The organism is Neorhizobium descurainiae (assembly GCF_051400715.1).
Lineage (GTDB): Bacteria > Pseudomonadota > Alphaproteobacteria > Rhizobiales > Rhizobiaceae > Neorhizobium.
This window is the reverse complement of the sequence record NZ_JBLFFK010000005.1, coordinates 191,741-299,837: the sequence shown is the minus strand read 5'-3', so window position 1 is coordinate 299,837 and position 108,097 is coordinate 191,741. Positions and strand designations below refer to the sequence as shown.

The window sequence follows — 108,097 nt, the reverse complement described above, 5'->3', positions numbered from 1 at the left end:
ATCTCGTCCATCAGCGCGTCGATGCCCTCGCCGGTGATCGCGGAGACCGCCATGACGTTCTCCCGGCCGGCGGCGCGTTCGGCGATGGTCTCGTGCGCTTCGGCATCGAGCCGGTCGATCTTGTTCCAGACCTCGATGAGGCGCTCGGCACCTTCCTTCTCGCCGATGCCGAGATCGGCGAGGATGCGCAGCACATCGGCCGATTGCGCGGCATTGTCCGGATCGGACATGTCGCGCACATGCAGGATCAAGTCCGCCTCCAGCACCTCTTCCAGCGTGGCGCGGAAGGCGGCGACGAGATGGGTCGGCAGGTCGGAGATGAAGCCGACCGTATCGGACAGGATGACGGTCCGGCCGTGCGGCAGCTTCATGCGGCGCAGCGTCGGGTCGAGCGTCGCGAACAGCATGTCCTCGGCGAGCACCCCCGCCCCGGTGATGCGGTTGAAGAGCGTCGATTTGCCCGCGTTCGTATAGCCGACCAGCGCGACGATCGGATGCGGCACCTTGCGGCGCTTGGCGCGGTGAAGCTGGCGGGTGCGCACGACCTGTTCGAGCTCGCGCTCCAGGCGGACGATGCGCTCCTGCAGGAGCCGGCGGTCGGCTTCAATCTGGGTTTCGCCCGGGCCGCCCATGAAGCCCGCGCCGCCGCGCTGGCGCTCAAGATGGGTCCAGCTTCGGACCAGACGGCCCTTCTGATAGTTCAAGTGCGCGAGATCGACCTGCAGCGTGCCTTCCTTGGTGGAGGCGCGGCGGCCGAAGATTTCGAGGATAAGGCCCGTCCGGTCGATGACCTTGGCGTTCCATTCCTTTTCGAGATTGCGTTGCTGCACCGGGGTCAAAGGATGATCGACGATGACGAGGCCGGCATCCCTCTCGTCGAGCAGCGCCTTGATCTCCTCGATCTTGCCCGTGCCGATGAGGGTCGCCGGTCGCGGCTGGCCGACGGACACGATGAGGCCCTCGACGATCGTCAGGTCGATCGCCTTGGCAAGGCCGATCGCCTCTTCGAGGCGAGCTTCGTTGGAGCGTTGCGGCGCGGGGGCAGCGGGCGACTCGCCCTGCCCCGCCCTATGCCCCCCTTGGGGCCTGGCCTGCTTCAGGACCGGCACGACGACGGCCGCACGCATATCGTCCCGGCGCTTGTCGGCTTCCGGGACAAGGGATTCGTTCGAGGTGTCGCGGTTTGAAATCTGCTCTCGTCCTTAAGCGGCGTTCTCTTCGCTTTCGAACATCTGCATGGGCTGGCCCGGCATGATGGTCGAGATCGCGTGCTTATACACGAGCTGGGAGTGGCCGTCACGACGAAGAAGGACGCAGAAGTTGTCGAAAGAGGTGACGACGCCCGTCAGCTTGACCCCGTTGATAAGGAATATCGTCAGGGAAATCTTCTGCTTGCGAACAGTGTTGAGAAATAAATCCTGCAGGTTCTGAGAACGTTCCGCCATAGCGCCGCTTCTTTCTTTTTTGCCGGCAAAGGTGCCGGGAGATGATCAAGCTTTCATGAGACGACCGGGAAACGCCCTCGTGCTTCCCTTCCCCTAACGTCTGGTTATCAAATCACCGTCTTTTCCGCAATCTCGAAAAAAGCGTCACGAATGCTGGCCGAAGTGGTGCCCGGATGGCCGTTGGCAACGGGTTTTCCGTCTATTTCGACGATCGGAACGCATATGCCGGTGGCCGACGTGAAGAAGACCTCGCGGGCCGCCATCATCTCGTCCGTCCTGAATTCGCGTTCGACGACCTTCAGGCCGAGCTTTTCCGCCACGTCGATCAGCGTCGTGCGGGTGATTCCCCTGAGGATTCCATGCTCGGCAGGCCGGGTGACCAGCTCGCCCTGCGGCGTCACGATCCAGACGTTGGAGGAGGCGCCTTCCATGACGATGCCGTCGCGATCGACGAAGATCGCGTCCTGGGCGCCCGCCTCCTTCGCCTGCTGCTTGGCGAGCACGTTGGGGAGCAGGCCGACGGTCTTGATATCGACGCGGTCCCAGCGATTCTCCGGCACGGTGATGACCTTGATGCCGTTCGCATATTTCTTCGCGGCGACGGACGGATCGGTGCTCCGGGCGGTGATCGTCAGCGTCGGCGGCGTGTCGTCCGACGGGAAGTAATGGTCGCGGCGGGCCGCACCGCGCGTCACCTGCAGATAGAAGATGCCGTTCCTCACCCGGTTGCGGCGGAGCACTTCGCGGATGACGAAGGTCAAAGCCCCACGGCTCATCGGAGAGGCCATATTCAGCTCGCGCAAGGAACGGTCGAGACGGTCGAGATGCCGCGTCAGGTCGACGATCATGCCGTGGCGCACCTCGCAGACCTCGTAGACGCCGTCGGCGAACTGGAAACCGCGGTCCTCCACATGCACGGCGGCTTCCGAATGGCGGACATATTGTCCGTTCACATACGCAATTCTCGACATCGAATGTCCCCTGACTTCAGAAATATTGGATGGACACGCGGAAGAGCTGCTCCACGTCGCGGACGGCCTCGGCCGTGGCGAAGAGCACGACCCGGTCGCGCGCCTTGATCTTGGTATCGCCGCTGGGGCGGATAACCGCGTCGCCGCGATAGATGGCGCCGATGCGGATGCCCTCCGGCAGGTCGAGCTCGCGGAACGGCCGGCCGACCAGCGGCGAGGTTTCGAGCGCTTCAGCCTCGATCACCTCCGCCGCGCCGTGCTGGACGGCATAGACGGAGCGGATGCGGCCCTTGCGGACATGCTGCAGCACGCGGGAAATGGTGACGGCGCGCGGATTGATCTGCGCATCGATGCCGATCGAATCGGTGATCTGATGCAGCGAAGTGGAATTGATCAGCACGAGGTTCGACTTGCAGCCGAGGGATTTGCCGAGGACGGCGCCTAAGATGTTGATCTGGTCGCTATTGGTCAGCGTCACCATCAGGTCGGTGTCCTGGATATCCGCCTGGTTGAGGATATGCTGGTCGAGCGCCGAACCGTGCAGCACGATGGTGTTGCGGAGTTTTTCCGATATCGCGACCGCCTTTTCACGGTCGCTCTCGATGATCTTCAGCCGCGTCCTCGGCTGATGCTCCTCGATGGTGCGGGCGACGTAGTAACCGATATTGCCGCCGCCGGCGATGACGATGCGGCGCGCCTCCTCCTCCTCGTGGCCGAAGAGGCCGAGCGTGCGGCGGATGTGGTCGCATTTGCAGATGACATAGGCGAGGTCGCCGACTTCGAGCTGATCGGCGGAGCGGGCAATGGTGAGCTGGCCGTCCCTGACGATACCCACCACGGTCGCCCTCAAGTCCGGAAAAAGGTCGGAAAGCTGATGCAGCGGGGTCGCGACGACCGGGCAGTCCTCCATGCATTCGATCGCCACCATGGCGATGTTGTCGTCCGCAAAACGCACGACATCCATGGCGCCCGGAAAGGAGATGCGCCTGAGCACCATCTTGCCGACCTCGACCTCGGGGGAGATCGTCACGTCGATTGACATGTTCCGGCGGCTGAACAAATCGGCATATTCCGGCTTCAGATAGTTCTGGGCGCGGATGCGGGCGATCTTGGTCGGCACAGAGAAGAGCGCATGCGCCACCTCGCAGGCGACGATATTGACCTCGTCGTAGAGCGTCACGGCGATGATCATGTCGGCGTCTTCGGCGCCGGCCTTTTCCAGCGTGTCCGGATGGGCGCCGTGGCCGACATAGCCCTTCACGTCGAGGGTCTCGGTGATCGCGGCGATCAGCGCGGCGGAGGTGTCGATGACGGAGACGTCGTTGTCTTCCTGCGACAGCCGTTCGGCGATGCCGTAACCTACCTGCCCCGCGCCGCAAATGATGACTTTCATCGATCAACTTTCATGGAGGACCTTCATGGGAACGGGGCTTTCGATCAGACGCCGAGCGACTTCAGCTTGCGGTGCAGCGCCGAACGCTCCATGCCGACGAATTCCGCCGTACGGGAAATATTGCCGCCGAAGCGGTTGATCTGGGCGATCAGGTAATCACGCTCGAACATTTCGCGCGCCTCACGCAGCGGCAGCGTCATGATGTGGTAGTCGCCCTTGGACGAGACCTTCGGCAGCATGTCGCCGAGATCGGTCGGCAGCATGTCGGCGGAGATCGGCGTTTCCGGGCCGTCGGAACGGGCAAGGATCATCAGCCGCTCGATATTGTTGCGGAGCTGGCGGATATTGCCCGGCCAGTCATGCGCCTGGAGGACCGCCATGGCATCCTCGCCGATCCTGCGCGGGCGGATGCCGGCCTGTTCGGAAATCTGCCGCATGAACATGTCGACAAGGAAGGGAATATCCTCGCGGCGCTCGGCGAGCGCCGGCACCTTGACCGGCACGACCGCCAGGCGGTGGTAGAGATCCTCGCGGAAGGAACCGTCGGAAATCAGGCTTTCGAGATTGTAGGCGGTGGACGAAATGATGCGGACATCCACCTTGACGCGCTTCGAACCGCCGACGCGCTCGAACTGCTGATCGACCAGAACGCGCAGGATCTTGTTCTGCGTCTCGCGCGGCATCTCGCCGACCTCGTCCAGATAAAGAATGCCGCGATGGGCCTCTTCCAGCGCACCGATCTTGCGCTGCTGGCCGGGACCGCCTTCGGTGCCGAACAGCGCCACCTCCATCCGGTCCGGGGTGATCGTCGCGGCGTTGAGCGCCACGAAAGGCCCGCCGGAGCGGGCCGATTTCTTGTGGATCATGCGCGCCACAAGCTCCTTGCCGGAGCCGGAAGGGCCAAGGATCATGACGCGGCTGTTGGTCGGCGCCACTTTTTCGATCGTCTGGCGGAGCTGCGAGACCGCGACGGACGTGCCAACCAGTTCGGCGGCATCGCCAGCGCGCTTCTTGAGCTCGGTCACCTCGCGCTTCAGCTTGGAATTTTCGAGCGCCCGCTCGGCGATCAGGATCAGCCGGTCGGCCTTGAAGGGTTTTTCGATGAAATCGAAGGCGCCGCGCTTGATGGCGGAAACGGCCGTCTCGATGTTGCCGTGGCCGGAGATCATCACCACCGGGAGTTCGGGATGGCGGTTCTTGACCTCGTCGAGCAGCGCCAGGCCGTCGAGCTTCGAGCCCTGCATCCAGATATCCAGAAAGACGAGCCGCGGCACGCGGTCGGAAATCGCGGCAAGCGCGCTGTCGCTGTCGTGCGCGGTACGCGTCTCATGCCCTTCATCGGACAGAATACCCGAAACGATTTCGCGGATATCCGCCTCGTCATCCACGACCAGAATATCAGACGCCATAAGCCAATTCCTTGTTATTGTCGGTTCCGGGCACCACGACCTTCTGCACATGCGGCAGCAGCACCCTGATCATGGCGCCCCTGCCATGATCGAAATCGGCAGGCGCATCGTGCAGTTCGAGCTGCCCGCCGTGTTCCTCAATGATCTTCTTGACGATCGCCAGTCCCAGCCCGGTGCCCTTGTCGCGCATGGTCATGTAAGGCTCGAGAATGCGGTGACGGTTTTCCGTCGGCAGGCCACTGCCATTGTCGATGACATCGACCACATAGGTATCCCGACCCGCGTCGAAGACCGAGCGCACCTTGACCTTGCGACCGTCGCGCTCCTGGTCGCTCGGCACCGCCTCGATCGCCTCGACGGCATTCTTGATGAGATTGCCGAAGGCCTGGCCAAGCATGCGCGCATCGAACATGCCCTTGAGGGGCTCGTCGCCGAGCTCGCGGATGAATTCCACATGGGACGTTCCCATCTCGCGCAGGAAGATCGCGTCGCGCAGGATATCGCGCAGATCCGCCTCCTCCTTGGTGGGTTTCGGCATGCGGGCGAAGGAAGAGAACTCGTCGACCATGCGGCCGATATCGCCCACCTGCCGCACGATCGTATCGGTGCACTGGTCGAAGACGGCGCGGTCGTCCTCAGCGATCTGCTTGCCGTAGCGGCGCTTCAGGCGTTCGGCGGAAAGCTGGATCGGCGTCAGCGGGTTCTTGATCTCATGGGCGATGCGGCGCGCCACGTCGGCCCAGGCGGTCGAGCGCTGGGCGATGACGAGATCGGTGATGTCGTCGAGCGTGACGACGTAGGATTCCTGCGCTGCCCGCTGCTCCTCGCGCGTGACCTGCACCGACAGCGTCCGCTCCTTGCCGCCGCGCATCAGGTTCACCTGCTTGCGGAAATCGCCGCGGGCGCGGGTCCGCGCCTCCGTCAGCACCTGATCGATCTCGGGAGCGACATCCTGCAGCTTCTCGCCGATCAGCTTTTCGACGGGGACGCCGAGGAACTCCTCCGCGGACGGGTTGACGATGGTGATGCGGCGGTCTTCCTCGACGCCGATCACCGCCGCGGTGACGCCCGAAAGCACCGCCTCGATGAAACGCCGGCGGTCGTCCACCTCGTCCTTCGCCTCGAGGATCTCGTCGCGCTGGCTGCGGATTTCCGAAATCATCTTATTGAAGGTGCGCGACAGGTTGCCGACGTCGCCGTCGGCCGCCCGCACGGGCACCACGACGGCGAGATTGCCGGTCGCGACGCTGTCGGCCGCGCTGATCAGGAGGCGGATCGGCCGGACGATGCGGTCGGCGACGGCGATCGCCGTCCAGATCGCCGCGAGCAGCACGATCAGGGCAAAACCGAGATAGAGCACCGCGAAGGCTATCTGCAACGATGTGCGGCCTGCCTCCATCGCCTGATATTCGGCGGTGTTCTCCTCCATGAGATGCATGGCCGCGATGACCTTCGGGTCGACGGCGCGGATCGTGTAGAGGAAGGAGCCCGGAAGCCCATCGAGCTTGATGACGGCGCCGACGAGATTGGTCACGCCCGGCGGGATCAGCGTCGGCTGACCGGCAGCCGCCGTCTTCAACGCATCTTCGGGGATGGCCGGCAGCGGCTTCTCCGTCTTGATGTCGGCCTGCGCCATCGCCTGCCCGTCCTCGCGCACCAGGAAGGCGCCCAGCATGCCGCGCCCCCTCGCCTGGCGGGTCATCAGCTCCACGAAACCGGTGCGGTCGAGATAGAACATCGGCCGGTTCCGTTCCAGATCGTTCGCCATCGACACCGTCTGGCCCTGAAGATAGCTCGCGTTTTCAAGCATGTAGGCGCGCGCCACATCCTGCGAGGACTGCACGATCGACTGGGTGCGCAGCGAGAACCAGCGGTCCAGGCCGACATTCAGCGTGAGGCTGGCGAAGATCGCCACCAGGACCGCAGGCGTGATCGCGACGATCGAGAAAAGCACGACGATGCGCACATGCAGGCGGGCTGCCGCGCGGCCGCGGTTGCGCGCCCTCAGGAGCCGCACGACCTCCCGCCCGATCAGGTACACCAGGCCGAGGATGAAAAGAGAATTGACGACCGCCGAGGCGATCACGACGTTCGTCGTCGGAGCGATCGGCGTGAGGCCGAGCAGGATGAAAAGCGTGAGGCCCGCGCAGATCAGCGCGCCGCCGGCGAGCAGAAGGCCGGGAAGCGCGAAGGATGCGCGCCGGTCCTGCACGGACGCGGCAGGCTCGCTTACGAGCGGCTCACCCTCGGCCACCGGCGCTGTCTCGCCTTCCGTCATCGATCCACTCCGATCCCCAAATTCCCCGCGGGAGATCGTTTCAACCCGGTGAAACCCAAGCGAAGCGACATCAACTTCCCGGAAAAAGACCTGGCTCAATTCCCCTCAACGGCCGCCACTCCGTCGAGCATTCGCCAAGCTCTGCGTGACCTTTAAGCAACGCATTGTGGCGAAAATGCAACGATGAATCGAGGGTGTCAAGAAGTCCGGAACAAAGTTCCCGACCGGCGGCCGAAATCAGGCGCTGCGGGAGCTGCGATAGACGGAGACGCCCAGTTCGCGGATCTTCTTGCGCAGCGTGTTGCGGTTGAGACCAAGCAGGTCGGCCGCCTTGATCTGGTTGCCGCGGGTGGCGGTGAGCGCCGCGAGAATCAGCGGATATTCCATCTCGGTGAGCACCCGGTCATAAAGGCCGGGCGGCGGCAGGTTGTCGCCGAAGCTCGCGAAATAGGTCCGCATATTCTCCTCCACCGCCTGCGCGATGGTGAGCGAGCCCGGACGGGCGCCCATCTTGTCGATCGGGCTGTCCGGCACGTCCGAGCGCAGCTCCGCCTCGATGATCTCCCGGGTAATGACGTCCTGCGGATAAAGCGCCATGAGACGACGGACGAGGTTTTCCAGCTCTCGGACGTTGCCGGGCCAGGCATAGGCCTTCATGAGGTCCAGCGCCTCGTTGTCGAAGCGCTTGCCGTCGAGCCCTTCCTTTTCGGCCATCTGCATGAAGTGGCGGACGAGATCCGGAATGTCCTCGGCGCGGTCGCGCAGCGGCGGCAGGCGCAGCGGCACGACGTTCAAACGGTAATAGAGATCCTCGCGGAAGAGGCCCTGGTTGATGAGATGCTTCAGGTCCTTGTTGGTCGCCGCGACGATGCGGACATCCGTGCGGATCGGCGTGCGGCCGCCGACGGTGGTATATTCGCCCTGCTGCAGAACGCGCAGGAGACGCGTCTGGGCGTCCATCGGCATGTCGCCGATCTCATCGAGGAAGAGCGTGCCGCCTTCGGCCTGTTCGAAACGGCCGGTGGAACGGTTCTGCGCGCCGGTAAACGCGCCTTTCTCGTGGCCGAAAAGCTCCGATTCGATGAGGTCGCGCGGGATGGCGGCCATGTTGATCGCCACGAAGGGCCCGTTGCGGCGCTTGCCGTAATCGTGCAGCGCGCGGGCGACGAGTTCCTTGCCGGTGCCCGATTCGCCGGTGATCATCAGCGTCAGGTCCGTCTGCATCAGACGGGCGAGCACGCGGTAGATTTCCTGCATGGCGGCGGAGCGGCCGACGAGCGGCATGCCGTCCTGCATGTCGTCGTCGAGGCGGGCTGGCTTGCGCTTCGGCTCGGCAAGCGCGCGGCCGATGATGGCGATGAGCTCGGTCAGATCGAACGGCTTCGGCAGGTAATCGTAGGCGCCTTTTTCCGAGGCCTTGATCGCCGTCATGAAGGTGTTCTGAGCGCTCATGACGAGGACAGGAAGCTCCGGCCGCGCCTTCTTGATGCGCGGCAGGAGATCGAAGGCGTTCTCGTCCGGCATGACCACGTCGGTGACGACGAGATCCCCGTCTCCGGCCGAAATCCAGCGCCAGAGGGTCGCCGCATTGGAGGTGATGCGCACTTCATAGCCCGCCCTGGTCAAAGCCTGGTTCAATACGGTGCGGATGGCCGCGTCGTCGTCGGCGACAAGGATCGTGGCAGTCATTTTTCACTTCCTGTGGAGTTCAAGGCGCGGCCGTCGCCGGTCTCTTCCTTGTGCATGGGCATCAGAACACGGAACGTGGTGCGGCGGGCCTGGCTGTCGCATTCGACGATGCCGCCATGGGCGCCGATGATCTTGGCGACCAGCGCAAGGCCGAGACCGGAGCCGTTGGTCTTGGTGGTGATGAAAGGATCGAAAAGATGCGGCAGGAGATCGGTCGGCACGCCCGGACCGTTGTCGATGACGCAGAATTCGAGCGGCAGCGAAATCTTCTCGCGCGTGCCGGCGACCGAGAGCCGAATGCCGGGACGATAGGCCGTCGTCAGCATGATCTCGCCATCCGGCTGATCGCCGATCGCTTCGGCGGCGTTCTTGATGAGGTTCAGGAAGACCTGCACGAGTTGGTCGCGGTTGGCATAGACCGGCGGCAGCGACGGGTCGTACAGTTCCGAGATCTTGATATTGCGGGCAAAGCCAGCCTTGGCGACCGCCTTCACGTGGTCGAGCACCGAATGGATGTTGAGGGCGATGCGGTCTACCGGACGCTCGTCGGAGAAGACTTCCATGCGGTCTACCAGCGAGACGATGCGGTCGGTCTCGTCGCAGATCAAGCGGGTGAGTGCCCGATCCTCGTCCTGCACCGATGTCTCGAGAAGCTGGGCGGCGCCGCGGATGCCGGAAAGCGGGTTCTTGATCTCATGGGCCAGCATGGAGGCAAGGCCGGTGACCGAGCGGGCGGCGGCGCGGTGGGTGAGCTGGCGGTCGATCTTGTCCGCCATGGAGCGCTCCTGGAAGACGACCACGACCGAACCGGGCTCGCTGACGACCGGCGCGACATAGAGATCGACGAGCTTGTCCTGGCCGAGGCGCGGCGAGGAGAGATCGACGCGGTATTCGTTGACGGGCGCCTTGCGCTCGCGCACCTGATCGATCAGCGCCAGAAGCGGGCTGCCGAAGGGGATGTAGGTGGAAATCCTGCTCTTGGCGAGATGCGCGGCACTGGCGCCGAAAAAAGCCTCCGCCTCCCAGTTGGCGAAGGCGACCCTACCGGCCGCATCGACCAGGATCACCGGGTTCTGCACCGAATTGAGAACGGCCATGGCAAGCGCGTTGCCGCTCGCGGCCTCCTGCCCGCCATTTGCTGCCGGCGACTTCGTCATGCCGCCTCCTTGCGCGCGACGGCTGCTTCTCTCGTCAGCGCGTCCGTCATCCGGCGCGAAACCTCGGCCGGGTCCTTCGAGATCATGATGGCAGCCTTTTCTTCCAGGGGCAGGTCCGGCGCGAAACGGTCGAGATACCAGCCGAGATGCTTTCTGGCGTGCCGCAGCCCCGGCTCGCGGCCGTAAAGCTCCAGCATCGCCTCGTAATGTTCGACGACGAGACCGGCGATCTCGGTCCTTGACGGCGCGGCATGGCCGGCGAGCCGGCCGATATGCCAGGGCCGGCCTTGCGCGCCGCGGCCGACCATGACCGCATCGGCGCCCGAGCGCTTCAGGATTTCCGCGGCGTCCTCCGGCGATTCGACGTCGCCGTTGGCGATCAGCGGGATGGAGACGGCCTCGCGCACCAGGCGGATCGCATCCCAATCCGCCCTGCCCTCGTAGAACTGCATGCGGGTGCGGCCATGTATGGTCACGAGCCGGATGCCGGCCTCCTCCGCGCGGCGGGCGATCTCCGGCGCGTTGATGGAATTCTCGTCCCAGCCGAGCCGCATCTTGAGCGTCACGGGAACGGAGACGGCGTTGACCGTCGCCTCGATCAGCGAAAGCGCGTGGTCGGGATCGCGCATCAGCGCCGAGCCGGAATAGCCGCCCGTCACCTTCTTGGCCGGGCAACCCATGTTGATGTCGATGATGTCGGCGCCGTTGTCGGCGGCGATCTTCGCGGCTTCCGCCATCCAATGGGCCTCGCGGCCGGCAAGCTGGACCATATGCGGCGAAATGCCCGTCCCTTTCAGCCGCGCCCATGATTCGCCGCGGTTCATGACGAGCTCGCGGCTTGCCACCATTTCCGTCACGACCAGCCCGGCGCCGAAACACCAGGCAAGCTGTCTGAAGGGCAGATCGGTAACGCCGGACATAGGTGCCAGGACGACGCGATTGCGAATGGCGACCGGCCCGATCTGGAAAGGCTTGGCAAGATCCTGAAAACGCAAATGGTGATCTTTCGGGCACATGAGGTGGTTGCACTATTTTTATTCAGTTCACGAGCATTTGCCAAGAGCAATTCCGGAACTGCGTTATTTTTGAGCGGCGTGCTGGAAATCAGGCTTTTCATTCTATAGTTCTCCGCCTGTCAATCCTCGAAGCCATGAAAACGGGTTACGGTGCATGGACGACAGAACCATGACAATCGGTATCGTTATCGTCGCCGCCGGCCGCGGCGAACGGGCCGGATCGCCGGAGAACGGCCCGAAGCAGTACCGACGGATCGGCGGACGCCCGGTCATCGCCCACACGCTCCAGCAGTTCCTCCTGTGGCACCGCAGCGGACCGGTCGTGGCGGTCATCCATCCGGACGACGAGGCGCTGTTCGCGGCAGCGACCGGGGCGCTTCCCGGTGCCGACCGGATCGTCACCACGTTCGGCGGCGAAACGCGGCAACGCTCGGTCTACGAAGGTCTCAAGGCGCTTTCCGCCACCGAGGCGACCCACGTGATGATCCACGATGGGGCGCGGCCCTTCATCGATCACGGCGTGCTCGACCGTATCGCCGAGGCCCTCGACCGGGGGCAGGAAGGCGTGCTGCCGGCCATGCCCGTCACCGATACGCTGAAGCGCGGCGGTGCGGACGGCCTGGTGCACGAGACCGTGCCGCGCGCCGGGCTCTATGCGGCCCAGACGCCGCAGAGCTTCCTTCTTTCAGCGATCCGTACGGCGCATGAAAAGGCGGCGGCGCTGCGCCGCGAGGATTTCACCGACGATGCCGCGATCGCCGAATGGGCCGGCCTGGCCGTGACGCTGGTCGAAGGCTCGGTCGACAACATCAAGCTCACCGTGAAGCGGGATATAGCCATGGCCGACGAAAAGCTCTCGCAAAGCGCTCTTCCCGATGTCAGGACCGGCAACGGCTACGACGTGCATCAGCTCGAAGCCGGCGACGGGGTGACGCTCTGCGGCGTCTTCATTCCGCACGACCAGAAGCTCAGCGGCCATTCGGATGCCGATGTCGCCATGCATGCGCTGACCGACGCGCTGCTCGCCACCTGCGGCGCCGGCGATATTGGCGACCACTTTCCGCCGTCGGACATGCAGTGGCGGGGTGCGCCTTCGAAGATCTTCCTCGACCATGCGGCAAACCTGGTGCGCGAACGCGGCGGCACGATCATGAATGCCGACATTTCGCTGATCGCCGAAGCGCCGAAAATCGCACCGCACCGGCAGAAGATGCGCGAGAACCTGGCGGACATTCTCGGCATTTCCGTCGACCGCTGCTCGGTGAAGGCGACCACCAACGAGAAGATCGGCTTTATCGGCCGCCGCGAAGGGATCGCAGCGATCGCCACCGCCACCGTCGTCTATCGCGGAGACGGGGCATGAGCCTCTTTCCGGCCGACATCGAGGATGAGGCCCGCCGGATCGTCACCGAATTTGCCACGCGCGGGCTGACGGTCGCCACGGCCGAATCCTGCACCGGCGGACTGATCGCCGGCGCCCTGACGGAGATTTCCGGCTCGTCCGCAGTCGTCGACCGCGGCTTCGTCACCTATACGAACGAGGCGAAGGTGGACATGCTCGGCGTCACCCCGGCGACATTGATCGCCTATGGCGCAGTCTCCAGGGAGACGGCGCTACAGATGGCCTATGGCGCCCTCTTCCGCTCCCGCGCGGCGGTCGCGGTCGCCGTCACCGGCATTGCCGGCCCCGGCGGCGGTTCGGCGGACAAGCCTGTCGGCCTCGTGCACCTCGCCGCTCAGAGCCGGTCGGGCACGACCCTTCACCGGGAAATGCGCTACGGCGATATCGGCCGGACGGAAGTCAGGCTCGCGACGGTGCGCACGGCGTTCGAAATGCTGATGAAAGCGGCAGGCCTATAAGACCTGAAGGTCAGACGGCCGCATAGATCTTGTCCGCCCGCGCCTCGAAGGCCTCGGCGAACATGCGGAAGGCGCGGTCGAACATCGAGCCCATCAGAGCGCCGAGGATCATGCTCTTGAACTCGTAGTCGATGAAGAAATGCACCACGCTGGCGTTCGGCGATCCGTCGGCGGGCGGCTCGAAGCGCCAGCGGTTTTCCAGGTATCGGAACGGCCCTTCGATATATTTCACGTCGATCGCCTGTTCGGCCGGATTGAGCAGGACCTGGGTGGTGAAGGTCTCGCGGATCGCCTTGTAGCCCACCGTCATGTCGGCGACGAGGAGCGTCTTGCCGTCGCGTTCCTTCCGGGAACGGATCGCCAGCGCCTCGCAGAGCGGCAGGAATTGCGGATATTTCTCGATATCGGCGACGAGCGCATACATTTCTTCGGCGCTGTGCTTTACGGGGCGGCGGATTTCGAACTTCGGCATAATGCGGAGTTAAGCGCCCGCCCCGATAAGATCAAGGAGATCGCGCACTTCGCGGCGCGATTTCAACACCAGAACCGGCTTGTCGGCGGCATATTTCTCAAGCCCTGCAAGGACCCGCGGCGCGAATTTCTCCTCCCAGGTCCAGACGAACCGGAAGAACTCCCAGGATACCCGCTCCGGACAGCCGGGCGCCATTTCCGGCCTTGTACGACCCAGGTGCTTTACCCAGCGGCTCAGAATGCCCCAGACATTCACCAACCGCGCCATGCGCACCCAGATGACGAGATCGCTGCGCGGCACGCGGATATCAAAGGTCGAGGTATTGGTGCCATCCATGATCCAGCGATCTTGCGCTATCAGTTCCCTGATGAGGCGGAGCTGTTCGCCCTTTTCCCGTTGCACCCAGCCCGGCAGCCACAGAACGTCCCGATCGATGGAGATGTAGTCGAGACCGAAGCGGCGGGCGATCTTCTGCGACAGCGTCGATTTTCCGCCGCCCGAACAGCCGATCACCAAAATTCTATCCGCCTGCCGGAGCTTGTCGGCGGCCTCTGGAATTCCTACGTAGCGGATCGCATTCAAGCCGGATTTCATGTCCATCGTGATTTCCCCGCGAATCAGGCTCCGATCCACCGCCGGTAGCCACTCTTGATGACAGGAGGATTTCAATCTTGCGCAGAGGGTATTATAGAGGTCCGCCGAATGCGTCGCGACACGTCCGATGGCCACCGTCACGCCGGCCATTCGGCAATGTCGGACGGCATCCGGATTAATAAGATTTAATGTAGGATTCATCCGGTTGTAATGTTCCATTGCCGCCAGCGAGCGTACAATGACATATTCAACCACCAGCAGACCCGGCGCACCGGAAAGAAGCATCCATGGACGATTTTTCGCAGATGATAAAGCTGCTCGAATCCGCAAAGCAGCTCGCCGACATGAACCAGCTCCCCATGCTCGCTTATCTTATCGAAATGGCAAAGGGCGAAGCGCGCGGCCACCGCTTCACACTGCGGGAAAGACGACGCGGCCAGAACAAGAACGACAAGGTCGAGGCCGCCGAATAAGCAGGCCGGGAATAGGGCTGCCGCTTATTCGGCGGCGGCCAGAAGCTTCTTCTCCCGCGCAGCCTTGAGGCGCGCGAAATCGTCGCCGGCATGATGCGACGACCGGGTCAGCGGGCTCGACGACACCATCAGGAACCCCTTGGTATAGGCAACCGTCTCGTAGGACTTGAATTCGTCCGGCGTGACGAAGCGCTCAACCTTGTGGTGCTTGCGGGTCGGCTGGAGATACTGGCCGATCGTCAGGAAATCGACGTCGGCGGTCCTGAGGTCGTCCATCAGCTGCAGCACCTCGTTGCGCTCCTCGCCAAGCCCAACCATGATGCCCGACTTGGTGAACATGGTCGGGTCAAGCTCCTTCACCCGCTGCAAGAGCCGGATGGAATGGAAATAGCGGGCGCCGGGCCGGACCGTGAGGTAATTGCCGGCCACCGTTTCCATGTTGTGGTTGAAGACATCGGGCTTGGCGGCCACGACCCGCTCCAGGGCTCCGGGCTTTTTCAGAAAATCGGGCGTCAGTATCTCGATCGTCGTCATCGGAGACGCCGCGCGGATCGCCCAGATCACCTTCTCGAAATGCTCGGCGCCGCCATCCTCCAGGTCGTCGCGATCGACGGAGGTGATGACGACATGGGAAAGCCCCATCTGCTTCACGGCCCTGGCGACGTTTTCCGGCTCTTCCATGTCGAGCGCATTCGGCCTGCCGGTCGCGACGTTGCAGAAGGCGCAGGCGCGGGTACAGATCTCGCCCATGATCATGAAGGTGGCGTGCTTCTTATCCCAGCACTCGCCGATATTGGGGCAGCCCGCTTCCTCGCAGACCGTTACCAGCCTGTTTTCCTTCACGATCGACCGGGTTTCCATATAGCCCTTGGAAACCGGCGCGCGCACGCGAATCCATTCGGGCTTGCGCAGCACTTCCGTATCGGGACGATGCGCCTTTTCCGGATGGCGGACGCGCTTTTCGTCGCCTGGCGTCGTCCTGTCGAGAATGGTGACCATAAAAACCTGCTTTCAACCGCGCATATCGCGGGATTTCGTCAGTTCCTGACGAGTTTGGCAACGAATAGCAAAATGCAGGAGCCCACGAAACCCTGCACCAGGTAACCCAGCCATCCACTGGCAACATGGATATCGGCGCTTTCGAAGATGGCATTGGCGAGAACCGCGCCGACAATGCCGATCACGACGTTCATCAGGACGCCGAAGCGGAGGCCCATCAGAATACCGGCGAGCCAGCCCGCCAGACCGCCGATGATGATCGCTGCAATCCAACCCACACCCATGTCATGCTCCCGTCCAAAACCAGTCTGAAAGATATGGGCGGTCTACCGCCCAATCTCAATCCCACCAATTATGCGTTCAGCGCCCGGCCGTAGGCGTCAAGCACGCTTTCCTTCATCGTTTCCGAAATTGTCGGATGCGGGAAGATCGTGTGCATCAGCTCTTCTTCCGTCGTCTCCAGGTTCATGGCGACGACGAAGCCCTGGATGAGCTCGGTGACTTCGGCGCCGACCATGTGGGCGCCCAGGAGCTCGCCGGTCTTCCTGTCGAAGATCGTCTTGACGAGGCCCTGGTCCTCGCCGAGCGCGATCGCCTTGCCGTTCGCGACGAAGGGGAAACGGCCGACGCGGATGTCGCGGCCCTGCTCTTTCGCCTTGGCTTCCGTGAGACCGACCGAAGCCACCTGCGGGTTACAGTAGGTGCAGCCCGGGATCTTCAGCTTGTCCATCGGATGGACATTCGGCAGGCCGGCGATCTTCTCGACGCAGATGACCGCCTCGTGCTCGGCCTTGTGGGCGAGCAGCGGCGGGCCGGCGACGTCGCCGATCGCATAGATGCCCGGCACGTTGGTCTTGCCGTAGCCGTCGATGACGATGAAACCGCGGTCGGTCTTCACGCCGACGGCCTCAAGGCCGATGCCTTCGACATTGGCCTGCACGCCGACGGCGGAAATCATCCGGTCGGCGGTGATCTTCTCGGTCGAGCCGTCCTTCTTCTCGATCGTGGCGGTGATCGAGTTGGCGGCCTTCTCCACCTTGGCGACCTTTGCCTCCAGATAGATCTTCATGCCCTGGCGCTCGAACTGCTTTTTGGCGAGCGCGGAGATTTCCGCATCCTCGACCGGCATGACCTGGCTCATGATCTCCACGACCGTCACGTCGACGCCCATGGTGCGGTAGAAGCTCGCGAATTCGATGCCGATCGCGCCGGAGCCCATGACGAGCAACGATTTCGGCATTTCCTCCGGCTTCATCGCCTCGAAATAGGTCCAGATCAGCTTGCCGTCCGGCTCGATGCCCGGCAGGGCGCGCGGACGGGCGCCGGTCGCGACGATGATGTGCTTGGCGGTATAGGTGCCCTCGCCCAGCGTGTTCTTGGGGATCGGACCGATCGGCTCGACCGGCTTCTTGGCGGTCTTCGAGACGACGATCTCGCCGGGTTTGGTGATCTTCGCCTCGCCCCAGATGATGTCGACCTTGTTCTTCTTGAAAAGAAAGCCGACGCCGTTGTTCATGCGGTGCGCGATGCCGCGCGAGCGGGCGACGATCGCCTTGATGTCCGGCTTGATCGAGCCTTCCAGCGTCAGGCCGTAATCCTTGCCGTGCTGGGCGGTGTGCAGCACGTCGGCGGAACGCAGCAGCGCCTTGGTCGGGATACAGCCCCAGTTGGAGCAGATGCCGGCAAGATGCTCGCGTTCGACGACCGCGACCTTCATTCCAAGCTGGGCGGCGCGGATGGCGGCGATATAACCGCCCGGACCGGAACCGATAACGATGACGTCGTAGGATTGAGCCATTGCTTTCCTGCCTTTTCAACGGGCAACCGGCATCAGGCGGCTGCCTCGGGAATTCCTGAACTAGAGTCCGAGCATCATGCGGACGATGGGCTCGATGCCCCGGCCGATGGCGCGGGTATTTTCCGCATCGAGATGGATGCCGTCGATCGGCGTCGTTTTGGCAACAGAACCCGCATCGAAGAAGCCGCAGCCCATTTCATCGGCGAGATCACGGTAGAGCGAGGCAAGCATGGCCGACTCCTCCATGCTTCCCCTGTATAAAGCGCCGGTCAGCGGATTGGCCGTTTCGCAGAGTCTCGGCGGCGACACGATGAGGATTTCCGGCGGCTCGCATTCCTGCGCCCAGTCATGGAAGCGGACAAGGCTGACGAGCTTCTTGATCCCCTGCCGCGCACCGATCGCCGTGCCGTGGATGATCGGCTTCATGTCGTTGGTGCCGAGCATGATGATCACAAGTTCCAGCGGTCCGTGGGTATGCAGGATCGTCGGCAGCAACCGCGCGCCGTTGCGGTCGCAATCCCCCAGCACGTCGTCATAGGCGGTGGTGCGGCCACCGAGCCCCTCGGCCACGACATTCACAGAAGGGCCAAGGGCGGCCTGCAGCACGCTCGGCCAGCGGTCCTCGAAAGCATGGCGGCCGCCGGTCGCGGCATCCGTGCCCCAGGTCAGAGAATCGCCATAGCAGAGAACGGTCTTCATGCGGCCGCCCTCCAGCTCAGACGAGCATCGCCATCGGGTTTTCGATATAGCGCTTGAAGGCCGAAGCAAGCTCGGCGCCGAGCGCGCCATCGATGACGCGGTGGTCGAAGGCGAACGTCGCCGTCATCACCGTGCCCACCTTGATCTCGCCGTTCTTGACGACCGGCTTCTCGATGCCCGCGCCGATCGACACGATCGAGGCGTGCGGCGGGTTGATGATGGAGGTGAAGTTCGAGACGCCGAACATGCCGAGGTTCGAGACGGCCGTGGTGCCGCCCTGATATTCCTCCGGCTTCAGCTTCTTGTCGCGGGCGCGCCTCGCCAGATCCTTCATCTCGTTGGAGATGACGGACAGTGTCTTTTCCTCGGCCTTGCGGATGATCGGGGTGATCAGACCGTCGGGGATCGCCACCGCAACGCCGACATCCGAATGCTTGTGCTTGACGCGGGCCGTCGAGGTCCAGGAAGCATTCGCCATGGGCACGTCGCGCAGCGCCAACGCCATCGCCTTGATGACGAAGTCGTTGACCGACAGCTTGAAGGCCGGGACCTCGCCTTTTTCCGACTTCGTCACAGGCGCGGACTTGTTGATTTCGGCGCGCAGCTTCATCAGCGCGTCGATCTCGCAATCCATCGAGACGAAATAGGCGGGCACCGTCTGGTGCGATTCTGTGAGACGCGCGGCAATCGTCCGGCGCATGCCGTCATGCGGCAGAAGCTCGTAGGAGCCTTCCTCGAAGAGCTTCAGGACGGCATCGTCCGACGGTCCCCTGGCGAGCGCCGGAGCCGGAGCACCGGCCGGTGCAGTCTGCGGAGCGGCAGCCGGAGCAGCCTTGCCGGTGCCGGAGGCGACGGCCTTCTCGACATCGGCCTTCACGACGCGGCCGTGCGGACCGGAACCTGTGACGGCGGAGATGTCGATGCCGGCTTCCTTCGCGAGACGACGTGCGAGCGGAGACGAGAAGAGACCGTTTCCAACGCCGGTGCCGCTTTGTGCGGACGCCGGAGCTGCAGCGGGTGCCTGTGTCGAAGCAGGCTCGGAAGCCTTGGGCGCCGGCGCGGCTTCCGTCTTCGGAGCGGGAGCAGCCTCGGCCTTGGGAGCCGAAGCGCCGCCGCCGGATGCGGCAGCGGCCGAAACGTCCTCGCCTTCGCCGGCGAGGACGGCGATCAGGGCATTGACCTTCACCGCTTCCGTGCCGGCCGGCACAACGATCTTGGCGACGGTGCCCTCATCGACGGCTTCCACTTCCATGGTCGCCTTGTCGGTCTCGATCTCGGCGATCACATCGCCGGACTTGACCTTGTCGCCTTCCTTGACCAGCCACTTCGAAAGGTTGCCCTCTTCCATGGTCGGCGAAAGGGCAGGCATGGTGATGTTGATCGGCATCGGAACAACCTCCCCTTATTTGTAGCAGACGGTTTTGACGGCCTGGACGACCTCGCCGACATTCGGCAGAGCGAGCTTTTCGAGGTTCGCCGCGTAAGGCATGGGCACGTCCTTGCCGGCGATCGTCAGGATCGGCGCATCGAGATAGTCGAAGGCCTGCTGCATGACGCGGGTGGCGATTTCCGTGCCGACCGAGTTCTGCGGATAGCCTTCCTCGACGGTGACGAGGCGGCCGGTCTTCTTGACCGATTCGATGACGGTCGGCAGGTCCATCGGGCGAAGGGTGCGCAGGTCGATCAGCTCGACGTCGATGCCTTCCTTGGAAAGCTCCTCGACCGCCTTCGTCGCATAGGTCATGCCGATGCCGAAGGAGACGATCGTGGCGTCCTTGCCCTGCTTGTGGATGCGGGCCTTGCCGATCGGAAGCACGAAATCGTCGAGCTTCGGCACTTCGAAGGAGTGGCCGTAGAGGATTTCGTTTTCCAGGAAGATGACCGGATTCGGATCGCGGATCGCAGCCTTGAGCAGCCCCTTGGCGTCCGCTGCCGTATAGGGCACGACGACCTTGAGGCCCGGAATGCTCGAATACCAGGCGGAATAATCCTGGCTGTGCTGGGCGGCAACGCGGGCAGCGGCGCCGTTCGGGCCGCGGAACACCATCGAAGCGCCCATCTGGCCGCCGGACATGTAGAGCGTCTTGGCGGCGGAGTTGATGATCTGGTCGATCGCCTGCATGGCGAAGTTGAAGGTCATGAACTCGACGATCGGCTTCAGGCCCGCCATGGCGGCGCCGACGCCGACGCCGGCAAAGCCGTGCTCGGTGATCGGCGTGTCGACCACGCGGCGGGGACCGAATTCCTGCAGCAGGCCTTGGGTGATCTTGTAGGCGCCCTGGTATTCGGCAACTTCCTCGCCCATGACGAAGACGTCCTCGTCGCGGCGCATTTCCTCGGCCATGGCGTCGCGGAGCGCTTCGCGGACCGTCATCGTCACCATTTCCGTGCCGGCCGGGATATCCGGATCGGAGGCGGCAGGCGCGATCGGCCGGGCCGGAACGGGAGCGGAAGCAGAACCGGTGGCGGTCGGCTTTTCCTCCTGTTCGACCTGCGGAGCGGCCTTCGGCGCCTCGACGGGCTTTGCCTCGCTCACGGCATCGGCGCTCTCGCCTTCGGCGAGCAGTACGGCGATCTTGGTGTTGACCTTGACGTTTTCGGTGCCGGCCGGAACGAGCAGCCTGCCGATGACGCCTTCGTCGACGGCTTCCACTTCCATGGTCGCCTTGTCGGTCTCGATCTCGGCGATCACGTCGCCGGAGGTGACCTTGTCACCTTCTTTTTTCAGCCATTTGCTGAGCGTGCCTTCCTCCATGGTCGGGGAAAGGGCGGGCATAAGGATATCGATAGGCATTAAATTCCCTCCCCTCGATCAAAGCAGAATGTCGGTATAGAGCTCGGATGCATCCGGCTCCGGATCGGCCTGGGCGAAATCGGCCGAGTCGGCGACGATGTCGCGGACGTCCTTGTCGATCGCCTTCAGCTCGTCCTCGCTCGCCCAGCCCTTTTCCAGAAGGCGGGCACGCACCTGCTCGATCGGATCGTGCTCGGAGCGCATCTTTTGCACTTCGTCCTTGGAGCGGTACTTCGCCGGGTCGGACATGGAGTGGCCGCGGTAACGGTAGGTGAGCATTTCGAGGATGATCGGCCCCTTGCCGGAGCGGCACCATTCGGTCGCCTCGTCGGCAGCCGCCTTCACCGCGCGCACGTCCATGCCGTCGACCTGATAGCCCGGAATGCCGAAGGAGGCACCGCGCTGCGAGAAATCCGGCTGCGCCGTCGCGCGGGCGGTGGAGGTGCCCATGGCGTAACGGTTGTTCTCGACCACATAGACGACCGGCAGCTTCCAGAGCTGGGCCATGTTGAAGCTTTCGTAGACCTGGCCCTGGTTGGCTGCGCCGTCACCGAAATAGGCGGTGCTGACGGCATTGTTGCCGCGGTACCTGTTGGCGAAGGCCAAGCCGGTGCCGAGCGACACCTGGGCTCCGACGATGCCGTGGCCGCCGTAGAAATTCTTTTCCTTGGAGAACATGTGCATGGAGCCGCCCTTCCCCTTGGAATAGCCGCCCCGGCGCCCCGTGAGTTCCGCCATGACGCCGCGCGCGCTCATGCCCGTCGCCAGCATGTGACCGTGGTCGCGATAGCCGGTGATGACCTGGTCGCCTTCCTTCAGCGCCATCTGCATACCGATGACGACCGCTTCCTGGCCGATATAGAGGTGACAGAAGCCGCCGATGAAGCCCATGCCGTAGAGCTGGCCGGCCTTTTCCTCGAAGCGACGGATCAGCAGCATGTCGCGGAGCGCTTTCAGCTCCTCTTCCTTGCTGAACTCGGCGAAGGTGCCGCCGTTGAAATCCTTCTTGGCCGGCTTGGACGCCGTCCTGGTAGCAGACTTTGCCGCGGATTTGCGGCCGGATACAGACGCGGTTTTGGTCGGCGCCATTCATCCCTCCCTGTGTGCTGCGTTAAGAGCGGTGGGACGTCCCGGCATTATCCCGCCGGAAAGCCGCTCTGGTTTCGGGGCCGTACCATAGGGAAGAAACCATGCCCCAGCAATGCCATAAATGCATGGCTCACATTCCGCGCAAGACGCTGAAAAGACTTGCGAAATATTAAGTTAACCGAATTCCGGTTAATTCAGAAATAGTTGTTGAAGATGACGATCTCGTCCGGGCGCGACACGTTGAGCTGGTAGCGGGCGATCTCGTCGAGCATATCCTTCTCCAGCGAACCGTCGCTCATCAGCTGCACCTGCCGCTCCAGTGCCTCGCGCCTGGCGGTCAACTTGGCGAGTTCCCCCGCCCGCGCCTGCCGCTGGCGCTCGAATTCCTCCGTGGCGATCAGGCCGAGATCACCATGCACGGAATGATAGCCGAAGTATGAAAGGAAGGCGACGGTGATGGCGGGAAGGACGAAACGGCCGAATTTTCTTTTCTTATGATGCTTGGTCCACATGCCAACTCGACGCCTAGCCACGCTTTTTACGGAGGGATCGCACAATCGATCCGGAAGAATTTCAAGTTCGCAGAACTTGATTAAGCAATCGCTAACTAGAATCGAGTCCATGCGGACGAGAGAGATCGGGAGAGATTTCCTATGCCCCTCACCCTAACCCTCTCCCCGCGAGCGGTGAGAGGGAACGTGCCTCACGAAGCGGACTGAATTGGAGAAGCCGAAGCGGCATACGTCCTTCTCCCCGCAGGCGGGGAGAAGGTGGCGGCGGCCGGATGAGGGGCTGCCGAGCGGTGCGACTACGTCAAGCCTTCAGGATCGAGCGGCCGGCGTAAGCCGCCTGCGGACCCAGCATTTCCTCGATGCGGATGAGCTGGTTGTACTTGGCAAGCCGGTCGGAGCGCGACAGCGAACCGGTCTTGATCTGACCGCAATTGGTGGCGACGGAAAGATCGGCGATGGTCGAATCCTCCGTCTCGCCCGACCGGTGTGACATGACGGCCGTGTAACGCGCCTTGTGGGCGGTCTCGACGGCGTCGAGCGTTTCCGACAGCGAGCCGATCTGGTTGACCTTCACGAGGATGGAGTTCGCGACACCCATCCGGATGCCGTCGCGCAGGCGGGCGGAATTGGTGACGAAGAGATCGTCGCCAACGAGCTGGCACTTTTCGCCGATCTTGTCCGTCAATGCCTTCCAGCCGTCCCAGTCGTCCTCGGCCATGCCGTCCTCGATCGAGATGATCGGGTATTTGCCGACGAGTTCGGCGAGATAGTCGGCCATGGCGCCGCTTTCGAGCGTGCGGCCCTCGCCTTCCATCACATACTTGCCGTTCTTGAAGAATTCCGTCGAGGCGCAGTCGAGCGCCAGGAAGACATCCTCACCCGGCTTGTAGCCGGCCTTTTCGACCGATTTCATAATGAAGTCGAGAGCCTCCGGCGCGCTCTTGAGGCCCGGGGCGAAACCGCCTTCGTCGCCGACATTGGTGTTGTGGCCCTGGGCGGCGAGCTCCTTCTTGAGCACGTGGAAGATTTCCGAGCCCATGCGGACCGCGTCGCGTAGCGTGTCGGCGCCGACCGGCATGACCATGAATTCCTGGAAATCGATCGGGTTGTCGGCATGGGCGCCGCCGTTGATGATGTTCATCATCGGAACCGGCAGGACATGGGCGTTCGGACCGCCGACATAACGGTAGAGCGGCAGGCCGGCGGATTCGGCGGCGGCCTTGGCGACGGCGAGGGAGACGCCGAGGATGGCGTTTGCGCCGAGGCGCGACTTGTTCGGCGTGCCGTCGAGCGCGATCATCGTCCTGTCGATCTGGATCTGGTTTTCGGCATCGAAGCCGCCGATCGCATCGAAGATCTCGGTGTTGACCGCCTCGACCGCCTTTTCCACGCCCTTGCCGTGGTAGCGCTTGCCGCCGTCGCGCAGCTCGACCGCCTCATGCGCGCCGGTCGACGCGCCCGAGGGAACGGCCGCACGGCCAAAAGAGCCGTCTTCGAGATAGACATCCACTTCGACGGTGGGGTTGCCGCGGCTGTCGAGGATCTCGCGGGCGATGATATCGGTAATGGCGGTCAAAAGACTCTCCCTGGCTTGGACGTCGGATTTCTATGGTTCGAGGTCACTGAAAATGTCTCATAGTCAATGACACGAAAATTACAATGCGGCCGCTTTTCGCGCTTTTTCAGGCGGGCGGTTCAGGCAGCCTTGGCGACGGCATCGAAGGCCAGCAGCTTTTCGAGCAGCCGCGGCATGTCTTTCAGATGCACCATGTTCGGGCCGTCGGAGGGCGCATTGTCCGGGTCTTGATGCGTCTCGATGAAGACGCCCGCGACACCGACGGCGACGGCCGCCCGCGCCAGGGTCTCGACGAATTCCCGCTGCCCGCCGGACGAACCGCCCTGCCCGCCCGGCTGCTGCACCGAATGGGTGGCGTCAAAGATGACAGGCGCGCCCAGCGCCGCCATGATCGGCAGCGAGCGCATGTCGGAGACCAGCGTATTGTAGCCGAAGGAGGCGCCGCGCTCGCACAGGAGCACGTTCGGATTGCCGCTCTGGGTGAATTTGGCCAGCACGTTCTTCATGTCCCACGGCGCCAGGAACTGCCCCTTCTTGACGTTGATGACGCGGCCGGTCCTGGCTGCGGCGACCAGCAGATCCGTCTGGCGGGAGAGGAAGGCCGGAATCTGCAGGATGTCGACGGTCTTCGCGACGACCGCGCATTGTTCTTCCGTATGGATGTCGGTCAGCACCGGAAAGCCGAATTCCTTCTTCAGATCGGCGAAAATCTCCATGGCGCTTTCGAGCCCGATGCCGCGCTTGCCGGAAATCGAGGTGCGGTTCGCCTTGTCGAAGGAGGACTTGTAGACGAGACCGATGCCGAGCTTGCCGCAGAGCTCCCTCAGGGCACCGGCCATCATGAAGGCATGGTCGCGGCTTTCCATCTGGCAGGGGCCGGCGATCAGCGAAAGGCGCGCATCCTGCGCAAACAGCACCTTGCCCTCCCCTTCGCCGACCAAGACACGCGGATTGGCGGACACTTCCATGAGACTATTCCTCGAAACCGAACATGACGCCCTGGCCGGGCGCCGCCTGCACCAGGACACGGCCTTCCCGGCGGACGAATGCGACGTCATTAGCAGCAAGGGTGATCTCTGTCACGGCAAGATCGGCCGTCTTGAAGAGGATCGCCCGGCCCCGGAGCCCCCCGGCATCCGGCACCGGCGCGAGCGCGAATTCCGCCTCAAGGTCCCGGTCTTGCGCAATGCGGATGCGGGCATTGGCGGCGGCAAGCCTGATGACGGACGGTTCGATCTCCGCTTCCGTCATCAGCACCTGCTCCATCAGCGGCGTGAATTCGGAAGGCACCGGGGCTGAAAGAACGATCTCGCTCAAACCGGTGACCGCGTTGGCGTGGCGTTCCAGCTCGCCGCGATCGGCCGGCAGCGGGTTGATGCGCTGGGCGGAGAAGAGGAAGAAATCCGGCGTGCGATCGTCGCCCGCAAAGGCCAGCCGGAAGCTTGCCTCGGTTTGCGAACCGTCCGGCATCCTCACGCCGCGGGAGAATTCCAGCATATCGCCTGCCGAAACGCCCCTGAGCTTGAAGCGCTGGTGATCGGCGGCGGCATCGACGGTGGCAACCGCGAGCGCGGAAAAGCCCTGCCTCACCCTTGCCTTGCGGAAAGCAAGATCGCGCGCGGTGAAGACATTACCGCGCTTGGCCGCCGCAGACGCGTGACGGCGGTTGGCGATCGCCAGCGGCTCGAGATAGGCGCCGTCCGAGAGGAACACGCAGGCATTGGCCGTGCCGAACGGATGAAACGCATCGGCTGCCACAGTAAAACCAAGCTCGGAAAACCGCGAGCGCGCAAGCGCCAGCTGCGCCACCGGCAGGACGAGATGGTCGATCGATCTTGCATTCACGCGATGGCCCCCAGAATGCGGTACAGCAAAAACTACATTGGCAGCGGACCGGCTCCGCGCAAGTGGCGAGAAAAGAGATATGTGGCGTTCTTCCATGAAGAAAAAATCACCATACTTCACCAAAATTTAGGGACTTGCGGAACACATATGGAACATATAGTGTCCGTTCTGGATTTGTTTCCGACTCTCAGGGTGCCAACACATGCTCACGCGCAAACAGCAGGAATTGCTTCTGTTCATTCACGAACGCATGAAGGAATCCGGCGTGCCGCCTTCCTTCGACGAGATGAAGGATGCGCTCGACCTCGCATCGAAGTCCGGCATCCACCGGCTGATCACGGCACTCGAGGAACGCGGCTTCATCCGCCGCCTGCCGAACCGGGCGCGGGCGCTGGAAGTCATCAAGCTGCCGGAAGCCTATCAGCCGAGCCTGCAGCCACGCCGCGGCTTTTCGCCGAGCGTCATCGAAGGCAGTCTCGGCAAGACGCAGCCTGTCGCCGCCGTCCCTGCAAAGCCGGCTGCGAACGACGACGTCTCCAGCGCCACCACGGTTCCCGTCATGGGCCGCATCGCGGCGGGCGTGCCGCTCTCGGCCATCCAGAACAACACGCATGACATCGCCGTGCCGGCCGAGATGCTCGGTTCCGGCGAACACTACGCGCTGGAGGTCAAGGGCGACTCGATGATCGAGGCCGGCATTCTCGACGGCGACACGGTGATCATCCGCAACAGCAATACGGCCAATCCCGGCGATATCGTCGTGGCGCTGGTGGACGACGAGGAAGCGACGCTGAAGCGCTTCCGCCGCCGCGGCGCCTCGATCGCGCTCGAAGCCGCGAACCCGGCTTACGAGACCCGCATCTTCGGCCCCGACCGGGTGAAGATCCAGGGCAAGCTCGTCGGCCTCATCCGCCGCTATCACTGATCAGCGGCCGGAGCGCTTCCGGCAGCGCCGAGTTGAATGTCTGGCTCCGCCAGTCGTAATGGCGGTGTCGGGTCCAGGGACGGTCCCGGCCGGCCATGGCGGCATGGATCCGCCAATGGCGGATCTCCCTGGCGCCGTTGAGAAATACTTCGAGGGCGCCGGTCCTGCGCAGCGTATCGCCGTTGATCATCAGCGCGCCGGAACGGCAGCGGTCGAAGCGGGCGCGTGGCGCGATGACGAGATCGGCCGCATCGCAGGCCGCGCCGGCATAGCGACCGTCCTCTACGGACGCGACGATGACGCCTGCGGCGGTCCTTGTGGCGCACCAGATGCGGGGCGTGCAGATGAAATGGCCGGCAGGCGCCTCCCTGATGCGGGCTCGGGCGGTTTCGATTTCCTCTGCGGTCAGGTCACGCCGTTCGGCCGCCCCGGCATCCGGGGATTTCGTCCCGGAAGATTCGGCATCGGGCGACCTGTCCCTCGGCGGTGACATTTCCGGCTTTACGGGATCGCCAATGAGAAGCGCGCGCTTCCATTGGCCGTAGATGAAATCCGGCGGGCGGCTGCGGTTCGCCGCAACATTTTCTCCGTTCACCAGCGCAACCATCGTGCCGTCCTCGGAAACCAGCAGATCCGGGAGGGGTTTCGAGCGCTCCTGCCAGGAGAGCAGCAGGGCCGCGGCGAGGAACGGAATACCGACGAGCCGGAGCCTGGTTCTGAGCAGCGTCAACAGAAGAAAACCCGCGGTCGCCACCGCGAGGAACCCGGGATGCTGGCGGCCGATGCCGACGTCGCCGCCCCAGGCCGCCACGTGCTTGGCGATCGCGATCACCGCCTCCAGACCGAGCCCCATGAGCTTCAGGAAAGGCGCGTCCAGCCCGAAGGGCATCAGCAGCATGCCGATCAGCCCCATCGGCATGACCACGAAGGAGATGACCGGCATGGCGGCGAGATTGGCGGCCAGCCCGTAGGTCGCGATGCGATGAAAGTGCTCGACGGAAAAGATCGCCGTAGAGATGCCGCCGATCAGCGATGTCACGAAGATGCCGGCGGCGAAATTCCAGGAGGCCAGAACCGGCGTCACCGCAGGGTGACGGAACGGCAGCGGCTCCGGATCGCGCTTTTCCGCCCGATGTTTCCAGAGCGCGTAGCCGGCAACCAGGGCTGCGGTCGCGGCAAAGGACATCTGGAAGCTCGGGCCCAATATTTCCGAGGGCGAGATGGCGATGATGACGAGGGCGGAGAGCGCCACGTTGCGCAGGCTGATCGACGGCCGGTCGAAGAAGACCGCGACGAGCATCACCGCCATCATGATATAGGCCCGTTCCGCCGAGACCCCGAAGCCGGAAATCAGGTAATAGGCGGTCGCCATGAGAAGCGCGCCGAAAGCGGCGATCTTCTTGACTGGATAGGCCTGCGCGAAACCGGTGAAGAATGAAAGCGCGGTGCGGACGCCGACGAAAAAGATGCCGGCGGCGAGCGCCATGTTGAGCCCCGAGATCGCGACGATATGGGCAAGCCCCGAAAGGCGCAGCGCCTCGGTCGTTTCCTCGGAGATCGCCCGCCGCTCGTCCGTCACGATCGCGGCGGCGAAGGCGCCGGCGTCACCCGGCACCGCCTCGCGGATACGGGTCGCGATCGCGCTGCGCAGATCGAAAAGCCGGCTTTCGACTTCCGCAAACCAGGCGCGCGGGGGCGCCGGGCCCGCCTCTCTTTTCGGCGCGCCGTAGAAGAACCCGACGGCACCTATACCGTCGAAATAGGAGGAGAAGGCGAAATCGTTGAGCCCGGGCAGCGCCGGGCCCGACGGCGGCGAGATGCGTACCCGGCCGCCGATCGTCTCGCCGGTTTCGGCCGGCTCGTGGCGAGCCCTCGCAAGCAGCGACACCCGTTCCGGCGGACGCTTGACCTCGGGATCGGCCGTCCGTTCGACACGGACCACGTAGCGCCAGCGCCCATCCGCATCGACCTCGCGTCTTTCGACCACGCCAGCCAGCGCGGTCGTCACCGGCGAATCGAGAACGACCGTGTCCCGCCGCCAGGCTTCAAGCTCCGCCAGCATCATGCCGCCGAGAAAAAGGGCCATGCCGAGCGGAAGGAAACGCATGCCGCCGGCACGGTGCCGAGTGACGACCGCAAGCGCGGCAAAGATGCAGAAAGCCAGAAAGAACGGCCAGAAAGCCGGGTCTCGCGGCAAGGCGAACCAGCACGCGGCGCCGGCGCCGACAAGAACAGGAACGAAGAGGAAGGCATGTCCGTGCGCGGCCTCCTCCGCGAGCATCGCCGGACTGTTGCGCCAGAAGCGACGCAAGGGGCCGAGCCCGCGCCGCAGGGAACTTCCCTGCGCGCGGACTGCCGGCAGCCTCTCGTAGACCGGAACGGGCGCGGGATCATGAAAAGCGTCCGAGTCGGATGCGCCTCCGCTTGGCAGCCAACCGGGCGGCCGGGAGGTCGGCCTCCGCACCTTTGTCAGTTTCGGAAACGCAGTGTCTTCCGACATGAAACGCCCAGCCCGCCCCGTCGCCAAACATGCGACAAATGCAACCTGCGCGCTTCCCGGCACGCCGTCAACCGCCCAGGAAATCTCGGCAATCCGGACGGGTCGAACCACCCTGCAACAGGAAGTTGGATATCCAAGCAAAAGCCGCGGCCCGAGAGATTTTCGCGCTGCACAAAATGCCGCCAGGACAGCTTGGCATCAGCTTTAGGATCATATAGCAAGGCATGGGACGCTTAATTCTTGTGGCGCTTTTTGGGCGCCACGCCGCCAAAAGGTTGGAGGATCAGCATGACGGATAAAAGCGCAAATGTGGTACTGGGCGACAAGAAAGTCGACCTGCAGGTAAGGTCGGGTTCCATCGGTCCGGACGTGATCGATATCGGCTCTCTCTACAAGCAGACCGGTGCCTTCACCTACGACCCGGGCTTCACCTCGACGGCCTCTTGCGAATCCAAGATCACCTATATCGACGGCGACGAAGGCATCCTGCTGCATCGCGGCTACCCGATCGAACAGCTTGCCGAGCACGGCGACTTCCTGGAAACCTGCTATCTGCTCCTCTACGGAGAACTGCCGACCGCGGCACAGAAGAAGGATTTCGACTACCGCGTCACGCACCATACCATGGTGCACGAGCAGATGAGCCGCTTCTTCACCGGCTTCCGCCGCGACGCCCATCCGATGGCCGTCATGGTCGGAACGGTCGGTGCATTGTCGGCCTTCTACCACGACTCGACCGACATCACCGACCCGCATCAGCGCATGGTCGCTTCGCTGCGCATGATCGCCAAGATGCCGACGATCGCGGCGATGGCCTACAAGTATCACATCGGCCAGCCGTTCGTTTATCCGCAGAACAATCTGGACTACGCTTCCAACTTCCTGCGCATGTGCTTTGCCGTTCCGTGCGAAGAATACGTGGTCAATCCGGTTCTTGCGCGTGCCATGGACCGCATCTTCATCCTGCATGCCGACCACGAGCAGAACGCCTCGACCTCGACCGTCCGCCTCGCCGGCTCTTCGGGCGCCAACCCGTTCGCCTGCATCGCGGCCGGCATTGCCTGCCTCTGGGGTCCGGCGCATGGCGGCGCCAACGAAGCGGCCCTCAACATGCTGACCGAAATCGGCACGGTCGACCGCATTCCGGAATATATCGCCCGCGCCAAGGACAAGAACGACCCGTTCCGCCTCATGGGCTTCGGCCACCGCGTCTACAAGAACTACGACCCGCGCGCCAAGATCATGCAGAAGACCACGCACGAGGTTCTCGGCGAGCTCGGCCACAAGGACGATCCGCTGCTGCAGGTCGCCATGGAGTTGGAGCGCATCGCGCTCACCGACGAATATTTCATCGAGAAGAAGCTCTACCCGAATATCGACTTCTATTCGGGCATCACGCTGAAGGCGATGGGCTTCCCCACCACCATGTTCACCGTGCTCTTCGCGCTCGCCCGCACCGTCGGCTGGATCGCCCAGTGGGCCGAAATGATCGAGGACCCGGAGCAGCGCATCGGCCGTCCGCGCCAGCTCTATACCGGCGAGCCAAAGCGCGACTACCTGCCGATCTCCAAGCGCTGATCGAAGCGGGACGCAAAACAAAAAACCCGGTCATCGCTGACCGGGTTTTTTCCTGTCCAGAAGTTCGAGGACGACACCGGCGGCGGCTTCGCCCGGCGGCACCGGCACCTGCAGCCGTCGCCAGGTGAGATCGAACCCTTCCGTCATGGCGCGCCGCTGCGCCGTATCCGACGAAAGGCGCTCGACCCAGCGGCACAGGCTGCCTGCCCGCACCACCTCGTTGAAATATTCAGGCACGACGGGATAGTCGGCAATCAGGTTCGGAAGCGCGCCGGACCAGATCCTGATCCGCTTCGACATCAGCGTGATCAGCCAATCCGCCTGATAGGCCGAGACGACCGGCACGTTTGACAAAGCCAATTCGAGGATGACGGTTCCGGATGCCGCGATCGCCGCATCGGCTTCCGCGAAAGCTGCCCATTTGCTCTCGGCGCCGACCGAGATCTCCGGCCGGACCGGCAGGCTTGCCGCCATCTCGCGCACCAGCTTTTCCTGGCGCGGCACGGTCGGCAGCAGGAAACGGGCCGGGCCGTTACGCGCGACGAACTCACGCGCCGCCTCGCCGAAGATCGGCAGAAGCGCCCTGATCTCGGCCGATCGCGAGCCCGGCAAAAGCAGGATGGTCTTCTCTTCGCCTTCCGTCTTCACTGGCCGTTCGGCGCGGATGCCGCGAACCTTGAGGAGCGCCGGATCGTCGGTCAGCCGGTGGCCGACGAACGTGGTCTCAGGTCCGCCCAGCCGCTTCATCGCCTCCGGCTCGAAGGGCAATACGGCAAGCACATGATCGACATAGGCGAGCATCGCCGCGGCGCGGTATTCCTTCCAGGCCCAAACGCTCGGGCAGACGTAATCGACGATCGGCAGGTCGGGCAGAGCCGCCCGCACCTTTTTCGCGACGCGATGGGTGAAATCCGGACTGTCGATGATGACGAGCACGTCCGGCCGGGCGGCAACGATCGCAGCCGCCGTCTGGTTGATCCGCCGGATCAGGTTCGGCAGACGGGCAAGCACCTGCGTCAATCCCATGATCGACAGTTCGGAAAAGTCGAAGAGGGATGCCAAACCCTGCGCCTCCAGGGCTTCGCCGCCGACGCCGGTCAATTCGACGGGTCCGTCATGGGCAGCCTTCAGCGCCGCGATCAGATCGCCGCCCAAAAGATCGCCCGAGACTTCACCGGCGATGACGCCGACCTTCAAGACCCTGCTCACGACAACCCTCCGTTCGACCGGCCTCCATCCGGCAAGCCGGGATCGATGCCGCAGACGAAGATGCCGGCGGCATCGGCAGCGGCAATCATCTTCTTCTCTTCCAGCACCAGAGCGCGCCCGGCCTCGATCGCGATGCCGGCGAGCCCCGCCTTTACGGCATTCTCGACCGTCGACGGACCAACGGCCGGGAGATCGGCGCGCATATCCTGCTGCGGTTTGCAGAGCTTGACCAGCACGCCCTTGCGGCGCGCCGAGATGCGTCCCTCCGAACGTAGTGCGGCGACGCGTTCCAGCATGCGGTCGGTACCCTCCACGCCTTCCAGAGCCACGATCCGGCCGCCGACGCTCACCGCTCCCTGGCCGATATCGAGCTCGCCCAGCCGCCTTGCGGCCTCGGATGCCTTTTCGATATCGCGGCGGTCGTCGTCCGAGGGGGAATGCGCGCCGAGCGGCCCCGTCCTCGCCAACAATCCGGGCGCGATTTCATGCGCACCGATCACGCGGCAGCCCTGGGCCTCGATGAGACCGATCGCCGCCTGCAGCAGCGCGTCGTCGCCGCCGGAGACGAGCGTGCGAATAAGCAAAGGCAGCTTGCGCAGCGCCTTCCAGTTCGGACGGATGTCGCGCCAGTCGGGCCTTCGGGTAACGCCGCCGGATAGCACCACCCGATCGATGCGCTTCTCCCGGAAAAGCCGGTCAAACCCGGCTATGTCGGCGATGCCGGCTGCGGCGGTCTCGAAACCTTCGAAACGCTGATCGGATTCGTTGCGCAGCGGGATGATGAAAGGATCCTCGCCGGCCGCGCGCGCCGCCTCCGCCAGATGGACCGGCAGAAATCCGCTCCCGGCGATGATTGCCAGCCGGCCCTCCGGCTCAAGGCTTGAGAGGCCGCCGGGCATGACGGATCAACCCTTGCCGCGGAACGGAGAAGAGAGCGCCCGATCGCTGTCGGCGGCGATGAAATCGAGGATTTCCATCACTTCCTTGCAGTCGGCGTAATCGTCGCGGATGGCCGCCGCATTGGCGCGGATATTCCCCTCGCCCTCGAAAATCTGCCTGAAGGCACGACGCACGGTGTGGATCGTCGAGCGCTCGATGCCGGCGCGGGTCATACCGACCACGTTGAGCCCGCCCAGAATGCCCGGATTGCCGTTCAGCATGCCGTAGGGAATGACGTCGTAATTGACGGCCGAAAGCCCGCCGATGAAGGCCTGGCGGCCGATGCGGGTGAACTGGTGCACCGCACAGCCGCCGCCCAAAATCGCCCGGTCCGCGACATGCACATGGCCGGCCAGCATGACATTGTTCGACATGATGATGCCGTCGCCGAGCTGGCAATCGTGCGCCACATGGGAATTCGCCAGGAACAGGCAATCGTTGCCGACGACCGTCCTGCCGCCGCCGCCCACGGTCCCGCTATTCATCGTGACGCCTTCGCGGATGGTGCAGTTGTCGCCGACAACGAGCGAGGAATTCTCGCCGGCCTCGTGCAGGCTCTGCGAGACGCCGCCGACCACCGCCATCGGAAAAATCCTGGAATTGCGGCCTATCTGCGTATTTCCCATCACGACGGCATGCGAGATCAGCTCGACGCCATCCTTCAGCACGACACGCGGCCCCACATGCGAAAACGGGCCGACGACGACGTTCTCGCCGATAACGGCTCCGTCCTCGACCACCGCAAGCGGGTGGATGCGTGCGCTGGCTGCGATCCTATTCATTCACTACCCTTGCGCATCATCGCGCCGATATCCGCTTCCGCAACCAGTGCGCCGTCCACCTTGGCGTCGCAATGGAACTTCCAGATATTGCCGCGCTGCTTCTGCTTGGTGACATGATATTCGACCCTATCGCCGGGAACGACCGGCTTGCGGAACCGGGCGTTGTCGATGGTCATGAAATAGACCAGGTACCCGCCCTCGCCTTCCTTCCGCGCGCAAATGGCGCCCGCAGTCTGGGCCATGCCTTCGATCAGAAGCACTCCCGGCATGATCGGCCGGTCCGGGAAATGGCCGGTGAAATGCGGTTCGCTGGCAGTCACGTTCTTGATACCAATCGCGGAATTGTCGCCGTCGATCTCGATGATCTTGTCAACGAGCAGGAACGGATAGCGGTGCGGCAACAGCTTCATGATTTCCTGAATGTCGGCCGCGCCGAGTTCCGGCTTGGTCTCATCCGTCATTTTTCTTCTCTCCTTTGCGTTTCACCCGCTCATCCGACTGCGCCATCTTCTCCGCCATCTCGCGCAGGAAATCCTTCATCGGCCGAGCGGGAATGCCGCCATAGATGACACCGGGAGGAACGCTTGCAACGACACCGCTGAAGGCGGCAAGTTGCGCGCCGTCACCGATGGTGATGTGGCCGTTGATCGCCGCGGCGCCGCCGATCAGCACGCCATCACCGATCTTGGTGGAACCCGCTATACCAACACCGGCCGCTATGCCGCAATGACGGCCGATGCGAACATTGTGGGCCACCTGCACCTGATTGTCGATCTTCGTCCCCTCGCCGATCACCGTGTCGTCCATCGCACCGCGATCCACCGTCGTATTGGCGCCGATCTCCACGTTGTCCTGGATGATGACGCGGCCGACCTGCACGATCTTCAGCATGCCTTTCGGGCCCGGCGCATAACCGAACCCATCCTGGCCGATGCGGACGCCGTTGTGAATGATGACGCCGTTGCCGATAAGCGCGGCCAGAATGCTCGCGCCTGCGGCGACGGTGCAATCACGGCCGATCCTGACATCCGCGCCGATGACGGCGCCCGCGCCGATGCGCGTGCCGATGCCGATCTCCGCCCGCGCGCCGATCACGGCCATGGGCTCGACCTCCACGCCCGGTTCGAGCCTCGCGGTAGGATCAACGAAAGCCGCCGGCGAAATGCCCGCCGGTAGGGACGTGACCGGTGCCGGCCGCAATGCGGACGGGTGCAGGATTGCGCCTGCCTGCGCAAAGGCGGTGTGCGGGGTCTTCGTCAGGAGGACCGGTATATGCTCCGGAACGATCGGCCGGATCGCCGCATCGCAGAGAATGGCGGACGCCTTGCAGCTTTCGAGCTCCTGCCGGTTCTTGCGGGAGAGGATGTAGCAAATCTGCCCTTCGCCGGCACGCGCAACCGGCGCCACGGACCGGATCAACCGGTCGCCGGCGTCTGCATCAAGCAGTTCTGCCCCAAGACGGGCGGCCAGCTCGCGCAGGCTCACGCCATCGTGGGGCGGAAAGAACTCATTGGGGTCCATAAAGCCCGAACTCCAGAACAGATTTCCGCCCGCCGTCACGGGCGGAAACGATCAGAACTGGTTCGCCATGCTGAACCGGAATTCCTGGGTCTCGTCAAAGTCTTCCTTGACGACCGGCTGGGCGTAGTCGAAGCGGATGTTGCCGAACGGCGATGCCCACATGATGCCGGCGCCAACCGAAGCGCGCCACGACATGCCCGTGCCCTCCACTCCGGTGGTGCCTGGGTTGACATCGTTCCCGTAAAGCGTACCGGCATCGGCGAAGAAGGCAGCGCGCAGACCGAAGTCTTCCGGGAAAGCAGGCATCGGCATGGATACTTCGGCGGAGGCCGTGAAGTAGGTGGTGCCGCCCAGGGAATCTCCATGTTCGACCGTCCGCGGACCGATACCGTCGTTCTCGAAACCGCGGATCTGGCGGCCGCCGACGGTGAACTGGTCGAAGACGTTCAGATCACCTCCGGTGGAGAAGACATGACCGGCACCCACGGCGATGGAGCCGATCAGGTCGGCTTCGGTCGAAAGCGTCTGGAAATAACGTGCACGAGCCGAAATCTTGTAGAATTCGGAGTCTCCGCCGAGACCGGCATATTCATGCGTGAACGTCGCATAGATGCCTTCACGCGGCAACGTCTGGCTGTCGAGCGTGTTGTAAGTGAGGGTCTGCGAGATCGAAGACTGTATCCAGGGCGATCCCTCGATAAGATCGATATACGGGTCGGATACACGGTTATCCGCTGTGGTCGCCGGATCGCCGTCGTTGCCGTAAGCACCCTCGTTCTCGTATTTGATTTCCTTATAGGTATAGCGGAACGTCGTCGCCAGATCTTCGGTGATCGGCGCCGTCACGCGCAAGGTGACGCCCTGTTCCTCATAGTCGTAATAGTCGTTCGAAGAGGTCGTGCTCTTGAAGAGGTCGAAGCCGGCCGCCAGTCGGTAACCGAGGAAATAGGGCTCGGTGAACGAAATGTTGTAGCTGCGGGCATCGTCGAGACCGCCGCCGACCGCGACGCGAATGAACTGGCCGCGGCCGAGGAAGTTCTTCTCTTCGATCGACGCTTCCAGAATGAAGCCGTCGCCGCCGGCGGAGTAACCGGCACCGATACCGAACGAGCCGGTCGGCTGATCCTCCACATCCACCACCACGACGACGCGATCCGGCGCGCTGCCCTGGGCGGTCGAGATGTTGACCGTGGTGAAGTAGCCGAGGGCCTCCAGGCGGCGCTTGGCACGCGAAATCATTTCCTGATTGAAGGCATCGCCTTCGCTGAAATCGAATTCGCGACGAACGACGTAATCTCGCGTGCGGGTATTGCCGCGGATCTCGATGCGCTCGACATAGGCGCGCTCGCCCTGATCGACGAGATAGGAAACGCCGATCGTATGGTTTTCCATGTTGCGGTCGCCGCGCGGCGTGACGCGGGCGAACGGATAACCGGCGGCAGCGACGCGCTTGGAGATCCCCTCCATCGTCTTCTGGATCTCGCGGGCGTCATAGGTATTGCCCGCACGGGTCTGGACGAGCCCCTGGAGGTCCTCGCCGCTGACACCTTCCACTGTAGATTCGACGCCAATGTTACCATACTGGTAGCGCTGGCCTTCCTCGACCGTGAAGGTGATGTTGTACCTGTTGTTCGCCTCGTCGAGGACGGCTTCCGAGGAGATCACACGGAAATCCGGATAGCCGTGATTGTAATAGAACTGGCGCAGCGCATCCTCGTCGGCGCGCAGCTTGTCCTCGCTATAGACGTCCTTGCGGGTCAGGAAGGACAGCGGGCCGGATTCCTTGGTGATGATCACGGATTTCAGGCGGCCGTCGCCATAGGCCTGGTTGCCGACGAAATTGATGTCGGCGATCTTGGTGCGATCGCCTTCGTTGATGACGAAGGCGAGGTTGACGCGTCCCTGGCCGACCGGCGCTGTCTGCGTGGTGATCTCCACGTCGCTGCGGCCGATCGCACGATAGGCTTCGCGCAGGCGCTCGATATCCGCGTTGATCATGGTCTGGCTGTAGGGGCCGAGCGGCTGCGTCTGCACCGCGGCCTGCAGCTTCTCATCGGTGATCTTGCGATTGCCGTTGAAAACCACCTGGTTGACCAGCTCGTTCTCGCTGACCGTCACGACCAGCGTGCTGCCGGAAACACTGATGCGGACATCGGAAAAATAGCCGGTCGAATAGAGCCGGCGCACGGATTCGTCGATATCGTTGTTCGAGAAGCTGACACCCGGGCGGATGGTCAGATTGGAACGAACGGCTTCTTCGCCGGCCCTCTGAGCGCCGCGAACCTGTACATTCCGGATCACAGCCGCTTCGGCAGAAGGTGCAGAAGCAAGTACCAGTACACCTGCGCCCGATGCGACAACACTAGCAGACAGCGCAAACGCCGACACTGCGTTCAAAAACTTTGAACCAGCCTTCATTTTCAATTCTTACCTTTTCCCGTTGTCCCTCGGCGGGTGGAGCCCGACTCCGGCCACGTGTGTCGTTTTACCTTCTTTTGCCCTACAAGCAAGCTATCGCGTTAATTTCTGTTTACTTCCTTCTCAGGCGTGACCCAATGGCCACGCAACTGTTACGAATATGGTGAATAAACAGTTTCTTTCATAATTTGAAGGACATCAACCGATCAGGTTGCTGATGTCGTTGAAGGTCGCGAAGACCATCAGGCTCAAAACCATTGCAAGACCGATGCGGAAGGCGATCTCCTGCGCACCTGCTCCGAGCGGCCTCCCACGCACCGCCTCGATCGCGTAGAAGACGAGATGCCCGCCGTCCAGAACCGGTACCGGCATCAGGTTCAGAAGCCCGATCGAGACCGACAGAACGGCTGCAAGCTGCACCACCGCTGCGAAACCTAGCGTCGCCATCTGACCCGAAGCTTGCGCCACGCGCACCGGCCCGCCGAGCTGGTCGGCCTTCATGCGGCCCGTGACCAGGTTGCCGATATAGCGGAACGTGCCGGTGATGATGTGGCCCGTTTCCCTGACGCCTTCGCCCACCGCCTGCAGCGGCGTGAAGGTCTCGACGCGGAAATTGCCTCTCTGCTCGTTGGTGACGATGCCGATCAGGCCAAGCTCGACCTTGTTGCCGAACTGGTCGGTGATCTCGCTCCGCTTCGGGACCATCGGCAGATCGATATTCCGGCCGTCGCGCTCGACCGTCACGACGATCGGCGTCTCCGGCCTGATGCTGACATAGCGCCGCACGTCGTCGAAGGTCGCGATGCGCGAACCATCAAGCGCCACGAGCCGGTCGCCGGGCTGCACGCCGGCGGCCAGCGCGGCGCTATCCGGCTGCACTTCGGCGACGACCGGATCGGCGACGACCTTGCCGTAGACGCTGAACAGGACCGCGAAGATGGCGATCGCGAGAATGAAGTTGGCAATCGGCCCAGCCGCCACGGTCGCGGCCCGCTTCCACAATTTGGCGCCGGCAAGCGTCTGCGCCTTTTCTTCCTCGCTCATGCCTTGAAGCCCGCTCGCATCCGGCAGGCTCGCGGCGTCCTCGTCGCCGAAGAACTTCACGTAGCCGCCGAGCGGGATTGCGGAAAGCTTCCAGCGCGTGCCGTGGCTATCGGTATAGCCGGCGAGTTCCGGACCGAAGCCCACCGAGAAAGCGGTGACCCGGATGCCGCACCAGCGTCCGATGAGATAATGCCCCATCTCATGCACGAAAACGAGCAGCGAGAGCACGAGAATGAAGGGAATTATGTAGCCGGTGAGGAAGCTGAGGATGGCCATCAAATTTTCCGTTTCAACAAGACATGGATCGCGGCACTCAAAATCCGAAGAGGAAGCCTGCAACAGACGCATCAAGATGGCCTGTCGAGGCCGAGTAAACAAGAGTTAGCAGGAACGCCGCGAAACAGGCAAAAACGAGGCCGTCGACGCGATCCATGACGCCGCCATGTCCCGGAATGAGATGGCTCGAATCCTTCGCGCCAAAGCGACGCTTGATGAAGGACTCAAAAAGATCGCCGATCTGGCTCGCGACGGACAGCAGAAAAGCGATCGCCACCGTCCACAAGGACAGCCGCGAAAAGACGGCCAGCGTCAGCGCGGAACTCGCGACCACGCCCGAAACGGCCCCGCCGATCGCGCCGGACCAGGTCTTGCCCGGTGAGATTCTCGGCGCCAGCTTCGGCCCCTGCAGCGCCCGGCCGACGAAATAGGCCAGAATGTCGGTTGCCCAGACGACCGCGAAAATGAAGAGCGTCGCGACGAAACCGGCCTGATCGTCGCCACGGATCGCCGCAAGCGAGATTCCGCTCAGTCCCGCATAGACGATGCCGCCCGGCAGCCACCAGCTTCCCTTGCGCCAGAGCACAAGCAGAATAGCCGTGATGGCCGAGCCGCCGAGAAGCGGCACCGCCAGATCCCTTTCGCCGAAAACGATATTGTAGGCGATCAGCAGGATTGCGACCCAGCCGAAGGCATTTGCCCGGAAATCCCGCTCGGCGAGCCGGGTTATCGTCGACCATTCATAATATATCAGGACGGCCATGACGGCCGCGACGATGCGGAACGAAAAACCGCCGTACCAGGTGGCGGCGAGCACAACCGCCGCCAGAATGAGGCCCGACATGATCCGGCGCTTGAGCTCCGGGCTCATCAACCGCCCACCGCGGCGGTCTTGCTCGACAGGCCCCCGAAACGCCGGTCACGCGAGGCGAAGACTTTCAGGGCATCGAAGAAGAGATTGCGGTCGAAATCCGGCCAGTACTCCGGCAGAAAGACAAGCTCCGAATAGGCGGCCTGCCACAGAAGGAAGTTGGAGAGCCGCTCCTCGCCGCTGGTGCGGATGATGAGGTCCGGGTCGGGAATGTCGGCGGTATCGAGGCTCCGGCCGATCGTCTCGGCGTCGATATCGGACGCTTTCAGAAGGCCCGCCTCGACATCGCGGGCAAGCTTCGCCACCGCGCGGGCGATCTCGTTCCTGGCGCCGTAATTGAAGGCGATCACGAGCGTGAGCGCGGTGTTGTGCCGCGTCGTCTCCTCTGCCTCCACCAGGAGCGGCAGAATGTCGCCGCGCAGGTTTTCGCGCTCGCCGATCACCCGGATACGGACGTTCTCGCGGTGAAGCTCCGCAAGGTCGCGGCGGATGAAGCGGCGCAAAAGGCCCAGGAGAGCGTTCACTTCCGATTCGGGGCGGCTCCAGTTCTCCGAGGAAAAGGCGAAGAGCGTCAGATATTTGACACCCGCTTCGCCGGCCGCGCGGACTGCCTCGCGGACCGCTTCGACACCCTTGTTGTGTCCGACCGTGCGGGGAAGCCCGCGCTTATTGGCCCACCGCCCGTTGCCATCCATGATAATGGCAACGTGCTGAGGGATGATCGCAAGTTCGGGATTCGCCATATTCTACGCGGTTCCTCTGGCGGCCAAGATCAGACGCAATACAAACGCCTTTTAGACCTGCATGATTTCCTTTTCTTTGTCCGCAAGCAAGCGGTCGACTTCGGAAATCGTATCATCCGTCATCTTCTGCACCTTCTCCGATTGCGCGCGGCTGTCGTCCTGGCCGATAACCCCGTCCTTTTCGGCTTTTTTCAGGCCGTCCATGCCATCACGCCGCACATGGCGAATCGCAACCTTGGCTTTTTCGGCATAATCATGGGCGACCTTGACCAGCGACTTGCGGCGTTCTTCGTTGAGTTCGGGAAGCGGAATGCGGAGGTTCTGACCGTCGACGATCGGGTTCAGGCCGAGATGCGATTCGCGGATCGCGCGATCCACGGCGCCGACCATGGACTTGTCCCAGACCGAGACGGAAAGCATGCGCGGCTCCGGCACAGTGATGTTGGCGACCTGGTTCAGCGGCATGCGCGAACCATAGGCTTCCACCGTCACCGGATCGAGGATGTTGGCCGAGGCGCGGCCGGTGCGCAGCGATGCGATATCGCCCTTGAAAGCGGTGATGGCGCCGTCCATGCGGCGCTTGATGTCGTTGAGATCGATAGCTCCACTCATCTCCAAATACTCCCTTATCATTATTCGGGCGGCCGAAGGGCGCCCGTCAGTTGTCTGCTACGATGGTCTTGCGGCCGCCGCCGGTCAAGATTTGCGCGAAACCACCCTTTTCATGGATCGAGAACACGACGATCGGGATCGCATTCTCACGCGCAAGCGCGACCGCCGCCACGTCCATCACTGCCAGCCCCTTGTCGAGCACTTCGCCGTGGGTCAGCGTCTCGAAACGGGTGGCCGTCGGGTCCTTCTTCGGGTCGGCCGAATAGATGCCATCGACCTGCGTTCCCTTGAAGATCGCCTCGGCACCGATCTCGGCCGCGCGCAGGGCCGCCGCCGAATCGGTCGTGAAGAAGGGGTTGCCCGTGCCGCCGGCGAAGATCACCACCCTGCCCTGTCCCAGGTGATGCAGCGTACGAAGCTGCGTGAAGCTTTCGCAGATTTCCGGCATCGAGATCGCCGAAAGCACCACCGTATCGACATTCAGCTTGCGCAGAGAGGTGGCGAGCGCAAGCGCGTTGATCACCGTGCCGAGCATGCCCATGTGGTCCCCGGTCACCCGGTCGCCGCCCTTGGAGGCGACCGCCACACCGCGGAAGATATTGCCGCCGCCCACGACCACGCCCACCTCGACGCCCATGGCGCGCGCCTCGGCGATATCGGAGGCGATCCGGTCGGCTACGGCAACATCGATGCCGAAGCCCTGGCTGCCCATCAGGGCTTCGCCGGAGGCCTTGAGCAAGACACGCTTGTAGAGGGGCTGAGGCGACATGAGGGCTCCTTGAAATCAAAATTGCCAACGGACAGGTCAAACGGCTTGCGGATACACGAAGGGCACCGGCTTGTCACCCGGTGCCCTTCGGTTTTGTCGGCTTTTGCTAATAAGCTTTATCAGCCCTTGACGGCGGCCGCGACTTCCGCCGCGAAATCCGTCTCTTCCTTCTCGATGCCTTCCCCGAGGAGGAGGCGCGCCATGCCGGTCACTTCGATCGGCGCGCCGACTTCCTTTTCGGCGGCCTTGATGGCTGCGCCGACGGTCAGGTCGGGATTGATGACGAAAGCCTGCGAGAGAAGCGCGACCTCCTCGAAGAACTTGCGCATGCGGCCGTCGACCATCTTCTCGATGATGTTGTCCGGCTTGCCGGAAGCGCGCGACTGCTCGATGAAGACGTTGCGCTCACGCTCGGCAACGGCCGGATCGACTTCCTCGGCGCGGATCGCAAGCGGAGCCGTGGCCGCGATATGCATGGCCACCTGCTTGCCGATGGCGGCAAGCGCGTCCTTGTTGCCGGTCGACTTCAGCGCGACGAGTACACCGAGCTTGCCGAGGCTGTCGGCAACCGCGTTGTGGATATAGGTCGCGACGACGCCGTCCTCGACCGAGAGGAGGGCAGCGCGGCGGAGGTTCATGTTCTCGCCGATCGTCGCGACCGCGTCCTTGATCGTGTCGGTCACGGACTTGCCGGATGCCGGATAGATGGCAGCGCCGACCGCCTCGACGGAGCCGTCGGTCGAAAGGGCCACCTCGGCAACGCCTCGGACGAGGCCCTGGAAGGCGTCGTTGCGGGCGACGAAGTCGGTTTCGGAATTGATTTCGACGGCAACGGCCTTGGTGCCGGCGCTGGCGATACCGATCAAGCCTTCGGCAGCGGTGCGGCCGGACTTCTTGTCGGCCTTGGCAATGCCCTTGGCGCGCAGCCAGTCGATCGCCGCTTCCATGTCGCCATTGGTTTCAGCCAGCGCCTTCTTGCAGTCCATCATGCCTGCGCCGGTCTTTTCGCGCAGTTCCTTCACCATTGCAGCGGTGATCTCAGCCATTTTCGTGCCTCTTGTCGGTTCAGTTACGTGCCGCCGGAAAGACATCGGCGGACTCGGAAGTTTTGGGACGAATGTACCCGGAAGTATGACAGCGTGATGAAGACATCACGGAAGCGATCGCCTCGACCTCCGGCTCCGATCGCCTTAAACGACCAAGGCCAGGGATAATGGTATCTCTGGCCTCGATCGGATTTTCGGCAAAGAGGAGCGGCAAACCGCTCCCTCGCACCTTAGGCTTCTGCTTCGCCTTCGAGCGCCGGCTCGATCGGCGCTTCGGCGGATGCGCCGATGTCGCGGCCCGAAGCGCCCTGCTGGCGGGCGATGCCGTCGATGGCGGCACGGGCGACGAGGTCGCAATAGAGCGCGATGGCGCGCGAGGCGTCGTCATTGCCCGGGATCGGGTAATCGATCAGGTCCGGATCGCAGTTCGAATCGATGATGGCGACGACGGGGATGCCCAGGCGCTTGGCTTCGTCGATGGCGATCTTTTCCTTGTTGGTGTCGATGATGAACATCAGGTCCGGCGTGCCGCCCATGTCGCGGATACCGCCGAGAGCCTTTTCCAGCTTCTCGCGCTCGCGCTCGAGGTTCAGGCGCTCCTTCTTCGTGAAGCCCGAAGCTTCCGAACCGAGGATCTCGTCGAGCTTGCGCAGACGCTGGATCGAGTTCGAGATCGTCTTCCAGTTCGTCATCATGCCGCCGAGCCAGCGGGAGTTCACGTAATACTGGGCCGAACGCTTGGCGGAGTCTGCAATGAGCTCCGAAGCCTGGCGCTTGGTGCCGACGAAGAGGACGCGGCCGCCGCGGGCGACGGTGTCGGATACGACCTGAAGGGCGCGCGACAGCATCGGAACGGTCTGCGCGAGGTCGATGATGTGGATGTTGTTGCGGTCGCCGAAGATGTACGGCTTCATCTTCGGGTTCCAGCGATGGGTCTGGTGGCCGAAGTGAACACCAGCTTCCAGAAGCTGGCGCATGCTAAAATCAGGCAATGCCATGCCTTTTTCTCCTTTTCCGGTTGAACCTCCGCAAGGCGAACAGCAATCCCTTCGGACTGCCACCGGCGGAAAGGCCCGGATTTCTCCCGGACGATCCCATGCCTTACGTGTGGAATGCGGCTGCCCATACATTCGATTGGACGCAAAAGCAAGGGGAGCACCGGAATTAGGCGGCAAAAGGCGCCTTGCTCCTCACAAACCGGTTCCGAAGGGGCCTGAATGCCTCGATCGGTTAGCGGCACTCCGGCTTATCGAGCATTTCCAGCTTCGCCAGGCTGCCCGTGAGCACGAAATCTCCATAGTCCATAGTCAGGTCGCGGGTGATGCCGTTCTCATAGAGCTTGAAGGACATGTTGTAGACCGGCATGGGATCGCCCTGTGCGGCCTCGTTGAAATAGGCGATCGTCACCGGCCAGAAGGGGGTCTTGGAAAACTCGCCGGCCTTGCCGGCATCCGCATCGTCCTTCTGCGGCTCCTGCTGCTTGCCGATGACGGTCGTCGTCAGCAGCGCCTGATCGCCGTTTTCGGAGCCGTCGAAGACGCGCGCCTCGAATAAATGCTTGCCTTCCTTGGCATTCCTGATCACGTCCAGCATATGGCCGGTCGGGAAATCGCTGGCCGGCAGATCGATCTCGCGTCCGTCCGGCTGGGTGATCTCCACCTTGACGCCGTTCTCCGCCGTGGTCGCATCACCGCTCACCTGCCGATCGAGCTGCTCGTCGGTGAAGGACTTCGTCTCGAAATGGAACTGGCGGGCGGACATGTCCTCGAAGGTTGTTGTCTGCTGGTCGCTGAGGCGCGTCTCCTCGCCCGTATCGATCTTGGTGACCAGGCGGAAATTCGTCGAAAACCCCGTACAGGCCGAGCCGGTGAACTCGTAGACCATGCGGCCGAACATGCCCTCGATGCCGGAACGTTCGGAGGCATCCTTGAGCTTCAGGTCGTAAATGGCGCGATGCGGCACAAGCGCCCGGGCGGCACTGTCGGTATTCGCGTCCGCGGAGGTGGCGACCATGAGGCTCGCACCGCCGGCTAGGATCACCCCGAGACTCATGCGCAACATTCACATTCTCCTGTTGGACTCAGTCGGCATGTTATAAGAACGCCATCTGACCAAGCTAAGGCCTTGATGCAGGATTTTTGAAGAATTTACAACAAAACGGAGTCGAAAATGACCGAAGCCATCGATGGCCGCCTGAAGGAACTGGGGATCGTCCTTCCCGTCGCCGCAGCGCCCGCCGCCAATTACGTGCCGTACACGATCAGCGGCAATACGCTCTATCTTTCGGGCCAGTTGCCGATCGAAGACGGCAAGGTGGCGGTGACCGGCCTCGCCGGCCGAGACGTGGATGTGCCTGCAGCTCAGCGTGCCGCCGAACTCTGCGCCATCAACATCCTCGCCCAGGCGAAGGCCGCGCTCGGCGGCGATCTCGGCAGAATCCGACGCATCCTGAAGCTCAACGGCTTCATTGCGTCCACCCCGGATTTCACCGAACAGCACCTGGTCATGAACGGAGCGTCCAACCTCATCGCCAATGTGCTCGGAGACGCCGGCAAGCATGCCCGCGCCGCCGTCGGCATGGCCTCCCTTCCGCTCAACGCAGCCGTCGAAGTCGACGCCGTCATCGAGATCGAAGCATGACTTCCGCATCCTGGATCAAGGATCTTCCGGTCGCCCATCGCGGCTATCACGACATGAACCATCAGGTCTGGGAGAACACGCTTTCGGCTTTCGCCCGCGCGGTGGAAGGGGGTTTTGCGATCGAGTGCGACGTGCAGCTCGCCGCCGACAGCGTGCCGGTGATCTTCCACGACCATGACCTCGAGCGGCTCTGCGGCATCAAGGGCGACGTGCGGGAAAAGACCTCCGCCGAACTCCGCCTGCTCGCCGTCGGAGCGACGCAGGACAAAGTGCCGACGCTGAAACAGATGCTCGATCTCGTCGCGGGCAAGGTGCCGCTCGTCATCGAGATCAAGGGCCGGACAGGTGAAGGCGAGGACGACGGCTTTGCCGAAACGGTGCTCGAAGTCCTCGAAGGCTACCAGGGCAAGGTGGCGCTGATGAGCTTCGACCACCATATCCTGCGCGACCTGAAGAAGGCGGGCTCCCCCTATCCGCTCGGCCTCACCGCCATGGGCGACAAGCCGGAGGAGTTCTTCAGCCACGACGAAGCCATGCAACTTGGCCTCGATTTCATTTCCTACCACTACCCGCACCTGCCGAACAGCTTCATCACAGCTCGGAGAGCGGCCGGAATTCCGGTCATTACCTGGACCGTGAGGGATGCAAACGGGCGCGAACATACTTATAAATATGCGGACCAGATGACCTTCGAAGGTTTCGACCCACGGGAGGCTCCCTCCCCGTAAAGCAACATATGACCGGCAATCTCACGATCCGCATCGAAAAATCCTTCTGCGCGATCAGCCCCGAAAGCTGGTCGCGTCTTTCGGGCACCTCAAAGGCCTCATCGAGGGAGGTCCCCTACAATCCCTTCCTCTCGCATGCCTTTCTCTCGGCGCTGGAAGAGTCCGGCTCGGCGACCGCGAAAACCGGCTGGCTCGGCCACCATCTTCTGCTGGAGAACGATCAAGGCGCGCTGATCGGAGCGGTTCCCGGATATTTGAAGAGCCACAGCCAGGGCGAATATGTCTTCGATCACGGCTGGGCGGATGCCTTCGAGCGCGCCGGCGGGCGCTATTATCCGAAACTGCAATGCTCCGTCCCCTTCACGCCGGCGACCGGGCCTCGCCTTCTCGTCTCTTCAGGCTATGACAAGGGCGCGACCGAGTTGACGCTCGCCGCAGGTCTCCAGGAGGTGACGCGCCAGCTCGGCGTTTCCTCCGCGCATGTGACCTTCGTCGCCGAGGATCAGCTTGCGGCCTTCGAAGAGGCCGACTACCTGCACCGCACGGACAAGCAGTTCCACTTCATCAACGACGGCTATGCGAACCACGACGCCTTCCTCGAAACGCTTGCCTCGCGAAAGCGCAAGGCGCTGAAGAAGGAGCGGCGCACGGCGGTCGAGCACGGCATCACCATCGACTGGCTGACCGGCAGCGATCTCAACGAGACGATCTGGGACCGGTTCTTCGAATTCTACATGGACACGGGCAGCCGCAAGTGGGGACGCCCCTACCTCACCCGGAAATTCTATTCGCTGATCGGCGAACGGATGCCCGAGGATATCCTGCTCGTCATGGCGAAGCGCGACGGCAAATACATCGCCGGGGCGATCAACTTCATCGGCGGGGACACGCTCTTCGGCCGGCACTGGGGCTGCGTCGAGGATCATCCCTTCCTGCATTTCGAGGTCTGTTATCATCAGGCGATCGACTTCGCGCTGGCGAAAGGACTGAAGCGGGTCGAGGCCGGAGCGCAGGGGGAACACAAGCTGGCGCGCGGCTACCTGCCTGTCACGACGCATTCCATGCACTATATCGCCCATCCGGGGCTTCGCCGCGCGGTAGCCGACTATCTGGAGCGAGAGCGGCAGGACATGGAATATATGAACGAATATCTTTCCGAGCATACGCCATTTCGCAAGGGCGAGCGCCAGCAGGAAGATTAGGTTCAGGAAGACCGATCAGAATTAAAGGAGAGGACATCACGATGAGCGGCCAGGCTTACGACCCCAACAACATCTTCGGAAAAATCCTGCGCGGTGAAATCCCCTGCCACCGGGTCTACGAGGATGCCGATACGCTGGCCTTCATGGACGTGATGCCGCAATCGCCCGGCCATCTCCTCGTCATCCCCAAGGCGCCGTCGCGCAACATCCTAGACGCCGATCCGGCGGTGCTCTCGAAGCTGATCCCGATCGTGCAGAAGCTCGCCAAGGCCGCCAAGGAAGCCTTCGAGGCGGACGGCGTCACGGTCATCCAGTTCAACGAACCGGCCTCCGGCCAGACCGTCTACCACCTGCATTTCCATATCATCCCGCGCTACGAGGGCCTGGCGCTGAAACCCCATTCCGGCCAGATGGAAGACAACGGCGTGCTCGCCGCCAATGCCGAGAAGCTGATCGGGGTGCTCGGGAACTAAAATCCGATCCACCAGAGGCCGGCGATCAGGATCGCCATCGGCACGGCGACACCGACCGCGACCTTGCGGCCGGTCGCCAGGAAGACGGCAAAGCCGATGCCGGCCGCGCCCAGCCGCAGCCAGAGCGGCGTGTCGGCCAGCGTGCCGTTCGGGAAGACGATCAGCTTGGCGGTGACCGCCATGACGAGCGCGGTCGCCACCGCCCTCACCCAATAGAGCGCCTCGGACTCCTCATTCAGGCGATTGCCCGCCACCACGCCCAGCCAGCGCCAGATATCGGTCGCCAGGAAGCCGGCGACGGCGATCACGATGAAGGTCCAGTATTCCGCAATCATCGCGCATTTCCCCTGGCCGCGCGCTTTTTCTTCCGCCACGCACGATCGATGAGATAAGCGGCCGTGCCGCCGCCGATACCGGCATAAAGCACGTCGAACTCCGGGGTCACCAGCGCCAGGAGCGGACCGAGCACGAGGCCCATGACGAAAGCGAGCTTTACAACAGGCTGGCGCGCGCTCGCCCAGATCGACGCATTGAAATAGACCGGCGTCAGGAAGAAGAGCACGCCCGCCACGACGGGCGGAAAACTCGACGCGATGCCATAGAAGACCGCGACGACCAGCGTGCCGGTGAGCGTCAGCGTCACCCCGAAACCGGCGAAATAGATCGCCCGGTGCTCGCGCGGCACATTGCGCAGCGTGGTGATGGCAAAGACCCAGGACGTGATCGCGATGAAATGCGACAGGATCAGCAAAGCCCAGGTTGGCGTCCGCTTCGTCCGCATTTCCGGGATGACCGAGGCGACCATCGGCGTCATGCGTATGGAGGACAGCGTGACCGCCAGGAAACAGGCGGCGATGTTGGCGCCGCTCGCCATGGTGCCGACCAGGATGACCTGCGCCGGCAGAGCCCAGATCGCCAGCGACATGAAGACGGCTTCGGCCCGGGTCAGGCCGGATTCGAGGGCGAAGGCGCTAAAACCGACGATCGAGGTGAGCAGGATGAGCGCCGGCAGCGAAACGAGGCCCCGCATACCGGTGAAGAACCAGGATAAGGCGCTGCGGTCGTCACTATGTGGGGACATCGGTCATTCGTAAGATCGCTGGCCGGCGGGTCATCGGCGGGAATCACTTGTCTCAAAAACGACGATGCCGGGACGAACCCGGCACCGCAACGGCTCTTTTTCTATAGCCTTACTTGCTCTTCGGCACGCGCGGCACCGTAGTGCCCTTGCGGGGCGCGGTCTTGGGCGCGTCTTCGGAGGCGGTCACATCCGCATCGACCATGGCGCGGGACCGCGCGGGACCGCTATCCTTGTCTTTGTCCTTCGCGGACTTCTTCGACGCCTTGGACTTCGACGCCTTGGCTTCCGCCTCCTCGGCAGCCCCTTCCACCTCGGCCTCCGGCTTCGGCTTCACGGGGGTCGCCTCAGGGATGGCGTCGAGGACCAGCTTGTCCTTGCCCTCCTCGTCCTTGCCGACGGTGACGCGCACCACGCCGCCCTTGCGCAGAGCCCCGAACAGGATCTCGTTCGCCAGCGGCTTCTTGATGTGCTCCTGGATGACGCGCGAGAGCGGGCGGGCGCCCATTCTCTCGTCGTAACCCTTGTCCGCCAGCCAGGCGACGGCGTCCTCGTGCAGGTCGAAGGTGACGTTGCGTTCCGAAAGCTGCGTCTCGAGCTGCATGACGAACTTCTGCACGACCTGATGGATGACTTCCGTCGGCAGCGGCGCGAACGCGATGACCGCATCGAGGCGGTTGCGGAATTCCGGCGTGAACAGGCGGTTCAGCGCCTCCTCATCCTCGCCGGTGCGCTTGGACGATCCGAAGCCGATGGCGGCCTTGGCCATTTCCGATGCGCCCGCATTGGTCGTCATGATCAGGATGACGTTGCGGAAGTCGATCTTCTTGCCGTTGTGGTCGGTCAGCGAGCCGTGGTCCATGACCTGCAGCAGGATATTGTAGATATCCGGATGCGCCTTCTCGATCTCGTCGAGCAGCACCACGCTGTGGGGATGCTGATCGACGCTGTCGGTCAGGAGACCGCCCTGGTCGAAGCCGACATAGCCGGGAGGTGCGCCGAGCAGCCGCGAAACGGTGTGGCGTTCCATATATTCCGACATGTCGAAGCGCAGGAGTTCCACTCCGAGCGAAGAGGCAAGCTGCTTGGCGACTTCCGTCTTGCCGACGCCCGTCGGGCCGGAGAAGACGTAAGCGCCGATCGGCTTGTTCGGTTCGCGCAGGCCAGCGCGCGCCAGCTTGATCGACGTCGACAGGGCTTCGATCGCCTTGTCCTGTCCATAGACCACCGACCGCAGCTCCTTTTCGAGGTTGGCGAGAACCATCTCGTCATCCTTGGAAACGGTCTTCGGCGGAATACGGGCCATGGTGGCGATCGTCGCCTCGATCTCCTTTTCGGTGATCAACTTGCGGCGCTTGGAGGCCGGCAGCAGCATCTGTGCCGCACCGGTCTCGTCGATCACGTCGATCGCCTTGTCCGGCAGCTTGCGGTCGGAGATATAGCGCGCCGACAGTTCGACGGCCGACTTGATCGCCTCGTTGGTGTAACGCAGCTTGTGGTACTCTTCGAAATAGGGCTTGAGGCCCTTCATGATCTCGATCGCATCCTCGATCGACGGCTCGTTGACGTCGATCTTCTGGAAGCGGCGGACCAGTGCCCGGTCCTTTTCGAAAAACTGGCGGTATTCCTTGTAGGTGGTCGAACCGATGCAGCGGATCGCGCCCGAGGAGAGCGCCGGCTTCAGGAGGTTCGAGGCATCCATCGCCCCGCCGGAGGTGGCGCCGGCGCCGATCACCGTGTGGATCTCGTCGATGAAGAGAACCGCACCCGGATATTCTTCCAGTTCCTTGACGACCTGTTTCAGGCGCTCCTCGAAGTCACCGCGATAACGGGTGCCGGCCAGCAGCGTGCCCATGTCGAGCGAGAAGATGGTGGCGTCGGCGAGAGCTTCCGGCACCTTGCCTTCGATGATCCGCTTGGCCAGGCCTTCGGCGATCGCCGTCTTGCCGACGCCGGGATCACCCACATAGAGCGGGTTGTTCTTGGAGCGGCGGCACAGGACCTGGATCGTCCGGTTGACCTCGGCATTGCGGCCGATCAGCGGATCGATGCGGCCTTCGCGGGCCTTTTCGTTCAGGTTGACGCAATAGGCTTTCAGCGCATCCTGCGGCTTCTTGGCCGAACCTTCTTCCGGGTCGCGCGATGACGGCTTGGAATCGGGATCGCTTTCCTCGGCCCCGCGCGGCGTGCGGGTCTGGGTGGAACCCGGGCGCTTGCCGATGCCGTGAGAAATGTAGTTGACCGCATCGTAGCGGGTCATTTCCTGCTCCTGCAGGAAGAAAGCCGCATGGCTTTCCCGTTCCGCGAAGATCGCGACGAGAACGTTGGCGCCGGTCACTTCCTCGCGGCCCGAGGACTGGACATGGATGACGGCGCGCTGGATGACGCGCTGGAAGCCGGAGGTCGGCTTCGAATCCTCGTCATAACCGGTGATCAGGTTGGCAAGCTCGTTGTCGACATAGTCCGTGACGGTCTTGCGCAGGGATTCCAAATTGACGTTACAAGCGCCCATGACCGCCGCTGCATCGGCGTCGTCGATCAACGCCAGAAGCAGGTGTTCGAGCGTGGCATATTCGTGATGCCGCTCGTTCGCGAAGGTCAGTGCCTGATGCAGCGCCTTTTCAAGACTAGGCGAAAATGTTGGCACGTCGGGTTCCTCACTTCTTTTCCATAACACATTGCAGCGGATGCTGGTGCTGCCGGGCGAAGTCCATGACCTGGGACACCTTGGTTTCCGCTACCTCGTAGGTATATATTCCGCATTCCCCCACGCCATGGTTGTGCACGTGAAGCATGATGCGCGTCGCGGCCTCCCGGTCCTTCTGAAAGAAACGCTCCAGAATGTGGATAACGAATTCCATCGGGGTATAGTCGTCATTCAACAGGAGTACGCGATAGAGATTGGGCCGCTTGGTCTTCGGTTTCGTACGAGTGATGACCGAGGTTCCGCGGCCCGCGTTGTCTCCGTCGCCATTCTTTTCGCGTTGCATCAAGATCGGCAGTGCGATCATCTTCATTCATTCCCCAGTCGTCCGACGACCGTTCATCGAATGGCCGATCGGCCGGACTTCAGTCTTCCTAACTTAGTTCATTGGATGCGGATTTTAAGCCCCCTTTCGGCCCGCGCAATCACTATTCCGCTAGAGAGACGACCGAACCTGCGGAAAATTGGAGTTTTCCGCACCGGCCGGAATCAAAAAGCCGGCAGCACCGAGCGCCGCCGGCCTTCGGTGATGAAGGCGCCGTTCGGAAAGGCCGTCCCGCCGTTACGCGGCGTTTGCGGTCGCCACGGCCGTCGACTTGGCAACCGGCACCTCGTAAGGCTTGTAGGCCGACCTGGCGAGCTCGGCATACATGTCGCTCATCTTCATCGCTTCGGCGATGAAGCCTTCACAGGCGGACTTGACGTAGCTGGTCTGCAGCTCGTAGGCGGCCTCGACGCTGCGGGCGGCGGCGAGCGCCTCCATGAAGGCGGTCATGTCCTGAAAGGACTTCTTCGAATAGTCGGTGGCTTCGGTGGCGATGGCCTGAAAGCCCTTGCCGATCTCGGAATAGCTCTTCAGCATTCCGTCCATCGCTTCCTTGCTCTTCTTGCTGGCATCATCGAAATTGAACATGGCGCGGTCCTTTGTTCTATTCGGATGCACCGATAGAACGTGTCCGGCCGGCAAAAGTCAAGGCGGGTTTGTGCGACGCACAACTACCTTAAGTTGTAAATCGACTTATGCAGATGCATAGATGAAATAAGGTTTTTGATTTTGCAGAGATATCTTCGGGCGACCGCAACCAAAGCGGAAACCGGCGCCTGTTTTCTTTGCAGCAGGGAGTTCACCCGTCGAAAGCGGGCCAAAAAGGCCCGCTTCGAGATTTCCCGGATCGGCCGATCAGAGATCGACGTCCAGGATCGCCATGGAAAAATTATAGGAGCGGTCGCCGTCCTCGTCATCGACATAAATGACGCCGAGGAACTCGTCGCCCAGATAGACTTCCGCGGAGTCGTTCTTGCGCGGACGCGCCTTGACGACGACCTGCGGATTGAGCAGGCGTTTGAAATAGGCGTCGAGCTTCTTGATTTCGTCCGGTTTCACAATTCTCTCCGTCAGCGGTTCCGAGTTGCGGCGCTTTTGGCACGGGACAACGGCGAAAGTAAAGCCGCCAGAAATCGCCCGCCGCTCTTTGCCTTCATCGAAGAGCAGGCGGCGAGCTCAATCCTCGGCGTTCAGAAGCTGGTCCATCAGCCGGGCGGGTTCCGAACACCCGGCGCTCCCCACCACCTTGGCCGGCACGCCGGCGACGGTCGATTTCGGCGGAACGGGCTTCAGCACCACGGAGCCGGCGGCAACGCGCGAGCAGGAGCCGACCTCGATATTGCCGAGGATCTTGGCGCCGGCGCCGATCAGCACGCCGTTGCCGATCTTCGGATGGCGATCGGCTCCCTCCTTGCCGGTGCCGCCGAGCGTGACCCCGTGCAGGATCGAGACATTGTCGCCGATGACGGCAGTCTCGCCCACCACGAGGCCGGTGGCGTGATCGAGGAAGATGCCCTTGCCGATGCGGGCGGCCGGATTGATATCCGTCTGGAAGACGCTCGACGAACGGCTCTGCAGATAGAGCGCGAGGTCGCGGCGGCCACGGTTCAGGAGCCAATGCGCCAGACGGTGCGTCTGGATCGCATGGAAACCCTTGAAATAGAGCACCGGCTCCAGGAACCGCAGGCAGGCGGGATCGCGATCGTAGACGGCCTGGATGTCGACGCGCAGGATCGCGCCCCATTCCGGCCAGTCAGCCAGCATTTCCATGAAAGTCTGGCGCAGAAGGACTGCCTGCAAATCCGCATGGTCGAGGCGCTCGCAGATGCGATGCACCACGCATTCCTCGAGCGAACGATGGTTCAGCACCGTGGAATAGAGAAATGCGGCAAGCAGCGGATCCTGCTCGGCTGCCGCATGGGCCTCCTGGCGCAGCGTATCCCAGATGGGATCGACTGTTGCGAAGGACTCCTGGCGGATTTCAGTTCTTGCGGCCATAGCCGTCTCCTTTTGCCGTACGGCAGGATATATAGAATAAGTTTACAGCAAGACCAACGCCCACAAAATCGCATTCCGTTGATCGTTAAGATAAAGGAACCTGCGGCCTTGCCTGCGGTTCCCGCTAGCGCGACGCAAGTTCCCCATAAAAATCGAGAACCGCCTTCTTGAACACCCTGTCGCCGACGGCCAGCATGTGGTCCCGGCCCGGAATGTCGAGAGCGATCGCATGCGGCATGAGGGCGGCGAGCTCCTGCGGCGAGCCTGCGATATCGTCCTTCGTTCCCACCCCGATCAGCGTCGGCGCGTCGATGCGGCTCATGTCTGCCCGGGAGACGAGATCGCGAGAGCCGCGGATACAGGCGGCAAGCGCCTGCTTGTCGCTCTTCGTCTGGTCGGCGAAGGCGCGGAACATTTTTCCGCGTGCATGGGCGATCTCGTCGACCGAGGGAGCAAGAAGAGCGTCGGCGATCGGGTCCCAGTCCCCTACCCCGTCGGTCATTCCGATACCCAAGCCGCCCAGCACCAGCGAGCGCACGCGATCTGGATGGGCGAGAGCGGCGAAGACCGAGATGCGGGCGCCCATGGAATAACCGAAGAGATGCGCTTCCGGGATCCTCAGATGGTCGAGAAGAGCGATCGAATCCTCCGCCATCACCCACGGCCGGTAGGCTTCCGGGTCGAGCGGCTTGTCGCTCGCGCCATGGCCGCGATTGTCGATGGCGATCACCCGATAGCCCGCATCGCCCAAGGTCTTCAGCCAGCCGGGATGCACCCAGTTGACGAGCGCGCTCGAGGCGAACCCATGGATGAGGAGCACCGGGTCGCCGGACGGATCGCCTTCGTCGAAATAGGCAAGGTTCAGGCCGTCATGGGAAAAAGACGAGAAGGCGGGGGCATTGAGGTTCATCGGTCGTCCTGCGGGGTCGTCCAGTAGAGGCATCTTTTTGGCGGACCATAGGCGATCCGCTGTGCCGTTTGAACCCGTGCGCAACACGAAATCGGCAGGTCTGCGACGGTTTTCCCACTACACAATCCGGCGGAGGGGCGATAATGTCCGCCGCAAATCAGAAGCATGGAGACCATCATGGCCGGGTACAGCATTCCCCATTTCCAGAACGACGGCGGACATCGCATGATCCAGATCGGCGTGAAGGAATTCATGTGCACCGGCGCATCCGTGCCGTTCGATCACCCGCATATCTTCATCGATATGGGCGACGACGTCGAAAAGGTCTGTTCCTATTGCTCGACGCTCTACCGTTACAATCCGTCGCTGAAGCCCGAGCAGACCGATCCGCCGGGCTCGGTCTTCCACGTCAAGGCCGCGTGACGTTCCCCGCTGAACGGCCGACAAGATGCCCATCGAAAGAGTAGCGATCATCGGCGCCGGCATGGCGGGGCTGACGGCTGCGCTCTCCTTCGCCCGGCACGGGATCGCCTCGGACATTTTCGAGGAAGCGGACGCCCTGGTCGAAGTCGGCGCCGGCCTGCAGGTCTCGCCGAATGCCTCGCGCGTGCTTTCCACGCTCGGCGTCCTCGGCCGGCTTGAAGCCGTCTGGACGGAGCCCGAACGGATCGCGCTCGTCTCCGGCATGTCGCTGAGGCCGCTTGCCCACGTGCCCGCCGGACGCTTCGCCCGCGAGCGCTGGCGCGCGCCTTACGGCGTTCTGCACCGCGCCACGCTGCAAAAGGCGCTGCTCGACGCGGTCGAACAAAACCCGCTCTGCGCCATCCGCCTCGGCACGCCGATCCGCGAGGACGCGCATGGCAGCCTGACGGGGATCACCGGCAAAAGTTATCCTCTGATCGTCGGCGCCGACGGCGTCTGGTCCAATCTGCGCGCCAGCATACCGCACAGTCCGAAGCCGGATTTCTCGCACAATGTCGCGTGGCGCTTCACGATCCCGGAAAGCGCCGCCCCGTCATGGCTGGCCGCAGACCAGGTGACGGCCTTTCTCGGCCCCTCGACCCATGTCGTCGCCTATCCGCTGAAAGAGGTCGGCGGCTTCAACATCGTGGCGATCGCCTCCGGCATCAGCCCCGGCGAAACGTGGGATGCCGAAGCAAACGAGGCCCAGCGACGCATGCTGCTTTCCCAGTTCCATCGCTGGGACCGGCGCATCGGCGATCTCCTGGCGAAGGCCGAGCGGCCGACCTTCTGGCCCCTCTATCAGGTGGGCACAGGCCGCTGGCACAACGGCCGGGACAAGGTGCTGATCGGCGACGCGGCGCATGCGATGATGCCGTTCGCGGCCCAGGGCGCGTCGATGGCGATCGAGGACGCCTTCATGCTCGCCAATCGCGCCGCAAGTTCCCTGCCCCTCGCCCAAGCGCTTTCCGCCTTCGAAAACGACAGAACAGGACGGATCGCCAGGGTCCGCGCCCGCGGCCTCTTCAACCGCTTCGCCTATCATGCCCGCGGACCATTCAGGCTCGGGCGCGACATCGTGCTGTCCATGCGCCCGCCGCAATCGCTCGCGGCGGATCTCGACTGGCTCTACGGCTTCAGGCCCGAGTGATCGCGCGCTTCGATCACACCTCGGCTGCGGCCGCGAAACCGGCTTCCAGGTCCTTCTTGAGATCGGCGGCGTCTTCGAGGCCGACCTGCAGGCGGATGACCGGACCTTCCGGCGGCGCCTTGCGGATGGTGCGGTCCGACAGGTTCACATTCACGGCGAGGCTTTCGTATCCGCCCCAGGAGTAGCCGAGCCCGAAGAAGGAGAGCGCGTCCAGAAAAGCATGCGCCTTGGCCCTCGCCTTTTCGCCCTCCGCCTTCAGCACGAAGGAGAAGATGCCGCTGGCGCCCTTGAAGTCGCGCTTCCATATGTCGTGGCCCGGGAAGCTCGGCAGCGCCGGATGCAGGACGCGGGCGACATCGTCGCGGGTCTCCAGCCACCTGGCGATTTCGAGCGCGCTCTTCTGGTGATGTTCGAGGCGCACGCCCATGGTGCGCAGGCCGCGCAGGATGAGATAGGAATCGTCCGGCGCGCCGCAGATGCCGAGCGTGATGCGGGACTCCTCGAGCCGGGGCCAGTGCCTGGCATTCGCAGAAACAGACCCCATGACGATGTCGGAATGCCCGGACGGATATTTGGTCGTCGCATGGATCGATACGTCGACGCCGAAATCGAGCGGCCGGAAATAGAGCGGCGTCGCCCAGGTATTGTCCATGGTGACGACGCAGTCGTATCTGTGCGCCACGTCGGCGATCGCCCTTATATCCTGCATCTCGAAGGTGTTGGAGCCCGGCGCCTCGGTATGGACGAGCCTGGTGTTCGGCCTGATCAGCGCCTCGATGCCAGCACCGATCTCCGGATCGTAATAATCCACCTCCACGCCCAGCCGCTTCAGCATCGTGTTGCAGAAATTGCGGCACGGCGTGTAGACCGAATCGACGATCAGCGCGTGGTCGCCGGCCGAAAGATAGGCGAGAAACGGCACCGTGATCGCCGCAAGCCCGGAGGGAACGAGAATGGTGCCTGCGGAGCCTTCCAGCTCGTCGAAGGCATTGCAGAGCGCCTCCGTGGTCGGCGTGGCACGCGTGCCGTAGGTATATTTCTGAGCCCGCTTCTCCATGGTTTCGGAATCCGGAAACAATACCGTCGAAGCGTGCACGACCGGCGGGTTGACGAAACCGTGATAGCCGGAAGGATCATGGCCCATGTGGGCCAGGCGCGTGTTCGGACCGGCGCCGGTAAACAGGGACTCGTTCTTCTTCTTCATATCGGGGAGAGCTTTCATTGGCAGTGGTGGACAGGAGTTTTGCCGTCCCGATGCGCGCCGGTCAACCCCGGCCCGCTCCCGTGGCGGCAAAGACATCAGGCGGCCTTCTATCCTGCGGAAAAAGCTGATGTTTTGATCACGACATGCCCAAACTTTAAGTGCCTGATGATTTTCTGGGCTGTGACGAGGAATTTACCTCATTTTTGACGCAATTCGAAAAGGCGACACTTGACCCTGCGTTGTTTTACGAATGAGATAGCGCGTGCCCGCACCGGGAGGGTTCGCGGGCGACCGGCCGTATTCGAAGAAAACAGGGGAGCGGCTCGGTGTCACCAAATCACACAAAACCAAGAGATAAGGTTGGGAAAATGAAAAAGACGCTTCTGTCAGCCGCGATTGGCGCAGCGGTCCTGGGGTTTGCATCGGCTGCATCGGCTGCCACTCTGGACAACGTGAAGTCCAAAGGTTTCGTTCAGTGCGGCGTCAACACCGGTCTTGCCGGCTTTGCCGCACCGGATTCGGCCGGCAACTGGACCGGCTTCGACGTCGATTATTGCAAGGCCGTCGCGGCCGCGATCTTCGGCGATGCGAGCAAGGTGAAGTACACACCGACCACCGCACAGGTCCGCTTCACGGCGCTGCAGTCGGGTGAAATCGACCTGCTTGCCCGCAACACCACATGGACGATCAACCGCGATACCGCGCTCGGCCTCAACTTCCGCTACGTCAACTACTATGACGGCCAGGGCTTCATGATTCCGAAGAGCCTCAACGTCAACTCGGCTCTCGAACTCTCGGGCGCTGCAGTCTGCGTCCAGTCCGGTACCACGACCGAGCTCAACCTCGCCGACTACTTCAAGGCCAACAACCTGCAGTACAACCCGGTCGTCTTCGAAAAGCTCGAAGAAGTAAACGCCGCCTACCAGGCCGGCCGCTGCGACGTCTACACGACCGACCAGTCCGGCCTCTATTCGCTGCGCCTGTCGCTCTCCAATCCGGACGAGCACATCATCCTGCCGGAAATCATCTCCAAGGAGCCGCTCGGCCCGGCCGTCCGCCAGGGCGACGACCAGTGGTTCGACATCGTCATGTGGACCGGCTATGCGATGGTGCAGGCGGAGGAATTCGGCATCACCCAGGCCAATATCGACGAGATGAAGAACTCGACCAACCCCGACATCCGCCGCTTCCTGGGCGTAGAAGCCGACACCAAGATCGGCACCGACCTCGGCCTCACCAATGACTGGGCCTACAATATCGTCAAGCAGGTGGGCAACTACGGCGAAGTCTTCGAACGCAATATCGGCGCCAACACTCCGCTCAAGATCCAGCGCGGCCTGAACGCCCTGTGGTCCAAGGGCGGCCTGCAATACGCACCGCCGGTCCGCTGATCGGCAAGGCCGAGACAGGATAAGGCGGCAAATGCCGCCTTATCCTCCCATAAAAACAAAACGCATAAAAAGAAGAAGACCTTAAAACAAGGTCACGGGGAAAGGCCAGCATGACAGATCACGCTGCAATGGCGCCTTCCGAGGCACGGACCTTCAGGTCCTACGTTTACGACCCCAGATACAGGGGCATTTTTTACCAGGTTCTCACGCTCTTCATCGTCGTTGTCGTCGGCTGGTGGATCTTCGACAATACCGCCGAAAACCTCGCCCGGTCCGGCACCGCCTCGGGCTACGGGTTCCTAAGGGGGCGTGCCGGTTTCGACATCGGCCAGGCGCTCATTCCCTATACCAGCGATTCCACCTATGGCCGCGCCATCGTCGTCGGCTTCATCAATACGGTCCTGGTGGCGGTTCTCGGCATCATCACGGCCACCATCGTCGGGTTCATCGTCGGCATCGGCCGCCTTTCGAAGAACTGGCTGATCGCCAAGCTCTGCACCCTCTATGTGGAAATATTCCGCAACATTCCGGTGCTGCTCATCATCTTCTTCTGGTACAAGGGCGTGCTCGACTCCCTCCCCCAGGTCCGGGATTCGCTTGCTCTTCCGTTCAACATCTTCCTGAACAACCGCGGCCTCGCCTTTCCGAAGCCGATCTGGGGCGAAGGCGCCTGGCTGGTTCCGGCCGCCTTCCTCGTCGGCATCATCGCGACCATCGGGGTGGCCCGCTGGGCAAAACAGCGGCAAGCGGCGACAGGCAAGCAGTTCCACACGATCTGGACCGGCATCGGCCTCATCGTCGGCCTGCCGATCCTCGCCTTCCTGGCGATGGGCTCGCCGCTGACCTTCGACTATCCGGTCGCGGGACGCTTCAACCTGTCGGGCGGCGCGCGCATCCTGCCGGAATTCGTGGCGCTCTACCTCGCGCTTTCGCTTTATACCGCCTCCTTCATCGCCGAAGTCATCCGTGCCGGCATCCGCGGCGTTCCGAAGGGCCAGTCGGAAGCCTCCTTCGCTCTCGGCATGCAACCCTCCCAGACGACCCGGCTCATCGTGGTGCCGCAGGCGATGCGCATCATCATTCCGCCGCTCACCAGCCAGTATCTCAACCTGACGAAGAACTCTTCGCTCGGCGTGGCGATCGGCTTTCCCGAGCTCTTTTCCACGACCAGCACGACGCTGAACCAGACCGGCCAGGCGGTGGAGGCGATCTCCATCATGCTGACCGTCTATCTGGCGATCAGTATCGCGACATCGCTGTTCATGAACTGGTTCAACGCCAAGATGGCGCTCGTGGAAAGGTAAGGTCCCATGAATACGAAAAACCTCGCCTATGTCCGCAGCGAAATGCTGGCGCCGGCGCCCGCTCCGCTCAGCACCAGCACGGTTGCCGGCTGGATCCGCGCCAACCTGCTCGCGACGCCGAAGGATACGGCGCTGACGATCGTCGCCATCGCCCTGCTTCTCTGGACGGTGCCGGGCATGCTGCAATGGCTGTTCTTCGACGCCGTCTGGTCGGGCGCCAACCGCTCGGCCTGCACGACGGTCGCACAGGGCGGCATCCAGCCGGAGGGCTGGAAGGGCGCCTGCTGGGCCTTTGTCGGCGACCGTTTCCAGCAGTTCATGTTCGGCCGCTATCCGCTGGACGAACGCTGGCGGCCGATCTTCGTGGCGATCCTGTTCGTGGCGCTGCTCGTACCGCTGCTGATCCCGAAAGTGCCCCGCAAGGGCCTGAACGCCCTGCTCTTCTTCGTCGTCTTCCCGATCGTCGCCTTCTTCCTGCTGCATGGCGGCGCCTTCGGCCTCGACGAAGTGGAAACCCCGCTCTGGGGCGGGCTGATGGTGACCCTCATCCTCTCCTTCGTCGGCATCGCCGTTTCGCTTCCGGTCGGCATCCTGCTCGCGCTCGGACGACGATCGAACCTGCCGGTAATTCGCATGCTTTGCGTCGGCTTCATCGAGATCATCCGCGGCGTGCCGCTGATCAGCGTCCTCTTCATGGCGAACGTGATGCTGCCGCTCTTCCTGCCGACCGGCTGGACGATCGACAACTTCCTGCGCGCGCTGGTCGGAGTGGCGATCTTCGCATCGGCCTATATGGCGGAAGTCATCCGCGGCGGTCTGCAGGCGATCCCGAAAGGCCAGTCCGAGGGCGCCGACTCCCTGGGACTGAGCTATTGGCAGAAGATGCGGCTGATCGTCCTTCCGCAGGCGATCAAGCTCGTCATCCCGGGCATCGTCAACACCTTCATCGGCCTCTTCAAGGATACGTCGCTCGTCTCGATCATCGGCATGTTCGACCTGCTCGGCATCGTGCGGCTCAATTTCACCGACACGACCTGGATCACGCCGGTGACGCCGATCACCGGCCTGATCTTCGCGGGCTTCATCTTCTGGCTTTTCTGCTTCGGCATGTCGCGCTATTCCGCCTTCATGGAACGGCATCTCGACACGGCCCAAAAGCGATAACGGCCGCAAACAAACAATAAGGGGATAAACATGGCTGACGCCCAACCCAAGAAAATGACGGTCTCCACCACCGAGGTCGCCGTCGAGATCATCGGCATGAACAAGTGGTACGGCGATTTCCACGTGCTGCGAGATATCAACCTCAAGGTCATGCGCGGCGAGCGCATCGTCATCGCCGGTCCGTCCGGCTCCGGCAAGTCGACGATGATCCGCTGCATCAACCGCCTGGAAGAACATCAGTCCGGCTCGATCGTCGTCGACGGCATCGAGCTCACCAACGACCTGAAGAAGATCGACGAAGTGCGCCGCGAAGTGGGCATGGTGTTCCAGCACTTCAACCTTTTCCCGCACCTGACGATCCTCGAGAACTGCACGCTCGCGCCGATCTGGGTCCGCAAGATGCCGAAGAAGCAGGCGGAAGAGATCGCCATGCACTATCTCGCCCGCGTCAAGATCCCGGAGCAGGCCCACAAATACCCCGGCCAGCTCTCCGGCGGTCAGCAGCAGCGCGTGGCGATCGCCCGCTCGCTCTGCATGCGGCCGAAGATCATGCTGTTCGACGAGCCGACTTCGGCGCTCGATCCGGAAATGGTCAAGGAAGTGCTGGATACGATGGTGAGTCTCGCGGAGGAAGGCATGACCATGCTTTGCGTCACCCACGAAATGGGCTTTGCCCGGCAGGTCGCCCACCGCGTCATCTTCATGGATCAGGGCCAGATCGTCGAACAGAACTCGCCGGCGGAATTCTTCGACAATCCGCAGCACGAGCGCACGAAACTCTTCCTCAGTCAGATCCTGCACTGAGGAGGCGATCCGAAATGACGGTCACGGGGTGCTTCGGCGCCCCGTTTCCGTTTCACCACTTGAAGGAATAACGCGCCTTCACGCTGGCGATGGGATCGGGGGAATCCGACGTCCTGTCCAGCGCGCCGCTGATGGTCAGGTTCCTGCCGAAATTCTTCTCGACCCCCAGCCCGGCGCCGACCACCCTGAAACCGTTGCTGCCCGAGGCGCGCGCGACCAAGGCCGTGCGGCTCGGCGAATGCGACAGGCGGACGGATTGACTGGTGTCGATGCCGCACCATTCGCGGGCCGTACCGTCGTAGCGCATCGCATAACTGCTCTGCCTCTCGATATCGATCGTCGGCGTGGCGATGTGCTTTTCGTAATAGTTCATCGTGATGGCGGCACTGCCATTGTTGCCGTCGAGATCGAAACCGACATCACGGTTCGCCTGATAGGCCGGCGTCTGGATTTTCGTGGCCGTGAAACTGCTCCAGAACTTGACCGGCGTTTCGACCGGCGTGCCGCTTTTCGTCGTGTTCACGCCCATGGAGACGCCCGCCTCCGGTTCGAGCCGCGCCGGCAGCTTCAGGCCGAGCCTGACGGAATAGCTGGTGTCGGAATTTCTGGAAGGCTGCCAGATCAGCGGCTTGTCGTCCGCGAGCACGGGCTGCGTGCTCGACAGGACCGCAATCGTCAACGCCGCGAAACCCGCGGCAAAAGTTTTGATGCTCATCGATAATCCCCATTCGAAAGCCAATGACATTTGGTACGCTTGGGATGCAGCTCTCATGGCTGCCTGTCATTTTAAGTATATGGACGCAGCTCCGTACGGCTGCACGAGTCGTCGCCCGGCAATGCGTTCCGAAGCGAACATGAATAGTATATGAACGAATGCGGCGCATCCAAAGCCGGAATACGAAAAATTCGCGAATTTGCGGCCAGACGCTCTCTTTCCGCTGCAATGCAGCAACACTTCGAGGACCGACCGCGGGCAGGAGCGCGGAGCGGTACGGCGATATACGGTGTCTCAGGGTCGGACAAAATGAAGGTGGCGACCCCTGCAGGACTCGAACCTGCGACCTGCTGCTTAGAAGGCAGCTGCTCTATTGCTTCACGGCCATTCAGAACGATTCATCCACAACATTGAAATGCCTGATATACAAGGGATTCTTGGCAAATCATACTGCCATGGGATGGCTTGACATTTCATCACCTATCACTGAATTTTGTTACCCCGACGTTACCCCGAAGGCAGGCATGGCAAAGGCACTTACTGTAAAGGCTATTGAATCTCTCAAACCCGAGGCATCGAGACGGGAGATAGCAGACGGCGGACTGCCCGGGCTCTACCTAATTGTGCAGCCGTCGGGAGCGTCAAGTTGGGCGATTCGTTATAGGATGGACGGTAGACCCCGGAAATTCACGATCGGCCCCTACCCCGCTTTTTCGTTGTCCAACGCGAGGGAAGAAGCGGCGAAAGCACTACGCGCCGTCTCAGAGGGAAGAGACCCCGCTGCCGAGAAAGCCGCAAGGAAAGATCGGAACGTCGATCTGGTGGAAGACGCCATAGACGAATTTGTCAAAACGTATGTTGAGAAAAGAAATCGGCCAAACACGATCCGGGAACGCAAGAGGCTCCTCAATAAAGAGGTTAAGCCAAAATGGACTGGGCGCACGATGCGCAGCATCCATCGCCAGGACGTGTCGAAGCGAATCAATGATGTGGCAGAGCGCGCCCCTGTGATGGCGAACCGGCTCCTGGCGCTATTGCGCCTGTTCTTCAAGTGGGCAGAGGAGGAGGACATCATCGAAGCCTCCCCGCTGTCCAAGAAGAAAATCACGGCCCCAGGAAAGGAGACGACACGAGACCGCATTCTTGCTGACGAAGAAATCCGGATTCTATGGCTTGCGGCGGATAAGTTGGGCTATCCGTTCGGTCCAATGGTCAAGCTTTTACTGCTGACCGCGCAAAGACGAAGCGAAGTTGCGCAGGGACAATGGGCAGAGTTCGAGCTTGGGCGCAACGACCAGCTGTGGGTTATTCCGCCCGAGCGATCCAAGAACGGCAAGGAACATTATGTTCCCCTCGCCTCCCCGATGCTTCAAGTCGTTAATGACCTGCCGAAAATCAAACCGACAGGGGACGACAAGGCAAAGCCCGTTTTCTTGTTCACGACCACCGGGAAGACGGCTGTCTCTGGGTTCTCGAAAGCTAAGGCACTCTTGGACAAAACCATGCTGGAAATCGCCCACAAAGAAGCTAAGAACCGAGGCGATGATCCGGAAAGTGTCGCATTCGAGGGCTGGACCTTCCACGACCTTCGGCGGACCGCCGCCAGTGGCATGGCTCGCCTCAACGTTCCCGTACATGTGGTGGAAGCTGTGCTTAACCACCGATCAGGATCGATCAAAGGGGTTGCGGCAGTTTATAATCGGTATGACTATGCAGAGGAGAAGCGAGCTGCCCTGAGTGAATGGGCAACGCACGTCGAGAGCTTGGTCAATGAAAACTCGCGATGAACCCGACCTGTCCACCGCCGAGTTGCTCCTGGCGCAATATGGCCCCAGGGTTCTCGTTCCTCTCGAAGACGTGTGTCGGGACTACTTCAGTCACCTGACGCGGGACAATTTTTTAAGGAAGGTTGGCAGCGGAGAAATCTTCATCCCTGTTGTTAAGGGTAGAACGATCCCAAAAGTGCCAGAAAGGCATTCACATGCAGGATCTGGCGGACTACATCGACAGACGGAGGGAGGCGGCCTTGAAGGAATTGCGCCAGCTGCATAACCTTAACAGGTGAAATACGAGGATATTGTCAATCATTCCACTGGGCTTGAACGATGCCGTCAAGCGCTTCGATAGCGCGCCCAAGCGCTCGATGATTAATCCGTTTGCCGATCCATCCTGCCCTATAGAAATAAGTCCCTGTCCTCGCTGCTTTGTCGAGGTCCACCATCGTCCACCGGATTTCGAAGCAACGGCGCCGAACTTCATCTAAGGCGGGTATACCGGTGAGCTTGTAGGGTTTATTCCTAGCGCGGCTGAGCCCATGGTACGTCGCGACCTTTCGAATATTGATCCACGGCGAATGAGGGAATTCTGCACAGATGTCCTCGGGCCGACCGTTTCGGTATATTCGCCTCAGCTTCGATATCTCAGCAGCTGACCAGATGTGTTTTTTATGCCGAATTCCCAATGTCGAGCATTGACCGTATATGGCAGCGAGGCTTCGATGCGGGAGCATCTTGCACATCGTCCGGTAGTCACCGCGATGCTCGATCAAAATTCGTCGCTCGTCGTCATCCCAAAGCTTGTGGCCCTTCATGTTCACACCCGCGCGCTGCATTCTCCGGCGGGCGCGCTCCCCTGAAGCAGCATTTCTCGTGTAGTAGGCAAGTGACATGGTGCACCTCCTGGTCGGAGGTGAGGTGAAAAACCTGACAAGGCCGTGACGAGACTGTGGCAATCCCAGATTTCCACAGCCGCCTTGACTCTCTTGAGCCTCGTGGCAGGCTTCCGGCATGAGCGCGCGTACGCACTTCGCAAGGCGGATACGACACGTGGGAGATATTCGACACCGAGACCGGCCGGACAGTGTCGGTCGGCGGGAAGCAGCGCGCGGGCCTCAAGCTCGACGAGGCCGACGTGCTGGTGGATATTCTGAACTCTGGGGATCAGGAGCCGGACAAGGAAACGCTGCAATGAGCCGTAACGATGCCATCATCTCCGCCGGTGCGGTCGCTCTTTCGACGGCTGCAACGGTCGCTGCGCTGATCGCGCACCTTCGTCGCATGAGCATTCTCACCGAAGCCATGGAACACGAGATATATGAGCAAGCCCTGATGATGGTGGAGGAAAGCCAGGGGGACGACGACAGTGGAGTTTTCACCGCGGCTCGGGAGCTGATTGAAGAGCATCTAAGGCCAGAGCAGCCGTAGGTCAGGAGGGAGAAGACGCATTGAGTGATGAGCCAGTAAACCGGTACGTCCTCCGTCAGGACGCGCCAGGGTCCTGGGCGGTGATCGACACGCATATTCCAGCCACCCGCGAAAACCGAGTTATCTATCGGGTATCAGAAGCCAGGGCTAAGCAGATCGCTGATCACTTGAACAAGGTATTCATCGAGACGAGGAAGGCGGCATCATGAGCTCATCACCGACTTCGTTTCCGAGCTGGTGCGCGCCGCGAAGAAGTCGACAAGCTTTCCGGCCACTCGTTACGCGCCGGGTTTTTATGACGGCCAAAAACCGGGCCTCGATCAGCCGCATCATGGAGGTCACACGGCGTCGCTATCCGCGCACCGTAGAAACCTACTCTCGTAAAGCCGATCGGCATGCTGGAGGGATGGGTTTCTCTAAATCAAACTCTTGCTTTGTCCGGATTGATGAAATCTATGTTTTCAACCTCCATGTAATCGCGACGTGGCCGTCTAAACATGCTGCCCTTCAACCGAACTGGCCGATGTATCTTGAATTCATCTTTTGCCAAAAATGAATCGAAGTATTCTTTCTGAAATTTGCACGTAACCATTTTACCTCGGACCGACAGTACCAGAAGTGTCGAGCTTTTTGCCGTTATGCCGTCTATGACTCCGCGCTCAATCACTGCATTTGCCTGAGCCACCGCAAGCTTCTGCTTGATGTCGGCGCTTGTCTTCTGATCAAAGACAGCCGTCTCAATTCCGTTTTTGCCGAAAGCGGTGAACTCCACCGAATCGATATCTCCATCTGGCTGCGGTAGTATGTCGGCAAGAATGTCGAGGAAACTAAAATTATCTGAGGCATACTTTCCATCGATCTTGTCGTTTTCGGCCAGCCCCTTTAGTTCAACGATCCGTTCAGCGAAGTCCTCGCCAAGATGCTGCACTGCCGTCTCGAGTTGCTCACGACTATACTGCTTTAGAGCCTTGGTGCGCCTGATAGACGCCATATTGATGACCGGCTCCTTAACTGCAATCACCAAGCTGGCAAATTTTGGAGGGGCGATCTCAAAATCAAACGTTGAGGTCCTCCGATTAAGGAGCGGGACCGGCGTTAGTAACTTCCGAACAGCATCAAACGCCTGATCCATCAAATCTTTGAACTTGCCGAAGGGAATGCCGTCCTCTGTCAATTCTGGCCCCTTGAACTTGATGGCCAGCATAGACGATGCTTGCACTAATGAATCCGGCACACGCCCGTGCCAGTGATACAACCCAAAACCTGGCTTTGCGAAGAAGCGGGCCGGCACATCGACTCGATCACAGCTCCAGTAACTTGTAACCCGAAAATCGTCATCCAGAGATAGAATCCAGAAGGATGGGCGGTCAAAGGCTCCGAACACCGACAACTTGCCGTCCCTAAGAGCCTGGATGGTCCGCTCGTCTGTTTGGCATGCGATGTAGAGATGTTTGTTTTTCCGCACGGAAACCTTATTGCAGAGGATGTCCACTAGGCCGAGTTTCGCCCGAAACATCATTGGGCCATCGTATTCGTAAAGAGTCTCTGACGGGTCTATTACCTGTCCATCCAAGTCCCCATCGGCGGGGCGGTCCAAAGTCCACATACTAAGCGTCCTCCTCGACGGGAGGTATGATGACGGCGAATGCCGGCGCCAGATCAACGTTAACATAAGTCCAGAAGGTGAAATGCTGTGGCTGCTTTTTCGAAGGACTAGCCTTTAGAACACCGTGATTGTCATCCATATCACCAGCAGCGATGAAACGCTCTTGAAAGTGGGGGATCACATTTCGAGCGTGTTCAACGGCATCTAAATCGCACCATACAGAAAGGCCCCAATCATCACACTTGGCTTTGATTGGCTTAACCTTCCCCATTTTGACGTATGACATGAAGTCATCATTCGTGGGAGGGTCACTCTCAACAGCCCGGTAGATAGTGCAGTTTGCCACCTCTGCGTCGTCCGGTGGACAGGTGCCGTTGAGGCACTCAATCATTTCCTGGTCGAATCCCATGCCCGCCCCCAGCGTTCTTTTTGTGAAAGGCATGGCATCAAAATACTAAAAGTCAATTAGTCGTTGTGCTTGCTGATGCGATACGTTCGCATCGTGTGCAAAAAGTCACTTAAACAACCGACAGCGATAAGGGTGAAAATTATCGTTACTGTTGAAGCCACCGAGAGTGCTCCTGCGTCGTCGCTCAGTCATCCACAACCGCAGCAAGTCGCCTATCCACGATAGCCAGATCGATCAGCCTCGCCTCTTCAGTTAGCACTCGGATCAACTCTTCCGGTGTGAGATTTCGAAGAGTGACCTGGTAGATGGCCATCGGCCAAAGTTGAAAATCCTTTTCGCCATCCTCTTCTGCATGCCTTCGCAGCGCGGCCCGAAACTCGCTGGCCGCGTGCTGGCAGTCCTCCAAGGTTCGTTCAACTCCCAAGTCCTCGTCCGACCCCGACCTGAATTGTTTCCATCCGTCCCTCCTGTTGACTTCGCCATCCAAAACTGAAGATGAAAGGAACCATCGCTGCTGTGAACTTAGCCAGCAAGGCGATCGAGCGCGAGTGATATGAGCTATGGCGGAAATCCACGAGTTCCCTAAGACAAAAACCCAACGCGAGGCTGAACAGCGGCTGATCGAAGCCATGAGGAACGTCAATGACGCTATTCGATCGGCGGCGAAATGCGGGTTTGAAGTCTCGATTGTGCCGGTGACAGCCTTCGCGACGTATAGCGCCGATCCGCTTCCGCTGGTGAACATCCAGGCACATTTGCCCGGGCGACTTTCGCGGCAAGAGGTTGCCGACTTCTGAGCGCATGTAGTTGGTGGCGCTATCCGGATGCATAGACTACGGGAACGAGTTCAAGCCGCGACGGCGGCGGTTTTCATATCCGTCAGTGCGGTGCGGCCAGCGATATCCCGGTAAATTTAATCGGACATTTACAATTACTGGTTTCAATGCTCCTAACCGGGAGACAATCATGAAGTCCGCAATCGCATTGCTTTTCCTCATCGTATTGACAGCTTGCCAGACGGCGCAGGGAACCAATTCAGGGTTTGCCCTGTCGAACACACAGGGGGCCGCTTTCACGATTACAGGCAGTTCGGCTGTATCCCCTGAACAATTGAAGAAGGAAATGACATACGAGGCTTCTAAGGAAGCCCAAAGGCGAGGCTACCCGGTTGTTGCCCTTATCAGCAACTCGCCCGTGCGGACGGAAAACGGTATACAAAAGATGACCGCCTCCTACATGGGATTAAACAGTTTCGCGGAAGCAGGACAGAGGCAGGCGCTTGCCGCCAACGCATATGTCGAAACCTATGACGGTTCCGATCGCAGGCAAACAGCAAATCCCAGCAAATACGGCGGTGGTCTGTTCTACCCGACCACGCCAGAGGGGCGCGCCTTCGATGCAACCATGGAAGCCATATCTCACACAGCGTTTGGTCGATATTGACCGGCCGCATGGGCGTGCTTGTGAGATCGACGCAACCAAGCCGCGGATGTCCTAACGTCAAGGCGAGGGCTGCGCGAGCCGCTGGCGCTCGATACGGTCGATCCTCTCCCTCAGGTCAAGCAGGATATCCCTCGCCCCATAGACGTTGCCCTGTGCCTGCTTAACATCGTCAAGCTGCCGCTGCTGGTCGGTGAACCGCTGATCGTAGCTGGAAAACACGCGGTCGAGTTCTTCGCGCGGCACCTGGGCATCACGAAGCTCTTTCACGCCGGCATCGGTCCTCGCGCGATCCTCGGCGGCGCGTGCTGTGCGCCATTCCATCTCATCGCGGGTGACCACTCTACTCCCCAACGCGGAAACGCTCGCCTTCAGGTCGCTGGTCGCTTCGCGGATCGGAAGGTAGGCGAGGCCGCCCAGCATGGCGGCAAAGGTCAGGGCCACGCCGAGCGCCTGCCATTGCGGCTTGTTCCTCTCAGCGAGGTTCGTGGACAAGGCCGCGATCGAGGCTCTGGTCTCATTCGCCAGCGAGGTGACCGCGGCTTCCATCGCCTTGAACCCGGCCCGCATCTCCGATTCCATATCGGTCTGCCGGCGGCCAAGGTTGGTGACCCGCTCCCCGAGCTGGGCCGTGACGGCGTCAGTATAAACGCGGTGGTCGTTTCCGTTTGCCATGTCGTCGTTCCCTGCCATCAGTCCCCATGCCCTTTTCGTATTCGAGAATTCAAAAAGCGTGGAAGGGCAATCGACCAGGCTGCCGCACCATTGACCCCTTCTCGCTTCTCCATAGAGTGAAGCCGCTTGCCTTCACGTGATGAGATACATGTTTGTAAGCGCAGCGGCCGGAACGTGGAGCTCCGGCCGCTTTTCTTCGGCGCCCCGTCACCAGAACCACGACACGAAGGCCGCGAGACAAGGCAGCGCGAACGGTTGAATATGCAGGAAACGCATTGGCGACCTCGCCTGTTGTGTTATGCTGGCCTGCGGAGGCGCGGTGATGCCGCATTGCACAGGATGCGAAGACACGGGCTGGATATGCGAGGCTCATCCGGATAGACCGTGGAGCGGACCAAAAGCGTGCCTATGCGGGGCACCGGGTATGCCGTGCCTCCGCTGCTCACCTGATGCCGATGTGAATGTCTCGCCGGAAATGCCGCCCAATGTGCGTGCAATCTTCCGATCAGTGGCGCGCCCCGCCGGCAACAAGGTAAACTGATGGCATTTCATGCTTGCGAAAAGTTGCAGTCATTCAGAACGCGACCGGAACGGTTTGCTAACGGACCGCGAACCCGCGCCTTCGACCGCTCGATGTCTCACCCCGAATGGGTGACGGGATTTGCCTACTTTCTGAAGTAGCAATATCATCGTTCAACTCAATGTCGCAGATGCTCGGTACGATCGATGAACGGATTGCCCGAACGAAACCTGGAGGCGTCTCTCTCATTGTAGGAGGGTGCATTGGTAATCGAGATTTGCTCGGTCTGCGGAAGACCGTTTCACCTGTTCTCCATCGAAGATAAGTCCCGGCCGATCAGGCAAACGCACGTCATTTGCCCCTACGGGAGCCACGTTCACCGATCGGAGACTTCAGCTCGCACTTTTGTGTGTTTGCCGGACAGGGAGGCTCAACGGATCGAACCTCCGCATCAGCCGAACCCCCATAACGGCAAGTCTCACATGGCGTGAGCCATAGTTGTTGTCCGGCCGGAACATTCATGCGCGGCGAGAGTTCTGACCTACTTTCCAAAGTCACTCCCTCGGCCCGCTTGTCACGGGCCATTTTTTTCCCGGAACGAACTGGCTAGTCGGCTGTTCGGGCTGTTTCATGAGAGCGCATCACTCCTGATCATTGTCCACATCTGACCGGTGGAAGGATAAAGAAATGGACGTGCAGGTATCCGCAACTACGATAGCCCCCTATTTGATGGTATTAGGCGCCGCGCTATTGCTCGCTGTCGGTGTGTTCCTGGCAGTCGCTGCCCGGAGAAACCGTACCCGGGGGCAGAGGTCCATTCCTTCGCACCTTCAGACCGGAACGGCAGATAGAACTCTCCGGCAGCCTCACCGCAGGAGAGTAAGCGCATTCCTCGCGGGTCCAGACCGAGACCGAGCCCTAAAGCTCTTCCGGCGGCCAGACCGCATAGTCATGCAGGACACCATCTGCCCGCATCGCCTCCCCGCCGTCGGGCTCGGGAAACGGCACGCCGACAGGGTATTCGAAGGGGTCGCCAAGATATGGCACCACCCACTGCCCGAAGGCATCGTTTCGAACGTAGGACCACGATCCGGTGGGATCTGCCGGCGGCTCCGGGGTCCATGGATTGCACTGATCAGTCCATGCCGCATAGGCGCGGGCTTCAGCTTCTTTCCCGTCGGGGAAGATCACAACTTTGTTCGCCACTTTCACCTCCGTGACATGAGCCATTGATGAAGGCCGTCAAGCTGATCTTGCGGCGTACTGAACGCGCAGATGAGGACGGCGGCCACTCCGCCAAGCCAGTAATTGGAACTGGTCGGGCTGGCGGTAGAACCGCCGATACGGGTCCGATCCGTGTTTGTGGCTGGCGTGACGGCTGTCGTGACAACAGGCGCATCGTCCACGATAATGCTGACGCTGCTCGAAGCGACAATCGATTGCATGACATGACGGCCGGTGAGATCAACGTCCCGGTTAAGGGCCGATACGCCTGCGGTGCCGTTTCCCTGCGATGCTTCGCCCCGGTTCACGCCGGTATTGGCAAGACGCTGCAATCGGCGACTGTTCGCGACATTCCCACCATAGGCGAATGCAAGACGCGGGTTCGTCGTTGTATCCGAGGCAGGAGCCTGTTGATCGATCAGCACGAACACGCGAACTGGCGCGGCACCAACAGGTACACCGGCAGGAATTCCCGCACCGGTGAGAACATCATCCACGCCGTCGAAGACAACGGATGGACGCCCATTGAAGGCGGTGGCCTGATACTGTGGCTGCATTGCTCCGGCGGCTGCCAAAGCAAAGCCGGTGATACGGTCAACCCAGGAGGAGACGAAGCCGCCGGCCTGCGTGATCAGGTCCGCATGATCCGCATCCCACCAGCACAGGAGATTGGCTCCAAGCGCGGCTATGGGGTCATAGGGCGCCCCGCCGCCGTTGAGGACGACGGGGAGCCCCGGGAGGGAAAGGTCGAACGCCAGACGCATTACGAAGCGTTCTTCGGTGCGAAGTAGGTCAGCAGCGCCGGCAGGCCGATTGTCAGTGCGTAGAGCGCCAGGTAGCCGTACCAGGGCGTGTCATCCGGCATGAACGGGATACCGGCCGTACCGGTGAGTGCGCCGCCGGCAGCCGCCGCGATAGCTTTCGAAACCTTCTGCATGGTGGTTCTCCTTTACTGAGCCGCACGGGCTTCCTTGAGGGCGAGAGAGACGGTCGCGTATGCCGTCGCCGCGACGACGAGAGCATTTGCGGCGGTGACGCTTCCGGGATCGGCGCAGATCACCTGCACGCCTTCATAGGCCGCAGCCTCCTTGCGGATGGTCGAGGCCTTGATGTTGCCGGAGGCGGATGCGGCGACGAATGCCGCGTGCGCCGTCTGAATCAGCGCGCAGGTTTTCGGCAGGCTGTTCTTGATCGCGGTATCAATCGAGCCGGTGGTGGTGCATGCGGACAGCGCGACGGCCGCCGCTGCGAGGATCGCAGTGCGTTTCATGTGGTCGGTCCTTGTCGTGAGGTTAGAGGCGGGATTTCACCATGGCGCGCATATGATCGCCGATGGCGAGTGCGCCCTGGATTGAGGTGTCGAAAGGCAGGCGGGAGATGTCCCATTTGCCTTTCTGGGTGATCTTGAGCGTCGGCTGCACTTCGGCGTGGCTAAGGACCGTCTTGCGGTCGACTGGGATGGAGTAGCGGGCGCAGAGTTCCGCCAGCACGGCCGCCAGGATGGTCCACTGATCTCGTGTGATCGGCTGCTTGCCGGGATTGAACGGGCTCTCCACCGCCCCCGCCATGCCGCAGAGCGACACGCCGATGGAGCCGGTGTTGCAGTTGAGGGTGTGGGCCGCGTATCCGGCTTTGGCCTTCGGCTCGCTGTTGAGCGCGATGGACGGCTTACCGCGCACGAGCTTTCCGTCACCCTCAATGAGGATGTGGTAATGGTCCCGGTCCAGATCGCTCGCCTTGTTCTGGCCGGCCGTCCAATGGAAGATAATCCGGGATATCTTCGCATCGGGCATCCAGTCGGCTGGGATCACAGGGCCGGTCGGCTGCAGGAACGTCGGCGGACTTAGCTTGAGGTCGCCGGTTGGGAAATGGATCTGGTCTCTTTGGCGCAATTCAACGAGCTCATCCAGCGCGTTGCCCACGGCTTTGATGCTCTCGCCCCCGAAGTCTCCGTCCGGCCCGTATTTTGGCAACGGAAAGCCGAGCGCGATTAAGCGCCGCTGCAGAGCCTGCACGGTCGTATTCATCAGTGATCTCCGTGTGTTGGAACTTTTCAGATCAGCCGGAGTTAATTTGCGCCGCGGCGTAATAGCTTGGTCACCGGCGCTCGCGGTGAGGTCCGGCGCATCTGCCTTCCTTAATGCGCCGGCCTCTTCTGTCTCATTACGGTACAGAACTGTGGATGTTTACGAAGCGTTAGCCATGCGCGCTAACGGAGCTTGAGCCACCTTAAAGCCGTGGCCCATTTCCGGCACCGCAGTTCAATCTGGTTACCCCACCATCTGCGGACAAAGCTCCGGCACATTACCCCAATTCAGTGCCGGACCTCGCTTGCGGGAAAGCACTACCAAGGATAGCGTAAAAGTTGCTGCGGCGACGGGTGCCCACCTTAGTGTCGTAGCCAGAGGCCGGTTGCGCACGCGCGTTCGCGCCGGCCTCTTGTTCTTCATTGTGACTTGCTAACGCTGATCACTGGAACGGCGCGGTCACGGCGCAGTTATGTATGCTGCGGTCAGCAACCTAATCCCCAGCCCAGCCGCAGCCGGAGGCCGGTTGCGTTTACCTGTCGCGCGCCGGCCTCTTGTGTTACGCCGCCAAGGCCTGCTCCCACATCGTATCGATGTCTTCTGCGGAGATGCTGAGAGCTGCCGCAATGGTCAACAGCGTCGGCGCCAAGCGTTCGAACTGCGTGGCGTATTCCCACTCGATTTGCGCCTCGTCCTTGGCCGGCCCATCGGGAAGTGCCTGGATTGCGGCATCTATTGCGGAGAGCGAATACCCGTTCCGGACGAGGGTGAGGCGAAGTTGCCGAGCGGTGACCGGTGGCATTGCTGCTCTGATCTCTTCGATTGTAGGCTCCGGCGGCGGCGTATACGGCGTGATCGGGAACTCCGGATGGTCGATCATCCATTGGCGCAGCGTCGGGGCCATGCCGTAGGGGTCATCCTGCGTCAGGAAATACGGGACATTTAGTTCCGTTTCCGACACAACGCCTTGGCTGCTGATCGTGTAGTAATCGAGGATGATGTTATACGAATCGGGGGGGTCGATGTTCGGTCGGCCCTCCGTAATCGAATGAACCTGCACTATGACGTAGTTGGCCATTGTGATTTCCTATTGATCAAGCCGTTCGCTGAGCCAGAAAGTTGCCATTGGCATTGCGGCTGCGACGACGCCACGTTCCAACAAGCTTTGCGCCGTCTGCCGATCCGACGAAATCGACGCCGTTAGCGGATAGCCATATGTCGATGACTGCGGCGCGGTTTCCGTCAGGCGCACCAACCACCGCGACGTAAGAGCCAATGGGAAAGGTTGTGGTGCTGGCGCTCGACCCCGTGTACAGCAGATCGGCCAAGTCCATGATGGCCAGACCACCGAGCCCGAGGTTCGACCGCGCCGTCGCGGCATCCGAGGCGCCAGTGCCCCCGTTTGCGACGGCAAGGTCCGTGCCAGACCAATTGGCGTTGTTGACGCTATTGAGCGTGGAGAGCGATCCGAGGCCGAGGTTCGTGCGTGCCGCTGCGGCCGTGGTCGCACCAGTACCACCTACGTTCAGGGGAACGGCCGTGCCGTTCCAGATGAGGGCGTTACCCGAGGGCGATCCGAAATAGACGTTATTGGTGTCCATCTCGAACTGGATTTTGGTTGCGTAGGTAGAGCCGTCAGGCGACCCGTCGAATCGCAGATTGTTCGCATCGAACAGGATGCGGACGTCATAAGAACCAGAAGTCGTGTCCCTCATGTAAAGGATAGGGGCGGCATTCTGAATTACCGGGTTGGACGTGAACGTGACGGCGCCGGAGAATGCAGCAGAGCCAGACCATGTGTTGTTACCGTTCAACAGCGGAACAGCACCGCCCGACGTGCCCGTATTGACCAGAGCGGCGGACCCAAGGCCGAGGTTCGAACGGGCGCCGGCAGCCGTCGTCGCGCCAGTGCCGCCTTCACTAATGGCCAAAGCCGTTCCAAGAGAAAGCTGGCCCGTGATGTTGGCATTCCCGGTATCCATGTCGAACAGGAAGCGGTCGGCGTTGGCAGTGCTGTCCACGAATACGACATTCGCAGAGGCGGGGGCCACGACATTCAACCGGCTACCGGTGACCGTCATGCCGTACGTGCCGGTTCCCGGCGTGCCGTAGAGGGTGATATGCCGCGACGTGTCGTTCGCCGCCGAGGACGTAGCCGAGCCAAACTGGATGCCTGCGCCGAACCCCTGCGACAAGGACCAAGTGTTGGCAGCATTCAGGAGCGGAACGGCGTCTCCGGACGTGCCCGTGTTCTTGATCGCCGCACTGCCGAGACCGAGGTTTGCCCGCGCCTGGGTGGCATTGGTTGCACCGGTACCACCTGCCGAAATAGGGCGAGCGCCGTTCAGATCCTGTGCGATGTCGCCCGCAAAGGTGTTGAACATCGTGCTCGAAATCGGCTGGTTCGGCGTGCCGCCAGTACCGGGCGGGAGCGTATAAACACCGGTCGATGGATTGCGAGGCATTCAAGGCCCTCCAGAAGAAAAAGCCCCGCAATTGCGAGGCGGTAGGGAATGCTGTATTTCAAGGCACATGGAGATCGATCACGACCCGAACGAACCGAAATTCGACCGCGGCCCCGGGCCGTGGCGGTGGGTTCTCGTGATTATTGCTCTGGCGTGGGTCTGGTATCTTTACTTCATGCCGTTCAACTGGCCGTCTATCGCGCTGGGAATCATGACCGGCGCCGGCATCGTCGCCTGGGCGATTGACATCACCGGCAACAAGGTTCCCGATTTCATGAAATCAAAGCCGCCCCGCTCCGGCCGCTCCTGAGGCGATGAGAGCCGCAGCGACACGTGCCCGCATCTGATCTGCTTGCGTGAGGCGCTGTGATCCCTTTGACAGGATGCGCAGCGCGGCATCCGGATTTGTTTCAATGATTGTCCTGGCCATGCGCTCGATCACCGCCGGCGGCGTTCCCTTTGCCGTCGACATCGTCTTCTGCAGGCCGTTCATGAGCGCTCCGATGTAGTCCTGCCGGAAGAGCGAGGACATCACGCCAGGGTCGAGCTTGCTCATGTCTGCCGCATCCGCGAGATTGTCGGCCGTCTTGGAGCCGCCCAAGGCAGCCGCAGCGGTATCGAACATCCGCTGTTCCCGTCCGATCCTGCGGCCAAGCCGATCCGCCTGATCGGGAGCGGCGAACGCCCGCAATTCTTCCTCATATTTCGGCGTCTGGAGGATGCGCGCCTTGTTCGTGGTCGGAGACATCGAGGCGGCTTCCAGCCGAGCGATTGCCGGATCGGCGTATCCGGCGCGGAATGCCGCCTGCTCTTCGGGCGTCATAGCGCCGAACGCGGACAACGTGTCGTCAGCACGCTGCGATGGTCTGAAGGCAGACCGGCCGGCCTCGACAGCTTCAATCTTGCGGGAATCCCGAGCAAACGTATCGCGAGCCTGAGCATAGGAGGGCGAAGCCTCGGCAAGAGCGTTGTCGATCTGGCGCTGGACCTGGTCAAGATAATGTGCCCGATTGCCGGCGCCCTGCCCCTCGGCGCGCTGTATCATGTCGTCAATGTCGAGCTTTGCCCGAAACAGGGTGTCGAAGTCCGTCACCTGGGAATTTCCGTCGGAAATCATCCGCCGGACTCGCGCCAGGGCACCCTCGATCGTGTCGTAGCCGATGTTGTCGCGCGGGTTGACGACGCGGTTGACGCCAGGATTGAGGGTCTGGTCGATCGTTTCCAGCACGGGAGTAACGTTCACGGCGCCGGCATCGCGGCGGGCAGCGGCATAAAGTCGATTCGCCTCTGTAGTCCGTGCTCCGGTCAAGGTGGCTTGGCGCTGAGCCGCCGTGTCGCCTGCTTCCAGCCCCTCGGCGACGAACTGTGCCAGACGCTCTCCCTGCCCCGCCTGACGACGCTGGAGAGCTTCGGCAACCATCTGACGAGCGTCGCTCGGGTTGCGGGCTACGGTGGACATGAGGCGCTGCCCGGAGTACCCCATAGCATCCGCCACGTTGTACATCGGCTGGCCCTCTTCGGCCGCGTATCGCAGGATGCCGGCGATTTCATCCGGGGTTTTGCCAGAGCGGCGGAGGGCGGTGGCTACTGCCTCCCGTGCATATGGTTCCGGCATGAACGGCGCGACGAAAGGAGCAACGGCACCCTTGGCGACCTTCGAGACGCCAGCGACAGCGCCGGGAGCGACTGCACCAATTGCCCCGCCGGTGAGGCCGCCAATTCCAGCGCTGTAAAGCCGGTCCTCTATCCCCTCGCCGCTTCCGAAGCCCTGGATGCCGCCGAGCACAGCGCCATCCACGAGAGAAGCACCGGAGACGCGAGCGAGGCCAGCGCCGCGATCGGCAACATTGGCGGCCAGCGACATCCCATTCTTCGCCAGTCCGACACCGCCAGCCACACCGCCGGCAAGCTGACCGGCCAGGCGGTAGCCGCCACGGTTCTCTGCGTCCGAGGCGTCGAGTCCCCTTTCTTCCGCCAACGCCCGCTCATAGTCGGCCGTCTTGGTATCGGAAGCGAACGGAGCATTGAGGCCCCGGGCAATCATGCCAAGTGGATTGTAATCGCCCGCGAAGATGCCGCGACTGTAATAGTCCTCAGGAGGACGCTGCGTCGTAAGTGGGCCGCTGCGAACTTGGGCCGCAATCTCATCAGCCGTACCGAAGGAAAGCGTATCGGCAGCGCCACGGACGACACTGTCAACCTTGCCCATGAGGTTGTCGCGTTGATCCGGGTCCGAAGCGGGCTGATTGCCAAGATGCGCTTGAAGCGCGGCAAATGCTCCCTCCGGGTTGTCGCCGGTGATCCGGTACTTTTTCCCGTCCGGGCCGGTGATTTGATAGGTCGGCATCAGTTGACCTCTTCAATGGTATAGCCGCCGATCGAGACCGGACCGCTCGGGACAGGAGCAGTTGCCGATGGAGCGGCGCCAACACCTGCCTTCTGACGGACGCGCTGAAGTCCGGACGCGACCACCGAGCGGAGCTCCGACAGCGCCTCGCGGTAGTCCTTTTCGTTCTGCGCCGTGTTGAGTCGCCCCATGGCAGCCGTCGCGCGCTTACCTTCCTCTTCGGTGATCTGGCCGCCACCGCGAAGCATGTTGTAGGCCTGGAGGAAGGATTGCCCGCCGATCTGGTCGATCTTCGATTGGACGCGGGCAGCATCGGAGGTGACATTGGGAAGCCAGCGGCCTTGAACCGAGCCGACCATGCTGTCGAGATACGGATCGTTCATGAGGCTATCGATGCTCGACAACATAAGGTTAGCAGATTCCTCCGCCTGCGGGAGAGCAGCCCGAGCTTCAGCATCAGCCTTGCCGGCGGCCGTATCAGCCGCTTCGCCTCGATTGTCCTTGGCGACCTGGCCGATCGGCTGGCGCGTGATCGGGTCAAGCAGCACCCAATGCGTGCCGGCATCGAGCCGGATCGGTTCCTTCGAGAGAGTAACGCCGTCAGGCATTTTCGACTGCACCACCTTGCCGTCCTTGCCGAGCTGCAACAGCACAGGATTTCCGTTCGCATCCACGCCATATTGCGGGTTGAGACCGAGATCGGACGGCGGTGCGGACGGATTGACCGGAGCGTTCCGGACCTCGCCGGTTCGCTGATTGTAAAGGCGACCATCGTCCAATCGAGACCACGTGCCATTCTCGGCGGCCTGAAGCTCAAGCTGGCCCTTGCGTAGCTGCATCTGGCGCACGGGATCTGCCTCTTGCATCCTCCGCTCGATCATCATGTTGACGAGCGCACGATCCTGCTCCGTGATGTCCGGGCTGGTGGAAATCTGATAGAGCTGCTGAAGCGTAGGGCCGGACGACGGCGGCGGAGGCGCGGGCGGGAAGTAATCGGCCCCCGCGACCTGTTGGGGCTGCTGCATGGGCGCCCCCGCAACGTTCGACGCCGGGCCAACCTCCTGAGCCGGAGGAAGCGCCGGAAGCTGTTCACCGGTCTTCGCGGCCATGGCGTTCCCAACGGTGGTCACGGCCGGAGAGAACTGTTGCGGCTTCGGAGGAACGGCGGCCAGGGCATTCGCGACCGCTTCCCTTCCGCCAGCGACCGGAGCGCCGGCGGCAACGGGATCATAGTTCGGCGCCGAGATAAGCGGGTCACGATAAGGCGCAGGACCGGCGAGCGGCTGGCCCGAAGGCGGGGCGACCGCGTCGATCGCAGCGCTGGCGGTCGGCATGCCGGCGGAAGGATCAAGGCTGGCGACCTCACCCGGAAGCTGAATGCCTCGCGCGATCCTGCCGACGCTGCGGGAATAGTTCGGATCGGTGGCGTAGCCAGAGGCTTGTAACGCGGCAAGCTGCTCATCGAGGCCCTGCGCGGTCCGGAACTTCTGGTAGCGCGGGTTCTGCAAGATGAAATCGCCGTAGCCGCGAACGGAATCAGCCGGGTTTTCGTAAGCCCGGAAGCTGTCACGCACCTTCACCGGCCGGCCGTCTACGTATTCCGTGGTCATAAGACTGTTGCCGCCAGACTGGCCATGCGACTTGATGCCGAACAGGTTGTTGCCCGGTGCGCTCCTCCCCCAGCCGGTTTCCTGTGCGGCCTGAGCGACGATGATGCGGGGATCGACGCCGGTGCGCTTCCCTTCCTCGATCGCGGCCGGCAGGATGGATTCGATGAACTCCTGCTGGTTGCCGGAGAACGACGCCGGCGCAGGATCGGTCGCAGCCAATTCGCCCGCAACTTCCGAATCCGGGATGGCCGCGGACGCCGAAGCATTCGGATCGACCATCGGCGGAGACGACGGCGTCGAGCTGAACAGCGGCGCCATGAGGGCATCCCGGCGCTCCTTAGCAGCGGCCTCCCCCTGCCCGAGTTGGTTCATGCCCATGCGGTATGCAATTGCCTGGCCGACCGCTGTAAGACCCTCGCCGACGTTTCGGGGCGCCGAGCCCATCTGCCGCAACCGCATCGCCTCAAGCATCTTACGCCGCGAGGCAAGTTGCTCCTGCGTCAGACCGGTGCTTCCGCCAAACAGGAAGGATGGAACAGCCATCAATAAAGCCCTCCGCCGAGCCCGAACATGTTCTTGAAGCCCAGGAGCGGCGATATCGAGCCGCCGCCCGGCGCCGCAGGAAATGCGGCCTGCTGTTGCTGCTGCCGGGCCATGAGAGCGTTCGCCACGGCCTGCATGCCGCTTCCCACGTCGGTCGGCATATTCGAGGCAAGCTGAACCTGCTGCTGGCGCATGCGCTCCTTGGCCTGTTCAGGGGTTTCCCTGGCCGGGATGTTGAACGACTGCATCATGCGGCCTCCCCGAGCCTGAAAAGCCGGCCGTAATCGACGTGCTTGATGCCGCCGATCTCACGCACCGCCTCCGGATGGTTGTCCTCGACCTCCTGCGCCATGACGCCGAGCTGCATCGGGCCACCGCCCTTGTAGCGGAAGCGGTAGATGTTCTGCCCTTCGACCTCGCCGACCTTCTCGATGTCTTCCTTGGTGCGCTCGTCCGACATGATGAATGCCGAGCCCAACCCGAAAAGGCCACCGAGGAGGCTGTTCGACTGCGCCAACTGGCTGTTGTAGGCGCCCATCTGGTTCGCGTAATTTTGCTGAACCAAGCCCGCGTAATCGACCGTCGGCATCTGCACGCCCTGGGTCGGTACGAAATTCGGGTTCTGCACCTGCGCGCCACCCATCAGGCCGATGATTTCGTTGATCGGCTGGTTCCGAAGCGCGAACTGCTCATTGATGTATTGCGAGCGCGCCTGGTTCTGAGCGTCGATCATAGCCTGCTGGGCATTGAAACGCTGATCCTGCAGCGAATTGTTTCCGGCCACCGCAGTGTTCTGGTTCTGATACATCTGCTGGGCAGCGGTATTGGCAAACTGCGCGTTATTCGCCGCCTGGGTATATCCCTGCTGCTGCGCCTGATTGCCGAACTGGGCCTGAGCCTGGTTCTGGCCGAACTGCTGCTGCTGTGCCTGGTTCTGGAATGCGGCCTGCTGCTGAGCGAGACCGGCGAGCCGCGACTGCTCCTGACCGGCGTTTAGGATTGCGCCGAGCCGCGCATCGTTTGTCTGACGGCTGTAATCGTCCATCGCCGAATTATAGGCGGCAGAGCCGATCTGGATGCCCTGATTGGCGAGCCGCGTTTCCAGGGCGTTGCGGTCTTGATCGAGGGACGGCTGCATCCGCGCCATGAGAGCGTCCTGCACCTCCTGGACATTGGAGGCATAGTCCGTCCCGTAGGTTTTAGTGATGTCGCCGGCACCCGCAATAGAGTTCTGAATATTGCCGGCATTCCCGATCTGCGTCTGAAGCTGCGGCCCGGCGCCGAACTGCTGATAGTTCGGCATGGTCAGCTTCGAAGGATCGCCGGCAGCGGGAGCGCCGCCCAGGGTGAACGGCGTCGACAGCAGATTATTCAGCTTGCCGGATTGGCTCGTCGCTAGCGTTGCCAGGTTCAGGTTCGTCTGATTGTTCTGGTCGAGGATCTTCTGCTGTTCGGGCGAGAGCGTCTGCGTCGCCGTCATGATCGGCAGGTCGTAGGTCTTCCCGCTCGTCGGATCGGTCCACTTGTAGGTGCCGGATTGGCCGTAGGTCAGGCTGCCATATGGCGTCTTCTGGTTGACGTTGCCGAGGATGGAGTTCGCGACGGCGGTCGACACGTTCGTGCCGGTCTGGGCAGCGGCGGTTTCCTGCGGATCGGGCGGCTCAGGTGCTTTAGGCTTGCCGATGACACACCTCCCCTGCTTCCTTCGAAGCACGATAGTTCGAGTAATGATGGTAGTGGGGTTTTGCGCGGAGATAGGCGGCGTTCGCCTCTTCTTCCGTGGCGAAACATCCCAAGTTGATTTGCTTGCCGTTTACCGAAATTCTGGCTGTCCAGCGATTGCGGTCCTTCCGGAACTTGACGCCGACAAACCGACTGGACGAACCGGGGCGTGATGGGAGATTGAAGTTGTTCTCCCGAGGGGAGACGTCACGTAGGTTTGCAATTCGATTGTTGCCGCGGTCTCGATCGATATGGTCGAGCCACTCACCCGGCCATTCTCCGAACACGTAAAGCCAAGCCAATCGATGAGCGAGATACTTGACGGAATCTATGCGGATTGCGCGATACCCGTCACCTCGCAGATATCCCGGCTCCGATCCGGCCGGTGACCGCGGCCCCGCCTCGATACGCGTGAATATGCCGGTTGATGGATCGTAATGAACGACCTCCCTCAGCCTCGCGGCTGTGAGCTTTCCCATATTCAACCTCTATGAAACTTGCCGCCGCGCCATGCGTCGTCGGTCAGCGTGAAAATCCATTCGTCCTCGTCCCGGCCACGCAAGCGCGGGATGAGGTATCGCTGAAAGCCGTATCGGCGGAATATCCGCTGGGTGTGCTCATTGTCTTCGGATATGCGCGCAACGACCAATTGGCAGCCGATATCATCGAATGCATATCGGAAGATGCGATTGAGGACGGTCGGCCGAAGCCAGCGAGGGCTATCCGCCGCGGCCGATATCTCGATGACTTGCGATTCCGGGTTCCAGTTGTGAAAGACGATGACGCCGAGCACATTGCCGTTCTCGAATACGCCCATCGTCTTGCAGTGGCCGAAGCCTCGCCCGCTGTTGCCTATGCGCTCGTCGACATAGGAGACCATGGCGTCGTGCAGCTCGGGATTGAGCGCACTGCCGCCCCACATGATTTCGATCATATGACGAGGGCGCCCTGCTCGAAGGTGATATCGATGCCGACCAGCTCGGCATCCGGCAGATTGGGGCCGTCGCAAGTGACCTGGATTTGAGGGGCGATGGCAAATCCGCTCATCCCGATCGACTCCCACTTCGACTTCACGGACTTTATGCCGAGCGCGTCATCCCAGACCGATACGTCCCAGAGGCCGACGTCCCACAATCCGGGGACGGTCGTCGATGCGCCGGTGTTCGGCGGTGTCGGAAGGTCGATCTGGTAATCGGTCGACACCGACAGGGCCGCGGTGAAGGTCTGGCTGGCGAGGAATATCGACCGCCCCATATGGACCTGCTTCTGATAGCCAAGCGCGCCGAGAGGGTCGAAACTCAGGACCACCGTATTGACATAGGTTTCGCCGTCGTCGGTACCGCCAAGCTCGCACTGCATGATCCGGCCGTCCGACGTGCCGAAATGCGCCCAGTCATCGAATACCGAGAGGCATCGGGTGTCCCAGCCGGTGTATTTCGCCCAGGCGCCGGTCTGGAGGTTTGCCACGAAGCAATAGGGTTCCTGCAGGTCATTCCCCGGCAGCGTGACAATCATCATGCCCTTGGACGGCCATTTCTCCATCTCCCAGGGCAGCGCGCGCCGGGCGAGGACTTCCTTCCTCCATTCCGGCTCAATAGCCCTCGTCACTGCGGACAGGCTCAAAGCGGCCGGGTCCTTTGTGGTGGCGGCGGAGAGCGGAACAATGCCCTCTTCGGTGATGATGAGCAGGTCACCACCCACCGAGCAGAACCCATTCTTGCCGATCGGCTTCGATATGTCGTAGCGGCCAACGAGTGCCCAATCCGCGAGAGTTCCCGGGTCCGCGCCCTGGTAGATCGCGACTTCGCCTTCGGTCGTCACGAACACACATTTATCGTCCATGCCGTCGCCTGCGTCCGTTGACCACGTCGCGCCGAAGAGAAGAGAACCACCACGCTGAAATACGCCGGCCAGCGGCAGCTTCGTCAGCGCGCCACCGATCGAATTGATGGCGAGATACCACGCGTCCATCGTGCCGGTCTGGGTGAAGAACAGGCGATTGCGGTGTTTCCAGACCGCGTTCAATCCCGTCGCTCCAGTCAACGTCGGCGTCGAACTCGCATTCATCGCCTGCCATGTGGTGCCATTGAATGTGCGTGGATCGTCCGTCCCGTTGACCGCATAAAGAAAGACGGCTCCGTTCGCATTGGTCATATGCGTGGTCGAGAAATACCCGCTTGTGAGCCCTGAAAAGGCAGGGGCCGGCGGCACGGTCGGGTTGGCAACGGTCGTCACGTCGTAAAGCGCAGTCGAGCTCGTCGCGAACAGCTTCTTGATCGTTCCCGCCTGATAGCTGAAGAGGCTGACCACAGGGCCGGTTCCGATCGTCGCGCGCCGGGTCGATCCGCCTCGAAGACGAATACCCCTCTGCGTCGGGAACCAGTTCTCCATCATCACGGCGCTGCCGGGAGCGGTCATCATCATGTTTTCGTTGACCACCCAACCGCGCGTCGGCGCCGGAAATGTCTTCGTCTGCATGTTCTGACGGGCGGGGGCCGGAACCGCGGCGCGGCGAAATCCCTGTCTCATGGCGTAATCACCCACGGATATGCGATGGCCTCGGCGCCAACGCGGCTACGTCCCACCGCAATGGAGTTGGAGCCCTTGTCGGCGCCGATCCGCTCGGCCAGCGCGTCCTCGAAATTCGACAGGTCCTCGGCGTACTGCTGCCCCTTGTTCGCCTTCCACTGCCAGATGATGCCGAGCTTCAACAGGCGCTCGTCGAGCAGGTACGTATCTTCATCGGCCGTGAACCCCGTTTTGAGCGAACCGTCGGCCGCCTTCACGATGGTATTGCGCAGGTAGAAGAACTTGACCGTGGCGGCATTGTTAACCACCGGGCGGATCAGGATCTGGTTGCCCAGGATCGTCCAGCCTCCGACGATCTGCTGAAAGTTCTGGACCTGCAGCCCAAGCCACTGGTCGGTGTCGGGATAGTGCGTGAGGGTGGCATAGGGCGACGAGGACGGCCAGAGCTTGGCTTTCTTGAGCATCCGCCGGTAGTCTTCCGGCAGATCGAAGCCCTCGACCACGCCGTCGCCGGTGAGTGTGGCGAGCTTCTTCAGCATCGACCAGTCGTAATTCATGTCAAAGGCGATCCTCTCCGCCATCTCGTTGGCGAGCGCCGCCAGTTCGATATGGGCGCGCTCCGTCGAGGCCATGACGGCCGTAGGAATGCGCAGGCCGATGACCGGCGCGACCTGCTGGAAAACGGAGAGGATCGTCATGCTCAGTTGCCTTCGTTCTTCTTCGCCAGTTCGGCGTTGATCTCGTCGGCCATGCGGACCAGCGTGGCATGGTTCGGATTACCCTTCGGCCGCGAGCCCTGGGCATCCGCAATCCAGTTCTTCAGGTCTTCGTCGTCCCAGTCTGCGAACGGGGATTCGGGCTGATCGTCACCGGTGGTTTCGTCTTCCTCACCTGCCGCCGCATCGTCTTCAGCCTCGGCCGGAGCAACCTTCGCCGTGCTCGATTTGCCGAACTGCGCAAATTGAGCCTTGAGGTCCGCGATCTGCTGGCGAAGATCCTCGTTTTCAGCGGCAAGGCGAGTTTCGACCGCGGAGCCCTCCGCCTTCGCGAGATAGGCCTGAGCCTGCGTCTTCATCTCGCGGCCACCGATCCCCAGCGTCTTTAGCGGCGTGCCGTCGAGTGCGGCCAGTGCTTCCACGGTATGGATGTTCAGCGCCTTCAGCTCATACCGTTTTGCCTGGCTGAGGAACGGCGCTTCGCTCAGCGGCGTGCCGGACTGGACCTGCGCTTCATTGGCTTTGAACTTCTGATAGATGTCCGCCCAGCGCATTGCATAGGTCACCGGCTCGCGAGAGCCGTCCGGCTTGTCTTCCCATTTCCAGACTTCGTGCGCCGGAAAGACTCCGACAGTCTGCTTGTTGCCGGCCATGCGGATTTCAACGATTTCCATGTCGTCGAACTGCGGGCGTCCCATCGCGCGCGAGCGCGCTTCATTCGGCACGGTGTGGATTTTGAATACCGGCACGACAAGGTTTTCATTCGGGTTCATGATCTCGATCCTGTCTGAGAGGTTGCACGAAAAAGCGGGGCACATGGCCCCGCTCTCGATGTCGCGATTTTTGCGATCAGATCGCCGTCTTCTGGAACCAGGCCGTGGCACCGGAAGGAACGCCGCCGGTGCGGGTCGGCGCGGTCCAATCACCGGCGCCGGTCGCCATCGTCATCGCGGGCTCCGTCAGGACGCACACGGCGGCAGAGGCGATGTTGGCGGACGCCTTGGCCAGGATGTATTCATGGCCATCGTCGGCGACGAACTTCGTGCCAAGCGGCTGCTTGACCGGACGATCGGTCGCCAGGGCGATGTTGTTCAGCCCGAGGCCGGGCAGAGACGGAGTGATGAAGCGCGTAGCCATGTCCTGACCTCCTTACGCTGCCGGGTTGGAGTCGATCAGTTTCCACTGGAACAGCGGATTGACCTGGGTGAGTTCGCCCATGAAGCCGATGTACTGGACAACGGCGTCCTGGTTGATCGGCATCATCGAGCGGCCGATCTTGTTGAAGTTGCGTTCCGGATGGTACCGGACGCGCAGCGTGGTGGTGTCGAGCCCGTAGGTCGTGTTGGCCGGCATGTTGGAGCCGATGCCGCCTTCCTGCACGATGGTGGCCTGGCGGCCGGCGCCGAAATACTTCAGCGTCTGGAAGCCGAGTTTGCCGAGGCCGGTTTCATCGTTGATGCGCTGGATCGCAACCGTGGCCGCGTCGTAGGCAGCATAGTGCTCCGGCGACATCAACAGAAGGTTGGCGCCGCGTTTCCCGCGGGAGCGCTGCGTCATGATGCTGTTCAGCATCGGACGAATGCTCTCCTTGTCGACCTGCGTACCGATTGCCGGGAACGACGACTGAGCGTCGAAGGTGGACGTGCGCCACAGGGCGAAATCGGCACGGCTGATGCCCCCATAGGTGCCCGCGTTCGTGACCGTCGGCACGGCGAGTTTCAGGCCGCCGAGTTCCTTCCCGCCGAAGCCGGTACCGTCGCTATGGAGCGAAGCATCGACGACGTCTTCCAGCTCGTTTTCAGCGGCATCGATGTGAGCTTCCATCACGTCGATGATCTGATTGGTGCCGGAGTTCTTCAGGATCTCCTCGTTGGAGAGCGTCACCGCGACGGCCACCATCTTCGGAGTGTAGACGGCGTCGTTGAAAAGCTCCGCCGGAACCGGGTTCAGGAAGTCGTAGCCGTTGTACCAGACCGCGGAATTGGTCTTGTTGTACAGCAGACGCTCGCGGATGTCGGGACCGGAGAACGGTTTCCAGCTATCCTCGGTGCGAAGCTGAGCCAGCAGCGAGTTCGAGTTGGACACCAGGTCCTGGTAGCCGGAGGAACGCTCCTCCAGCGCAAGAGACAGCACCTCCTGGTACTGCTCGATTGGGTTGATAGAGGCCATCTGGCCCTCCTTTTAAGGTTATCCCATCACCTGCTCTTGGGCACGGGCCAGGGATTCACGAATGGAAGATGACGGCTTGCCTTTCTTCGCGGGGTTTGAGCCCGAGGAAGGTGCGCCAGCGACGGATTTCGAGCCTTTGAGGGTCTGAGCCTGCAGGTCTTCGGTGATATTGCCGAGGCCGAGTTCCTCGCGAGCTCCGCTCGTCGAGGTGGCGCCGGTATTTGCGGCAGGAGCGGGGTTGAGCCGTTCCGCCATCGAATATGCCTCGTCGAGATCAGCGGCCATGCCGGTGGTGATCAACTTGGCAATGCTTTCGCTCAGTTCGTCGAACCGATCATGGCTCTCCGCGAACTTGGCGATATCAGTCATCAGCGCCGTGTTGCGCTGGTCCTGAATGGTGGTGGTGACACCGCCGATCTGCTGTTTCAATCCGGCAATCTCCTGCCGGAGAGCGGCAATCGTGGCGTCATTCTGCGCCTGCACCTGATTGGCAGGGCGGCCGGTTACATAGGCCGCATAGGCCTGCGGCGTGAGACCGGCATACTGCAGCACTTCGGCAACCGCCTGCGCCTTGATATTGCCGTCGGGGCTCGCCAGCCGGCGTTCAAGGCCCGTGTATCGGCCGAGCGCGTCCTTGACCGACGTGCCGTGCTGCTTAGCCAATTCGGCATATTCACGGATTTCGCCGTATGCATCGGCATCGGCCTTATATTTCTGATGCCCCTGCTCCAGCTCGCGGATCGCGCGGTGGACCTCCGCCTTGATCGGTTCCGGCGCCGTGTCCCAGACCGCTTTCGCATCGTTCGAAAAGCGATCGGGAGCCGTGAACTTGGCCGTCGAGGGCGTTTGGGACGCCGGCTGCTGCGTCTGAGCCTGAGGCGTGGCCTGCTGGGCCGGCGGCTTCTGCTGCGCGTTCTGGGGCTGCTGCGCGGGCTTTTCAGTCGTCTTGGCCTGAGGCTTCGCTTCAGAAGGCTTCTGCGTGTCCTTCCCCTCCTCCGGCTTGCTCTCCGCCTTCACCTTGGCGGCCGCTTTCTCCAGCGCCTCGCGGGTCGATACCGGCTTCTTCGGCTCCTCCGCCTTTTCCTGCGGCTTGGTGCTGATCGGGTTCGGCGTCTCGACGACCTGCTCATCGGCAGGCGTGTTATTGGAGATCTGGCTGGCCTGTTCAGTGGAGGCGGGCGCAGAAGAGGTATCGGCTACGGCGGGGGCCGCTCCGGCTGCAAAGTCGGTCATGGGGGATTTTCCTGTTTGAGAGGATACGGATTAGGCGTTCAGGTTGACACGCTCGCCGCGAGCATATCGGGCTTGCGCCTTTTCGAGCGTACTCCGGATTGCTTTGCGGTCGGGCTGCTGCTTTTCACGGGACTTGAAGCGGGCGGGGTCGTTGCCGACCTCGACGTATCGCTTTCCTTCTGCGTTTCCGCTGGGATGGTAGGTTGCCCGCAGCGCCGACTTGCTCGTGTAGAACTTGCCGTCAACCATCGACTGGACTGGGTCCATCGTGTCGCTGATCACGCCCGGTACCGGCAGATCGGATGCCGCGAGATTGCGTTCAGGCATGCAATTGTGCGGCCATGCCTCGATTTCGTGCCAGCCACCGCAGACACGGCATAAACGCTGCCTCATCAGACCTCCCACGCAAATGCAATCATCAGGGCGCACATTGGAACATCGCTCCCTCAGTTATAGAGGGCGTAAAACGTGCCGGTCGTGCCGGTCGCGTTGATGCGAACAGGACGAATGTAGAGGATTTGACCCCGCGTCATGACGTACGGCAGCACCGTGCCGTCGATATCGACGACCTGGGCCGTACCATCCTCAGCGCAGTAAACCGCCATCGGCATGATGGCGATATCAACGGTGTTGGAGGGCGTGATCTGCAGATGCCGCTTGGGGAAGGCGGTATCAAGCTGACGATCGATCGATGCCATGCGGGTTCTCCTATGCGGCGGGTACGGCCACGGGGATGGCCGACGCTGCCTGGTTCTCGTTCTTCAACTGCTGGCCTTGCACCTGACCGCTGATCTTCGCGATTTCGAGCCGGAGCTTTTCGATCTCCAGCATGCCCTTCTGCATGTCCTGGGCGTGCTGCTGGCGGTCGGCTTCCATCTTCGCCCGGATCTCATCGAGGCGTAGAGCGTGCTCGGCTTGCTTCGCCTGAAACTCCGCGGTGGCAGCCTGCGCCCGCAATTGAGCATCCTGCTGGGAAGCCTGAGCCTTGAACTGAAGCTCCTGCATCCGCCCCTTGGCTTCCTCCTGGCGAATTTGCATCTCGCCCTTGATCCGCTCCTGTTCCGGGTTCGGTTGCGGCTGGCCAGCCTTCTGTTGAAGCTGCTCGACGAACTCGTCTACAGCGCCATCCAGTTCACGGCCGGCCCTGTAAGGAGCAATCGCGAATTTTAGGAGCTCTCCGGCGAAACCGGCCGATCCTGGGTCGGACGCAACGAGCGCCGAAAGCTGCGTCATCATGGAGCCAAGCGCCGTGAGGAATTCAGTGCGGCGCTGCTTCTCCGCATCCTCATCCGGCTGGATCGTCGAATCTGTCTCGATATCGAGGACGAACGGCCGCGTCCGCTCATCCCTGAGCAGCTTCATAATCTTCTCGATCGTGACCGTCGTGTCGATCTTTGCGAGCGCCGCCTGCCCCTGTTGAAGACCTTGCTGCGCCTGCTGGAGGAGCTGCTGCGCTTGCTGCGGGTTCTGCTGGATAAGCGCCTTCGTCTGCGGATTGGTCTGGGCGTCCTTCAGCTCGCGTTCGATCTGACGAATCTGCTGCTCGATCGGTTGCTTCTGCTTCCGAACATCGGCGTCGGTCGGGATTTCCATCTGCGACATCGTCAGGAGCGTCTTCGACTGGAAGTTCTCCGCGATGATTTCGGCCATGATCCGAACGGTATCGCGGGCGATCCTGACAAGCTCGTCCTGCCGATCCCGCACACGCACCGACCCGTACTGGCTCTTAAGCTGCTGAGCCCCAAGCGTCTCGTTCGGGTCGCTGGCGCCGCGCATGATGTCGGAAAGGCCGGTGATCTGATACACATCGTCGATCAACTGCCGGCGCATGTTGATCAACTGCACGATGGTGTTGATGATCTGGTCGAGCGGCAGCCAGACGATAGCGTCCTTGGCGGCACCACCGCCGAACATCGCCCAGTTACTGACGGGGATGAGCACCTGCCGGTCATCAACGGTCTTAAGCGCGATTTCGACCGCCTCACCGATCTCGCCGGCACCGGCCGGATAGAAGCCCCTCACCTTCACCGAATCCGCCAGCGCCGAAATGCGGCGGGTGAGTTCGTTGATCTCCTCCAACTGGTCCTTGTAGAAGACGTAATCCGGAACCGGGATGAGCGAGCGGCGCTGCGTCGTACCGAATGCCGGTTTCGGGCACGGGAAGAAGCCTTCTAGCTTCAGATGCGGCCGGTCGCTGTCGAGCAGCACGTCAACGCCTTCGGTGACCCAGAAGACCTTGTTCTGGGACTTGCACCAGATTTCCCATACGCCGGCCTTGGTCCGCTTCGTTGCCGCGCCATTATCCCGATCGTCCTTGCGGACCTCGAACGCCGCGCCCTTGTAGGCCTCGCCGGAGTAGCGAAGGAAGCGCCTGCGCATCTCGCGCTTGCTCATCCATGAGCGCTTCGCGACCCAATCGACCTCTTTCCACTTCCGGGCGGGTTCGTGCAGGAAGTCCTTTCGGTCGGCATGCTCGATGCAGACGCGCTCGACCAGCGTATCGCTTTCGGCCCGGCTCTCGTAACGGCACCAGATTGCGCCGCGGGCACTGATGACCAGATCATCGCGCACCAGGCGCATTACGCCATCGATATCCTCGGTCTCGAACGCCACCACGGCCGTGCGCTCAAGCAGTTCGGAAGTCATCTGAGCGAGCGGACGGCGATCCTTGAACCTGGGCGTGACGACCGGCACCGGTGGTCGGGAATAGACCGACGGACCGAGAACCTGCACGTTCGCCCAGAAAAGCTGAAACTCGCGGTCGCGGACGCTGTTCGAAAGGCGCTCCAGATCGGCATAGAGCTTGTCGATCTTGTCGCACTTGTCCTGGTAGGTCTTGAACGCCTTTTCCGCCTCGTCGATCGCATTGAGCCACCAACTGGACGGAGCCTTGGCATCGCCGACAACCTCTTCGGTGCCGTCGATCGTTTCGGCTTCATCGTTCATAGAGAAATCCTCTTACCAGTGCTCGGCATAGGCGGCGGCGGAAGCGGGATTTGGCCCGGCTTCGGTTTCGGCGGCCCTGCGGCTGCCGTCTGCTTGATCCATGGTCGGGACATGCATGCGTAGCGGACCTCGTCGGCGGCATGATCTTCCATGTCGGAGTTCAGGTCTTCGGGACGTGCCTCGTCGTGCTGAAGCGCCGGAATAGTCCGGATCGCGTGAACGCAGGTCTCGAAGAAATACAGCATCGGGCGGCCGTCCTCGTCGCCGTCGAGCCGGGACCGCATCTGATCCCAGCCACCCATGGCGCCATGCTCGGCAATCCGCTTATTGTCGGCCCTGCGGAACGTCGCTCCGTTCGATCCTGTCGTGCCCTGGGCGATGCGCTCGGCAAGGGAAGGTCCGCCATCCTGAGCGAACGCAGCCGGGTCGAGGACGCCATAGCTGATCGTATCCGCACCATCCCGCACGCGAACCTGGGCGCCGACCTTTTCGGCCGTCATCTTCAAGCCCTTGTTGGCGATGAACTTGCCCTGCGGATCGAGCGCGATCCCGTAATATTCCCGGTAACGGACAAGCGCGCCGCGCGGCAACAGGATCCCCGGCCCTGCGATGAACGGCTCTGACACAACGGCATACCAGCCGAAGGAAAACGGCTTGGCCGACCCCCAGTCCCCTGCCCTGAAGCGAAGCCAGTCCTTCGGGATCGTGAACGGCCTGATGACGTGCCGGTCCTTCCTGAAATTGTCGAAGAATGCGCCCTCGATGATGTCCCAGTCACCATAGCGCATTGCCCGAACAAGGCTTTCCGACCCGAGACCCTGAAGGCGGGCCTCATAGCCGGGGTCGCTCTCTTCCATGCTCGGGTTGTCTTCCAAGCGTGCCGGGATGTACTGGCGGAGCATGCCGCCTTCCGAATTCGCCGCGCGATACACCTTCAGAGGCGTGACGCCGTCGATGAAGGTCGTCTTTACGAACTGGTGACCGATCCCGCCCGGGTTCGCGCCGCAGATGATGCGCGGGAACTTGCCCTCATATTGCTTCGGCAGCGTGATCCCGACCATTCGGACGCGGTTGCGCAGGAAACGATAGATGACATCGGTAAAGTGCGTCAGCTCGTCGATCAGCAGGACGTGGATTTCGGCGCCCTGGTATTTGAACCGGTCCTTCTCATCCTTGCAGTGGCAGAGATAAATCTTGCTGCCGTTCCAGAAGCGGATTTCGTCCTCGACGATCGAGACGAACTTGCAGTCCACCCAGCCGGCCAGCATCGAGCGGAAGCCGTTGGGCCCCTCGATGTGGTTCTTGATCAGGTCATCCTTGATGCGGCGGAACAAGTAGACCTGGAGCCCGGGGATCGCCGCGCACCACAGAACGGCCGCGACACGCATCAGGTGGCTCTTCCCTCCGCCAGCCGCACCACCATAGAGGATCTCGGTCGCTATGCTCTCCAGCGCCGTCATCTGCTTGGGATGAAGGTCGAAACTGAGCTGGGCGTCAGCCTGGCTTGCCATTGATCGAGATTTGCGGCGTGAGGGTCAGTTTGCCATCGACATTCAGATCGAGCTTCTCACCGTATTTCTTCGGCAGAAGCTTCGACGCCATCCACTGACGGGTCTTGATGCGGAGATCGGACCGTCGAAGAGCCTCGCCATTTTCCTGCCAACCGATGCTATCCCCATCGGCCTTCTTGCGCTCCATCCAGTCGTTGCGGCCGTCGTCGGCGATATCCAGCATTTCATCGAAGAGAGCGTCGGCTTGGGCTTCGCGCGCGTGCGTGTACTTGGTCCGGAAACGCTCGTTGTCGGCCAACCATGCGAACACAGTTGACTTGGACGGAAATCCTTCATCGTCGCATATCGACCGAAGGCTCTCCCCGTCCGCGATGCGTTCGCAGATCGTATCCGCCAATTCGTCGCTATAGATCGTCGGCCTTGCCATTCTTACACCTATGCCCGTCTGAGGGGCTGCTTTTGCATTTTCTGTAGCACTTTTATCCTTGGCGCGGCACATTAAATGTGCTACACAAAATCATGAAGATCACTTATGACGAAAACAAGCGCCTGACCAATATCGAGAAACACTTCGGCCTCGACTTTGCCGATCTCGATATGGATTTCTTCGAAGGCGCGACGGTCTATCCAGCAAAGGACGACCGCCTCATGGCGATCGGTGAATTCAAAGGCCAGATCATCCTCGTTGTGATCTTCAAACCGCTTGGATCGGAAGCCATTTCCGTAATCTCAATGCGGCACGCAAGCAGGAAGGAAAGGGAAACCTATGGCTACTAAGTTTTCAGCGAAACGCCCGCTTACGGATGCGGAAGAAGCCGAAATCCAGAAGGCTATCGCATCCGATCCGGACGCCCCCGAAGCTACCGATGAGCAGCTTGCCAAGGGTAGGCCGTTCCGTGAAGCGCTACCTGACCTAGCAGCGAGCATTGACCGGGCAAAGCGAGGGCGCCCGCGGATAGATAAGCCGCGCCAGCATGTGTCTTTGCGTCTCGATCCCGATGTTATCGACCACTACAAGGCAACCGGTAAGGGTTGGCAGAGCAGGATGAATGATGATCTACGTAAGGCTGCCGGCCTGTAGGGACTGGCATGGGTTAATCTTAGGAGTATGGGATGTGCAATGCGGTGATTGACGGTGAGCGCGCTTACGCCACCCCGGGCGAACTCGCTAAATTCGTCGGCGCCGAAAACCTTGTGTGGCAAGATCATAACCCCTTCTCCAGATGGCCTGCTGGGGAGGACTGGCATCGAATGGACCTATGCCTGTGCCCTATCGACCTGAAGCGGACATTGGAAAAAGCGGGATTCGACTACAAGCGAGGCGTTGACCCGATGGAATGGTTCATCGTCAGGAGAACCGAAAGATAGAGCTCCGTCCGGGGAGGCCGAAACATCACGCGCAACGCGCTCCCGAACGATTTGAATTGATGCCCCAGAGGCAGGCTCCCGGCAGGATTCGAACCTACACCTTCCGCCCCTCGTCGGGCTGCGGATGCTCTATCCGGTTGCCGCTACGGGAGCCTGTTTGCCCTCTGAGAGAGACCGCAAGGTTACCAACCCATGCGACGGCTGTTTTCGTGCTTGAAACGAAAGTCTCCGAGCCATCGGAGCGCGGTCATCCTCGGCCACTACGAGTAGCCTAGCCACCATCCCTGCATGTCCTTTGATCCCCGAACGGCTTCCGCGGTGAATCAAAGACCGCCTGTGGATAACGGTGGATATCGTAGTTGCAGTGCACTCATTATTGCCGACTCATCCGAGCAGTGGTCATCTTGGCGCGCAACCTACAGGAGATGATCAACATGAATTTCAAAGAAGGTGATGTCGTGCAGTTGAAATCAGGTGGCCCCAAAATGACCATCAACAACATCGGCAAGTACAACTACGCAGACTACCAAAGCGCGAATTGCGACTGGTTTGTCCAAGATAAAGCCCCTTGGAAGAAAGAAAGCGGCGTATTCCCTATCCACTCCCTGAAAAAGCTGGACTGAGCACGGATCAACGTTTTTCAAAACTGGCATAGGTTAACCTTGGGGAAATGGGATGCCGACAGCGCTCGAACTGCATCGAGAAGAAATCCAGAGCCGCATTGACGAAGCAAAAAAACTACTTGCTTTCAATGAGAACTACCCAGCGAGATATTTCCGCCGCGAAGGGGCCGGCCCAGAGATCGACATCACGAACGATATCAATAACGATCATAGGAAGCTGATCGAGAGCTATACCGCCTTGATCCGCACCATTGACGAGATGATCGCGCAAGGGCGCTAGATTCTCGGCCCAATTGTCCGCCCTCATGCTCGGCGGTAGTAACGGGGACTCTGCGACTTTCGGCGTTTGAAAGACCCCGAAGCCACAAAAGCATCGGGGCCTTTCTTGCATCGGCGTTCTCCACATGTTCCAATCCGATTGCGAAGCCGAATCAAACTGGAGATGCCAATGTCTTTAGGACTCAGCTTGGGATTGTCCCTCGGCAACCCAATTTTATCCCAACACAATCGCCAGCCGCCGAAGCCTTCTGTAGCCGATACCGCAAAGGCGGCGATCGAAGCGCGGGTGCGGTTCAAAGCGTCGTATGATGGCGCGAACCTCATCATAGAGCCCTACGCGCTCTTCAAGACGGACAGCGCAACGGTGATTAATGCGGTGGTTATCTACGCTGACAGCGAACAATTCCGAGACTTTGAGCCCCAATATCTGGATATTTCAAAGCTCTCGAACCTCGTCCCGTTCAACGAGCCGTTCTTTCCCAACTGGGCCTTTCGGGCTGACAGGATCGACGGACTTATCGAACTTATCGCGGCCGTCGAACTCGTTGAGTATCCGATCAATAGCCCCGAGACTTAATCTGGCACTATCGTAACCCGCGAGGAGATCGAGATTACGGAAGGCGCTCAATCCAGATGAGGCATGCCAGCGGATTTCACCAATGGCACGCCTTAGCTGCTCTTCTTTGCTCATGATATGTCTCGGCGGTCAGAATGCTTGTGAGCCTCAATACGCTTGGCTATGGTGATGCATATTGTTGGAGTAACACCTATGCCGAGCACCCAGAAATCACTGTCTGTCACCGTGCGCGCCGATGACCAGGGCCATTGGGTCGAATGGACCAATGGCGATGAAACCGGGTCGCTCGGCCCTTATCAAACCTCGAAAATGGCCGAGGACGTGAGGACCGCCAAGGAGCGAGAGTTCTCCGAAAACAAGCGGCATATCACGGACGTATAAGTCAGATGTAGCCGATTGCCCGCAGATCAAGCTTTATGATCACTCCTCAAGCCCAGAAGCGCCAGCAACGCCTCTCGCTCCGGCCCATACGGCCTCGTGTTCAGAAATTGCTCAACTGGTGTGCGTGTCTCGTGGCCGCCGGACGATAGATTGGCTCGATGAAGAACAAAGGATTCTTCGCTAGTCTCATCCATCCCCAAGAACCACCGGTCGCCATTGGAGCTCACGGCAAACTCTTTCAGATTGGCCATATCCGTATCCTCTTCGAAGACGGATATGGGGCGGCCTGACGAGAAAGCAATTATGGCGCTATCTCTTCCCCGTAACGAAGAGATGGACGTATTTCTGGCTGCGCGGAGAAGCGACTAGCTCCCCCTATGGCCCCGTGGGTGGCTCGATGGTCCCCAACTGCATCAGGCGCAAATCAGTTGTGCACAATCTAAGCGACAAGCTTGAGATTGGCAATACTCAATTCGATTTCCCTCGCGGTACCAAGGGCCTCAACCACAGCTTTGATGGCTTTCTTGCCCTTGGGCTTTACAACGCTGGCGTAGTGTCCCGCTAGCGGACCCGACTGGATATAGACACGGCTGTCCGGCCTCAGAACCGTGATCGACGGCGGGCGCATAACGTCGAAGTCCCCCCTGTTCTGCGCTTCACAGATATCCTGAACCTTGGTCGTCGGGATAGCGATAGGCCCGTCTGTCCCGCCCAACACCGCCACCACGTGATCCATGCGCCGCAGGCAATCGAAATCGACCGGTTCCCGGAGGCAGGCAAAGACGTAGTTCGAGAAGAGCGGGAATTGCCGCATCATCCATGTCTTCGTCTGGAAATGCCGGATCTCCCGTCGCATCATCGGGCATATCGCGTCGATGCCTACGGCGTCCATTTCTTCCAGCGCCTTGATCTGCCGGCCAGGGGCCGATTTGACGACGTACCACAAATTGGAATCCTTCTTCGAGGCCTCGTTACGAGCTAACATTACATTAGCACAGCATTGGAATCGTTGCACTATTCTCCCAGCTATTCCTTCATGATCTCCCGGAACTTCCTTGTGAGATAATCGCCGCCATCCTCACGGAATTCCGCAGAATTCCGCGGAGTGTCACGGGACGTAATGTTACAGGAACGGGTTTGTAACGTGACGGTAACGTTACGCATCGCCTCGACAGAGAGCGCATCGGCGCGCTCGTTGCCCGTGATGCCGGCGTGGCCCTTGCACCATGTCAATCGAAGCGGATAACGCTCAAGAGCAGCGTCGAGCAATTGCCATAGCTCCAGGTTCTTGACCTCACCTTTGCCGCGCTTCCACGCTTTCGATTTCCAGCTAAGCCGCCAGTCGTTGCAGCCGTTGACCACGTATTGGCTGTCGCAGTGAAGGCTCGCCTGCCGATCCGGGCAGCTCCTCGCCAGCCACTCCAGCGCCCTGAGAGCGCCGGTCATTTCCATAATGTTGTTCGTGGTTTGTGGCGAGCCGCCGCTTTCGGCGTGGATTTCCTGCCCATCCTTGTAGACGACAAAGGCCCACCCACCCGGCCCGGGATTTGGCTCGCAAGCGCCATCTGCGAAGAGGTGAAGGCCGGCTTGATAAATGCCGTGGTCGATCGCCAGCGGCTTTTTATTTTTTTGCTTGAAGGGGAACTTATAGCTCAACGCTTGCCGCCCTCATCAAGTAGGATTTGCCGATCAAAGCGAGCATACCACGACGCCTTGCGCTGATAGACGACTTCTCGTGCAGCCACGATATCACAGACGCCCGTAATGCAGCGCGCCGCCGTCTCGTTCGCGCTTTCCATGGTGGGATAGAGGCTGTCGCCCCAAACCTTCCAGCCGCCGGCCCCGTTGGGGACGACGATGGCAAAGCCGGCGCGGAACTGTTGTCCTTTCTTGTCCAGCAAAGTCCAAGGCCAAGCCTCATCGATCTTCAATTTGGTTTCGACCCGTTTAAGCATTGTGGAGCCCCATTTTCACTACCTCCTCCTGTACTCTCTCGCGCGGCGCCTGGTCAGCGCGCGCCGTTCAGGCGTCATGTAGACGTGGGCCGGTCTCCAATTGATCGGCTTCGCATATACCACGTCGGGGATATCCGTGCGGTACCACCAGCCATCGGCATCCAGGACGAAGTAGCAACCTTCAGCCGGGTAGTGTCCGCACATATCGTCAAACAGCAGATCGGAGATCAGACCAACCCTCGCCTCTGACATCGGGCGCCAAGGGTTTTCCCGGTCGTGCGCTTCGCGGGCTTTGCGTTCAGCTATCGTCATGCTGTTTCCCCCTTCCGCGCCGAGGCAATCCGCATCATTTCCCGCTGCACCGCGTCGTGAAAAGCCCGCACCTCTTCGGCTATTCGATCCTCCGAATAGCCGCACTGCTGCATCCCTTCCGCCAGATGCCGAACTTGAACCCGCCAGTAGCCGGCCGCTTCCGCGCCGTGTCTGCTTTCCAGCACTTCCGCTACGCGACGAATTTTTCCGATGCGGCGCACAAGGGGGAATGCGATCAATTTGCAATCCATCACGCCGCCTCCTTCTGTTTTGCCGAAAGCATCGAGTCTGCTTTGGCAGGCGTCAGGTTCCCAGCCATCAGAAAACCATGCAGGACATCGCGGATAATCTTTATGGGTTCACGGCCGGCGCAGATTTCAGCCAGTATGTTTTCCGCTTCTTGCTCGTTTTCGGGGATCGGGTAGGCTGCTTCCTGATCGCCAGCCTTAACCATTGCGCAATCATTACCCTCTATAAGGTAAGTCTTCCCTTCTATACCTAAGCTAAGTTCGCGGATTACATTAAAGGATTTACCGGACATTGGTGTCCGTTCGCGAACAGACATTTGCGTCCCAATTGCCATTTCTCGACCGGACATTTGTGTCCGCTCGCGCTCTTCCCGCTCAATCCTGTCCTCTTCGCGCCGTACCCTCATTGCATCCTGATAATCAAGGATCTGCGACACGACCGCATCATTGCGTAGAAAGATAAAGCGGTTCGACTTATTGCGATCAGGGCGCCACGAATAGAGCCACCCACGCTTACGCAATACATCGATAGCCCGCTGCACCGTCTTTTCGTTCTTGCCGAGCGAGAGCGTCTCCAAAATGGTGCGATAGGATGGGAAACACAGCAGTGTTTCGCTGTTCACGCATTCAAGCAGGTAGGAAGCGATAAGCTTGACCGTTGGCGTCATGCTTGTGTGAAAGTCCCTCCTGATGAGGGAATCCAATTCGAGGCGCCGGTTGGTAAACGTCTTACGCTCTTCATCTGTGGGGTTATCAAGCTTCGCCGGCCATGGGAGAGCTTGATCCTCGACAGAAGGGAAATCGGCTGGCAGCTTACTCACTTACAGAAGCCCTCCCACGAAACGAGTTTGCCACCGTGCAAGCCTTGGCGGCCTGCACAGCGGTGATGTCAAACTTCTGACGAAGGGTGTGGATGACGTTGGGCTGCTGTTCGGTTTGGGCGGCCAGCCATAACGCGGCCTGTTTGATCTTCTCTTCGGTTCCAGTCATGCGGCAAGCCTTTCGGTCTTGTCCTCGATGACGCGGAGCTTGCTGCGAAGAAAATAGACCCCATGCCAGCCTGCGAAAGAACCAGCATGCGGAGTTTTGACCATCTCGACCGTCAGCCCAGCACGCCTAATTTTCATGCAGTAATGTGCCAGACGGGGGCCTATGTGGTGAAGCGAACTGACGCCGCGTTCGCCGGCTTTGATCAGTTCGCGACAAGCCCAAGCCTCGCGGCCGACGAACATAATCGGGGCGCCGATTGGGTTGTTGCGGTGGTCAAGGACGTGGACTTTGATTGAGACCTGTGCTTTAGATGGACTCACCATTGATGATCCTTACATTGATGGAGGGGGAACGCTGGAAAGCGTTTCGTTTTGAGTAGCAGGGTTCTGTGCTTGGCGGCGTGGACCCTGCTGCTTTTCGTTTGTGAGGCCGATCATGCAGCCTCCCCGGACCGAGAGCGCTCCCAATCCACGATTTTTCCGCGATCGAAGAGCTTCCTCCTCTTGATAATAAGAGGCTTGGGGAAGTGAAGATTCTCATCGTGTTCCCAACGCCAGAGCGTCGTGTCAGATATTTTGAAGCGATCCTTCACCTGCTGAGATGTGAAATAGTCCATATTGCTCCTTCAAAGTGAATCTTAATGACACGACAACAATACTACATTTCAGGAACATTCGGGAACAGAAATGGAAGGGAAAGCCGAGTTTCCCCCAAAAAATGCGACATCACGAAATAGAGAGCCAGTGAGAGCGTACTAATGCCTAGGAAAAAATTCGGAGACGAACGGCTACACGAAGACGAAGTTAGAAGCATACGGCTCCAGGTTCCCGTTACGGAGACTGAAGCGGCAGCGATTGAGGAATGGGGGGGCGCCAACCAACTTAAATCGAAGGCTGAGATGGTCCGCCAACTCTTCAAAATCGGGCTCGAAGCAGCCGACAAGGCAGATACCGTCGAAGAGCAGAAGCTGCGCTTACTCAATATAAAGCGACGATCAGCCCGCGAAATCGTCGGTGTTAAGGCACGGCTTCAGTCCGCAGAGACCGATTCCGAGAGAGTACGCATCTTGGAGCGCGGCCTTGAAGTTCTTAGCGATTTGGTCATGGAACTCGTTCTAGCAACCACGGACATAACGACTACCACGACCCGCGTTTTTGCTCCGGCGATTGTTCGCAGATCGAACCCAGATATCGATACTGCGCTCTATGAAACACGATGGACATCGAGCGCGGACGAAGTTGGTGAAGAATCAGAGCAAACTATCAAGGATCGCCTAAAGGGAATTCAATCGCTGAGCAATCAACAGGCACAAATCCGTGAGAATGATGATGACTAACGTCAGCGACTAGAGACTGTGCCCCGACTTCGCCAGCCGCACGCCCACCCCACCGCCGTTCTCTGGAATAAAGACGATACCAGCCGCCTCGAATGTGTGGCGCAACAGTTTACGGTTGGATTCACGCATCTCCCCACCCTTTTCGAAGGCGCGGATTGATACAGCACTAATAGACGCCTTTTGGGCTAGATCTGTCTGGGTCCAATCAAGCAAGGCGCGGGCCGCACGACATTGTTCGGGCAAAATCATAACTTTCCTTTTCCATAAGTTTCCTCTTGCGCATTGCTCTTATATAACTTACGTTAAACGCAAGTTAACGCGGTTTAGCGAAAGCTTCAAGCGCGCTGACGGTCTTCATTGGGGAAGGAATCTATCATGCCTAACACACCCGTTCAGGCAGCCGCCGAAGGCTTGCCTAGCATTCACCGCCGCCGACTGCTGATCGGCCTCGCCGCGGCTTCTGCGACTACCGCAAGCCTCGCCGTTCCTGACGTTGCCGAGCCGGCCACGATCGAAGATCCGGCCGAGCGCGCTAAGCATGTTGCGAAGCAACTCGCCCAGGCCATGAAGGAACTCAATCCGGATCGTGATTACGAGGTCCGTTTCACCGAAGACAACAGCTTCGTTTACATCCTGCCTTCACGCAAGCCGCAGCTGCCCGTCTATGACGGTCCAAACTTCTACGAGGTCGAACTTCCGAACGGAAAGCGGCCGATCCTCTGGCTCGAACGTCACGGCTACAAGACGGCACCCGGCCACTACTACACCGGCGCCCACCGCTGGGGGAATAGGTTCGAGACCAGTCCCCGCCGCTTCAGTGAAAAGCAGCTTCGCTTCATCCGCAAAGTTGAAAACTTCGGGAGGGCATAATCATGGATCGTCGCACTTTCATTAAAGGCTCCGTCATCGCCGCGGCTACTCCCGGCGTCGTTTCCTCTGCCGATACGGTCGAACCTTCCATGCTGCTCGGGCTCATCGCCAAGCACGAATCCCTGTACGACATTGATTCCGAAGAATGGAACCGCCTGTCAGACATAGAGGAGGCAATGCAAAATGCCCCACCTGTCGCCGTCCAGGTCGGGCGCCTCATGACCGGCCGCGACGAAGACCGCAACCGCATGTTTGCGCCAATCCTTGCCCGCTCAGAGGATGAGGTTTGCACGTACTTCGACAAGCACCGCACACAACTTGCTCACTTCCTCCAGACGAGCAGCGACCAGCGGAGGGAGATTGTTCTTCGCGCCCATGACGATGCGAAACAAGAAAAGCTTGCTGAGTTGCGCCGGACGGCCGCCGAACGCGACAAATATGAAGAGGCATGCGGCTATAAGGCCGCGCGCGAGGCCGCGTTCCGAACCATGGAGGCCGTAAAGGAGGTTGAACAGCTAATCCTAGATTATGTGCCGGCATCATTGGAGGAAGCCGCCATCAAGGCGCGCTGGGTCGTGAAGAAGATGAACAACGATCGAAGCTATCTTCTCGACCATGAAGACGCCTTGGAAGAAGCGCTTTCAGCGATTGGGAGAGCATGAAGGTGACGAAGGAGATAATCACGATTGACGACCTTCAGAGCGAACTGCAAACGCTCAAGAGCCTCCTTGGGGTCGCGTTCTGGATGGTGCGCGAACTCCCGTATCCAGAAGACGAGGACGGCCAGCGGGATCATGACGAACTCACAGCCATCGTCCAGATCGTAAAGGAGCGCATCTCCGACCTAGATGCTTCCGTGGAGAGGAACTATAGCGCGCTGGGGAAATAACGAGCCACCCCAGCCGCATTGATTGTTGTGCCCGCTTCGCGAATGGAGCGGGCCTTTTACTGAACCGATCCGACGAAATTCGTCGCCTTTGTGTACGCGGTAAATCATGTCAATCACTTCGGCTATGACCTTCGTGCCACGCTCAGCGTTGAGCTGAACGATACGCTCCGATTGACCGGTAGCTTTTGCTGTTGCTTCGGTGAACGTGGGCGCAAAGTTTTCGCCAACGTTGTTACCGACGCTTCGGTTCATTCCGGCTGCCTGCGCCACGCCAGCCGCCGTCTCCGGATAAAGTTGAAGATAGATTGCCTTTCGCCGCGCCGTCTGTATGGCGCGCTCTGCCGGAGACAATTCGTTCCGGCAGAGGTTTTCATCAATCATGGAAAGTTCGGCATGGAGGCCCCGTTCCAGAAACGACACCTCCAAACACTCGGCTCAACTTTGAGCCCAGCACGTCAAATAGGTGCCTTCGAAATTGAGGAGATCGGCAAGAACGGCGCAGCGCTTGTTACCCCAAACGTTACCCCGAAGCCGAAACTCTCTAAGTGAAACACGGATAAAGCACTGGAAAGATTGGCGACCCCTGCAGGACTCGAACCTGCGACCTGCTGCTTAGAAGGCAGCTGCTCTATCCAGTTGAGCTAAGGGGCCGGATGCAGCACCCGGCAATACATGCGCCGGGCGGCGGAAATCAATGCGTCTTCAATGCGTCCAGGGCTGGATGCGGTTGAAGCGGAAATTGTCCGTGTAGGAGACGACCTGGCGAGCCGATTCCTTCGGCTCTATCACGCGGTATTCGACGCCTTCGCGCTTGGCATAGGCCTCCGCCTGCTCCCGGGTCTCGAAAGTCAGCCGAACCTGCTGCTTCATGTCGCCGGAAGAGGTATAGCCGAGGATCGGATCGATGCGGCGCGGCTGCTCCTGGTCGAATTCCAGCACCCAGAGATGGGTCTTGGCCTTGCCGGACTGCATGGCGGTCTTTGCGGGACGGTAGATCTTCGCGGACATTCCTGTAACGCTCCATGGGATGGAACAGATGGGGAGCCCTACCTGGAAAGCGTGGTCGGAGTGGAGAGATTCGAACTCCCGACCCTCTGGTCCCAAACCAGATGCGCTACCAGACTGCGCTACACTCCGTTCCTACGTCGGTTGCGAGATACACGGTTCCCTTTTGTGTCGCAACTCCAAAATGGAAACCTTTCAGTTCGCATCAAAAAGAAAACCGGGACAGCTACCGATTGCCGATCCGTTTGCTGATCGCCTTGTCGCCCACCTTGATGCCCAGCGCCTTCGCCCTGCCGGCATTGATCTCCAGCACGAACTTCACCGGCCCTTGCGAATCGATGATGTCCCGCGAGAAGGGCACGGCGTTTTCCCTGATATGGGAGATCGTGCCGTCGCCCTGGATGAACAGCATGTCGAGGGGCAGAACGGTGTTTTCCATCCACATGGAAACCCGCCGAGCTTCGCCGAAATCGAACAGCATGCCGTGATCCGGCGCCATCTCCTTGCGATACATCAATCCCTGCTGCCGCTGGGCATCGGTCATCGCCAGTTCGATCGAGAACCTGTGGGTCTCGCCGCCGGCAGTCCTGATCGAAAGCTCGTCACGCGGGAATACTACCTGCTGCTGCGCCGCCGTGGCGCCCGCCAGGAGCAGAAAAAGCGCCCCAAGGGCGCTTTTGACAACCGTCGATAACGAGATACGCATCAGTGCGACCGGCTCACAGGATTGGGATTGTCCGGATGGATTTCCGCCGCCATCAATCCTTTCTCGCCGGGCCCGTAACGGACCAGGACGACCTGGCCGGGACGCAGTTCGGTCAGACCGAAGCGCCGCAGCGTCTCCATATGCACGAAGATATCCTCGGTCCCCTCGCCGCGCGTCAGGAAGCCGAACCCCTTGGTGCGGTTGAACCACTTCACCAGGGCCCGTTCCAAACCGCTGGTGGCGGTCACTTGTACGTGAGTGCGCACCGGCGGGAGTTGCGAGGGATGGACGGCGGTCGACTGATCCATGGAAAGGATGCGGAAAGCCTGGTAACCGCGATCCCGCTTCTGCACCATCGCCACGATGCGCGTGCCTTCGAGTATCGTCTGATACCCGTCGCGGCGCAGGCAGGTCACATGCAGAAGAACGTCCTGCATGCCGTTGTCGGGCACGATGAAGCCGAAACCCTTCGCCACATCGAACCACTTGACGACGCCGGTAATCTCAATCAGCTCAACCGGTTCGCCCGAGAGCTCCTCGAAACTGGCAACGCCCTTCGATGACATCCTGTCTGCCATATCCTGCCGGCCCCTCGATTACGCGTTACGACGTGACGGTTTCAACTGATTCCCAGAGGATAGATTAACATCCCGCTAACCGTCCAGCGCAAGTCCCCGCTTTGGCTTTATCCACCTTCATATCTATCCAAGGTAGCTTGCTCCAAGCTGGCGTCTGCGCCATATCCGAACCGATATCCATCGGAGGGAGACATCATAATGCGTTATCTTCATACCATGGTCCGGGTGAAAGACCTGGACGCGTCACTTCATTTCTACACCACCGTTTTCGGGCTTGAAGAAATCCGCCGCAGCGAAAACGAAAAGGGCCGCTTCACGCTGGTCTTCCTCGCTGCCCGCGACGATCTCAAGACGGCACGCGAAAACCTCGCTCCCTGCGTCGAGCTCACCTACAACTGGGATACGGAGGATTATACGGGCGGACGCAATTTCGGTCACCTTGCCTATGAGGTCGACAATATCTACGACTTTTGTCAGCATCTTCAGGATAACGGCATCACCATCAACCGTCCGCCGCGCGAAGGCCGCATGGCCTTCGTCAAATCTCCCGACGGCATTTCGATCGAACTCCTCCAGAAGGGCGAGAGCCTCCCGATCGCCGAACCCTGGGCTTCCATGCCCAATATCGGCTCCTGGTAAAATCTCCCCTGCGGCGGCCGCGAGGCCGCCGCACCGGCCTCGGCGCAAGCTTGCCCCAGGCTGGCGTCACTCCGGATCTTTGGCCATCGGCAACTTGTCCCCACGGTTCTCCCGCGAGATGCTTTCAGGCATGATTCGCGGCATGACGCCGGCGATACGAGCTGACGGGGCATCCCTTGCCGAAGACGCTTTTCCTTTCTTCGAACGTCCGCCTGACGCTGGCGATCGCCTGCCTTTCCGCCGTGATGCTCTGCGGCTGCAGCACGACCCGGAAAACCGCGGACGCCGCAGCCGATGCGCCGCAACCGCAGACGGCCAATCCGGGGAGCGCCAGGGGCATTCTCGCCAAGGGCGGGACGACCGCCTCCAACCGCTATGTCGATCCGGTCATCTCGAAAGCCTCCGAACCGCGGCTGGCGCAGGCACAGGCTACCAATGCTCCGCCTGCCGACGCTTTTCCGCCGGCCCCCGAGCAGCCGGCCTCCATCGCCGGGCTGGCGACCCGGCCGACCAATGTCCGCGCCGGCAGCGGCAGCATCTTTTCATCGGCTCCTCCGGCAGCGGCCGAGCCTTCCGAGATCGCGCCGGCCTCTGCCGAGTTGCCCAGACGGAATTTCAACGCCACCGCCGCAAGCGTCTTCAGCACGCAGCAGGCTGTGCCGGCCGCCGCTTGCGGCAACAGCCAGCAAGGCAATCCGATAAGCTGCTGATTCGCTGTAGTTTTCCTTCTAAATCCGACCTCGGAACGCCTGTCATTTTTTTGCAAAAAAGATGGTTTTGGCGCTTGCGGGAAAGAAATCACCTCTCTATAAGATCGCTCACCGCACGCGCCCTTCGTCTATCGGTTAGGACGCCAGATTTTCATTCTGGAAAGAGGGGTTCGACTCCCCTA

At 61.3% G+C, this 108,097-nt stretch carries 124 protein-coding genes, 3 tRNA genes and 1 pseudogene (1 of these 128 only partly in view); 35 read left to right on the top strand and 93 right to left on the bottom strand.

Features of this window, described 5'->3' with window-relative positions:
- From hflX to dusB, 9 genes are all read right to left on the bottom strand, one after another.
- Positions 1 to 1,127, bottom strand: partial view of a GTPase HflX gene (gene hflX / locus ACMGE0_RS12565; RefSeq protein ID WP_436816183.1) — the 5' portion only. Its footprint begins 226 nt before the window's first position; 1,127 of the gene's 1,353 nt are visible here — the first part of the coding sequence; the start codon lies at positions 1,125 to 1,127; its stop codon lies beyond the left edge, outside the window.
- Positions 1,128 to 1,202: 75 nt separating this feature from the next.
- A complete protein-coding gene (gene hfq / locus ACMGE0_RS12560; protein ID WP_037155370.1) occupies positions 1,203 to 1,445 on the bottom strand; it encodes an RNA chaperone Hfq in 243 nt (80 codons plus the stop codon).
- A gap of 107 nt (positions 1,446 to 1,552) precedes the next feature.
- Positions 1,553 to 2,416, bottom strand: coding sequence for a D-amino-acid transaminase (locus ACMGE0_RS12555; RefSeq protein WP_436816182.1), 864 nt, complete (start codon positions 2,414 to 2,416; stop codon positions 1,553 to 1,555).
- Positions 2,417 to 2,432: 16 nt separating this feature from the next.
- The gene (gene trkA, locus ACMGE0_RS12550; RefSeq protein WP_436816181.1) at positions 2,433 to 3,809 is read right to left on the bottom strand and encodes a Trk system potassium transporter TrkA; all 1,377 of its coding nucleotides are present in this window, start codon (positions 3,807 to 3,809) and stop codon (positions 2,433 to 2,435) included.
- A gap of 44 nt (positions 3,810 to 3,853) precedes the next feature.
- Positions 3,854 to 5,218: a nitrogen assimilation response regulator NtrX gene (gene ntrX / locus ACMGE0_RS12545; protein WP_436816180.1), complete on the bottom strand. Its 1,365-nt coding sequence runs from the start codon at positions 5,216 to 5,218 to the stop codon at positions 3,854 to 3,856.
- A complete protein-coding gene (locus ACMGE0_RS12540) occupies positions 5,208 to 7,496 on the bottom strand; it encodes a sensor histidine kinase NtrY-like (RefSeq protein WP_436816179.1) in 2,289 nt (762 codons plus the stop codon). The genes ntrX and ACMGE0_RS12540 overlap by 11 nt, the downstream gene beginning before the upstream one ends.
- A gap of 237 nt (positions 7,497 to 7,733) precedes the next feature.
- Positions 7,734 to 9,185: a nitrogen regulation protein NR(I) gene (gene ntrC / locus ACMGE0_RS12535; RefSeq protein WP_436816178.1), complete on the bottom strand. Its 1,452-nt coding sequence runs from the start codon at positions 9,183 to 9,185 to the stop codon at positions 7,734 to 7,736.
- On the bottom strand, positions 9,182 to 10,342 hold the full coding sequence (locus ACMGE0_RS12530) for a two-component system sensor histidine kinase NtrB (protein ID WP_436816177.1): 1,161 nt from the start codon (positions 10,340 to 10,342) through the stop codon (positions 9,182 to 9,184). The genes ntrC and ACMGE0_RS12530 overlap by 4 nt, the downstream gene beginning before the upstream one ends.
- Positions 10,339 to 11,358, bottom strand: a complete 1,020-nt coding sequence (gene dusB / locus ACMGE0_RS12525; protein ID WP_436816176.1) for a tRNA dihydrouridine synthase DusB — start codon at positions 11,356 to 11,358, stop codon at positions 10,339 to 10,341. The genes ACMGE0_RS12530 and dusB overlap by 4 nt, the downstream gene beginning before the upstream one ends.
- A gap of 154 nt (positions 11,359 to 11,512) precedes the next feature.
- Between dusB and ACMGE0_RS12520 the strand changes: the two genes are divergently transcribed.
- Together ACMGE0_RS12520 and ACMGE0_RS12515 are read left to right on the top strand one after the other, a co-directional pair.
- Positions 11,513 to 12,721, top strand: a complete 1,209-nt coding sequence (locus tag ACMGE0_RS12520) for a bifunctional 2-C-methyl-D-erythritol 4-phosphate cytidylyltransferase/2-C-methyl-D-erythritol 2,4-cyclodiphosphate synthase (protein WP_436816175.1) — start codon at positions 11,513 to 11,515, stop codon at positions 12,719 to 12,721.
- Complete coding sequence (locus ACMGE0_RS12515) at positions 12,718 to 13,218, top strand: CinA family protein (RefSeq protein ID WP_436816174.1); 501 nt, start codon at positions 12,718 to 12,720, stop codon at positions 13,216 to 13,218. The genes ACMGE0_RS12520 and ACMGE0_RS12515 overlap by 4 nt, the downstream gene beginning before the upstream one ends.
- Positions 13,219 to 13,228: 10 nt before the next feature.
- Here the strand turns inward: ACMGE0_RS12515 and ACMGE0_RS12510 are convergent, their stop codons facing one another.
- Positions 13,229 to 13,690, bottom strand: a complete 462-nt coding sequence (locus ACMGE0_RS12510) for a type II toxin-antitoxin system RatA family toxin (RefSeq protein ID WP_436816173.1) — start codon at positions 13,688 to 13,690, stop codon at positions 13,229 to 13,231.
- Between the two features lie 9 nt (positions 13,691 to 13,699).
- Positions 13,700 to 14,290, bottom strand: a complete 591-nt coding sequence (locus tag ACMGE0_RS12505; protein WP_436816202.1) for a P-loop NTPase family protein — start codon at positions 14,288 to 14,290, stop codon at positions 13,700 to 13,702.
- Between the two features lie 281 nt (positions 14,291 to 14,571).
- Between ACMGE0_RS12505 and ACMGE0_RS12500 the strand changes: the two genes are divergently transcribed.
- A complete protein-coding gene (locus ACMGE0_RS12500) occupies positions 14,572 to 14,757 on the top strand; it encodes a hypothetical protein (RefSeq protein ID WP_436816172.1) in 186 nt (61 codons plus the stop codon).
- A 24-nt stretch (positions 14,758 to 14,781) separates the two neighbouring features.
- On the opposite strand, the gene lipA is transcribed toward ACMGE0_RS12500, so the two are convergent.
- The 11 genes from lipA to ACMGE0_RS12445 form a co-directional block, all read right to left on the bottom strand.
- A complete protein-coding gene (gene lipA / locus ACMGE0_RS12495; protein WP_436816171.1) occupies positions 14,782 to 15,756 on the bottom strand; it encodes a lipoyl synthase in 975 nt (324 codons plus the stop codon).
- Positions 15,757 to 15,794: 38 nt separating this feature from the next.
- On the bottom strand, positions 15,795 to 16,040 hold the full coding sequence (locus tag ACMGE0_RS12490) for a GlsB/YeaQ/YmgE family stress response membrane protein (protein ID WP_436816170.1): 246 nt from the start codon (positions 16,038 to 16,040) through the stop codon (positions 15,795 to 15,797).
- 68 nt (positions 16,041 to 16,108) lie between these two features.
- The gene (gene lpdA, locus ACMGE0_RS12485) at positions 16,109 to 17,554 is read right to left on the bottom strand and encodes a dihydrolipoyl dehydrogenase (RefSeq protein WP_436816169.1); all 1,446 of its coding nucleotides are present in this window, start codon (positions 17,552 to 17,554) and stop codon (positions 16,109 to 16,111) included.
- A gap of 60 nt (positions 17,555 to 17,614) precedes the next feature.
- Complete coding sequence (locus ACMGE0_RS12480) at positions 17,615 to 18,253, bottom strand: SGNH/GDSL hydrolase family protein (protein WP_436816168.1); 639 nt, start codon at positions 18,251 to 18,253, stop codon at positions 17,615 to 17,617.
- A 16-nt stretch (positions 18,254 to 18,269) separates the two neighbouring features.
- On the bottom strand, positions 18,270 to 19,640 hold the full coding sequence (locus ACMGE0_RS12475) for a pyruvate dehydrogenase complex dihydrolipoamide acetyltransferase (RefSeq protein ID WP_436816167.1): 1,371 nt from the start codon (positions 19,638 to 19,640) through the stop codon (positions 18,270 to 18,272).
- 15 nt (positions 19,641 to 19,655) lie between these two features.
- Positions 19,656 to 21,047: a pyruvate dehydrogenase complex E1 component subunit beta gene (locus tag ACMGE0_RS12470; RefSeq protein ID WP_436816166.1), complete on the bottom strand. Its 1,392-nt coding sequence runs from the start codon at positions 21,045 to 21,047 to the stop codon at positions 19,656 to 19,658.
- 18 nt (positions 21,048 to 21,065) lie between these two features.
- Entirely contained in the window at positions 21,066 to 22,136 is a 1,071-nt protein-coding gene (gene pdhA, locus ACMGE0_RS12465; protein ID WP_436816165.1) for a pyruvate dehydrogenase (acetyl-transferring) E1 component subunit alpha, read from the bottom strand.
- Positions 22,137 to 22,330: 194 nt separating this feature from the next.
- Complete coding sequence (locus tag ACMGE0_RS12460; protein WP_436816164.1) at positions 22,331 to 22,648, bottom strand: FtsB family cell division protein; 318 nt, start codon at positions 22,646 to 22,648, stop codon at positions 22,331 to 22,333.
- Between the two features lie 301 nt (positions 22,649 to 22,949).
- Positions 22,950 to 24,224 carry a phosphopyruvate hydratase gene (gene eno, locus ACMGE0_RS12455; RefSeq protein ID WP_436816163.1) on the bottom strand — a complete coding sequence of 425 codons (1,275 nt, stop codon included), beginning with the start codon at positions 24,222 to 24,224 and terminating at the stop codon, positions 22,950 to 22,952.
- Positions 24,225 to 24,343: 119 nt separating this feature from the next.
- Positions 24,344 to 25,192, bottom strand: a complete 849-nt coding sequence (gene kdsA, locus ACMGE0_RS12450; RefSeq protein WP_436816162.1) for a 3-deoxy-8-phosphooctulonate synthase — start codon at positions 25,190 to 25,192, stop codon at positions 24,344 to 24,346.
- 4 nt (positions 25,193 to 25,196) lie between these two features.
- Positions 25,197 to 26,069 (bottom strand): VOC family protein, encoded by an 873-nt coding sequence (locus ACMGE0_RS12445; RefSeq protein ID WP_436816161.1) that lies wholly within the window; start codon positions 26,067 to 26,069, stop codon positions 25,197 to 25,199.
- 202 nt (positions 26,070 to 26,271) lie between these two features.
- Here ACMGE0_RS12445 and lexA point away from each other — a divergent pair, with 202 nt between their 5' ends.
- Positions 26,272 to 26,994, top strand: coding sequence for a transcriptional repressor LexA (lexA, locus tag ACMGE0_RS12440; protein WP_436816160.1), 723 nt, complete (start codon positions 26,272 to 26,274; stop codon positions 26,992 to 26,994).
- Here lexA and ACMGE0_RS12435 read toward each other — a convergent pair.
- On the bottom strand, positions 26,975 to 29,494 hold the full coding sequence (locus ACMGE0_RS12435; RefSeq protein ID WP_436816159.1) for a ComEC/Rec2 family competence protein: 2,520 nt from the start codon (positions 29,492 to 29,494) through the stop codon (positions 26,975 to 26,977). The two genes, lexA and ACMGE0_RS12435, sit on opposite strands and share 20 nt — an antisense overlap.
- Positions 29,495 to 29,782: 288 nt before the next feature.
- Here ACMGE0_RS12435 and gltA point away from each other — a divergent pair, with 288 nt between their 5' ends.
- Positions 29,783 to 31,072 carry a citrate synthase gene (gltA, locus tag ACMGE0_RS12430; protein ID WP_436816158.1) on the top strand — a complete coding sequence of 430 codons (1,290 nt, stop codon included), beginning with the start codon at positions 29,783 to 29,785 and terminating at the stop codon, positions 31,070 to 31,072.
- A gap of 30 nt (positions 31,073 to 31,102) precedes the next feature.
- Here gltA and lpxB read toward each other — a convergent pair whose 3' ends face one another.
- From lpxB to ACMGE0_RS12360, 14 genes are all read right to left on the bottom strand, one after another.
- The gene (gene lpxB / locus ACMGE0_RS12425; protein ID WP_436816157.1) at positions 31,103 to 32,281 is read right to left on the bottom strand and encodes a lipid-A-disaccharide synthase; all 1,179 of its coding nucleotides are present in this window, start codon (positions 32,279 to 32,281) and stop codon (positions 31,103 to 31,105) included.
- A complete protein-coding gene (locus ACMGE0_RS12420; RefSeq protein WP_436816156.1) occupies positions 32,278 to 33,180 on the bottom strand; it encodes an LpxI family protein in 903 nt (300 codons plus the stop codon). Before ACMGE0_RS12420 ends, lpxB begins: the two co-directional genes overlap by 4 nt.
- A gap of 6 nt (positions 33,181 to 33,186) precedes the next feature.
- On the bottom strand, positions 33,187 to 34,002 hold the full coding sequence (lpxA, locus tag ACMGE0_RS12415) for an acyl-ACP--UDP-N-acetylglucosamine O-acyltransferase (RefSeq protein ID WP_436816155.1): 816 nt from the start codon (positions 34,000 to 34,002) through the stop codon (positions 33,187 to 33,189).
- On the bottom strand, positions 33,999 to 34,463 hold the full coding sequence (fabZ, locus tag ACMGE0_RS12410) for a 3-hydroxyacyl-ACP dehydratase FabZ (RefSeq protein WP_436816154.1): 465 nt from the start codon (positions 34,461 to 34,463) through the stop codon (positions 33,999 to 34,001). The genes lpxA and fabZ overlap by 4 nt, the downstream gene beginning before the upstream one ends.
- The gene (lpxD, locus tag ACMGE0_RS12405) at positions 34,453 to 35,523 is read right to left on the bottom strand and encodes a UDP-3-O-(3-hydroxymyristoyl)glucosamine N-acyltransferase (RefSeq protein WP_436816153.1); all 1,071 of its coding nucleotides are present in this window, start codon (positions 35,521 to 35,523) and stop codon (positions 34,453 to 34,455) included. The genes fabZ and lpxD overlap by 11 nt, the downstream gene beginning before the upstream one ends.
- Positions 35,524 to 35,574: 51 nt before the next feature.
- Positions 35,575 to 37,941: an outer membrane protein assembly factor BamA gene (gene bamA / locus ACMGE0_RS12400; protein ID WP_436816152.1), complete on the bottom strand. Its 2,367-nt coding sequence runs from the start codon at positions 37,939 to 37,941 to the stop codon at positions 35,575 to 35,577.
- Between the two features lie 198 nt (positions 37,942 to 38,139).
- Positions 38,140 to 39,261, bottom strand: a complete 1,122-nt coding sequence (rseP, locus tag ACMGE0_RS12395; RefSeq protein ID WP_436816151.1) for an RIP metalloprotease RseP — start codon at positions 39,259 to 39,261, stop codon at positions 38,140 to 38,142.
- Positions 39,262 to 39,298: 37 nt separating this feature from the next.
- Positions 39,299 to 40,132, bottom strand: a complete 834-nt coding sequence (locus tag ACMGE0_RS12390) for a phosphatidate cytidylyltransferase (RefSeq protein ID WP_436816150.1) — start codon at positions 40,130 to 40,132, stop codon at positions 39,299 to 39,301.
- Entirely contained in the window at positions 40,132 to 40,875 is a 744-nt protein-coding gene (locus ACMGE0_RS12385; RefSeq protein ID WP_436816149.1) for an isoprenyl transferase, read from the bottom strand. Before ACMGE0_RS12385 ends, ACMGE0_RS12390 begins: the two co-directional genes overlap by 1 nt.
- Positions 40,876 to 40,926: 51 nt before the next feature.
- Positions 40,927 to 41,487, bottom strand: a complete 561-nt coding sequence (gene frr, locus ACMGE0_RS12380) for a ribosome recycling factor (RefSeq protein WP_436816148.1) — start codon at positions 41,485 to 41,487, stop codon at positions 40,927 to 40,929.
- A 46-nt stretch (positions 41,488 to 41,533) separates the two neighbouring features.
- Positions 41,534 to 42,256 carry a UMP kinase gene (gene pyrH / locus ACMGE0_RS12375; protein WP_436816147.1) on the bottom strand — a complete coding sequence of 241 codons (723 nt, stop codon included), beginning with the start codon at positions 42,254 to 42,256 and terminating at the stop codon, positions 41,534 to 41,536.
- 119 nt (positions 42,257 to 42,375) lie between these two features.
- The gene (gene tsf, locus ACMGE0_RS12370; protein WP_436816146.1) at positions 42,376 to 43,302 is read right to left on the bottom strand and encodes a translation elongation factor Ts; all 927 of its coding nucleotides are present in this window, start codon (positions 43,300 to 43,302) and stop codon (positions 42,376 to 42,378) included.
- Between the two features lie 230 nt (positions 43,303 to 43,532).
- Positions 43,533 to 44,300, bottom strand: coding sequence for a 30S ribosomal protein S2 (gene rpsB, locus ACMGE0_RS12365; RefSeq protein WP_436816145.1), 768 nt, complete (start codon positions 44,298 to 44,300; stop codon positions 43,533 to 43,535).
- A 232-nt stretch (positions 44,301 to 44,532) separates the two neighbouring features.
- Complete coding sequence (locus ACMGE0_RS12360; RefSeq protein ID WP_436816144.1) at positions 44,533 to 45,363, bottom strand: cell envelope integrity EipB family protein; 831 nt, start codon at positions 45,361 to 45,363, stop codon at positions 44,533 to 44,535.
- A 108-nt stretch (positions 45,364 to 45,471) separates the two neighbouring features.
- Here ACMGE0_RS12360 and ACMGE0_RS12355 point away from each other — a divergent pair, with 108 nt between their 5' ends.
- From ACMGE0_RS12355 to ACMGE0_RS12340, 4 genes are read left to right on the top strand one after another with little or no spacing between them, the layout of a single operon-like run.
- The gene (locus ACMGE0_RS12355) at positions 45,472 to 45,942 is read left to right on the top strand and encodes a RidA family protein (RefSeq protein WP_436816143.1); all 471 of its coding nucleotides are present in this window, start codon (positions 45,472 to 45,474) and stop codon (positions 45,940 to 45,942) included.
- The gene (locus tag ACMGE0_RS12350; protein WP_436816142.1) at positions 45,939 to 46,670 is read left to right on the top strand and encodes a glycerophosphodiester phosphodiesterase; all 732 of its coding nucleotides are present in this window, start codon (positions 45,939 to 45,941) and stop codon (positions 46,668 to 46,670) included. The genes ACMGE0_RS12355 and ACMGE0_RS12350 overlap by 4 nt, the downstream gene beginning before the upstream one ends.
- Before the next feature lie 8 nt (positions 46,671 to 46,678).
- On the top strand, positions 46,679 to 47,872 hold the full coding sequence (locus tag ACMGE0_RS12345; RefSeq protein ID WP_436816141.1) for a GNAT family N-acetyltransferase: 1,194 nt from the start codon (positions 46,679 to 46,681) through the stop codon (positions 47,870 to 47,872).
- A gap of 41 nt (positions 47,873 to 47,913) precedes the next feature.
- The gene (locus ACMGE0_RS12340; RefSeq protein WP_436816140.1) at positions 47,914 to 48,345 is read left to right on the top strand and encodes an HIT family protein; all 432 of its coding nucleotides are present in this window, start codon (positions 47,914 to 47,916) and stop codon (positions 48,343 to 48,345) included.
- Here ACMGE0_RS12340 and ACMGE0_RS12335 read toward each other — a convergent pair.
- The 8 genes from ACMGE0_RS12335 to ACMGE0_RS12300 form a co-directional block, all read right to left on the bottom strand.
- Entirely contained in the window at positions 48,342 to 48,680 is a 339-nt protein-coding gene (locus tag ACMGE0_RS12335; protein WP_436816139.1) for an AzlD domain-containing protein, read from the bottom strand. The genes ACMGE0_RS12340 and ACMGE0_RS12335 overlap by 4 nt on opposite strands.
- Entirely contained in the window at positions 48,677 to 49,426 is a 750-nt protein-coding gene (locus ACMGE0_RS12330) for an AzlC family ABC transporter permease (protein WP_436816138.1), read from the bottom strand. The genes ACMGE0_RS12335 and ACMGE0_RS12330 overlap by 4 nt, the downstream gene beginning before the upstream one ends.
- Positions 49,427 to 49,535: 109 nt before the next feature.
- On the bottom strand, positions 49,536 to 52,070 hold the full coding sequence (gene clpA, locus ACMGE0_RS12325; protein WP_436816137.1) for an ATP-dependent Clp protease ATP-binding subunit ClpA: 2,535 nt from the start codon (positions 52,068 to 52,070) through the stop codon (positions 49,536 to 49,538).
- A 10-nt stretch (positions 52,071 to 52,080) separates the two neighbouring features.
- Positions 52,081 to 52,434: an ATP-dependent Clp protease adapter ClpS gene (clpS, locus tag ACMGE0_RS12320; protein ID WP_436816201.1), complete on the bottom strand. Its 354-nt coding sequence runs from the start codon at positions 52,432 to 52,434 to the stop codon at positions 52,081 to 52,083.
- A 255-nt stretch (positions 52,435 to 52,689) separates the two neighbouring features.
- Entirely contained in the window at positions 52,690 to 53,040 is a 351-nt protein-coding gene (locus ACMGE0_RS12315; protein WP_436816136.1) for a phasin family protein, read from the bottom strand.
- A gap of 267 nt (positions 53,041 to 53,307) precedes the next feature.
- Positions 53,308 to 53,511, bottom strand: a complete 204-nt coding sequence (locus tag ACMGE0_RS12310) for a DUF3126 family protein (protein ID WP_436816135.1) — start codon at positions 53,509 to 53,511, stop codon at positions 53,308 to 53,310.
- A 117-nt stretch (positions 53,512 to 53,628) separates the two neighbouring features.
- On the bottom strand, positions 53,629 to 54,450 hold the full coding sequence (cysE, locus tag ACMGE0_RS12305) for a serine O-acetyltransferase (RefSeq protein ID WP_436816134.1): 822 nt from the start codon (positions 54,448 to 54,450) through the stop codon (positions 53,629 to 53,631).
- Between the two features lie 124 nt (positions 54,451 to 54,574).
- Positions 54,575 to 55,360, bottom strand: coding sequence for an alpha/beta fold hydrolase (locus ACMGE0_RS12300; RefSeq protein ID WP_436816133.1), 786 nt, complete (start codon positions 55,358 to 55,360; stop codon positions 54,575 to 54,577).
- A 177-nt stretch (positions 55,361 to 55,537) separates the two neighbouring features.
- Between ACMGE0_RS12300 and ACMGE0_RS12295 the strand changes: the two genes are divergently transcribed.
- Together ACMGE0_RS12295 and ACMGE0_RS12290 are read left to right on the top strand one after the other, a co-directional pair.
- Entirely contained in the window at positions 55,538 to 55,783 is a 246-nt protein-coding gene (locus tag ACMGE0_RS12295; protein ID WP_436816132.1) for a zinc-finger domain-containing protein, read from the top strand.
- A gap of 25 nt (positions 55,784 to 55,808) precedes the next feature.
- The gene (locus ACMGE0_RS12290) at positions 55,809 to 56,972 is read left to right on the top strand and encodes an FAD-dependent monooxygenase (RefSeq protein ID WP_436816131.1); all 1,164 of its coding nucleotides are present in this window, start codon (positions 55,809 to 55,811) and stop codon (positions 56,970 to 56,972) included.
- Positions 56,973 to 56,985: 13 nt separating this feature from the next.
- Here the strand turns inward: ACMGE0_RS12290 and ACMGE0_RS12285 are convergent, their stop codons facing one another.
- The gene (locus ACMGE0_RS12285; protein WP_436816130.1) at positions 56,986 to 58,176 is read right to left on the bottom strand and encodes a cystathionine beta-lyase; all 1,191 of its coding nucleotides are present in this window, start codon (positions 58,174 to 58,176) and stop codon (positions 56,986 to 56,988) included.
- Positions 58,177 to 58,544: 368 nt separating this feature from the next.
- Here ACMGE0_RS12285 and ACMGE0_RS12280 point away from each other — a divergent pair, with 368 nt between their 5' ends.
- From ACMGE0_RS12280 to ACMGE0_RS12265, 4 genes are all read left to right on the top strand, one after another.
- Positions 58,545 to 59,567 (top strand): amino acid ABC transporter substrate-binding protein, encoded by a 1,023-nt coding sequence (locus ACMGE0_RS12280; RefSeq protein ID WP_436816129.1) that lies wholly within the window; start codon positions 58,545 to 58,547, stop codon positions 59,565 to 59,567.
- Between the two features lie 110 nt (positions 59,568 to 59,677).
- Positions 59,678 to 60,871 (top strand): amino acid ABC transporter permease, encoded by a 1,194-nt coding sequence (locus ACMGE0_RS12275; protein WP_436816128.1) that lies wholly within the window; start codon positions 59,678 to 59,680, stop codon positions 60,869 to 60,871.
- A gap of 6 nt (positions 60,872 to 60,877) precedes the next feature.
- Positions 60,878 to 62,035, top strand: a complete 1,158-nt coding sequence (locus ACMGE0_RS12270) for an amino acid ABC transporter permease (protein ID WP_436816127.1) — start codon at positions 60,878 to 60,880, stop codon at positions 62,033 to 62,035.
- Positions 62,036 to 62,065: 30 nt separating this feature from the next.
- Positions 62,066 to 62,839, top strand: a complete 774-nt coding sequence (locus ACMGE0_RS12265; RefSeq protein ID WP_436816126.1) for an amino acid ABC transporter ATP-binding protein — start codon at positions 62,066 to 62,068, stop codon at positions 62,837 to 62,839.
- A 52-nt stretch (positions 62,840 to 62,891) separates the two neighbouring features.
- Here ACMGE0_RS12265 and ACMGE0_RS12260 read toward each other — a convergent pair whose 3' ends face one another.
- Entirely contained in the window at positions 62,892 to 63,554 is a 663-nt protein-coding gene (locus ACMGE0_RS12260; protein ID WP_436816125.1) for a hypothetical protein, read from the bottom strand.
- A gap of 524 nt (positions 63,555 to 64,078) precedes the next feature.
- Between ACMGE0_RS12260 and ACMGE0_RS12255 the strand changes: the two genes are divergently transcribed.
- From ACMGE0_RS12255 to ACMGE0_RS12245, 3 genes and pseudogenes are all read left to right on the top strand, one after another.
- Complete coding sequence (locus tag ACMGE0_RS12255) at positions 64,079 to 65,341, top strand: tyrosine-type recombinase/integrase (RefSeq protein WP_436816124.1); 1,263 nt, start codon at positions 64,079 to 64,081, stop codon at positions 65,339 to 65,341.
- Positions 65,325 to 65,438: pseudogene (locus tag ACMGE0_RS12250) on the top strand (pyocin activator PrtN family protein); the annotation flags it as partial. The gene ACMGE0_RS12255 and the pseudogene ACMGE0_RS12250, both read left to right, overlap by 17 nt.
- A 97-nt stretch (positions 65,439 to 65,535) precedes the next feature.
- Positions 65,536 to 65,619: a hypothetical protein gene (locus ACMGE0_RS12245; RefSeq protein ID WP_436816200.1), complete on the top strand. Its 84-nt coding sequence runs from the start codon at positions 65,536 to 65,538 to the stop codon at positions 65,617 to 65,619.
- Between the two features lie 15 nt (positions 65,620 to 65,634).
- Here the strand turns inward: ACMGE0_RS12245 and ACMGE0_RS12240 are convergent, their stop codons facing one another.
- Positions 65,635 to 66,222: a hypothetical protein gene (locus tag ACMGE0_RS12240; RefSeq protein WP_436816123.1), complete on the bottom strand. Its 588-nt coding sequence runs from the start codon at positions 66,220 to 66,222 to the stop codon at positions 65,635 to 65,637.
- A 298-nt stretch (positions 66,223 to 66,520) separates the two neighbouring features.
- Between ACMGE0_RS12240 and ACMGE0_RS12235 the strand changes: the two genes are divergently transcribed.
- Positions 66,521 to 66,757: a hypothetical protein gene (locus ACMGE0_RS12235; RefSeq protein WP_436816122.1), complete on the top strand. Its 237-nt coding sequence runs from the start codon at positions 66,521 to 66,523 to the stop codon at positions 66,755 to 66,757.
- Positions 66,758 to 67,178: 421 nt separating this feature from the next.
- Here ACMGE0_RS12235 and ACMGE0_RS12230 read toward each other — a convergent pair whose 3' ends face one another.
- From ACMGE0_RS12230 to ACMGE0_RS12220, 3 genes are all read right to left on the bottom strand, one after another.
- On the bottom strand, positions 67,179 to 68,363 hold the full coding sequence (locus ACMGE0_RS12230) for a hypothetical protein (protein ID WP_436816121.1): 1,185 nt from the start codon (positions 68,361 to 68,363) through the stop codon (positions 67,179 to 67,181).
- A 1-nt stretch (position 68,364) separates the two neighbouring features.
- Positions 68,365 to 68,772: a hypothetical protein gene (locus ACMGE0_RS12225; RefSeq protein ID WP_436816120.1), complete on the bottom strand. Its 408-nt coding sequence runs from the start codon at positions 68,770 to 68,772 to the stop codon at positions 68,365 to 68,367.
- 184 nt (positions 68,773 to 68,956) lie between these two features.
- Positions 68,957 to 69,196, bottom strand: a complete 240-nt coding sequence (locus ACMGE0_RS12220) for a hypothetical protein (RefSeq protein WP_436816119.1) — start codon at positions 69,194 to 69,196, stop codon at positions 68,957 to 68,959.
- A 136-nt stretch (positions 69,197 to 69,332) separates the two neighbouring features.
- Here ACMGE0_RS12220 and ACMGE0_RS12215 point away from each other — a divergent pair, with 136 nt between their 5' ends.
- Together ACMGE0_RS12215 and ACMGE0_RS12210 are read left to right on the top strand one after the other, a co-directional pair.
- Positions 69,333 to 69,569, top strand: a complete 237-nt coding sequence (locus ACMGE0_RS12215) for a hypothetical protein (RefSeq protein ID WP_436816118.1) — start codon at positions 69,333 to 69,335, stop codon at positions 69,567 to 69,569.
- Positions 69,570 to 69,738: 169 nt separating this feature from the next.
- Positions 69,739 to 70,215, top strand: coding sequence for a hypothetical protein (locus ACMGE0_RS12210; RefSeq protein ID WP_436816117.1), 477 nt, complete (start codon positions 69,739 to 69,741; stop codon positions 70,213 to 70,215).
- 57 nt (positions 70,216 to 70,272) lie between these two features.
- Here the strand turns inward: ACMGE0_RS12210 and ACMGE0_RS12205 are convergent, their stop codons facing one another.
- The 8 genes from ACMGE0_RS12205 to ACMGE0_RS12170 all read right to left on the bottom strand — a co-directional run bounded on the left by ACMGE0_RS12205 (position 70,273) and on the right by ACMGE0_RS12170 (position 77,123).
- Complete coding sequence (locus ACMGE0_RS12205; protein ID WP_436816116.1) at positions 70,273 to 70,887, bottom strand: hypothetical protein; 615 nt, start codon at positions 70,885 to 70,887, stop codon at positions 70,273 to 70,275.
- Positions 70,888 to 72,325: 1,438 nt separating this feature from the next.
- A complete protein-coding gene (locus ACMGE0_RS12200; protein ID WP_436816115.1) occupies positions 72,326 to 72,613 on the bottom strand; it encodes a hypothetical protein in 288 nt (95 codons plus the stop codon).
- Positions 72,614 to 72,615: 2 nt separating this feature from the next.
- The gene (locus ACMGE0_RS12195) at positions 72,616 to 73,395 is read right to left on the bottom strand and encodes a hypothetical protein (RefSeq protein ID WP_436816114.1); all 780 of its coding nucleotides are present in this window, start codon (positions 73,393 to 73,395) and stop codon (positions 72,616 to 72,618) included.
- Complete coding sequence (locus tag ACMGE0_RS12190) at positions 73,395 to 73,568, bottom strand: hypothetical protein (protein WP_289671211.1); 174 nt, start codon at positions 73,566 to 73,568, stop codon at positions 73,395 to 73,397. Before ACMGE0_RS12190 ends, ACMGE0_RS12195 begins: the two co-directional genes overlap by 1 nt.
- A 12-nt stretch (positions 73,569 to 73,580) precedes the next feature.
- Positions 73,581 to 73,901: a cell wall anchor protein gene (locus tag ACMGE0_RS12185; protein WP_436816113.1), complete on the bottom strand. Its 321-nt coding sequence runs from the start codon at positions 73,899 to 73,901 to the stop codon at positions 73,581 to 73,583.
- A gap of 22 nt (positions 73,902 to 73,923) precedes the next feature.
- On the bottom strand, positions 73,924 to 74,658 hold the full coding sequence (locus ACMGE0_RS12180; RefSeq protein WP_436816112.1) for a peptidoglycan recognition protein family protein: 735 nt from the start codon (positions 74,656 to 74,658) through the stop codon (positions 73,924 to 73,926).
- A 559-nt stretch (positions 74,659 to 75,217) separates the two neighbouring features.
- Positions 75,218 to 75,736: a hypothetical protein gene (locus ACMGE0_RS12175; RefSeq protein ID WP_436816111.1), complete on the bottom strand. Its 519-nt coding sequence runs from the start codon at positions 75,734 to 75,736 to the stop codon at positions 75,218 to 75,220.
- Between the two features lie 16 nt (positions 75,737 to 75,752).
- Positions 75,753 to 77,123 carry a hypothetical protein gene (locus ACMGE0_RS12170; RefSeq protein ID WP_436816203.1) on the bottom strand — a complete coding sequence of 457 codons (1,371 nt, stop codon included), beginning with the start codon at positions 77,121 to 77,123 and terminating at the stop codon, positions 75,753 to 75,755.
- A gap of 67 nt (positions 77,124 to 77,190) precedes the next feature.
- On the opposite strand from ACMGE0_RS12170, the gene ACMGE0_RS12165 reads away from it, so the two are divergent.
- Positions 77,191 to 77,433, top strand: a complete 243-nt coding sequence (locus ACMGE0_RS12165; RefSeq protein ID WP_436816110.1) for a hypothetical protein — start codon at positions 77,191 to 77,193, stop codon at positions 77,431 to 77,433.
- On the opposite strand, the gene ACMGE0_RS12160 is transcribed toward ACMGE0_RS12165, so the two are convergent.
- From ACMGE0_RS12160 to ACMGE0_RS12080, 17 genes are all read right to left on the bottom strand, one after another.
- Positions 77,404 to 79,470 (bottom strand): hypothetical protein, encoded by a 2,067-nt coding sequence (locus tag ACMGE0_RS12160; RefSeq protein WP_436816109.1) that lies wholly within the window; start codon positions 79,468 to 79,470, stop codon positions 77,404 to 77,406. The genes ACMGE0_RS12165 and ACMGE0_RS12160 overlap by 30 nt on opposite strands.
- Complete coding sequence (locus ACMGE0_RS12155) at positions 79,470 to 81,623, bottom strand: glycoside hydrolase family 73 protein (RefSeq protein WP_436816108.1); 2,154 nt, start codon at positions 81,621 to 81,623, stop codon at positions 79,470 to 79,472. The genes ACMGE0_RS12160 and ACMGE0_RS12155 overlap by 1 nt, the downstream gene beginning before the upstream one ends.
- On the bottom strand, positions 81,623 to 81,874 hold the full coding sequence (locus ACMGE0_RS12150; protein WP_436816107.1) for a hypothetical protein: 252 nt from the start codon (positions 81,872 to 81,874) through the stop codon (positions 81,623 to 81,625). Before ACMGE0_RS12150 ends, ACMGE0_RS12155 begins: the two co-directional genes overlap by 1 nt.
- On the bottom strand, positions 81,871 to 83,337 hold the full coding sequence (locus ACMGE0_RS12145) for a tail fiber domain-containing protein (RefSeq protein WP_436816106.1): 1,467 nt from the start codon (positions 83,335 to 83,337) through the stop codon (positions 81,871 to 81,873). Before ACMGE0_RS12145 ends, ACMGE0_RS12150 begins: the two co-directional genes overlap by 4 nt.
- Positions 83,294 to 83,824, bottom strand: coding sequence for an HNH endonuclease signature motif containing protein (locus ACMGE0_RS12140; RefSeq protein WP_436816105.1), 531 nt, complete (start codon positions 83,822 to 83,824; stop codon positions 83,294 to 83,296). Before ACMGE0_RS12140 ends, ACMGE0_RS12145 begins: the two co-directional genes overlap by 44 nt.
- Before the next feature lie 2 nt (positions 83,825 to 83,826).
- Positions 83,827 to 84,279, bottom strand: a complete 453-nt coding sequence (locus ACMGE0_RS12135; protein WP_436816104.1) for a GNAT family N-acetyltransferase — start codon at positions 84,277 to 84,279, stop codon at positions 83,827 to 83,829.
- Positions 84,276 to 85,874, bottom strand: coding sequence for a hypothetical protein (locus ACMGE0_RS12130; RefSeq protein WP_436816103.1), 1,599 nt, complete (start codon positions 85,872 to 85,874; stop codon positions 84,276 to 84,278). Before ACMGE0_RS12130 ends, ACMGE0_RS12135 begins: the two co-directional genes overlap by 4 nt.
- Positions 85,871 to 86,572, bottom strand: coding sequence for a phage adaptor protein (locus ACMGE0_RS12125; RefSeq protein ID WP_436816102.1), 702 nt, complete (start codon positions 86,570 to 86,572; stop codon positions 85,871 to 85,873). The genes ACMGE0_RS12130 and ACMGE0_RS12125 overlap by 4 nt, the downstream gene beginning before the upstream one ends.
- Before the next feature lie 2 nt (positions 86,573 to 86,574).
- Positions 86,575 to 87,516, bottom strand: a complete 942-nt coding sequence (locus tag ACMGE0_RS12120) for a hypothetical protein (protein ID WP_436816101.1) — start codon at positions 87,514 to 87,516, stop codon at positions 86,575 to 86,577.
- A complete protein-coding gene (locus tag ACMGE0_RS12115; protein WP_436816100.1) occupies positions 87,440 to 87,727 on the bottom strand; it encodes a hypothetical protein in 288 nt (95 codons plus the stop codon). The genes ACMGE0_RS12120 and ACMGE0_RS12115 overlap by 77 nt, the downstream gene beginning before the upstream one ends.
- 12 nt (positions 87,728 to 87,739) lie before the next feature.
- A complete protein-coding gene (locus tag ACMGE0_RS12110; protein WP_436816099.1) occupies positions 87,740 to 88,759 on the bottom strand; it encodes a phage major capsid protein in 1,020 nt (339 codons plus the stop codon).
- A gap of 18 nt (positions 88,760 to 88,777) precedes the next feature.
- Entirely contained in the window at positions 88,778 to 89,992 is a 1,215-nt protein-coding gene (locus tag ACMGE0_RS12105; protein WP_436816098.1) for a hypothetical protein, read from the bottom strand.
- A 30-nt stretch (positions 89,993 to 90,022) separates the two neighbouring features.
- Entirely contained in the window at positions 90,023 to 90,319 is a 297-nt protein-coding gene (locus ACMGE0_RS12100) for a hypothetical protein (RefSeq protein WP_436816097.1), read from the bottom strand.
- Between the two features lie 119 nt (positions 90,320 to 90,438).
- The gene (locus ACMGE0_RS12095; protein ID WP_436816096.1) at positions 90,439 to 90,690 is read right to left on the bottom strand and encodes a spike base protein, RCAP_Rcc01079 family; all 252 of its coding nucleotides are present in this window, start codon (positions 90,688 to 90,690) and stop codon (positions 90,439 to 90,441) included.
- Between the two features lie 10 nt (positions 90,691 to 90,700).
- Positions 90,701 to 92,938 carry a cell envelope integrity TolA family protein gene (locus ACMGE0_RS12090; protein WP_436816095.1) on the bottom strand — a complete coding sequence of 746 codons (2,238 nt, stop codon included), beginning with the start codon at positions 92,936 to 92,938 and terminating at the stop codon, positions 90,701 to 90,703.
- Complete coding sequence (locus ACMGE0_RS12085) at positions 92,935 to 94,449, bottom strand: terminase large subunit domain-containing protein (RefSeq protein ID WP_436816094.1); 1,515 nt, start codon at positions 94,447 to 94,449, stop codon at positions 92,935 to 92,937. The genes ACMGE0_RS12090 and ACMGE0_RS12085 overlap by 4 nt, the downstream gene beginning before the upstream one ends.
- The gene (locus tag ACMGE0_RS12080; RefSeq protein ID WP_436816199.1) at positions 94,433 to 94,876 is read right to left on the bottom strand and encodes a terminase small subunit-like protein; all 444 of its coding nucleotides are present in this window, start codon (positions 94,874 to 94,876) and stop codon (positions 94,433 to 94,435) included. The genes ACMGE0_RS12085 and ACMGE0_RS12080 overlap by 17 nt, the downstream gene beginning before the upstream one ends.
- Before the next feature lie 92 nt (positions 94,877 to 94,968).
- Here ACMGE0_RS12080 and ACMGE0_RS12075 point away from each other — a divergent pair, with 92 nt between their 5' ends.
- From ACMGE0_RS12075 to ACMGE0_RS12065, 3 genes are read left to right on the top strand one after another with little or no spacing between them, the layout of a single operon-like run.
- Positions 94,969 to 95,226, top strand: a complete 258-nt coding sequence (locus ACMGE0_RS12075) for a BrnT family toxin (RefSeq protein WP_436816093.1) — start codon at positions 94,969 to 94,971, stop codon at positions 95,224 to 95,226.
- Complete coding sequence (locus ACMGE0_RS12070; protein WP_436816092.1) at positions 95,216 to 95,530, top strand: BrnA antitoxin family protein; 315 nt, start codon at positions 95,216 to 95,218, stop codon at positions 95,528 to 95,530. Before ACMGE0_RS12075 ends, ACMGE0_RS12070 begins: the two co-directional genes overlap by 11 nt.
- 32 nt (positions 95,531 to 95,562) lie before the next feature.
- Positions 95,563 to 95,817 (top strand): hypothetical protein, encoded by a 255-nt coding sequence (locus ACMGE0_RS12065; protein ID WP_436816091.1) that lies wholly within the window; start codon positions 95,563 to 95,565, stop codon positions 95,815 to 95,817.
- A 73-nt stretch (positions 95,818 to 95,890) separates the two neighbouring features.
- On the opposite strand, the gene ACMGE0_RS12060 is transcribed toward ACMGE0_RS12065, so the two are convergent.
- Positions 95,891 to 95,970: transfer RNA gene (locus tag ACMGE0_RS12060), tRNA-OTHER, on the bottom strand.
- Between the two features lie 281 nt (positions 95,971 to 96,251).
- Between ACMGE0_RS12060 and ACMGE0_RS12055 the strand changes: the two genes are divergently transcribed.
- From ACMGE0_RS12055 to ACMGE0_RS12040, 4 genes are all read left to right on the top strand, one after another.
- Positions 96,252 to 96,440 (top strand): YodC family protein, encoded by a 189-nt coding sequence (locus tag ACMGE0_RS12055; RefSeq protein WP_436816090.1) that lies wholly within the window; start codon positions 96,252 to 96,254, stop codon positions 96,438 to 96,440.
- Between the two features lie 52 nt (positions 96,441 to 96,492).
- The gene (locus ACMGE0_RS12050) at positions 96,493 to 96,720 is read left to right on the top strand and encodes a hypothetical protein (RefSeq protein WP_436816089.1); all 228 of its coding nucleotides are present in this window, start codon (positions 96,493 to 96,495) and stop codon (positions 96,718 to 96,720) included.
- 168 nt (positions 96,721 to 96,888) lie between these two features.
- Positions 96,889 to 97,296, top strand: coding sequence for a hypothetical protein (locus ACMGE0_RS12045; RefSeq protein WP_436816088.1), 408 nt, complete (start codon positions 96,889 to 96,891; stop codon positions 97,294 to 97,296).
- Between the two features lie 192 nt (positions 97,297 to 97,488).
- On the top strand, positions 97,489 to 97,677 hold the full coding sequence (locus ACMGE0_RS12040; RefSeq protein ID WP_436816087.1) for a hypothetical protein: 189 nt from the start codon (positions 97,489 to 97,491) through the stop codon (positions 97,675 to 97,677).
- 26 nt (positions 97,678 to 97,703) lie between these two features.
- Here the strand turns inward: ACMGE0_RS12040 and ACMGE0_RS12035 are convergent, their stop codons facing one another.
- From ACMGE0_RS12035 to ACMGE0_RS11995, 9 genes are all read right to left on the bottom strand, one after another.
- Positions 97,704 to 97,928 (bottom strand): hypothetical protein, encoded by a 225-nt coding sequence (locus ACMGE0_RS12035; protein ID WP_436816086.1) that lies wholly within the window; start codon positions 97,926 to 97,928, stop codon positions 97,704 to 97,706.
- A 188-nt stretch (positions 97,929 to 98,116) separates the two neighbouring features.
- On the bottom strand, positions 98,117 to 98,692 hold the full coding sequence (locus tag ACMGE0_RS12030; protein ID WP_436816085.1) for a transcription termination/antitermination NusG family protein: 576 nt from the start codon (positions 98,690 to 98,692) through the stop codon (positions 98,117 to 98,119).
- Positions 98,693 to 98,703: 11 nt separating this feature from the next.
- Positions 98,704 to 99,333: a ribonuclease H family protein gene (locus ACMGE0_RS12025; RefSeq protein WP_436816084.1), complete on the bottom strand. Its 630-nt coding sequence runs from the start codon at positions 99,331 to 99,333 to the stop codon at positions 98,704 to 98,706.
- Positions 99,330 to 99,632: a hypothetical protein gene (locus ACMGE0_RS12020; protein ID WP_436816083.1), complete on the bottom strand. Its 303-nt coding sequence runs from the start codon at positions 99,630 to 99,632 to the stop codon at positions 99,330 to 99,332. The genes ACMGE0_RS12025 and ACMGE0_RS12020 overlap by 4 nt, the downstream gene beginning before the upstream one ends.
- Before the next feature lie 18 nt (positions 99,633 to 99,650).
- Positions 99,651 to 99,944 (bottom strand): hypothetical protein, encoded by a 294-nt coding sequence (locus ACMGE0_RS12015; RefSeq protein ID WP_436816082.1) that lies wholly within the window; start codon positions 99,942 to 99,944, stop codon positions 99,651 to 99,653.
- Positions 99,941 to 100,195 (bottom strand): DUF6074 family protein, encoded by a 255-nt coding sequence (locus ACMGE0_RS12010; protein WP_436816081.1) that lies wholly within the window; start codon positions 100,193 to 100,195, stop codon positions 99,941 to 99,943. The genes ACMGE0_RS12015 and ACMGE0_RS12010 overlap by 4 nt, the downstream gene beginning before the upstream one ends.
- Positions 100,195 to 101,013, bottom strand: a complete 819-nt coding sequence (locus ACMGE0_RS12005; RefSeq protein WP_436816080.1) for a helix-turn-helix domain-containing protein — start codon at positions 101,011 to 101,013, stop codon at positions 100,195 to 100,197. Before ACMGE0_RS12005 ends, ACMGE0_RS12010 begins: the two co-directional genes overlap by 1 nt.
- The gene (locus ACMGE0_RS12000; RefSeq protein ID WP_436816079.1) at positions 101,006 to 101,182 is read right to left on the bottom strand and encodes a hypothetical protein; all 177 of its coding nucleotides are present in this window, start codon (positions 101,180 to 101,182) and stop codon (positions 101,006 to 101,008) included. The genes ACMGE0_RS12005 and ACMGE0_RS12000 overlap by 8 nt, the downstream gene beginning before the upstream one ends.
- On the bottom strand, positions 101,179 to 101,505 hold the full coding sequence (locus tag ACMGE0_RS11995; protein WP_436816078.1) for a winged helix domain-containing protein: 327 nt from the start codon (positions 101,503 to 101,505) through the stop codon (positions 101,179 to 101,181). The genes ACMGE0_RS12000 and ACMGE0_RS11995 overlap by 4 nt, the downstream gene beginning before the upstream one ends.
- Positions 101,506 to 102,080: 575 nt before the next feature.
- On the opposite strand from ACMGE0_RS11995, the gene ACMGE0_RS11990 reads away from it, so the two are divergent.
- Entirely contained in the window at positions 102,081 to 102,518 is a 438-nt protein-coding gene (locus ACMGE0_RS11990; RefSeq protein ID WP_436816077.1) for a hypothetical protein, read from the top strand.
- 9 nt (positions 102,519 to 102,527) lie between these two features.
- On the opposite strand, the gene ACMGE0_RS11985 is transcribed toward ACMGE0_RS11990, so the two are convergent.
- Entirely contained in the window at positions 102,528 to 102,767 is a 240-nt protein-coding gene (locus ACMGE0_RS11985; protein ID WP_436816076.1) for a helix-turn-helix domain-containing protein, read from the bottom strand.
- 126 nt (positions 102,768 to 102,893) lie between these two features.
- Between ACMGE0_RS11985 and ACMGE0_RS11980 the strand changes: the two genes are divergently transcribed.
- The 3 genes from ACMGE0_RS11980 to ACMGE0_RS11970 are packed head-to-tail and all read left to right on the top strand — an operon-like array spanning position 102,894 to position 104,277.
- The gene (locus tag ACMGE0_RS11980; RefSeq protein ID WP_436816075.1) at positions 102,894 to 103,388 is read left to right on the top strand and encodes a hypothetical protein; all 495 of its coding nucleotides are present in this window, start codon (positions 102,894 to 102,896) and stop codon (positions 103,386 to 103,388) included.
- Positions 103,389 to 103,390: 2 nt separating this feature from the next.
- Positions 103,391 to 104,050: a hypothetical protein gene (locus tag ACMGE0_RS11975; RefSeq protein ID WP_436816074.1), complete on the top strand. Its 660-nt coding sequence runs from the start codon at positions 103,391 to 103,393 to the stop codon at positions 104,048 to 104,050.
- Positions 104,047 to 104,277, top strand: a complete 231-nt coding sequence (locus ACMGE0_RS11970; protein WP_436816073.1) for a hypothetical protein — start codon at positions 104,047 to 104,049, stop codon at positions 104,275 to 104,277. The genes ACMGE0_RS11975 and ACMGE0_RS11970 overlap by 4 nt, the downstream gene beginning before the upstream one ends.
- Here the strand turns inward: ACMGE0_RS11970 and ACMGE0_RS11965 are convergent.
- The 6 genes from ACMGE0_RS11965 to ACMGE0_RS11940 form a co-directional block, all read right to left on the bottom strand.
- Positions 104,233 to 104,658, bottom strand: coding sequence for a hypothetical protein (locus tag ACMGE0_RS11965; RefSeq protein ID WP_436816072.1), 426 nt, complete (start codon positions 104,656 to 104,658; stop codon positions 104,233 to 104,235). The genes ACMGE0_RS11970 and ACMGE0_RS11965 overlap by 45 nt on opposite strands.
- A 193-nt stretch (positions 104,659 to 104,851) precedes the next feature.
- Positions 104,852 to 104,928, bottom strand: a tRNA-Arg gene (locus ACMGE0_RS11960).
- A gap of 51 nt (positions 104,929 to 104,979) precedes the next feature.
- Entirely contained in the window at positions 104,980 to 105,285 is a 306-nt protein-coding gene (locus ACMGE0_RS11955) for an ETC complex I subunit (protein WP_436816071.1), read from the bottom strand.
- A gap of 52 nt (positions 105,286 to 105,337) precedes the next feature.
- A tRNA-Pro gene (locus ACMGE0_RS11950) sits at positions 105,338 to 105,414 on the bottom strand.
- A gap of 94 nt (positions 105,415 to 105,508) precedes the next feature.
- A complete protein-coding gene (locus ACMGE0_RS11945) occupies positions 105,509 to 105,988 on the bottom strand; it encodes a DUF192 domain-containing protein (RefSeq protein WP_436816070.1) in 480 nt (159 codons plus the stop codon).
- Positions 105,988 to 106,566: a cold-shock protein gene (locus tag ACMGE0_RS11940; protein WP_436816069.1), complete on the bottom strand. Its 579-nt coding sequence runs from the start codon at positions 106,564 to 106,566 to the stop codon at positions 105,988 to 105,990. The genes ACMGE0_RS11945 and ACMGE0_RS11940 overlap by 1 nt, the downstream gene beginning before the upstream one ends.
- A 198-nt stretch (positions 106,567 to 106,764) precedes the next feature.
- Between ACMGE0_RS11940 and gloA the strand changes: the two genes are divergently transcribed.
- Complete coding sequence (gene gloA, locus ACMGE0_RS11935) at positions 106,765 to 107,205, top strand: lactoylglutathione lyase (protein WP_436816068.1); 441 nt, start codon at positions 106,765 to 106,767, stop codon at positions 107,203 to 107,205.
- A gap of 176 nt (positions 107,206 to 107,381) precedes the next feature.
- Positions 107,382 to 107,915 carry a hypothetical protein gene (locus ACMGE0_RS11930; RefSeq protein WP_436816067.1) on the top strand — a complete coding sequence of 178 codons (534 nt, stop codon included), beginning with the start codon at positions 107,382 to 107,384 and terminating at the stop codon, positions 107,913 to 107,915.
- Positions 107,916 to 108,097 lie beyond the last annotated feature (182 nt).

Bases quoted from the DNA above. Each gene is read 5' to 3' on its own strand.
- ACMGE0_RS12360 (WP_436816144.1), bottom strand. From the start codon at position 45,363: ATGTTGCGCATGAGTCTCGGGGTGATCCTAGCCGGCGGTGCGAGCCTC.
- ACMGE0_RS12265 (WP_436816126.1), top strand. From the start codon at position 62,066: ATGGCTGACGCCCAACCCAAGAAAATGACGGTCTCCACCACCGAGGTC.
- ACMGE0_RS12020 (WP_436816083.1), bottom strand. From the start codon at position 99,632: ATGCTTAAACGGGTCGAAACCAAATTGAAGATCGATGAGGCTTGGCCT.
- ACMGE0_RS12335 (WP_436816139.1), bottom strand. From the start codon at position 48,680: ATGATTGCGGAATACTGGACCTTCATCGTGATCGCCGTCGCCGGCTTC.
- ACMGE0_RS12225 (WP_436816120.1), bottom strand. From the start codon at position 68,772: ATGGGATTCGACCAGGAAATGATTGAGTGCCTCAACGGCACCTGTCCA.
- ACMGE0_RS12275 (WP_436816128.1), top strand. From the start codon at position 59,678: ATGACAGATCACGCTGCAATGGCGCCTTCCGAGGCACGGACCTTCAGG.
- ACMGE0_RS12290 (WP_436816131.1), top strand. From the start codon at position 55,809: ATGCCCATCGAAAGAGTAGCGATCATCGGCGCCGGCATGGCGGGGCTG.
- ACMGE0_RS12055 (WP_436816090.1), top strand. From the start codon at position 96,252: ATGAATTTCAAAGAAGGTGATGTCGTGCAGTTGAAATCAGGTGGCCCC.
- ACMGE0_RS11970 (WP_436816073.1), top strand. From the start codon at position 104,047: ATGAAGGTGACGAAGGAGATAATCACGATTGACGACCTTCAGAGCGAA.
- ACMGE0_RS12555 (WP_436816182.1), bottom strand. From the start codon at position 2,416: ATGTCGAGAATTGCGTATGTGAACGGACAATATGTCCGCCATTCGGAA.
- ACMGE0_RS12070 (WP_436816092.1), top strand. From the start codon at position 95,216: ATGGCTACTAAGTTTTCAGCGAAACGCCCGCTTACGGATGCGGAAGAA.
- ACMGE0_RS12255 (WP_436816124.1), top strand. From the start codon at position 64,079: ATGGCAAAGGCACTTACTGTAAAGGCTATTGAATCTCTCAAACCCGAG.
- ACMGE0_RS12215 (WP_436816118.1), top strand. From the start codon at position 69,333: ATGGCGGAAATCCACGAGTTCCCTAAGACAAAAACCCAACGCGAGGCT.
- ACMGE0_RS11990 (WP_436816077.1), top strand. From the start codon at position 102,081: ATGGTCCGCCAACTCTTCAAAATCGGGCTCGAAGCAGCCGACAAGGCA.
- ACMGE0_RS12095 (WP_436816096.1), bottom strand. From the start codon at position 90,690: ATGGCATCGATCGATCGTCAGCTTGATACCGCCTTCCCCAAGCGGCAT.
- ACMGE0_RS12540 (WP_436816179.1), bottom strand. From the start codon at position 7,496: ATGACGGAAGGCGAGACAGCGCCGGTGGCCGAGGGTGAGCCGCTCGTA.
- ACMGE0_RS12280 (WP_436816129.1), top strand. From the start codon at position 58,545: ATGAAAAAGACGCTTCTGTCAGCCGCGATTGGCGCAGCGGTCCTGGGG.
- kdsA (WP_436816162.1), bottom strand. From the start codon at position 25,192: ATGGAAGTGTCCGCCAATCCGCGTGTCTTGGTCGGCGAAGGGGAGGGC.
- ACMGE0_RS11965 (WP_436816072.1), bottom strand. From the start codon at position 104,658: ATGATTGATGAAAACCTCTGCCGGAACGAATTGTCTCCGGCAGAGCGC.
- lipA (WP_436816171.1), bottom strand. From the start codon at position 15,756: ATGGTCACCATTCTCGACAGGACGACGCCAGGCGACGAAAAGCGCGTC.
- ACMGE0_RS12240 (WP_436816123.1), bottom strand. From the start codon at position 66,222: ATGTCACTTGCCTACTACACGAGAAATGCTGCTTCAGGGGAGCGCGCC.
- ACMGE0_RS12490 (WP_436816170.1), bottom strand. From the start codon at position 16,040: ATGGGTGTGGGTTGGATTGCAGCGATCATCATCGGCGGTCTGGCGGGC.
- ntrC (WP_436816178.1), bottom strand. From the start codon at position 9,185: ATGACTGCCACGATCCTTGTCGCCGACGACGACGCGGCCATCCGCACC.
- rpsB (WP_436816145.1), bottom strand. From the start codon at position 44,300: ATGGCATTGCCTGATTTTAGCATGCGCCAGCTTCTGGAAGCTGGTGTT.
- bamA (WP_436816152.1), bottom strand. From the start codon at position 37,941: ATGAAGGCTGGTTCAAAGTTTTTGAACGCAGTGTCGGCGTTTGCGCTG.
- ACMGE0_RS12170 (WP_436816203.1), bottom strand. From the start codon at position 77,123: ATGCCTCGCAATCCATCGACCGGTGTTTATACGCTCCCGCCCGGTACT.
- ACMGE0_RS11995 (WP_436816078.1), bottom strand. From the start codon at position 101,505: ATGGTGAGTCCATCTAAAGCACAGGTCTCAATCAAAGTCCACGTCCTT.
- ACMGE0_RS11955 (WP_436816071.1), bottom strand. From the start codon at position 105,285: ATGTCCGCGAAGATCTACCGTCCCGCAAAGACCGCCATGCAGTCCGGC.
- ACMGE0_RS12330 (WP_436816138.1), bottom strand. From the start codon at position 49,426: ATGTCCCCACATAGTGACGACCGCAGCGCCTTATCCTGGTTCTTCACC.
- ACMGE0_RS12185 (WP_436816113.1), bottom strand. From the start codon at position 73,901: ATGAAACGCACTGCGATCCTCGCAGCGGCGGCCGTCGCGCTGTCCGCA.
- ACMGE0_RS12050 (WP_436816089.1), top strand. From the start codon at position 96,493: ATGCCGACAGCGCTCGAACTGCATCGAGAAGAAATCCAGAGCCGCATT.
- hfq (WP_037155370.1), bottom strand. From the start codon at position 1,445: ATGGCGGAACGTTCTCAGAACCTGCAGGATTTATTTCTCAACACTGTT.
- ACMGE0_RS12480 (WP_436816168.1), bottom strand. From the start codon at position 18,253: ATGAAGACCGTTCTCTGCTATGGCGATTCTCTGACCTGGGGCACGGAT.
- ACMGE0_RS12130 (WP_436816103.1), bottom strand. From the start codon at position 85,874: ATGAGACAGGGATTTCGCCGCGCCGCGGTTCCGGCCCCCGCCCGTCAG.
- ACMGE0_RS12090 (WP_436816095.1), bottom strand. From the start codon at position 92,938: ATGAACGATGAAGCCGAAACGATCGACGGCACCGAAGAGGTTGTCGGC.
- fabZ (WP_436816154.1), bottom strand. From the start codon at position 34,463: ATGACGGATGAGACCAAGCCGGAACTCGGCGCGGCCGACATTCAGGAA.
- ACMGE0_RS12045 (WP_436816088.1), top strand. From the start codon at position 96,889: ATGTCTTTAGGACTCAGCTTGGGATTGTCCCTCGGCAACCCAATTTTA.
- ACMGE0_RS12355 (WP_436816143.1), top strand. From the start codon at position 45,472: ATGACCGAAGCCATCGATGGCCGCCTGAAGGAACTGGGGATCGTCCTT.
- ACMGE0_RS12470 (WP_436816166.1), bottom strand. From the start codon at position 21,047: ATGCCTATCGATATCCTTATGCCCGCCCTTTCCCCGACCATGGAGGAA.
- ACMGE0_RS12530 (WP_436816177.1), bottom strand. From the start codon at position 10,342: ATGACGAAGTCGCCGGCAGCAAATGGCGGGCAGGAGGCCGCGAGCGGC.
- ACMGE0_RS12195 (WP_436816114.1), bottom strand. From the start codon at position 73,395: ATGCGTCTGGCGTTCGACCTTTCCCTCCCGGGGCTCCCCGTCGTCCTC.
- lexA (WP_436816160.1), top strand. From the start codon at position 26,272: ATGCTCACGCGCAAACAGCAGGAATTGCTTCTGTTCATTCACGAACGC.
- ACMGE0_RS12135 (WP_436816104.1), bottom strand. From the start codon at position 84,279: ATGATCGAAATCATGTGGGGCGGCAGTGCGCTCAATCCCGAGCTGCAC.
- ACMGE0_RS12270 (WP_436816127.1), top strand. From the start codon at position 60,878: ATGAATACGAAAAACCTCGCCTATGTCCGCAGCGAAATGCTGGCGCCG.
- pdhA (WP_436816165.1), bottom strand. From the start codon at position 22,136: ATGGCGCCGACCAAAACCGCGTCTGTATCCGGCCGCAAATCCGCGGCA.
- ACMGE0_RS12175 (WP_436816111.1), bottom strand. From the start codon at position 75,736: ATGGCCAACTACGTCATAGTGCAGGTTCATTCGATTACGGAGGGCCGA.
- ACMGE0_RS12155 (WP_436816108.1), bottom strand. From the start codon at position 81,623: ATGGCTGTTCCATCCTTCCTGTTTGGCGGAAGCACCGGTCTGACGCAG.
- lpxD (WP_436816153.1), bottom strand. From the start codon at position 35,523: ATGGACCCCAATGAGTTCTTTCCGCCCCACGATGGCGTGAGCCTGCGC.
- ACMGE0_RS12180 (WP_436816112.1), bottom strand. From the start codon at position 74,658: ATGAATACGACCGTGCAGGCTCTGCAGCGGCGCTTAATCGCGCTCGGC.
- ACMGE0_RS12150 (WP_436816107.1), bottom strand. From the start codon at position 81,874: ATGATGCAGTCGTTCAACATCCCGGCCAGGGAAACCCCTGAACAGGCC.
- ACMGE0_RS12010 (WP_436816081.1), bottom strand. From the start codon at position 100,195: ATGGATTGCAAATTGATCGCATTCCCCCTTGTGCGCCGCATCGGAAAA.
- cysE (WP_436816134.1), bottom strand. From the start codon at position 54,450: ATGGCCGCAAGAACTGAAATCCGCCAGGAGTCCTTCGCAACAGTCGAT.
- ACMGE0_RS12000 (WP_436816079.1), bottom strand. From the start codon at position 101,182: ATGACTGGAACCGAAGAGAAGATCAAACAGGCCGCGTTATGGCTGGCC.
- ACMGE0_RS12510 (WP_436816173.1), bottom strand. From the start codon at position 13,690: ATGCCGAAGTTCGAAATCCGCCGCCCCGTAAAGCACAGCGCCGAAGAA.
- rseP (WP_436816151.1), bottom strand. From the start codon at position 39,261: ATGGCCATCCTCAGCTTCCTCACCGGCTACATAATTCCCTTCATTCTC.
- ACMGE0_RS12260 (WP_436816125.1), bottom strand. From the start codon at position 63,554: ATGAGCATCAAAACTTTTGCCGCGGGTTTCGCGGCGTTGACGATTGCG.
- pyrH (WP_436816147.1), bottom strand. From the start codon at position 42,256: ATGTCGCCTCAGCCCCTCTACAAGCGTGTCTTGCTCAAGGCCTCCGGC.
- dusB (WP_436816176.1), bottom strand. From the start codon at position 11,358: ATGTGCCCGAAAGATCACCATTTGCGTTTTCAGGATCTTGCCAAGCCT.
- ACMGE0_RS12500 (WP_436816172.1), top strand. From the start codon at position 14,572: ATGGACGATTTTTCGCAGATGATAAAGCTGCTCGAATCCGCAAAGCAG.
- ACMGE0_RS12295 (WP_436816132.1), top strand. From the start codon at position 55,538: ATGGCCGGGTACAGCATTCCCCATTTCCAGAACGACGGCGGACATCGC.
- ACMGE0_RS12035 (WP_436816086.1), bottom strand. From the start codon at position 97,928: ATGGCCAATCTGAAAGAGTTTGCCGTGAGCTCCAATGGCGACCGGTGG.
- ACMGE0_RS11985 (WP_436816076.1), bottom strand. From the start codon at position 102,767: ATGATTTTGCCCGAACAATGTCGTGCGGCCCGCGCCTTGCTTGATTGG.
- ACMGE0_RS12105 (WP_436816098.1), bottom strand. From the start codon at position 89,992: ATGACCGACTTTGCAGCCGGAGCGGCCCCCGCCGTAGCCGATACCTCT.
- ACMGE0_RS12040 (WP_436816087.1), top strand. From the start codon at position 97,489: ATGCCGAGCACCCAGAAATCACTGTCTGTCACCGTGCGCGCCGATGAC.
- lpdA (WP_436816169.1), bottom strand. From the start codon at position 17,554: ATGGCTCAATCCTACGACGTCATCGTTATCGGTTCCGGTCCGGGCGGT.
- ACMGE0_RS12245 (WP_436816200.1), top strand. From the start codon at position 65,536: ATGCAGGATCTGGCGGACTACATCGACAGACGGAGGGAGGCGGCCTTG.
- ACMGE0_RS12075 (WP_436816093.1), top strand. From the start codon at position 94,969: ATGAAGATCACTTATGACGAAAACAAGCGCCTGACCAATATCGAGAAA.
- ACMGE0_RS12340 (WP_436816140.1), top strand. From the start codon at position 47,914: ATGAGCGGCCAGGCTTACGACCCCAACAACATCTTCGGAAAAATCCTG.
- ACMGE0_RS12205 (WP_436816116.1), bottom strand. From the start codon at position 70,887: ATGGCAAACGGAAACGACCACCGCGTTTATACTGACGCCGTCACGGCC.
- lpxA (WP_436816155.1), bottom strand. From the start codon at position 34,002: ATGAATAGGATCGCAGCCAGCGCACGCATCCACCCGCTTGCGGTGGTC.
- ACMGE0_RS12110 (WP_436816099.1), bottom strand. From the start codon at position 88,759: ATGGCCTCTATCAACCCAATCGAGCAGTACCAGGAGGTGCTGTCTCTT.
- ACMGE0_RS12385 (WP_436816149.1), bottom strand. From the start codon at position 40,875: ATGGCGAATCCCGAACTTGCGATCATCCCTCAGCACGTTGCCATTATC.
- ACMGE0_RS12460 (WP_436816164.1), bottom strand. From the start codon at position 22,648: ATGTGGACCAAGCATCATAAGAAAAGAAAATTCGGCCGTTTCGTCCTT.
- clpS (WP_436816201.1), bottom strand. From the start codon at position 52,434: ATGATCGCACTGCCGATCTTGATGCAACGCGAAAAGAATGGCGACGGA.
- ACMGE0_RS12350 (WP_436816142.1), top strand. From the start codon at position 45,939: ATGACTTCCGCATCCTGGATCAAGGATCTTCCGGTCGCCCATCGCGGC.
- ACMGE0_RS11975 (WP_436816074.1), top strand. From the start codon at position 103,391: ATGGATCGTCGCACTTTCATTAAAGGCTCCGTCATCGCCGCGGCTACT.
- ACMGE0_RS12140 (WP_436816105.1), bottom strand. From the start codon at position 83,824: ATGGGAAAGCTCACAGCCGCGAGGCTGAGGGAGGTCGTTCATTACGAT.
- ACMGE0_RS12505 (WP_436816202.1), bottom strand. From the start codon at position 14,290: ATGGACATGAAATCCGGCTTGAATGCGATCCGCTACGTAGGAATTCCA.
- ACMGE0_RS12085 (WP_436816094.1), bottom strand. From the start codon at position 94,449: ATGGCAAGCCAGGCTGACGCCCAGCTCAGTTTCGACCTTCATCCCAAG.
- ACMGE0_RS11945 (WP_436816070.1), bottom strand. From the start codon at position 105,988: ATGCGTATCTCGTTATCGACGGTTGTCAAAAGCGCCCTTGGGGCGCTT.
- ACMGE0_RS12115 (WP_436816100.1), bottom strand. From the start codon at position 87,727: ATGGCTACGCGCTTCATCACTCCGTCTCTGCCCGGCCTCGGGCTGAAC.
- ACMGE0_RS12345 (WP_436816141.1), top strand. From the start codon at position 46,679: ATGACCGGCAATCTCACGATCCGCATCGAAAAATCCTTCTGCGCGATC.
- ntrX (WP_436816180.1), bottom strand. From the start codon at position 5,218: ATGGCGTCTGATATTCTGGTCGTGGATGACGAGGCGGATATCCGCGAA.
- ACMGE0_RS12390 (WP_436816150.1), bottom strand. From the start codon at position 40,132: ATGAGCCCGGAGCTCAAGCGCCGGATCATGTCGGGCCTCATTCTGGCG.
- tsf (WP_436816146.1), bottom strand. From the start codon at position 43,302: ATGGCTGAGATCACCGCTGCAATGGTGAAGGAACTGCGCGAAAAGACC.
- ACMGE0_RS11940 (WP_436816069.1), bottom strand. From the start codon at position 106,566: ATGGCAGACAGGATGTCATCGAAGGGCGTTGCCAGTTTCGAGGAGCTC.
- ACMGE0_RS12315 (WP_436816136.1), bottom strand. From the start codon at position 53,040: ATGTTCAATTTCGATGATGCCAGCAAGAAGAGCAAGGAAGCGATGGAC.
- ACMGE0_RS12230 (WP_436816121.1), bottom strand. From the start codon at position 68,363: ATGTGGACTTTGGACCGCCCCGCCGATGGGGACTTGGATGGACAGGTA.
- ACMGE0_RS12125 (WP_436816102.1), bottom strand. From the start codon at position 86,572: ATGACGATCCTCTCCGTTTTCCAGCAGGTCGCGCCGGTCATCGGCCTG.
- ACMGE0_RS12475 (WP_436816167.1), bottom strand. From the start codon at position 19,640: ATGCCGATCAACATCACCATGCCTGCCCTTTCGCCGACCATGGAAGAG.
- gltA (WP_436816158.1), top strand. From the start codon at position 29,783: ATGACGGATAAAAGCGCAAATGTGGTACTGGGCGACAAGAAAGTCGAC.
- ACMGE0_RS12235 (WP_436816122.1), top strand. From the start codon at position 66,521: ATGAGCCGTAACGATGCCATCATCTCCGCCGGTGCGGTCGCTCTTTCG.
- ACMGE0_RS12160 (WP_436816109.1), bottom strand. From the start codon at position 79,470: ATGCCGACCTATCAAATCACCGGCCCGGACGGGAAAAAGTACCGGATC.
- ACMGE0_RS12285 (WP_436816130.1), bottom strand. From the start codon at position 58,176: ATGAAGAAGAAGAACGAGTCCCTGTTTACCGGCGCCGGTCCGAACACG.
- ACMGE0_RS12190 (WP_289671211.1), bottom strand. From the start codon at position 73,568: ATGCAGAAGGTTTCGAAAGCTATCGCGGCGGCTGCCGGCGGCGCACTC.
- ACMGE0_RS12300 (WP_436816133.1), bottom strand. From the start codon at position 55,360: ATGAACCTCAATGCCCCCGCCTTCTCGTCTTTTTCCCATGACGGCCTG.
- gloA (WP_436816068.1), top strand. From the start codon at position 106,765: ATGCGTTATCTTCATACCATGGTCCGGGTGAAAGACCTGGACGCGTCA.
- ACMGE0_RS11980 (WP_436816075.1), top strand. From the start codon at position 102,894: ATGCCTAACACACCCGTTCAGGCAGCCGCCGAAGGCTTGCCTAGCATT.
- ACMGE0_RS12210 (WP_436816117.1), top strand. From the start codon at position 69,739: ATGAAGTCCGCAATCGCATTGCTTTTCCTCATCGTATTGACAGCTTGC.
- ACMGE0_RS12515 (WP_436816174.1), top strand. From the start codon at position 12,718: ATGAGCCTCTTTCCGGCCGACATCGAGGATGAGGCCCGCCGGATCGTC.
- ACMGE0_RS12435 (WP_436816159.1), bottom strand. From the start codon at position 29,494: ATGTCGGAAGACACTGCGTTTCCGAAACTGACAAAGGTGCGGAGGCCG.
- frr (WP_436816148.1), bottom strand. From the start codon at position 41,487: ATGAGTGGAGCTATCGATCTCAACGACATCAAGCGCCGCATGGACGGC.
- ACMGE0_RS12065 (WP_436816091.1), top strand. From the start codon at position 95,563: ATGTGCAATGCGGTGATTGACGGTGAGCGCGCTTACGCCACCCCGGGC.
- ACMGE0_RS12420 (WP_436816156.1), bottom strand. From the start codon at position 33,180: ATGCCCGGCGGCCTCTCAAGCCTTGAGCCGGAGGGCCGGCTGGCAATC.
- trkA (WP_436816181.1), bottom strand. From the start codon at position 3,809: ATGAAAGTCATCATTTGCGGCGCGGGGCAGGTAGGTTACGGCATCGCC.
- ACMGE0_RS12520 (WP_436816175.1), top strand. From the start codon at position 11,513: ATGGACGACAGAACCATGACAATCGGTATCGTTATCGTCGCCGCCGGC.
- ACMGE0_RS12165 (WP_436816110.1), top strand. From the start codon at position 77,191: ATGGAGATCGATCACGACCCGAACGAACCGAAATTCGACCGCGGCCCC.
- ACMGE0_RS12100 (WP_436816097.1), bottom strand. From the start codon at position 90,319: ATGCCTGAACGCAATCTCGCGGCATCCGATCTGCCGGTACCGGGCGTG.
- ACMGE0_RS12015 (WP_436816082.1), bottom strand. From the start codon at position 99,944: ATGACGATAGCTGAACGCAAAGCCCGCGAAGCGCACGACCGGGAAAAC.
- ACMGE0_RS12080 (WP_436816199.1), bottom strand. From the start codon at position 94,876: ATGGCAAGGCCGACGATCTATAGCGACGAATTGGCGGATACGATCTGC.